The sequence below is a fragment of the Salegentibacter holothuriorum genome (assembly GCF_900168045.1).
GTDB lineage: Bacteria > Bacteroidota > Bacteroidia > Flavobacteriales > Flavobacteriaceae > Salegentibacter > Salegentibacter holothuriorum.
On sequence record NZ_FUYY01000002.1, the window covers coordinates 403,701 to 519,043 of the forward strand.

The 115,343-nt window shown below is 36.8% G+C and carries 110 protein-coding genes and 1 tRNA gene (2 of these 111 cut by a window edge); 48 read left to right on the forward strand and 63 right to left on the reverse strand.

All coding sequences use genetic code 11. The features are described 5' to 3' along the window. Positions 1-101, forward strand: the 3' end of a protein-coding gene (locus B5X51_RS06170; RefSeq protein WP_079720079.1) for a DMT family transporter. The gene continues 799 nt to the left of window position 1, outside the view; only the last 101 of its 900 coding nucleotides appear in the window; its start codon lies beyond the left edge, outside the window; the stop codon is at positions 99-101. A 7-nt stretch (positions 102-108) separates the two neighbouring features. Here the strand turns inward: B5X51_RS06170 and B5X51_RS06175 are convergent, their stop codons facing one another. Continuing rightward, positions 109-675: a hypothetical protein gene (locus B5X51_RS06175; protein ID WP_139374843.1), complete on the reverse strand. Its 567-nt coding sequence runs from the start codon at positions 673-675 to the stop codon at positions 109-111. A gap of 135 nt (positions 676-810) precedes the next feature. Next, entirely contained in the window at positions 811-1,305 is a 495-nt protein-coding gene (locus B5X51_RS06180; RefSeq protein ID WP_079720082.1) for an acyl-CoA thioesterase, read from the reverse strand. 200 nt (positions 1,306-1,505) lie between these two features. Here B5X51_RS06180 and B5X51_RS06185 point away from each other — a divergent pair, with 200 nt between their 5' ends. Next, positions 1,506-2,474 (forward strand): YheT family hydrolase, encoded by a 969-nt coding sequence (locus B5X51_RS06185; protein WP_079720084.1) that lies wholly within the window; start codon positions 1,506-1,508, stop codon positions 2,472-2,474. 67 nt (positions 2,475-2,541) lie between these two features. On the opposite strand, the gene B5X51_RS06190 is transcribed toward B5X51_RS06185, so the two are convergent. Next, complete coding sequence (locus tag B5X51_RS06190; RefSeq protein ID WP_079720085.1) at positions 2,542-2,967, reverse strand: hypothetical protein; 426 nt, start codon at positions 2,965-2,967, stop codon at positions 2,542-2,544. Positions 2,968-3,114: 147 nt separating this feature from the next. On the opposite strand from B5X51_RS06190, the gene B5X51_RS06195 reads away from it, so the two are divergent. The 3 genes from B5X51_RS06195 to nadD are packed head-to-tail and all read left to right on the forward strand — an operon-like array spanning position 3,115 to position 5,143. Continuing rightward, a complete protein-coding gene (locus tag B5X51_RS06195) occupies positions 3,115-3,972 on the forward strand; it encodes a YicC/YloC family endoribonuclease (protein ID WP_079720087.1) in 858 nt (285 codons plus the stop codon). Beyond that, a complete protein-coding gene (gmk, locus tag B5X51_RS06200) occupies positions 3,973-4,566 on the forward strand; it encodes a guanylate kinase (protein WP_079720088.1) in 594 nt (197 codons plus the stop codon). After that, complete coding sequence (gene nadD / locus B5X51_RS06205; protein WP_079720734.1) at positions 4,559-5,143, forward strand: nicotinate (nicotinamide) nucleotide adenylyltransferase; 585 nt, start codon at positions 4,559-4,561, stop codon at positions 5,141-5,143. Before gmk ends, nadD begins: the two co-directional genes overlap by 8 nt. A gap of 162 nt (positions 5,144-5,305) precedes the next feature. On the opposite strand, the gene lysM is transcribed toward nadD, so the two are convergent. Next, positions 5,306-5,803, reverse strand: coding sequence for a peptidoglycan-binding protein LysM (gene lysM / locus B5X51_RS06210; RefSeq protein ID WP_079720090.1), 498 nt, complete (start codon positions 5,801-5,803; stop codon positions 5,306-5,308). A 477-nt stretch (positions 5,804-6,280) separates the two neighbouring features. Between lysM and B5X51_RS06215 the strand changes: the two genes are divergently transcribed. Then, positions 6,281-7,276: an NAD(P)H-dependent glycerol-3-phosphate dehydrogenase gene (locus B5X51_RS06215; RefSeq protein ID WP_079720091.1), complete on the forward strand. Its 996-nt coding sequence runs from the start codon at positions 6,281-6,283 to the stop codon at positions 7,274-7,276. 5 nt (positions 7,277-7,281) lie between these two features. Here the strand turns inward: B5X51_RS06215 and B5X51_RS06220 are convergent, their stop codons facing one another. From B5X51_RS06220 to B5X51_RS06230, 4 genes are all read right to left on the reverse strand, one after another. Further along, positions 7,282-7,677 (reverse strand): hypothetical protein, encoded by a 396-nt coding sequence (locus B5X51_RS06220; RefSeq protein WP_079720093.1) that lies wholly within the window; start codon positions 7,675-7,677, stop codon positions 7,282-7,284. Next, complete coding sequence (locus B5X51_RS15895) at positions 7,677-7,844, reverse strand: hypothetical protein (RefSeq protein WP_176132730.1); 168 nt, start codon at positions 7,842-7,844, stop codon at positions 7,677-7,679. The genes B5X51_RS06220 and B5X51_RS15895 overlap by 1 nt, the downstream gene beginning before the upstream one ends. Before the next feature lie 40 nt (positions 7,845-7,884). Further along, the gene (gene pheS, locus B5X51_RS06225) at positions 7,885-8,904 is read right to left on the reverse strand and encodes a phenylalanine--tRNA ligase subunit alpha (protein WP_079720095.1); all 1,020 of its coding nucleotides are present in this window, start codon (positions 8,902-8,904) and stop codon (positions 7,885-7,887) included. Between the two features lie 161 nt (positions 8,905-9,065). Further along, positions 9,066-9,422 (reverse strand): hypothetical protein, encoded by a 357-nt coding sequence (locus B5X51_RS06230; RefSeq protein ID WP_079720097.1) that lies wholly within the window; start codon positions 9,420-9,422, stop codon positions 9,066-9,068. Positions 9,423-9,607: 185 nt separating this feature from the next. Between B5X51_RS06230 and B5X51_RS06235 the strand changes: the two genes are divergently transcribed. Then, positions 9,608-10,153 carry a CvpA family protein gene (locus tag B5X51_RS06235; RefSeq protein WP_079720735.1) on the forward strand — a complete coding sequence of 182 codons (546 nt, stop codon included), beginning with the start codon at positions 9,608-9,610 and terminating at the stop codon, positions 10,151-10,153. Positions 10,154-10,195: 42 nt separating this feature from the next. On the opposite strand, the gene B5X51_RS06240 is transcribed toward B5X51_RS06235, so the two are convergent. The 11 genes from B5X51_RS06240 to B5X51_RS06290 form a co-directional block, all read right to left on the reverse strand. Next, complete coding sequence (locus tag B5X51_RS06240) at positions 10,196-11,755, reverse strand: SulP family inorganic anion transporter (protein ID WP_079720099.1); 1,560 nt, start codon at positions 11,753-11,755, stop codon at positions 10,196-10,198. A gap of 199 nt (positions 11,756-11,954) precedes the next feature. Next, entirely contained in the window at positions 11,955-12,209 is a 255-nt protein-coding gene (locus B5X51_RS06245) for a hypothetical protein (RefSeq protein ID WP_079720100.1), read from the reverse strand. A 113-nt stretch (positions 12,210-12,322) separates the two neighbouring features. After that, positions 12,323-13,072: an SH3 domain-containing protein gene (locus B5X51_RS06250; protein ID WP_079720102.1), complete on the reverse strand. Its 750-nt coding sequence runs from the start codon at positions 13,070-13,072 to the stop codon at positions 12,323-12,325. Between the two features lie 89 nt (positions 13,073-13,161). After that, complete coding sequence (locus B5X51_RS06255) at positions 13,162-14,916, reverse strand: BatD family protein (protein ID WP_079720104.1); 1,755 nt, start codon at positions 14,914-14,916, stop codon at positions 13,162-13,164. 60 nt (positions 14,917-14,976) lie between these two features. Next, positions 14,977-15,867 (reverse strand): tetratricopeptide repeat protein, encoded by an 891-nt coding sequence (locus B5X51_RS06260; protein WP_079720736.1) that lies wholly within the window; start codon positions 15,865-15,867, stop codon positions 14,977-14,979. A 103-nt stretch (positions 15,868-15,970) separates the two neighbouring features. Continuing rightward, positions 15,971-17,017 (reverse strand): VWA domain-containing protein, encoded by a 1,047-nt coding sequence (locus B5X51_RS06265; protein WP_079720106.1) that lies wholly within the window; start codon positions 17,015-17,017, stop codon positions 15,971-15,973. Positions 17,018-17,035: 18 nt separating this feature from the next. Then, positions 17,036-18,040 carry a vWA domain-containing protein gene (locus tag B5X51_RS06270; RefSeq protein ID WP_079720108.1) on the reverse strand — a complete coding sequence of 335 codons (1,005 nt, stop codon included), beginning with the start codon at positions 18,038-18,040 and terminating at the stop codon, positions 17,036-17,038. Further along, positions 18,040-19,674 carry an LPXTG cell wall anchor domain-containing protein gene (locus tag B5X51_RS06275; protein ID WP_079720110.1) on the reverse strand — a complete coding sequence of 545 codons (1,635 nt, stop codon included), beginning with the start codon at positions 19,672-19,674 and terminating at the stop codon, positions 18,040-18,042. Before B5X51_RS06275 ends, B5X51_RS06270 begins: the two co-directional genes overlap by 1 nt. A 5-nt stretch (positions 19,675-19,679) precedes the next feature. Then, complete coding sequence (locus tag B5X51_RS06280) at positions 19,680-20,546, reverse strand: DUF58 domain-containing protein (RefSeq protein WP_079720737.1); 867 nt, start codon at positions 20,544-20,546, stop codon at positions 19,680-19,682. 164 nt (positions 20,547-20,710) lie between these two features. Continuing rightward, entirely contained in the window at positions 20,711-21,715 is a 1,005-nt protein-coding gene (locus B5X51_RS06285) for an AAA family ATPase (RefSeq protein WP_079720112.1), read from the reverse strand. A gap of 135 nt (positions 21,716-21,850) precedes the next feature. Beyond that, a complete protein-coding gene (locus tag B5X51_RS06290; protein ID WP_079720114.1) occupies positions 21,851-22,669 on the reverse strand; it encodes a DUF4382 domain-containing protein in 819 nt (272 codons plus the stop codon). A 156-nt stretch (positions 22,670-22,825) separates the two neighbouring features. Here B5X51_RS06290 and B5X51_RS06295 point away from each other — a divergent pair, with 156 nt between their 5' ends. The 4 genes from B5X51_RS06295 (at position 22,826) to B5X51_RS06310 (ending at position 26,845) form a co-directional block, all read left to right on the forward strand. Then, positions 22,826-23,575 carry an SDR family NAD(P)-dependent oxidoreductase gene (locus B5X51_RS06295; RefSeq protein WP_079720115.1) on the forward strand — a complete coding sequence of 250 codons (750 nt, stop codon included), beginning with the start codon at positions 22,826-22,828 and terminating at the stop codon, positions 23,573-23,575. 229 nt (positions 23,576-23,804) lie between these two features. Then, complete coding sequence (locus B5X51_RS06300; RefSeq protein ID WP_079720117.1) at positions 23,805-24,941, forward strand: ATP-binding protein; 1,137 nt, start codon at positions 23,805-23,807, stop codon at positions 24,939-24,941. A gap of 1 nt (position 24,942) precedes the next feature. Beyond that, complete coding sequence (locus B5X51_RS06305; RefSeq protein WP_079720119.1) at positions 24,943-25,671, forward strand: metallophosphoesterase family protein; 729 nt, start codon at positions 24,943-24,945, stop codon at positions 25,669-25,671. A gap of 169 nt (positions 25,672-25,840) precedes the next feature. After that, positions 25,841-26,845 (forward strand): acyl-ACP desaturase, encoded by a 1,005-nt coding sequence (locus B5X51_RS06310; protein WP_079720120.1) that lies wholly within the window; start codon positions 25,841-25,843, stop codon positions 26,843-26,845. 178 nt (positions 26,846-27,023) lie between these two features. Here the strand turns inward: B5X51_RS06310 and B5X51_RS06315 are convergent, their stop codons facing one another. The 3 genes from B5X51_RS06315 to B5X51_RS06325 form a co-directional block, all read right to left on the reverse strand. Next, positions 27,024-27,416 carry a YkvA family protein gene (locus B5X51_RS06315; protein ID WP_079720121.1) on the reverse strand — a complete coding sequence of 131 codons (393 nt, stop codon included), beginning with the start codon at positions 27,414-27,416 and terminating at the stop codon, positions 27,024-27,026. A 265-nt stretch (positions 27,417-27,681) separates the two neighbouring features. Beyond that, the gene (amaB, locus tag B5X51_RS06320) at positions 27,682-29,235 is read right to left on the reverse strand and encodes an L-piperidine-6-carboxylate dehydrogenase (RefSeq protein WP_079720122.1); all 1,554 of its coding nucleotides are present in this window, start codon (positions 29,233-29,235) and stop codon (positions 27,682-27,684) included. Positions 29,236-29,295: 60 nt separating this feature from the next. Further along, entirely contained in the window at positions 29,296-29,838 is a 543-nt protein-coding gene (locus B5X51_RS06325) for a 3-hydroxyanthranilate 3,4-dioxygenase (RefSeq protein ID WP_079720123.1), read from the reverse strand. A gap of 202 nt (positions 29,839-30,040) precedes the next feature. Between B5X51_RS06325 and B5X51_RS06330 the strand changes: the two genes are divergently transcribed. The 7 genes from B5X51_RS06330 to trxA all read left to right on the forward strand — a co-directional run bounded on the left by B5X51_RS06330 (position 30,041) and on the right by trxA (position 38,890). Further along, positions 30,041-31,120 (forward strand): isoaspartyl peptidase/L-asparaginase family protein, encoded by a 1,080-nt coding sequence (locus tag B5X51_RS06330; protein WP_079720738.1) that lies wholly within the window; start codon positions 30,041-30,043, stop codon positions 31,118-31,120. Positions 31,121-31,337: 217 nt separating this feature from the next. After that, positions 31,338-32,180 carry a phospholipase A gene (locus tag B5X51_RS06335; protein ID WP_079720124.1) on the forward strand — a complete coding sequence of 281 codons (843 nt, stop codon included), beginning with the start codon at positions 31,338-31,340 and terminating at the stop codon, positions 32,178-32,180. A 71-nt stretch (positions 32,181-32,251) separates the two neighbouring features. Continuing rightward, positions 32,252-32,740 carry a GbsR/MarR family transcriptional regulator gene (locus B5X51_RS06340; protein WP_079720125.1) on the forward strand — a complete coding sequence of 163 codons (489 nt, stop codon included), beginning with the start codon at positions 32,252-32,254 and terminating at the stop codon, positions 32,738-32,740. Positions 32,741-32,756: 16 nt separating this feature from the next. Further along, complete coding sequence (locus B5X51_RS06345) at positions 32,757-33,884, forward strand: efflux RND transporter periplasmic adaptor subunit (protein WP_079720126.1); 1,128 nt, start codon at positions 32,757-32,759, stop codon at positions 33,882-33,884. A 6-nt stretch (positions 33,885-33,890) separates the two neighbouring features. Beyond that, the gene (locus B5X51_RS06350; protein ID WP_079720127.1) at positions 33,891-37,046 is read left to right on the forward strand and encodes an efflux RND transporter permease subunit; all 3,156 of its coding nucleotides are present in this window, start codon (positions 33,891-33,893) and stop codon (positions 37,044-37,046) included. Between the two features lie 2 nt (positions 37,047-37,048). Further along, positions 37,049-38,455: an efflux transporter outer membrane subunit gene (locus B5X51_RS06355; protein WP_079720128.1), complete on the forward strand. Its 1,407-nt coding sequence runs from the start codon at positions 37,049-37,051 to the stop codon at positions 38,453-38,455. A gap of 135 nt (positions 38,456-38,590) precedes the next feature. Continuing rightward, positions 38,591-38,890 (forward strand): thioredoxin, encoded by a 300-nt coding sequence (trxA, locus tag B5X51_RS06360; protein WP_079720739.1) that lies wholly within the window; start codon positions 38,591-38,593, stop codon positions 38,888-38,890. Between the two features lie 237 nt (positions 38,891-39,127). On the opposite strand, the gene B5X51_RS06365 is transcribed toward trxA, so the two are convergent. From B5X51_RS06365 to B5X51_RS06385, 5 genes are read right to left on the reverse strand one after another with little or no spacing between them, the layout of a single operon-like run. Continuing rightward, positions 39,128-40,054, reverse strand: a complete 927-nt coding sequence (locus tag B5X51_RS06365) for a DUF5996 family protein (RefSeq protein WP_079720129.1) — start codon at positions 40,052-40,054, stop codon at positions 39,128-39,130. Positions 40,055-40,071: 17 nt separating this feature from the next. Next, positions 40,072-40,353: a GNAT family N-acetyltransferase gene (locus tag B5X51_RS06370; protein ID WP_079720130.1), complete on the reverse strand. Its 282-nt coding sequence runs from the start codon at positions 40,351-40,353 to the stop codon at positions 40,072-40,074. Between the two features lie 34 nt (positions 40,354-40,387). Continuing rightward, positions 40,388-40,888 carry a YciI family protein gene (locus tag B5X51_RS06375; RefSeq protein WP_079720131.1) on the reverse strand — a complete coding sequence of 167 codons (501 nt, stop codon included), beginning with the start codon at positions 40,886-40,888 and terminating at the stop codon, positions 40,388-40,390. A gap of 9 nt (positions 40,889-40,897) precedes the next feature. Further along, entirely contained in the window at positions 40,898-41,365 is a 468-nt protein-coding gene (locus tag B5X51_RS06380; RefSeq protein ID WP_079720132.1) for a CYTH domain-containing protein, read from the reverse strand. After that, positions 41,366-42,031, reverse strand: coding sequence for an NAD(P)H-binding protein (locus tag B5X51_RS06385; RefSeq protein WP_079720133.1), 666 nt, complete (start codon positions 42,029-42,031; stop codon positions 41,366-41,368). A gap of 387 nt (positions 42,032-42,418) precedes the next feature. Between B5X51_RS06385 and dinB the strand changes: the two genes are divergently transcribed. Beyond that, positions 42,419-43,522 carry a DNA polymerase IV gene (gene dinB / locus B5X51_RS06390; protein ID WP_079720134.1) on the forward strand — a complete coding sequence of 368 codons (1,104 nt, stop codon included), beginning with the start codon at positions 42,419-42,421 and terminating at the stop codon, positions 43,520-43,522. Between the two features lie 143 nt (positions 43,523-43,665). Here the strand turns inward: dinB and pyk are convergent, their stop codons facing one another. The 5 genes from pyk to B5X51_RS06415 all read right to left on the reverse strand — a co-directional run bounded on the left by pyk (position 43,666) and on the right by B5X51_RS06415 (position 47,947). Beyond that, a complete protein-coding gene (gene pyk, locus B5X51_RS06395) occupies positions 43,666-45,096 on the reverse strand; it encodes a pyruvate kinase (protein WP_079720135.1) in 1,431 nt (476 codons plus the stop codon). Further along, positions 45,096-45,584 carry an IPExxxVDY family protein gene (locus B5X51_RS06400; RefSeq protein ID WP_079720136.1) on the reverse strand — a complete coding sequence of 163 codons (489 nt, stop codon included), beginning with the start codon at positions 45,582-45,584 and terminating at the stop codon, positions 45,096-45,098. Before B5X51_RS06400 ends, pyk begins: the two co-directional genes overlap by 1 nt. Before the next feature lie 113 nt (positions 45,585-45,697). After that, the gene (rnc, locus tag B5X51_RS06405; RefSeq protein WP_079720137.1) at positions 45,698-46,429 is read right to left on the reverse strand and encodes a ribonuclease III; all 732 of its coding nucleotides are present in this window, start codon (positions 46,427-46,429) and stop codon (positions 45,698-45,700) included. Positions 46,430-46,440: 11 nt separating this feature from the next. Then, a complete protein-coding gene (gene fabF / locus B5X51_RS06410) occupies positions 46,441-47,694 on the reverse strand; it encodes a beta-ketoacyl-ACP synthase II (protein WP_079720138.1) in 1,254 nt (417 codons plus the stop codon). Between the two features lie 16 nt (positions 47,695-47,710). Continuing rightward, positions 47,711-47,947, reverse strand: a complete 237-nt coding sequence (locus tag B5X51_RS06415; RefSeq protein WP_013069791.1) for an acyl carrier protein — start codon at positions 47,945-47,947, stop codon at positions 47,711-47,713. Between the two features lie 148 nt (positions 47,948-48,095). Between B5X51_RS06415 and purN the strand changes: the two genes are divergently transcribed. The 4 genes from purN to B5X51_RS06435 all read left to right on the forward strand — a co-directional run bounded on the left by purN (position 48,096) and on the right by B5X51_RS06435 (position 52,219). Beyond that, entirely contained in the window at positions 48,096-48,695 is a 600-nt protein-coding gene (gene purN, locus B5X51_RS06420) for a phosphoribosylglycinamide formyltransferase (RefSeq protein WP_079720139.1), read from the forward strand. Further along, on the forward strand, positions 48,695-49,162 hold the full coding sequence (rnhA, locus tag B5X51_RS06425) for a ribonuclease HI (RefSeq protein WP_079720140.1): 468 nt from the start codon (positions 48,695-48,697) through the stop codon (positions 49,160-49,162). Before purN ends, rnhA begins: the two co-directional genes overlap by 1 nt. Before the next feature lie 174 nt (positions 49,163-49,336). Beyond that, positions 49,337-50,260 carry a PfkB family carbohydrate kinase gene (locus B5X51_RS06430; RefSeq protein WP_079720141.1) on the forward strand — a complete coding sequence of 308 codons (924 nt, stop codon included), beginning with the start codon at positions 49,337-49,339 and terminating at the stop codon, positions 50,258-50,260. A gap of 60 nt (positions 50,261-50,320) precedes the next feature. Further along, complete coding sequence (locus tag B5X51_RS06435; protein ID WP_079720142.1) at positions 50,321-52,219, forward strand: amidophosphoribosyltransferase; 1,899 nt, start codon at positions 50,321-50,323, stop codon at positions 52,217-52,219. 691 nt (positions 52,220-52,910) lie between these two features. Here B5X51_RS06435 and B5X51_RS06440 read toward each other — a convergent pair. After that, positions 52,911-53,519 (reverse strand): superoxide dismutase, encoded by a 609-nt coding sequence (locus tag B5X51_RS06440; RefSeq protein ID WP_079720143.1) that lies wholly within the window; start codon positions 53,517-53,519, stop codon positions 52,911-52,913. A gap of 165 nt (positions 53,520-53,684) precedes the next feature. Between B5X51_RS06440 and B5X51_RS06445 the strand changes: the two genes are divergently transcribed. From B5X51_RS06445 to B5X51_RS06465, 5 genes are all read left to right on the forward strand, one after another. After that, positions 53,685-56,816 carry a UvrD-helicase domain-containing protein gene (locus tag B5X51_RS06445; RefSeq protein ID WP_079720144.1) on the forward strand — a complete coding sequence of 1,044 codons (3,132 nt, stop codon included), beginning with the start codon at positions 53,685-53,687 and terminating at the stop codon, positions 56,814-56,816. A gap of 31 nt (positions 56,817-56,847) precedes the next feature. Next, the gene (gene kbl / locus B5X51_RS06450) at positions 56,848-58,041 is read left to right on the forward strand and encodes a glycine C-acetyltransferase (protein WP_079720145.1); all 1,194 of its coding nucleotides are present in this window, start codon (positions 56,848-56,850) and stop codon (positions 58,039-58,041) included. 191 nt (positions 58,042-58,232) lie between these two features. Next, complete coding sequence (locus tag B5X51_RS06455; protein ID WP_079720146.1) at positions 58,233-59,651, forward strand: OmpA family protein; 1,419 nt, start codon at positions 58,233-58,235, stop codon at positions 59,649-59,651. A 76-nt stretch (positions 59,652-59,727) separates the two neighbouring features. After that, positions 59,728-62,463: a PD-(D/E)XK nuclease family protein gene (locus tag B5X51_RS06460; protein ID WP_079720147.1), complete on the forward strand. Its 2,736-nt coding sequence runs from the start codon at positions 59,728-59,730 to the stop codon at positions 62,461-62,463. A 6-nt stretch (positions 62,464-62,469) separates the two neighbouring features. Next, positions 62,470-63,372 carry an alpha/beta hydrolase family protein gene (locus B5X51_RS06465; protein ID WP_079720148.1) on the forward strand — a complete coding sequence of 301 codons (903 nt, stop codon included), beginning with the start codon at positions 62,470-62,472 and terminating at the stop codon, positions 63,370-63,372. Positions 63,373-63,770: 398 nt separating this feature from the next. Here B5X51_RS06465 and B5X51_RS06470 read toward each other — a convergent pair. Continuing rightward, positions 63,771-63,844 (reverse strand) — tRNA-Ala (locus B5X51_RS06470). A 73-nt stretch (positions 63,845-63,917) separates the two neighbouring features. Here B5X51_RS06470 and B5X51_RS06475 point away from each other — a divergent pair. From B5X51_RS06475 to B5X51_RS06495, 5 genes are all read left to right on the forward strand, one after another. After that, a complete protein-coding gene (locus tag B5X51_RS06475; RefSeq protein WP_079720149.1) occupies positions 63,918-64,439 on the forward strand; it encodes a GNAT family N-acetyltransferase in 522 nt (173 codons plus the stop codon). 79 nt (positions 64,440-64,518) lie between these two features. Next, positions 64,519-65,847 (forward strand): MATE family efflux transporter, encoded by a 1,329-nt coding sequence (locus B5X51_RS06480; RefSeq protein ID WP_079720150.1) that lies wholly within the window; start codon positions 64,519-64,521, stop codon positions 65,845-65,847. 131 nt (positions 65,848-65,978) lie between these two features. Beyond that, positions 65,979-66,746 (forward strand): enoyl-CoA hydratase/isomerase family protein, encoded by a 768-nt coding sequence (locus B5X51_RS06485; RefSeq protein ID WP_079720151.1) that lies wholly within the window; start codon positions 65,979-65,981, stop codon positions 66,744-66,746. Positions 66,747-66,749: 3 nt separating this feature from the next. Beyond that, entirely contained in the window at positions 66,750-66,929 is a 180-nt protein-coding gene (locus tag B5X51_RS06490) for a hypothetical protein (protein ID WP_079720152.1), read from the forward strand. Positions 66,930-67,037: 108 nt separating this feature from the next. Then, positions 67,038-67,226 carry a hypothetical protein gene (locus B5X51_RS06495; protein ID WP_245828711.1) on the forward strand — a complete coding sequence of 63 codons (189 nt, stop codon included), beginning with the start codon at positions 67,038-67,040 and terminating at the stop codon, positions 67,224-67,226. Positions 67,227-67,411: 185 nt separating this feature from the next. Here the strand turns inward: B5X51_RS06495 and B5X51_RS06500 are convergent, their stop codons facing one another. Continuing rightward, positions 67,412-68,068, reverse strand: a complete 657-nt coding sequence (locus B5X51_RS06500; RefSeq protein ID WP_079720153.1) for a 2OG-Fe(II) oxygenase — start codon at positions 68,066-68,068, stop codon at positions 67,412-67,414. Positions 68,069-68,168: 100 nt separating this feature from the next. On the opposite strand from B5X51_RS06500, the gene B5X51_RS06505 reads away from it, so the two are divergent. Together B5X51_RS06505 and B5X51_RS06510 are read left to right on the forward strand one after the other, a co-directional pair. Further along, positions 68,169-68,618 carry a 6-pyruvoyl trahydropterin synthase family protein gene (locus B5X51_RS06505; protein WP_079720154.1) on the forward strand — a complete coding sequence of 150 codons (450 nt, stop codon included), beginning with the start codon at positions 68,169-68,171 and terminating at the stop codon, positions 68,616-68,618. A 175-nt stretch (positions 68,619-68,793) separates the two neighbouring features. Next, the gene (locus B5X51_RS06510; RefSeq protein WP_079720155.1) at positions 68,794-69,552 is read left to right on the forward strand and encodes a UDP-2,3-diacylglucosamine diphosphatase; all 759 of its coding nucleotides are present in this window, start codon (positions 68,794-68,796) and stop codon (positions 69,550-69,552) included. Here the strand turns inward: B5X51_RS06510 and B5X51_RS06515 are convergent. Continuing rightward, positions 69,549-69,902, reverse strand: coding sequence for a hypothetical protein (locus B5X51_RS06515; protein WP_079720156.1), 354 nt, complete (start codon positions 69,900-69,902; stop codon positions 69,549-69,551). The genes B5X51_RS06510 and B5X51_RS06515 overlap by 4 nt on opposite strands. Before the next feature lie 148 nt (positions 69,903-70,050). Continuing rightward, complete coding sequence (gene recJ, locus B5X51_RS06520) at positions 70,051-71,745, reverse strand: single-stranded-DNA-specific exonuclease RecJ (protein ID WP_079720157.1); 1,695 nt, start codon at positions 71,743-71,745, stop codon at positions 70,051-70,053. A 133-nt stretch (positions 71,746-71,878) separates the two neighbouring features. Here recJ and ade point away from each other — a divergent pair, with 133 nt between their 5' ends. Beyond that, entirely contained in the window at positions 71,879-73,510 is a 1,632-nt protein-coding gene (ade, locus tag B5X51_RS06525) for an adenine deaminase (RefSeq protein WP_079720158.1), read from the forward strand. Here ade and B5X51_RS06530 read toward each other — a convergent pair. From B5X51_RS06530 to B5X51_RS06540, 3 genes are read right to left on the reverse strand one after another with little or no spacing between them, the layout of a single operon-like run. Next, positions 73,507-74,073: a uracil-DNA glycosylase family protein gene (locus B5X51_RS06530; RefSeq protein ID WP_079720159.1), complete on the reverse strand. Its 567-nt coding sequence runs from the start codon at positions 74,071-74,073 to the stop codon at positions 73,507-73,509. The genes ade and B5X51_RS06530 overlap by 4 nt on opposite strands. After that, entirely contained in the window at positions 74,073-74,744 is a 672-nt protein-coding gene (gene rsmI, locus B5X51_RS06535) for a 16S rRNA (cytidine(1402)-2'-O)-methyltransferase (protein WP_079720160.1), read from the reverse strand. Before rsmI ends, B5X51_RS06530 begins: the two co-directional genes overlap by 1 nt. 10 nt (positions 74,745-74,754) lie before the next feature. After that, entirely contained in the window at positions 74,755-75,546 is a 792-nt protein-coding gene (locus B5X51_RS06540; RefSeq protein ID WP_079720161.1) for a hypothetical protein, read from the reverse strand. 383 nt (positions 75,547-75,929) lie between these two features. Here B5X51_RS06540 and B5X51_RS06545 point away from each other — a divergent pair, with 383 nt between their 5' ends. From B5X51_RS06545 to B5X51_RS06565, 5 genes are all read left to right on the forward strand, one after another. Next, positions 75,930-76,577 carry a thymidine kinase gene (locus B5X51_RS06545; RefSeq protein WP_079720163.1) on the forward strand — a complete coding sequence of 216 codons (648 nt, stop codon included), beginning with the start codon at positions 75,930-75,932 and terminating at the stop codon, positions 76,575-76,577. Beyond that, on the forward strand, positions 76,570-77,676 hold the full coding sequence (alr, locus tag B5X51_RS06550; protein WP_079720164.1) for an alanine racemase: 1,107 nt from the start codon (positions 76,570-76,572) through the stop codon (positions 77,674-77,676). The genes B5X51_RS06545 and alr overlap by 8 nt, the downstream gene beginning before the upstream one ends. Before the next feature lie 66 nt (positions 77,677-77,742). Further along, positions 77,743-78,177 (forward strand): large conductance mechanosensitive channel protein MscL, encoded by a 435-nt coding sequence (gene mscL / locus B5X51_RS06555; protein WP_079720166.1) that lies wholly within the window; start codon positions 77,743-77,745, stop codon positions 78,175-78,177. 353 nt (positions 78,178-78,530) lie between these two features. Beyond that, positions 78,531-79,520: an aspartate-semialdehyde dehydrogenase gene (locus B5X51_RS06560; RefSeq protein WP_079720167.1), complete on the forward strand. Its 990-nt coding sequence runs from the start codon at positions 78,531-78,533 to the stop codon at positions 79,518-79,520. A gap of 91 nt (positions 79,521-79,611) precedes the next feature. Beyond that, a complete protein-coding gene (locus tag B5X51_RS06565) occupies positions 79,612-81,768 on the forward strand; it encodes a prolyl oligopeptidase family serine peptidase (RefSeq protein WP_079720169.1) in 2,157 nt (718 codons plus the stop codon). 174 nt (positions 81,769-81,942) lie between these two features. On the opposite strand, the gene B5X51_RS06570 is transcribed toward B5X51_RS06565, so the two are convergent. The 3 genes from B5X51_RS06570 to B5X51_RS06585 all read right to left on the reverse strand — a co-directional run bounded on the left by B5X51_RS06570 (position 81,943) and on the right by B5X51_RS06585 (position 85,222). After that, positions 81,943-83,040 carry a glycosyltransferase family 9 protein gene (locus B5X51_RS06570; RefSeq protein ID WP_079720170.1) on the reverse strand — a complete coding sequence of 366 codons (1,098 nt, stop codon included), beginning with the start codon at positions 83,038-83,040 and terminating at the stop codon, positions 81,943-81,945. Positions 83,041-83,059: 19 nt separating this feature from the next. Then, a complete protein-coding gene (locus B5X51_RS06575) occupies positions 83,060-83,665 on the reverse strand; it encodes a DUF4254 domain-containing protein (RefSeq protein ID WP_079720172.1) in 606 nt (201 codons plus the stop codon). Between the two features lie 633 nt (positions 83,666-84,298). Continuing rightward, positions 84,299-85,222 carry a DUF6427 family protein gene (locus B5X51_RS06585; RefSeq protein ID WP_079720176.1) on the reverse strand — a complete coding sequence of 308 codons (924 nt, stop codon included), beginning with the start codon at positions 85,220-85,222 and terminating at the stop codon, positions 84,299-84,301. A gap of 110 nt (positions 85,223-85,332) precedes the next feature. Between B5X51_RS06585 and B5X51_RS06590 the strand changes: the two genes are divergently transcribed. Then, positions 85,333-85,566 (forward strand): DUF6341 family protein, encoded by a 234-nt coding sequence (locus B5X51_RS06590; RefSeq protein ID WP_079720178.1) that lies wholly within the window; start codon positions 85,333-85,335, stop codon positions 85,564-85,566. Here B5X51_RS06590 and purD read toward each other — a convergent pair. Continuing rightward, complete coding sequence (purD, locus tag B5X51_RS06595) at positions 85,558-86,832, reverse strand: phosphoribosylamine--glycine ligase (RefSeq protein ID WP_079720180.1); 1,275 nt, start codon at positions 86,830-86,832, stop codon at positions 85,558-85,560. The genes B5X51_RS06590 and purD overlap by 9 nt on opposite strands. 86 nt (positions 86,833-86,918) lie before the next feature. On the opposite strand from purD, the gene B5X51_RS06600 reads away from it, so the two are divergent. Continuing rightward, positions 86,919-88,226 carry a phenylacetate--CoA ligase family protein gene (locus tag B5X51_RS06600; protein ID WP_079720741.1) on the forward strand — a complete coding sequence of 436 codons (1,308 nt, stop codon included), beginning with the start codon at positions 86,919-86,921 and terminating at the stop codon, positions 88,224-88,226. A 333-nt stretch (positions 88,227-88,559) separates the two neighbouring features. On the opposite strand, the gene B5X51_RS06605 is transcribed toward B5X51_RS06600, so the two are convergent. From B5X51_RS06605 to B5X51_RS06635, 7 genes are all read right to left on the reverse strand, one after another. After that, positions 88,560-89,330, reverse strand: a complete 771-nt coding sequence (locus B5X51_RS06605) for a glycosyltransferase family 2 protein (protein WP_079720182.1) — start codon at positions 89,328-89,330, stop codon at positions 88,560-88,562. Between the two features lie 8 nt (positions 89,331-89,338). Beyond that, positions 89,339-90,328, reverse strand: coding sequence for a UDP-glucuronic acid decarboxylase family protein (locus B5X51_RS06610; RefSeq protein WP_079720184.1), 990 nt, complete (start codon positions 90,326-90,328; stop codon positions 89,339-89,341). A gap of 42 nt (positions 90,329-90,370) precedes the next feature. After that, the gene (rfbD, locus tag B5X51_RS06615; RefSeq protein ID WP_079720186.1) at positions 90,371-91,219 is read right to left on the reverse strand and encodes a dTDP-4-dehydrorhamnose reductase; all 849 of its coding nucleotides are present in this window, start codon (positions 91,217-91,219) and stop codon (positions 90,371-90,373) included. Beyond that, entirely contained in the window at positions 91,216-91,761 is a 546-nt protein-coding gene (gene rfbC, locus B5X51_RS06620) for a dTDP-4-dehydrorhamnose 3,5-epimerase (protein ID WP_079720187.1), read from the reverse strand. The genes rfbD and rfbC overlap by 4 nt, the downstream gene beginning before the upstream one ends. A gap of 3 nt (positions 91,762-91,764) precedes the next feature. After that, a complete protein-coding gene (locus B5X51_RS06625; protein ID WP_079720188.1) occupies positions 91,765-93,447 on the reverse strand; it encodes a DUF6909 family protein in 1,683 nt (560 codons plus the stop codon). 3 nt (positions 93,448-93,450) lie between these two features. Further along, on the reverse strand, positions 93,451-94,950 hold the full coding sequence (locus tag B5X51_RS06630; protein WP_079720190.1) for a GH3 auxin-responsive promoter family protein: 1,500 nt from the start codon (positions 94,948-94,950) through the stop codon (positions 93,451-93,453). A 71-nt stretch (positions 94,951-95,021) separates the two neighbouring features. Continuing rightward, the gene (locus B5X51_RS06635) at positions 95,022-95,891 is read right to left on the reverse strand and encodes a M23 family metallopeptidase (protein WP_079720191.1); all 870 of its coding nucleotides are present in this window, start codon (positions 95,889-95,891) and stop codon (positions 95,022-95,024) included. Positions 95,892-96,094: 203 nt separating this feature from the next. Between B5X51_RS06635 and tatA the strand changes: the two genes are divergently transcribed. After that, the gene (tatA, locus tag B5X51_RS06640; protein WP_079720193.1) at positions 96,095-96,307 is read left to right on the forward strand and encodes a twin-arginine translocase TatA/TatE family subunit; all 213 of its coding nucleotides are present in this window, start codon (positions 96,095-96,097) and stop codon (positions 96,305-96,307) included. A gap of 73 nt (positions 96,308-96,380) precedes the next feature. Here tatA and B5X51_RS06645 read toward each other — a convergent pair whose 3' ends face one another. From B5X51_RS06645 to B5X51_RS06655, 3 genes are read right to left on the reverse strand one after another with little or no spacing between them, the layout of a single operon-like run. Further along, positions 96,381-97,361 (reverse strand): DUF4837 family protein, encoded by a 981-nt coding sequence (locus tag B5X51_RS06645; RefSeq protein ID WP_079720195.1) that lies wholly within the window; start codon positions 97,359-97,361, stop codon positions 96,381-96,383. Between the two features lie 24 nt (positions 97,362-97,385). Then, positions 97,386-98,969: a lytic transglycosylase domain-containing protein gene (locus tag B5X51_RS06650; protein ID WP_079720197.1), complete on the reverse strand. Its 1,584-nt coding sequence runs from the start codon at positions 98,967-98,969 to the stop codon at positions 97,386-97,388. 48 nt (positions 98,970-99,017) lie between these two features. Further along, a complete protein-coding gene (locus tag B5X51_RS06655) occupies positions 99,018-100,202 on the reverse strand; it encodes a phosphoglycerate kinase (protein ID WP_079720198.1) in 1,185 nt (394 codons plus the stop codon). Between the two features lie 139 nt (positions 100,203-100,341). Here B5X51_RS06655 and B5X51_RS06660 point away from each other — a divergent pair, with 139 nt between their 5' ends. Continuing rightward, entirely contained in the window at positions 100,342-101,496 is a 1,155-nt protein-coding gene (locus B5X51_RS06660) for a DNA polymerase III subunit (protein WP_079720200.1), read from the forward strand. A gap of 4 nt (positions 101,497-101,500) precedes the next feature. Further along, on the forward strand, positions 101,501-101,896 hold the full coding sequence (locus B5X51_RS06665) for a DoxX family protein (RefSeq protein WP_079720202.1): 396 nt from the start codon (positions 101,501-101,503) through the stop codon (positions 101,894-101,896). Between the two features lie 148 nt (positions 101,897-102,044). Here B5X51_RS06665 and B5X51_RS06670 read toward each other — a convergent pair whose 3' ends face one another. The 5 genes from B5X51_RS06670 to B5X51_RS06690 all read right to left on the reverse strand — a co-directional run bounded on the left by B5X51_RS06670 (position 102,045) and on the right by B5X51_RS06690 (position 109,612). Beyond that, on the reverse strand, positions 102,045-102,560 hold the full coding sequence (locus B5X51_RS06670) for an OmpH/Skp family outer membrane protein (protein WP_317042102.1): 516 nt from the start codon (positions 102,558-102,560) through the stop codon (positions 102,045-102,047). Positions 102,561-102,786: 226 nt separating this feature from the next. Next, positions 102,787-103,620, reverse strand: coding sequence for a class I SAM-dependent methyltransferase (locus B5X51_RS06675; protein WP_079720203.1), 834 nt, complete (start codon positions 103,618-103,620; stop codon positions 102,787-102,789). 426 nt (positions 103,621-104,046) lie between these two features. Then, a complete protein-coding gene (gene mnmG / locus B5X51_RS06680) occupies positions 104,047-105,918 on the reverse strand; it encodes a tRNA uridine-5-carboxymethylaminomethyl(34) synthesis enzyme MnmG (protein WP_079720205.1) in 1,872 nt (623 codons plus the stop codon). A 21-nt stretch (positions 105,919-105,939) separates the two neighbouring features. Beyond that, on the reverse strand, positions 105,940-106,359 hold the full coding sequence (ybeY, locus tag B5X51_RS06685) for an rRNA maturation RNase YbeY (protein ID WP_079720743.1): 420 nt from the start codon (positions 106,357-106,359) through the stop codon (positions 105,940-105,942). Beyond that, complete coding sequence (locus tag B5X51_RS06690; RefSeq protein WP_079720206.1) at positions 106,352-109,612, reverse strand: DUF4175 family protein; 3,261 nt, start codon at positions 109,610-109,612, stop codon at positions 106,352-106,354. The genes ybeY and B5X51_RS06690 overlap by 8 nt, the downstream gene beginning before the upstream one ends. A 116-nt stretch (positions 109,613-109,728) precedes the next feature. Here B5X51_RS06690 and gltX point away from each other — a divergent pair, with 116 nt between their 5' ends. After that, complete coding sequence (gltX, locus tag B5X51_RS06695; protein WP_079720208.1) at positions 109,729-111,246, forward strand: glutamate--tRNA ligase; 1,518 nt, start codon at positions 109,729-109,731, stop codon at positions 111,244-111,246. Positions 111,247-111,567: 321 nt separating this feature from the next. Further along, positions 111,568-112,530 carry an SPFH domain-containing protein gene (locus B5X51_RS06700; protein WP_079720210.1) on the forward strand — a complete coding sequence of 321 codons (963 nt, stop codon included), beginning with the start codon at positions 111,568-111,570 and terminating at the stop codon, positions 112,528-112,530. A gap of 195 nt (positions 112,531-112,725) precedes the next feature. Here the strand turns inward: B5X51_RS06700 and B5X51_RS06705 are convergent, their stop codons facing one another. The 4 genes from B5X51_RS06705 to B5X51_RS06720 all read right to left on the reverse strand — a co-directional run. Further along, positions 112,726-112,959, reverse strand: coding sequence for a DUF6327 family protein (locus B5X51_RS06705; protein ID WP_079720211.1), 234 nt, complete (start codon positions 112,957-112,959; stop codon positions 112,726-112,728). Between the two features lie 5 nt (positions 112,960-112,964). Beyond that, positions 112,965-113,315 (reverse strand): phage holin family protein, encoded by a 351-nt coding sequence (locus B5X51_RS06710; RefSeq protein WP_079720213.1) that lies wholly within the window; start codon positions 113,313-113,315, stop codon positions 112,965-112,967. 12 nt (positions 113,316-113,327) lie between these two features. Continuing rightward, a complete protein-coding gene (locus B5X51_RS06715; protein WP_079720214.1) occupies positions 113,328-113,699 on the reverse strand; it encodes a YtxH domain-containing protein in 372 nt (123 codons plus the stop codon). Positions 113,700-113,838: 139 nt separating this feature from the next. After that, on the reverse strand, positions 113,839-115,343 hold the 3' portion of the coding sequence (locus tag B5X51_RS06720; RefSeq protein ID WP_079720216.1) for a glutamine--tRNA ligase/YqeY domain fusion protein. 172 nt of this gene lie beyond the right edge of the window; 1,505 of the gene's 1,677 nt are visible here — the last part of the coding sequence; its start codon lies beyond the right edge, outside the window — the gene reads right to left on this strand; the stop codon is at positions 113,839-113,841.

Genomic DNA, 115,343 nt, shown 5'->3' on the forward strand with positions numbered 1-115,343 from the left:
CCGGCGCCGATGAGCTTAATATGGTAAAAGCAGTAGCCGCAATTTTGGTTTTTGTAGGAGTTTATATGGTAACAAAAAAGAAAACCGAAATTAGGAGGTAGTTTTAATTTAATCTTCCAGTTTTTCTGCAAGCTCACGCAGATAATTCTTATTAGCCTTTATTGCTGAAAGTGGGGCTGTAAACGTACTAACCCTGCCTATCGCAGGAAAACTCAATTTACCTTTCGCTAATGAATTTGCGAGGAGTATTTGCAGATAATTATAAGTAAGAATAAATTGCTGTAATAAATTAGTTCTTTTTCTACTGAAACCCAGTTTTTCTGCAGTCCTGTCGTTAAGAATATAGCTTGTACCTTCCAGTGTGATCTTCTCTGCCTCATTTGCACTATATGATTCGCTAAGTTTTATCAAGCCCAAAATATATTGATTAAGAATAAATCTAATACGCTGCTTACCCTTCCAGTTTCTATCAATCATGTAATAATAATCAAACAAAGTTCCGCCGTGCATAATGATCTTTCCATTTTTTTCTTTTTCAGTAATAAAAAGCGGAGTGTAATAGATTAATTTCCCATGTTTTCTGCCTTGAGGTGTATCTATAAAAGGTGCCAGGACTGTAAGGATTAATGGGGCTAAAAACAATGGCAAGTAATACCATTCAAGGAGAAAAGCCACAAGTACAGTACCTAGAAATACCACAAAAGCAATCCCGGAAAATCTAAGGATCTCCCGGGTTTGTTCTTTCTCTGGTTTTATGTAGAAACTATGCTTTTTGATAGGGGAACTTAATCATTTATAAACAGAGCATACCTAAAATCCTATTTTTTCTGGATCTAAGTGCTGTGGGTGTTTCCCGAATTTTCTGGTGTCTTCTCTAGTTAAGATCTTAAAATCATCAGTATGCCCAAGACTATCTAAATTATCATGTAGGGCTTTTGGAAGTTTGGTAAGTTTTCTTTCTTTTAGGTCTATCCAGGCTCCCATCATCTCACAACTCGCAAAATTTTGACCATTTTCGTCATAAAAATTATGCAGAAACTCAAAGTACATACCATCTTCTGCAAGACCTTTTAATTGTAAAGTTACTTTTATAGGTTTTCCTGCAAAAACTTCTTTAAAATAATAAATATGCTCATAAAAGACCACCGGCCCTATATTCTCTCTAGCCAAATCTTCCTGGCCAAACCCGTTTTCCATTAAAAAAGCCATCCTGGTATGACTCATAAAATTTACATAAGCCGTATTGGCCAAATGCCTGTTGGCATCTATATCACTCCAGCGTATTTCAAATTCTTTAGTATACATTTCTTTTTAATTTTTAATAAAACTAAGCATAAATATTATGCACGCATAATTATATTAAAATTTCCAGGGAATATTTGGAAGTTAAAAAACTCTCTTAAGAATCAAATTTATTCGAAATCAAGCTTTAAAGAGTTTATTATCTCCCAGAATTATCCTCAGGATTATTCGCTTAATATAATACTACTTAACTTTGCCCGGCTATGCCTATACTCAAAACCAAATATAAAGCTTCCGGGATTTTTAAAAATCCTCACGTATCTAGCATTTACGCTGCTACGCTTAGAAAAGTTGACTTTAGTTTTAATACTACAGATCGCATAGAATTAAGCGATGGTGACTTTTTAGATTTAGAGCGTGGTTTTTATTCTCCAAAAAATAATAAAGTTATAATTCTGCTTCACGGCCTTGCTGGAAATGCCAACCGTCCTTATATGTTAGGAATGGCAAAGCAATTTCAGCAGCACGGTTGGGATGTGGTTTCTATGAATTTTAGGAGTTGCAGCGGAGAAATGAACCGCCTTTATCGCAGTTATCACGGCGGTGCTACCGAAGATCTACAAGCGGTAATTAAATATCTGCAGCAGGAAAATCAGTATAAAGAAATCAATTTGATTGGATTTAGCCTTGGAGGGAATTTACTACTAAAGTACTTAGGGGAACAGGCTACTATTCCGTCAGAAATTAAATCGGCAGTGGCTATTTCTACGCCCTGCGATCTTGGTGCCTCTCTGGAAGAGCTCAACAAAATACATAACTTCTTATATTCAAAACGCTTTTTAAAAAACCTGAAAAAAGAATTACAACTTAGGCAAACCCATTTTCCTGAAAAAATTAGTAAAAAAGAAATCACACAGTGTAATTCTTTGCTAGCCATAGACGAATTATACACAAGCAAGGCCCACGGATTTAAAAATGCTTCAGATTATTACAAAAAGTGTAGCTGCATAGGTTTTCTACCCAATATTACCACTCCCACGCTACTGATAAACGCAAAAAATGATTCTTTTCTTTCCCCGAATTCTTACCCAACAGAGATAGCAAGAAATTCAGAATTTCTTCATTTAGAAACACCTAAACACGGTGGGCACGTAGGTTATATTCAACATAATAAAGCTTATTATCACGAAGAAAGAGCCCTGGAGTTTATAAAAAAGTTCGCGCTATCCTAGATCTTCTAAAAAGACTAAGCGGAAGAATCAATTAAGGTGTTTGTATATTATATGCTGAGATTATGTTTTAATACTCGTATAAAATGGTGGCGTTTGAATTTATAATGTTTAATTGAATTTGATCTCCATCACCTCTTAAGTTTGAAATATCAAACGTCAATTCTTTTGTAATATAGGCTTCGCATAATTCTTCATTTTTTAATGATAATCTTAAATTCCTTTGAGACGGCTCTAATTCAAAAATTTCTCCAGAATCGATTAGTTTTAACTCCCAGGTATCTCCATTACAACCTCCAGAACTAAAATTAATTTTTAAACAGTCGTTAATTATCACTAAACTATTAATTACTAATTTGTTTGCAGGTGCATTTATATATTCTTCTGCGCTTATAATAGTTTCAAAATCACAATTATTTTGGTTTCTGTTGTTGTCATCATTAGAACAGTTAAAAAATGTGATTCCAATTATTATTAAAATGAATGCTTTTTTCATGTTAGTTTGATTGTGTTTCTAATAGATGAAGATTTTATAGACTGGTTGCGAAACCTACCCAAAAAATTCAGAATCTGTAAAATACCCTTTTACCGGCTTTGCCCTGCTATAGAATTGATTATCTTTGCACAAGCTTAAAAATCACTCATGATTCAGTCAATGACAGGTTTTGGGAAAAGCATAACGCAGCTCCCATCCAAAAAAGTAACCGTTGAAATCAAGTCGCTAAACAGCAAAAATCTTGATGTAAACGCCAGAATTCCTTCGCAATATCGCGAAAAAGAACTTCAACTAAGAAATACAATTTCAAAATCCCTTACTCGCGGAAAAGTAGATTTTTCCCTTTATGTAGAGGTCACCGGCGAAGAAACTACCGCCTCTGTAAACCGTGGGGTGGTTAAAAATTATATGCAACAATTAAAAAGTATTGTTGACGGCAATGAAACCGAATTGCTAAAAATGGCAGTAAGAATGCCTGATGCGGTTACCACCGAGCGCGAAGAAATAGATGAATCTGAATTTAAAGCGATTGAAGACGCGGTGATTGAAGCGCTGGAAGAGATCAATCAATTCAGAAAAGACGAAGGCGAAGCATTAGAGAAAGACCTGAAACTTAGAGTGAATAATATTCAAGCTTTGTTACAGGAAGTTTTAAGGATTGATCCTGAAAGAGTTGATGCTGTAAAGGAACGTCTAAGAAAAGGAATTGCCGATCTTAAAGAGAATGTAGATGAAAACCGTTTTGAACAGGAATTGGTGTACTACATCGAAAAATTTGACATTACCGAAGAAAAAGTAAGACTGGAAAATCATCTTGCTTATTTTAATGAAAGTATAAACTCGCCTGATTCAAACGGTAGGAAACTTGGTTTTATTTCTCAGGAAATGGGTCGGGAAATTAACACTATTGGAAGTAAATCTAACTATGCCCCTATGCAACAATTAGTGGTGCAAATGAAAGACGAGCTTGAAAAAATTAAGGAACAACTTTTAAACGTACTTTAAATGAGCAATGGTAAACTTATCGTATTCTCGGCCCCTTCAGGCTCGGGAAAAACAACGATAGTCCAACATTTGTTGAAGCATAAAGAATTAAACCTAGAGTTTTCAACCTCGGCTACCTCACGCGCTCCCAGGGGCGATGAAAAAGATGGCCAGCACTATTACTTTCTATCTTTAGAAGACTTTAAGAAGAAAATTAAAAACGACGAATTCCTGGAATGGGAAGAAGTATATCGGGATAATTTCTACGGAACTTTAAAAAGTGAAGTAGAGCGCATTTGGTCTCAAGGCAAAAACGTGATTTTTGATATAGATGTAGTTGGCGGATTAGATATAAAGAATATTTATCCCGAGAAAACCCTGGCGGTTTTTGTAAAACCCCCAAGTATTGAAGAATTAAAAATAAGGCTGAAAAAGCGTAAAACCGAAACCGATGATAAAATAAATATGCGTGTTGCCAAGGCCTCTATTGAATTGGCAACGGCACCACAATTTGATTTTATTATTGAAAATCATCATTTAGGTACGGCACTGAAAGAAGCTTACGAGCTTGTATCAAGCTATGTTGGCGCAAATAATTCAGGTAAAAATGAATAGGAAGATCGGCTTGTTTTTTGGGACTTTCAATCCTATTCACATCGGGCATCTTATCATTGCTAACCACATGGCCGAATTTTCAGATTTAGATGAGGTGTGGCTTGTGGTCACGCCCCATAACCCTCACAAAAAAAAGAGCACACTTTTAGACAATCATCACCGGCTGGATATGGTTTATAAAGCTTGTGAAGGTTATGAGCATTTACGGCCGTCTAATGTAGAGTTTAACTTACCAAAACCCAATTACACCAGTACTACCCTGGCGCATCTTCAAGAAAAATATCCAACCAATGAATTTTGTCCAATTATGGGAGAGGATAACCTTAAAACCTTCCACAAGTGGAAAAATTATGACGTAATTTTAGAAAACCACGAAATTTATGTTTATCCACGAATTTCTGGAGGAAAAGTTGAAAATGAATTTAAAGACCATCCAAAAATTAAACGGGTAGATGCCCCGGTAGTTGAGATTTCTTCCACATTTATAAGAAGAGCCGTAAAAGACGGTAAATTCATTAAGCCCTTATTAAACCAATCGGTTTGGGATTATATTAAATTGATGAATTTTTATAGGTAGTGCTTGAAAGTTTAAAACAAAAGACTGTTTAAAATCTTATTTTAGCTGTTCTGCTTAGCTGATTGAACCTACTTTTTTCATGGTGGAACTACAAGCTATAGGACGTCGACTGCCCTCAATGTAACAACCTCAAGACTTTAAACAGTCTTTAATCTTTATATCTTATTCCTGACGTGGAATTCGTAAAACCTGCCCGGGATATATCTTATCAGGATCTTTGAGCATTGGTTTATTTGCTTCAAAAATCACCGTATATTTATTAGCATCGCTATAATGTTCTTTCGCTATCTTACTTAAGTTTTCGCCACGCTCTACCGTATGAAAACTAGCCTCAGGCGATTCAATTTTTACGGCTAACCTATCATCTACCTTCGCAATGCCTTCTGAATTACCTATTACGAGCACTATTTTCTCGCGAATAGCCTGGGAATCTGCCAGGCCATAAACTGTGGCTGTATTTCCTTCAATATTAATAACCGGATTCTCTACAGCTAAATCAAGGCCTTGTATGGTTTCCAAAAGCTTATCTGCAGCTTTTTCGTTCTGTTTTCTTATGATCTCTTTTTTGGCCTCGGTAATTTCTATATGTTCCTCTTCCTTCTCTTTTTCCTTACCAAAAATTTTTTCTCCCGCATCTTTTATAAATGAAAATATTCCCATAATACTGATTACTAAGTTATTGAATTGAAAAATACAAAAGAAAAAGAATGTTATGCCTGTTTTAAGTCCTAAAACTTTGTTAGTTTTTTGCCATGTTGTTCAAGTAAACTACCTCGGGGCAAGCGCACTAGGCATTCGTTGTAAACAAATTTCTAATTTCGAGGCAAGCCTCGGGGTATTACACCCTTTGGCGGTGCCAATAAAAACAAAAACCGCAACACACAATCAAATTATGTGTTTGCGGTTTTCAAACTAAATAACCAACCAAAAAACTAAGAAAATCCATCTTTTTATAAAGAAGGTTCTTCGTTAATATGATAACGTCCTAAAACTATTAGAATTGCCGACTATAAAATTTATATATGTTAAACTTTTACTCTTATTTCTTAGCTATTCATTAATAAAATGCTTTATAACCCCTGTCTTTTTAGATATACTTAGAAAATTGTTTATTTTTGGATTACAGAAAATCAACCTATGGATAAGTCTCCAAAGTTTGCCGTAATTGGCGGCGGTAGCTGGGCTACTGCAATTGTAAAAATGCTTAGCGAAAATGTAGATACCATTTATTGGTATATGCGCAGCGAATATGCCATTGAGCATATTAAAAAGCAGGACCATAACCCAAATTACCTTAGCTCGGTTGAGTTTGACGTCAATCAGTTAGAATTGAGTAGTGATATTAACAAGACAGTAGCTGCAGCTGATTTTCTGATTTTCGCTATTCCCTCTGCATTTGTGAAAAGAGAATTAGATGCTTTAACGGTTTCTCTGGAAGATAAAATCATATTTTCGGCTATTAAAGGTATTGTACCCGAGAGTAGCCTTATTGTAGGTGAACATTTTGAAGAATATCATCATGTTCCTGCAGATAATATTGGGGTTATTACAGGCCCCTGTCACGCCGAAGAAGTAGCCCTGGAAAGACTTTCTTATCTTACCATTGCCTGTACCGACGAGAAAAAGGCAAAACTACTGGCAGATAACCTAAGCAGTGAATACATTAAGTGCAAATTAAGCGATGATGTTACCGGAACTGAATATGCAGCAATGCTGAAGAATATCTACGCCATTGCCGCCGGAATTGCACACGGATTGGGTTATGGAGATAACTTTCAAAGCGTATTGATGAGTAATGCCATAAAAGAAATGAAACGCTTTATTAAGAAAGTACATAGCATGAAGCGTAACATTAACGATTCTGCTTACCTGGGGGATCTTTTGGTAACAGGATATTCTGTATTTAGCCGAAACCGTATGTTCGGAAACATGATTGGAAAAGGCTATACTGTAAAGAGTGCCCAGATGGAAATGAGCATGATTGCCGAAGGTTATTACGCTACCGAAAGTGCTTATAAAATAAATAAAGATAAAGGCGCAAAAACGCCTATAATTAACGCAGTATATGGAATTCTTTATGAAGGTAAAAACCCTAAAAAGGTAATTAAGAAACTGGCAGAGAAGCTTACTTAAGCCTGTTATTCTGCTAAAACTCCTTTATTGGGAATAATAGGGATTTCACGTAAAGCTTTTTCGTTTACGCTATTTTTTCTGAATAAATATTTCTTTTCAAACATTTTACCGTCAGCAAAAAAAGTAACCTGAAACTGGTTATTCAATGCGAGAACTTCTTCCTGGATAAATTCAATTTTAGCAAAAGATTTGGAGGGAAGCTTTTCCAGCTTATGGCGTATAACAGATGTTTGTTTGTTTTCATCGTAGCCTTTGCTTACAATTAAAGCCATCTCTATAGTTTCATCCCTATCGTTTATAAGATAAGCATTCCACTCATCCACTTTAAAAGACTCGTTATAGACCTTTACCGCCGCCACATAAACGTTTTCTACTTTAGGTATGTCAATATCTTTCTTCACTAATCTTCAATCTTATTTTTAGCCCATTTAAACAACCCCCAGAAAACAAGAGCTGCAATACCTAACAAAATAGCTCCCAGTGCCATTTCAATTATTTCTACTGCAACTAAAATAATAATAACCGCAAGGGCTAGAATACCCAATATAATCAATCCAATCTTTTTCATAATTATAATTATTTGTAGCTCCAGTCTTCCGCTAAATTAGCTAGAATGAGGATTTAAATTGTTCAAGAAATCTTACGTCGTTTTCATAGAACATTCTAATATCGCCAATTTGATAAAGTAACATCGCGATACGTTCTATTCCCATCCCAAAGGCAAAGCCCGAATATTCGGTAGGATCTATATTACAATTTCTAAGCACATTAGGATCTACCATTCCGCAGCCCATAATTTCTAACCAACCGGTTCCCTTAGTAATTCGGTAATCGGTTTCGGTTTCGAGCCCCCAGTAAATATCTACCTCAGCACTTGGCTCGGTAAATGGAAAATAAGAAGGTCTTAATCGAATCTTAGATTTTCCGAAGAGTTGTTTTGTAAAATAAAGCAGGGTTTGTTTTAAATCGGCAAAACTTACGTTTTTATCAATATAAAGTCCTTCCACCTGATGAAAAATACAGTGCGAACGTGAGGAAATCGCTTCATTTCTAAAAACCCGTCCCGGAGAGATTGTTCTAATTGGCGGTTTATTATTTTCCATATATCGCACCTGTACCGAAGAGGTATGGGTACGCAATAAAATATCTGGATCTGTTTGAATAAAAAAGGTATCCTGCATATCTCTCGCCGGGTGATATTCCGGCAGGTTAAGTGCGGTAAAATTGTGCCAGTCGTCTTCCATTTCAGGTCCCTCAGAAACATTAAACCCAATGTTAGAAAAGATCTCTATAATCTGATTTTTAACTATAGAAATAGGATGTCTGGCTCCAATCTCTATTGGCTCTCCCGGTCTTGAAAGATCGCCATAAATTCCATTTTCTTCCTGCTTACTTTCCAGGTTTTCTTTTAAGGCTGCAACTTTCGCCTCAGAAGCTTTTTTAAGAGCATTTATAGTCTGGCCAAATTCCTTTTTTTGTTCGTTAGGCACTTCTTTAAAAGAAGCAAAGAAATCATTTAAAATTCCCTTTTTACCGAGATATTTGATTCTGAATGCTTCTACTTCTTTAACCGATTCGGTTTTAAAAGCTTCTACTTCAGCTATATGTTGCTTAATTTTATCTATCATGAGATCCTTTTCTTTTCAGAAGGGCAAATTTAGTAAAAAACTTCGGAGCAAGCTCACGAAGCATTGTTATTGGAAAATATAATTCGGTTTCGAGGCAAGCCTCGGAGTATTAATTCTCGATTATCGAGTAAAAATGTAGTTTAAGGCAGCACGTGGCGCCTTTAATCTATATACTGGTTATTGATAAAATAATTCACAATGGCTTCTTTCATCAAAACCGACTGTTCACCGGCCTTAAGCGTAGGTAATTGCTCCAGGATTTTGTAATGTGGCCAACCATCTTCATCAAAATAATCAAACTCATAATAACCGTAAGGTTCCAACAAACGGCAAATAGCAATATGCATTAGATCTATTTTATGGTCTTTTTTAAATTTTTTATGAGGCTGCCCTAACTCCTGAACGCCAATTACATAAATTATCGCATCCAAATCCATTGATTCTCCATCGGCAAACTGGTTGGAAAGTTTCTTTTGCAAGCCTTCCCATCTACCTTTCAAATTTTCATCTCGTGTCATGCCGCAAAGATAATATCTTCCTTTTTGAATTTACGCCATAGAGAGACTTAAAATATTCAGCTAGCTTCTTCGCAAAATCTGTGATATTATTCACTTTATACTTACACAGGCTTGGCGCGAAACCCAAAAATTCTCCTATTTAATGCCTCGTGGCCTACCGCGAGGTAATTTACTATATTTGGCGTATGAATACAGTAGATATTGTCCTGGCCTTAATCCTGCTCTATGGACTTGTTAGAGGATTTTTTAGAGGACTTTTGGCCGAGATTGCTTCCCTTGTAGGTATTGTAGCCGGAATTTACGGAGCTATTCATTTCTCTTATGTATTAAGCGATTTCTTTTCTAATAATATGAACTGGGATACAGAATATGTAAACCTAATTGCTTTTGCTATCACGTTTGTTCTTATTGTCTTTCTAATCTCTCTAGCCGGAAAGATCTTAACGAAAATGGCCGGTTTTGCAGCGCTAGGTATCGTAAATAAGTTACTAGGTGCCGGTTTTGGCTTATTAAAAATGGCTTTTATAGCCAGTGTAATAATCATGTTTTTTGAAGCTACCAATGAAGAAATAGAACTGGTTAGCAAAGAGAAACTTGAAGATTCTAAACTTTACGCTCCGGTTAAAGTTATTGCTCCGGCAGTTCTTCCTTCAATTTTAAGAGAAGCCAGGGAAAGAGACCTGCTGGATGATGAAAGTGAACTTTTTGAACATAAAAATGAGGAAGTCTAGTGTTTAGACTTCCTCTTTCTAAAATAGTTTTTTATCAAAAGACTAAACTGGAACATCCAAACCAAAGTATCTCCTAAAGCTATCTGGATTGGTAACTTCTCCTTTACCGGACACCAATTTAATGGTGATATCCTTACGTTCGGCTTTTATTGCAAATTCATCTAGAATTTCCAAAACGTCATAATCCAGGACTTTAGTTTTCCTAACATCAATCAATACGGTTGCTCTTTTTGGTATTTCGTTTAATTCTCTTAAAATAGCACCTTTGTTTAAAAATGAAAGTTCTTCGGCAAGCGTAATTTTATAATTACCGTCATTAACCTCATAACCTTCTTTATGCAAGAAGTGAGAGTTTTTATAACTATTAATTAAAATAACACCTATACCAACTGCCAGACCAAGTCCAATTCCCATGAGAAGGTCTAAAAATACCACCCCAAGAATAGTAATCATAAAAGGAAGAAATTGCCCTTTTCCTAATTTAAACATTTGCTTAAATAATGCCGGTTTAGCCAACTTGTAACCTACCAGTAGAAGAACTGCAGCAAGTACCGCCAAAGGAATCATATTCAATACCGTTGGAATAGCGATAATGGAGAAAAGAATAAGAAAACCGTGTAAAATAGCAGACATTTTTGTTCTACCACCAGACTGCGCGTTTGTAGAACTTCTTACTATTACCTGCGTAACCGGCAAACCACCAATAAGTCCGGAAATCATATTACCAGCTCCCTGTGCATATAACTCACGGTTGGTGTTTGTTGTTCTTTTTAGAGGGTCTATTTTATCTATTGCTTCCACACTTAACAAAGTTTCTAAACTGGCAACAATGGCAATGGTTATTGCAACAACCCAAACTTCAGAATTAGTGATCTCGGCAAAGTTAGGCATAGAAAATTGCCCAAAGAAAGAAGCGGCACTATCTGGTACGGGTACGCTTACCAATTGAAAATCCCTGATTCCAAAAGTAGGTCCATCTACTAAAATATAATAAACTACCCCCATAGCAACGGCTACTAAAGGTCCCGGAACAATACTGAATATTTTGCTCTTTTTAGTAAGTACTTTTTCCCATAATAGTAAGATTGCCATTGCAACAATGGTTATTAACAGCGTACCATAATGAAGGTTATCTGTAATATTTCTGAACGCAGAACCAATTCCACCGTCTATAGAAAAAATTTCCAGGTCACTGGAAAAGCCAAAGACATTTGGAATTTGTGAAATAGCGATAGTAATACCTATACCGGCAAGCATACCTTTAATCACCGAAGAAGGGAAGTAATACCCAATAATGCCCGCTTTTAAAGCTCCCATTACAATTTGAAGAAGTCCTGCCAATACCACAGCAACTAAAAATATTTCATAGCTACCAAGTGATTGAATGGCGCCTAAAACAATTACTGCAAGGCCGGCAGCCGGGCCACTTACACCAAGTTGGGAATTTGAAATGCTACCTACCACAATACCTCCAACCATACCGGCGATTAAACCAGCAAATAATGGGGCTCCACTGGCAAGAGCTATTCCCAAACACAAAGGAATGGCTACAAAAAATACTACAATACTTGCCGGAAAATCTTTATTTAGATGTTTAAACATAAAATGCTTTATTAATTTTGAGATCAGGCCATTTCCCCTAAAAATTGATTTTAAGGGTATCTGGACTAATCACTATAGTCTAATTTTTTTAAAATAGTTGAATAGAATTTTTGAACCACATGCCATGTATATAACAGCGGATATTATGCAAAGTGTTTTGCACAAGATTTTTAAAAATTCAGTAAAAAGTTAAATTAGATTAAGCCTGTTTGGGCGGAGGGCAAATAACATCCAGAGACACTATAGGATAACTTTCTGAATAATAATCTTTGGTTAGGGTATGTTTCTGCAGATACTGTATGCTAGCGTAGTTAGAATTATGCTTCTCCAGATTAAACTCTAGATTAATTTGATTTTTTGACGAATTCTCTTCTTCATTCACATTAAACGCAAAAGAGATATCAACCGAATTATCAATATAGGCTACAATACTAGGTGTGGCAATAAACGCCATAAATATAAAGCTTAGTATGTAGGCCAATCTTTTCATAGCGGCAAAATAATGAGAAATGCTTCTAATTAAAAAGAAAAACCCATACTTTAATGTTAAACTAATATCAATATACCTTATAGTCGCCTCAAGTAATTATCTTCTATCCATCCCTGCGTACCATTTGAAAGCTCTATTTTAACCCATCCCTGGTAATCTTCAAGCACCTTTGCTTTAGTGCCTGCATGAAGACTAAATGTGGCATCACCTTTTTGTGATGGCTCGTTCTTTATAGGAGCTTCTTCAGCAAAAATAATAGCAAATTGATTATTAAACTGAATTTCCTGTTGCTGAAATGCGAAAAACACTGAAATACCACCTAACAGAAAAACAAAGATTGCCACGCCAAAGAAAATACGCTTTTGTAAAGAAGTTCTTCCGAAATAATAAAGTAAAAACAAAACCACAAAAACTATTGATAATGCAATAGCCAGATAAGCCCAGGTATTGTAAGAGAAAGTAGAAATAAAACTATTAATACTTTTTTGAAGACCGGTTTCCTCGTTTACCGGAATATCATCAATGGTCATACTTCGTGCAAATTCTATGTTGTTTTGCACATCTTCATCGGTGGGATCTAACTGAAGCGCTTTTTCAAAATAATAAATGCTGGGGGCTACATTATTTAATTTATAATGTGCATTCCCGAGGTTATAATAAACCGCCACAGAAGTTTCTCCATTCTCAAGGATCTTTTCGTATTTGTTTATGGCAGTTTCAAAATCATTGTTTGCATACGCATCATTGGCTTCTTCAAAAAGCTCTGAATTTTGAGCCTGCGCCAAAGTCGAAACAAATACCAGTAAAATAAATATCAAATTCTTCATTTCAAACAATTTACGACCACATTAGCAAAACTAAATTCCAATTTTTGATAATAAGCATTTTTATAAAATGCCCATTATGGGCTTTCATATTATAAATCTTTATCCAGTTTCGAGATTACTTTTACCGCTTTGTCATAATCTTCATGTTGTGCGGTATTTGATGCAGGAGTGTATCGGGCAAACTCGCAACTTTTCAATACAGTAATAAATTCTGCTGAAGTTTCCTCAGAAACATTTTTTTCATTTAGAATTTCTAAAATCCTTTCCTTACTCATTTCAGCAGTTTGGATGTGCAACTTCGCTTTTAAGTAATTATGCATTGCTCGCTCTAAAGATTCATAAAAGCTTTGTTGATCGCCAAGGTTCTTCTTCGCTTCAGAAAGATATTTTCTTGCCAGTTTATCGGCTTTCTTTCTCCTGTTTCCAGTAACATCAGCCGCTTTAGCTTCCCTCCTTTTTCCAAATAAAACAACTAATGGTATGGCTGCAAAAGGTAAAAATAGGGCGCCCCAAAAAGTCCAGGATCTAAAAAACGCCTGCTGATCTAGAGGATTTAAATTGGTGTTTGTTTTTATAAACCTAAACTGCTCTGAAGGAAGGTTTAGAGGTTGCTTATTGTTTCCTGCAATAGCATTTCCCCCGACGGCCACAGGCCCTTGTTCTACATCTATCACAATTTCTTGTGAAGACAGGCTTTTATAAGATTCACTTTTAGGATCGAAATAAGAAAAATTAAGCGGCTTTATTGGATATTGTCCCTTACGTGTTGGCACAATGGTATAGCTATCTACAATACTCCCCTGTTTCCCGTTAAGTGTTGTGGTTACGTTCTCTATTCTTTCCGGACTGTACATTTCTAAAGAAGAGGGTACTTCTAACTCGGGTAATTCAAATAGATTTAGGTTTCCATTTCCTCTAATTTCCACTTTAGCCTCCAAAGATTCTGAAGACTTTAATTTCTCTTTTGTAGTACTTACATCCAAACTAAACTTCCCTACCGCACCGGTAAATCCTAAGGGTTTGCCATCGGGCAAAGGTTTTACATCTATTGTTCTGGTGCCGGCAGCTACTGTTTTATTTATGGTTTTATAAATTCTGCTGCCAAAAATATCCCGCCTGTCACTGGGTACATCTACAGAAACCGACAACGTAAGTGGCTCCAGTTCCAGTTCTCCAGTTTTCTGCGGATAAAGCACTGCTTTCTTAAGTATTACATAACGGTATGGCTCACCCTCATATTCGCCATTTTCGGGTCTTAATTCCCTTATTTCGATATTCTGACTCCAGAAATCTGAAAACTTAGGACTGTCTACTTCCCGAAAATTACTCACGCTAATTCGCGGACTCACATATAATTTATAAACTACCGTAATGCCTTCATTTAAGTAAGGTGTCGCATCAGAAACCTCAGCCACCAAATGTAAATTATCTGAAGCTATTAATTCTGAATTATCACCATCCATAGGTTTTTCTACCGCAGCGGTTACCTGGATATCTATGGGTGTTGTTTTATAAATCTTATCATCTACGGTAATTTCTGCCTGGGCAATAGTCTTGTTACCCCGCGAATTAGGCTGTAGATAATAAGAATAAGTTTTAGAGTAAGTGCGATCTCCATTAATCCAACGATTACTTACCGATTGGTTTGGACCACCCACAACGGTAAATCCGTCAAAAGAAGGTGGACGAAAATTATCGCCATCCTGGTTCATCTCAAAATCTACCCTAAGGCGCTCGTTAACCCCAAGCTTATCCTTGCTCACTTTAGCCTCGAATTTCACCTGGGCCTGTAAACCAAGGCCGGTAAAAAATAAAACGCTGAGTATTAAAAATTTCAACTTCATTTATAAGTTCCCTTTTCTTTAAGGTAAGTATGATTTTTGCAATAAATTATATCAAAAATTTTACCAATCTTTTTCAGATTTCACTTTGGCTCCTTTTTGTTTCTCTGCATTTATTTTATCCTGCACTTTCCTTTCTTCATTGTTCATAGCCTCTAACAAGCTTTGTATTTGCTCTGGAGACAATTGTCCCTGAGTTGGTTGCGGTTGGCCCTGTTGGGGTTGTTTTTCCTTCTCCTTTTCCTCCTGGTCGCCCTGGCCATCTTGTTGATCTTTCTCGTCCTGATCGCCTTCTTTCTCTTCCTGATCTTTATTTTGCTGATCCTTATCTCCTTCGTTTTCTCCTTCTCCCTGATTTTCCTGGTCCTGATTTTCCTTATTTTCCTGATCCTCGTCCTGATTTTGATCCTGGTTCTCCTGGTCCTGGTTTTCCTGATCTTGATTTTCATTATCGCCACCGTCCTGGTTCTGGTCTTGTTGTTGCTGCTCTAGCATTTTCTTGGCTAATGCCAGGTTATAACGAGTTTCATCATCGGTAGGATTGTTTCTTAAAGCATCTTTATAAGCATCAACGGCTTCCTGATACTTTTTCTGTTTCATATAAGCATTTCCAAGATTATGATTTGCCTCGTGCTTTGCCGTTTTAGTATCGGCAACCTCAGCAGCCTGCCTAAAGCGTTGTGCGGCTTGCGGTGAATTTTCCCGGGTATAATACATATTTCCCATATTATACGGTGCAGTACTATTTTCCGCATCTCTCGCAATTGCTTTTCGGTAAGCGGCTTCTGCTTCTGGAAAATTATTTTCTCCCAGTGCCTCATCGGCCTCCTGCATAAATTGCAAGGCTTCTTTCCGGGCCTGTTCTCTCTCTTTGTCATTTTGTTGCTGGGCAGCAACTTGAAATGAAAACAAAAAGCCGAAAATCACAAATAAACTACCTCGAAGAAAGCTCATTAGATATTCGGAGAAAAATGAATATTTCAATTTAGAGTCAAGCCCCGAAGCATTTAAACCTCGATTATCGAATAATATGTTTGTTGAAAAACCTCTCATTAGATCACTCTCCTGTTCTTCTTTTTTCGTTGAATAAATTAAGTCTTCTTATCCAGCCGGTTTTACGTTCCAGCATAAATACGTCTAGCAACAGCAATAAAATTGCCAAACCAACAAACCACTGAAACTGCGATTTATAATCGGCAAATTGCTTGGCTTCAAATTCTGTTTTTTCAATGGTAAGTAACTCTTCCTGTACTTTTTCAGTAACTTCTGCGGTTACATTGCCATTGATATATTCGCCATTGGCCTCTTTAGCAATCTCCTGAAGAATGCTTGGATCCAATCTTGTTATAACCGTTTCGCCCTGATTATCTTTTTTATAATTCTGAATTACGCCATTTCGTTTTATAGGAATGGGGCCACCTTTGGTTGTTCCTACTCCAATAGTATAAATCCTAATCCCGGCCTCTGCAGCCTGCCTTGCCATGTCTTCAATATTTCCGCCGTGATCTTCCCCATCACTAAGAATAAACATTACACGGTTGGTTTGCTGATCATCATCAAAAAATCCGGTTGCCAGGTCTATAGCGTCTCCAATGGCCGTTCCCTGAGAAGAAATCATATCGGTATTCAAGCTCTCTAAAAACATTTCTGCAGAGCCATAATCTGTAGTAATTGGTAACTGCGGAAAAGCACTACCGGCATAAGCGATAATCCCCACACGGTCACTCCCTAAATCGCCTATAATTTGACGAACCAATTGCTTCGATTTTTCCAAACGATTTGGCGCAATATCTTCGGCCTCCATACTTTTAGAAACATCTACAGCAAAAACAATATCTACCCCTTCACGTTTCACGGTTTCTAATTGTGAGCCTATTTTAGGGTTTACAAGTCCTAAAACCAACCCGGCCAATGCAAATACGATCAATAATACTTTTAAAAATGGTTTGAATGAAGACCTGTTTGGCGATAAATAACTTAGAAGTTCGGGTTTAGCAAATTTAGAACGCGCACTTTTTTGCCATATCCTAAAAACAAGATATAGCAAAAGTACCGCCGGAATAAGCAGTAAGAACCATAAATATATTTTCTCTTCTAAGATCATTAAACTTCCTTTCTAATTTTAAATAAAGCCTTTAAATACAGTATATCTCAAGACAACTTCAAAAAGCAGTAAACCAAGTGCCAAAAGCACATAAGGTCTAAATTTTTCGGTATAATTATAATATCTGAATTCTTCAATTTCAGATTTTTCGAGGCTGTCTATTTCTTCATAGATCTCCTCCAGTTTTTCGTTATTGGTAGCCCTAAAATATTCCCCGCCGGTATCTGCAGCAATTTGCTGTAATAGCGCTTCGTCAATTTCTACTTTTTGTACGCCATATTGAAATCTTCCATTAGGCAAAGTTCCTACGGGAGTTAAAGCATTGCCATTACTTCCCACCCCAATAGTATAGGTTTTTATACCGAATTCCACTGCGAGTTCACTGGCGATTTTAGGATCTATAAATCCTGAATTATTCACTCCGTCGGTCAATAAAATAATCACCTTGCTTTTGGCGTCACTATCTTTTAACCTGTTTACAGAAGTTGCCAAACCCGAACCGATAGCCGTACCATTTTGCAAAACATTACTGTACTCAATTTCTTCTATGGCTCTTAAGGCAATACTTTTATCGCTGGTGATTGGTGTTTTGGTAAAGCTCTCACCGGCAAATAGCACCAGGCCAATTCTATCATTGGGCCTATTTTCAATAAATTCGGCACCCACTTTTTTTACCGATTCGAGTCGGTTAGGTTCAAAATCACGTGCCAACATACTGGCAGAAACGTCTATGGCCATCACAATGTCTATCCCACGAATATTGCTACTTTGCGTGGTAACATCTACCGTTCTTGGCCTGGCCATAGCAGTAATTAAAAGTGTCAAAGCCAGTAAACGTAATACAAAAAGCATTGGTTTTAATTTTGAAAGCAGGGATTGCTTCACTTTAAAACCTTTTACGCTAGACATTTTAAGCTCTGGAGTTTGCTGTTTACGTTTCCAGAAATACCAGGCCGTTGCCGGTAAAAGCAGCAATAACAGCCAGAAAAATTCCGGATTTTCGAATGTATAGTTAGCAAACATTATCTCGCCTGATTTTTTAATTGAACCGAACTTTCTATACGCTGTGAAATCTCTTCGGCATATTCATCATCTTCATTAAACACTACCATAATTTGTTGAAAACCGCCATTAGCACCAAAATTTAGAATGGCATATTTCTTTTTAATTGGTCCGCCGGTCACCGGATTTTCAAGATCAAAAGTTCCAAAAACTTTTATGCCTTCAGTATTATTAATGGTAGAAAAATCTTCCTGTTTCATTATGATATTTCGGGCACCCTGAGCTTCCAGAGATTCATAAATACCATCTACGGCTTTTTGCAAATCAAAATCACCTTGAGGATTCACCGGCCCGGTGATCAATAAAGTGTACAAATTACCTTCCAGCGTTCCTGCGTCAAAGGTTTCACTGCCCAATAACATTTCCTGGAGTTCGTCATCATAATCTACCGTTTTTCTTACCAAAACTTCGGGCGTAGTAATGGTCACTTGTGGCGTACCATATTCACTTCTAATCCAATCGCCTTCCAGTAATTCTTTGGTTTCATTTCCTAAAACCGAATCTTTTACATAGTCAAAACCTTTAGTGTTTACCAGAACGGTAAATACTATAAGGGCTAGAACCACAATTCCGCCAAGTACAGCGATAATTTTATTTCTTCTTTTTCGCCTTAATTTTTCCTTTCGGTAATTTTCATCCTGCATCAATTCCTCCTCTGTTGGCTCTGGAACTACCTGCCTAATGTCTTTTATTAGGTGCTCTACTTTGGTTCGATCGCTTTTGGCAGTGATCACATCGGGTCTTGAATTGGCAAATTTGGCCAAATCGGCACGCTTTAATAACTGCTGAAGGTTATCTATAGACTTATCCTTTAAGCTTAATTCACCCGCTTGCTTTCTTAATTCTAAATAGGCGATAAGTTCTGAAGTGGTGCTTTCCAGTGCCCTGTCGTAGATCTTTCTATCAAGATATTTTCTAACACTAAAGGTTAGCTGAGAATAATACTCTTTGATTTCCCTGTCTGGTAATAAAGAAGAATCATCTAATTGCTTTAATTCAAGCATAGCCTGCTCATACGGCGGTAATTCTTGCTTTTCTTCCTGCTTTTTCTTTTTTCTTCTGAAGAAATAATAGGCTATACCCAGCAAAACTAAGCCGGCAAGCACCCACCATACCCAATTTGGTACTTCAAAGGGTTTTGGGACATCTACCGATGGTTTTATAGGATACATTTTCTGGCGGGTAGTATCTACCTTTACATTGGCAACTTCAACCCTAAAAGAATCGGTTAAATATTCGCGGTTTTGTATTATAATTTTCTGCTTCGGAATAGTATAGGAACCGGAATCAAATTGGGTAAGCGAGTATTTCTTTAAAAGTTTAAACCGATCTTCAACCGTGGTAGTATCAGCTCCTAAAGACTCTACCATTTCCATAGGATCAAAAGTTTGGCCTTCTGGAAAAACCACCAAATTGGTAGAATCGGTCTCAACTTCAATGCTGTAAACAACCTGTTCCCCAATTTTTATAGAAGCAGAATCAATACTAGCACTTACCTTTGGTTGCTGGGCAAAAGATGGAAAAGATAACAACAGAAAAAGCAGCAAGGCTACCGCTTTGGAAATATTGATTGTTGTTATAGATCTATTTTTCATTCTTTTTAACCTCTTCTTTTAAAATAACCCAATAATTTTTTTACGTAGCTTTCATCTACGCGATTGTTAATAACGCCGGCTCCGCTTAGGGTGAAACTTTCATTAAAATAAGCCGCGCGCCCACGGTAATATTCAGCGTAATTTTTTCTAACCGATTTTGAGCCGGTATTAACGGTAACAAACTCTTCGGTTTCCTCATCCAACATTTGTACCAATCCTAAATTTGGAATTTCCTCCTCGGCGGGATCAAAAACTCTAATGCCGGTAACATCATGTTTATTACCTGCAATTTTTAAAGTTTGCTGATAGTCGTCGTCCATAAAATCTGAAAGCATAAAGACTATCGCCTTTTTCTTCATCACGTTAGAGAGATATTTTATGGCTGCTGCTATATCTGTTTTTTTAGACTGCGGCTTAAACTCTATTAACTCCCTTATAATTCGCAATACGTGATAACGACCTTTTTTAGGCGGAATATAAAGCTCAATTTTATCTGAAAAAAGCATCAGCCCAATCTTGTCGTTATTTTGGGTGGCCGAAAAAGCCAATGTGGCTGCAATTTCGGTAATAACATCTTTTTTAAGCTGATTTTTTGTTCCGAAGAATTCAGAACCGGAAACATCTACCATAAGCATCATTGTAAGCTCACGCTCCTCTTCAAAAACCTTTACAAAAGGCTCGTTGTAACGTGCGGTAACATTCCAGTCTATACTTCTAACATCGTCTCCAAACTGGTACTGCCTAACTTCACTAAAAGTCATGCCACGGCCTTTAAAAGTAGAATGGTATTCCCCGCCAAAAACGTGATCGCTCAAACGCCGGGTTTTAATTTCAATCTTTCTTACTTTTTTTAAAAGCTCTTTAGTATCCATAAGCCCCCTAGCCCCCAATGGGGGGATTTAAGATGGTTGAATTTATTTTTGAGGTATTACTTGTCAAAATAAATGAAATTAGGATTTGTAAGACTGCATCGCTTATCTAAGTGTTTCCCTTTCGAGCTTTTCCCGGTTTAACATCGGGAGATTCAGGGGGCCGTTTAAGGCACCTCTATCTCGTTCACTATCTTGTGTACAATATCCTCTGAAGTAACATTTTCTGCCTCGGCCTCATAGGTAATTCCTATTCTATGGCGAAGAACATCCATAACCACCGCACGCACGTCTTCCGGAATTACATATCCACGACGTTTTATAAATGCATAACACTTTGCAGCCCGTGCCAGATTAATACTTCCCCTTGGCGAAGCACCAAAACTAATTAGCGGTTTCAGGTCTTTTAAATTATATTTTTCAGGGGTTCTGGTGGCGAAAATAATATCGAGAATATACTTTTCAATTTTTTCATCCATATAAACTTCCCTAACAGCCTGCTGCGCACGCAAAATTTGCTCAATGCTTACCACGGGGTTTACCTTTGGAAACTCTCCTCGTAAATTGGCACGCATAATCAACTGCTCATCGTTAATTTCGGGATAATTTATAACTGTTTTTAGCATAAAACGGTCTACCTGCGCTTCGGGTAAAGGATAAGTTCCTTCCTGCTCTACCGGGTTTTGCGTGGCCATTACTAAAAATGGTTTGTCTAAAATAAAGGTCTCTTCCCCAATGGTCACCTGCTTTTCCTGCATAGCTTCCAGCAAAGCTGATTGTACTTTGGCGGGAGCCCTGTTAATCTCATCTGCCAGGACAAAATTTGCAAAAATGGGTCCTTTTTTAATACTGAAATCATTCAGCTTCATATTATAGATCATAGTCCCCACAACATCTGCCGGCAAAAGATCTGGTGTAAACTGAATTCTACTAAAACTACCATGAACGGCCTGGGAAAGTGTATTAATGGCCAGGGTTTTTGCCAAACCGGGAACACCCTCAAGCAAAATGTGACCCTGCCCTAACAAACCAATAAGCAAGCGCTCCATCATATGCTTTTGCCCTACTATTACCTTATTTACTTCGGCATTTAGTAAATCTACAAAAGCACTCTCCCTCTCAATTTTTTCGTTTAAACTTGCAATATCTACAGAGGCGTTGTTATCTATCATTTTATTCGTATTAAAGACCTTGAATTCGTGGCCGCAAATTGGAAAATTATTAGCGTATAGGCTGTTAATGTATGGTTAAAAAACAAAAAAGCGGCCTTTTACAGCCGCTCTTTTTTTATATGGGAATTATTTTAATTATTCCAAATAAATTGTTTCAAGATCTACTGCAGTATTTTCTTCTACCTTAACATTATCTATATCTTTAATTTCCAGACCGGTTTCAGCTCCTGGAGTTACAGTTACCTTATAAGTTCCTGCCGGAACCCCGTGTAACACAAAATTTCCAGATTCATCTGTATACGCTGAAATGGTATAGCTTGCATTCTGGGCTTTTACCAAAGATTTTGTTTCATTAGGATGTACTTCACCCATAATAGAACCGGTATTAGCCATAGCCATCATTCTTATTACTGGTTTTAGACTATAACCCCCGTTTCCTTGCTTCACCACAGATTCATCTACATCAAAATCCAAAAGATACTCATAACTCTCTCCGGGCTCAAGCTCTTGCTCTACCTTTAATTTTAAACCAGACTGTTGTGCGCTTGGAGTAGCCATAGGAGTTTCCTCTCCATCTATTACTACAGCATTATCAGGTCCTAAAATTAATCTTACCTGATCAAGGTAACCTGCCGGAATTTCTACATCGGCTATTAATTGAGATACTCCTCCGGTTAATTGCAAAAGATCATAACGACCTGCTTCTACATTAGCAAGGCTTTCCCATTCTGCCTCTTCTTCACCAACAAGAGCTTCCGTTTTAATCATTACATCCTGCACATCTACCCAAACCTGGTCATAGTCTCCGGGAGCATCTGTCATTCTAAGTGTTAACTGAGCATTTCCTTCTTCTACTACATTTTCATCATCATCATTACAGCTTGTAAATCCAAAAGCAACTACTGCTGCAAGCAATAAGCTTTTTAACTTTAGGTTCTTCATCGTTCTTTTCATAAATAGGTTTATTATTTGTTTAAAGAGCAGAACGCAGCATTTTAGTATAAATTTTACGATAGATCTTAGATTAATTAAATTTAACAAGATTTTAAATTGCATATCTAAGCCTAAGCTACTTACTTGTAGACACTTTAGTATCTAGAAAAAAAACTTATGAAAACGGCATTAATAACTGGAGCAACTAGCGGTATAGGAAAAGCTACAGCGCGTGTATTTGCAAGAGAAGGAATTAACCTTATTCTTTGTGGAAGAAGAGAAGAGCGACTAGCCTCATTAAAAAATGAATTATCAAAAAGAGTGGCGGTGTACACGCTTTGTTTTGATGTTCGGGATAAGGAAGTTGTTTTAGAAAAGATCAATAGCCTTCCAGAAAAATTTCAAAAAATAGATATTCTTATCAATAATGCCGGAAATGCGCACGGTTTGAACCCCATCCAGGATGGAAATATAGAAGACTGGGATGCGATGCTGGATATTAACGTAAAAGGCTTGCTATATGTTAGTAAAGCGATTTTCACAAGAATGATAAGTCAGGGTTCTGGACATATTATTAATATAGGTTCTACCGCCGGGAAGGAGGTTTATCCTAATGGTAATGTTTATTGTGCCAGTAAATATGCCGTAGACGCGCTAAACCACGCAATGCGTATAGACCTCAACAAACACAAGATTAGGGTTGGTGCTGTAAACCCAGGACTCACAGAAACTGAATTCAGCGAAGTTAGATTTAAAGGTGATATAGAAAAAGCCAAAAGTGTTTACGAAGGTTTTCAAGCCTTACGCCCGGAAGATATAGCTGATATTATTCGATTTGTGGTCACCAGACCTTATCACGTGAATATTGCAGATTTAGTAGTCATGCCAACCGCGCAGGCGAATAGCGTTACGGTGAATAAAGAATGACATTTCTTATTATTTATTTCTATTAATATTTTGAATATGGCACATTTTGAAACTTAATATTATTAGAAAATCGAGTAAACTACCTCGGGGCAAGCTTACGAGGCATTCGTTGGAAACAAATTTTTAATTTCGAAGCAAGCGTCGGGGTATTACACCCTTTGGCGGTGCCAATAAAAATAGAAAATAACTAAATAGAGATTTCCGCCTTCGCGGAAATGACAAAGTTATCATGATTAACAAACGGCTTTTAATAAAAAACCTACTCGCACATAATGACGAGAACAGCTTTTACGACAAAAAGCTGAAGCTCAATATTGGCGAGAGGGAAGGCAAAGCCAAGTTTTTAAAACACGTTTGTGCACTTTCTAATTCCAATCCCGAAAACAATTCTTATATCGTTATTGGAGTGCAGGATGAAGACAATAGTATTGTGGGCACCGATTTTTTTGACGATAGTAAAATTCAGAATCTCATAAATGCATATTTAAGTAATCCGCCTTTAATTTCTTATGAAAATATTCCTTTTCCGCATTTACCCGGCAATCTCGTTGTGGGCCTGGTAAGTATTAGACCAAATCACGGGAAAATATGTTCGCTTAAAAAGAACATCTGGAAGTATTATGGCGGTTCGGTTTTCTTTAGGGATGGAAGCATTAGTATGCCTAAAGTTTTTGGTGTGGAGATTACCGATATGAATTCAGAAATAGTGAATTCCATAGAAAAACACTCCCATAACAATATTGAGTTAACGCTAGATGGGGTTTTCGATTTTCTTCGGAAAAGAAAAGATTATAACGCTACTTATAAAGTTTTTAAAGAATATTTTGTGGTTTGCTGGGCAGGTAAAAAGATGAACGCACAACACGAAACTTTTTATTCCAGGGTAGATATAGAATTGATTAATGAACAGGTTAAATTGTTTTACTCAGATATGGACCAGGTAAGTATAAGCCTGACTGATGAAGAGTTTAAAATCCTGGAATATGTACAGTTGGGCTTACACGATAAATATAAGTTTTATCCCCTGGAAGAAGTGACCATTAGTTTTAAAGATAGTGTGAGTTATGATATTGAAAGTAAATTGTTATTTGAACCGCCAAAATTCGACAAAAAAACGCTTTATCATATTTATAACATAAACAGCAAGTTGGTGGAAAGGCTAATAAAGAAGCTTCCGTTAGACAAACAACAGAAAAAAGACCTTAAAAATTTACCTTCAACTTATTTACTTTGCTATTTAAATAACTTTGAACAAGCCATAGACAAACTGGAGGAAGCAAAACCATATTTAAAAGAATACAGCCAGGAAGTTTATAATTATTATAAAGAAAGTATGCGAATTTTAAGAAAAGTAAAATACAATTAATATGGGCCGAAGCATTGCCATTGGAGACATTCACGGCGGATTAAAAGCTTTAATACAACTCCTTGAAAAAATAGAGGTTACTCCAGAAGATAAACTTATATTCCTGGGAGATTATGTAGACGGCTGGAGCGATTCAGCCAATGTGGTTTCATACCTCATAGACCTCGCCAAACAAAATACCTGTATTTTCTTACGCGGAAATCATGACGATCTTACGCATCGTTGGTTAGCTACCGGGGAACTCAACGAGAAATGGCTGGAACACGGCGGGCAATCCAGTATTGATGCTTATAGAAACTTTTCTTCAGATGAAATAGAAACACATCTCAGGTTTTATAACCAGATGCTAGATTATTATATAGATAATAAAAACAGACTTTTTGTACACGCGGGTTTTACCAATCAACACGGCCCCGATCAGGAATATCACAATACAGGTTTCTATTGGGATAGAACCTTATGGGAAATGGCTATCTCACTGGATAAGTCAATTAAACCTAATGACACAAATTACCCAAAACGACTTCAAATTTTTGATGAAATCTTTATAGGGCATACTCCGGTGACCAGAATCGGTGAAAGTATGCCCATAAGAAGAGCTAATATCTGGAATTTAGATACTGGCGCAGCTTTTAGAGGAAAATTATCTGCCATGGAGGTAAATACAAAGGAAATTTGGCAAAGTGAGCCTGTTTTTAAACTCTATCCCAGCGAAAATGGCAGAAATTAAGACGAATTTACCACAAAATGCCTTTTGTATTTTTATCTTTGTTATTCTAGGATTTTGAACTTTATTTGTGTTTCAAAATTTTAAATAGCATATTTTAAACACAATTCTTACTTAAGAGTTGACTAATACCAGCAGAATTTTTTAGATTTCTGCTTCAAAACAAACTAAAATGGCCCTCGACAATATTAGATTAGAAGTAATGAATACCGTTGAAAAACAGGTAGACGGTTTCATTGAAAAATATCTTATTCCCGTAGAAGATATTTGGCAACCCACAGATCTTCTTCCAAATTTACAGGGAGAAAATTATATGGACGAACTTACCCAGATTAGGGAAGAAGCAAAAGAACTTGAATACGATTTTTGGGTAGTTTTAGTCGCAGATATGGTTACCGAAGAAGCACTACCAACTTATGAGTCCTGGCTTATGGACATGGAAGGTGTAAAACAACACGGAAAAAGCCAGGGAGAGGAAAATTCCTGGTCTAAGTGGGTTCGCCATTGGACGGGAGAAGAAAATCGCCACGGGGATACACTTAATAAATATCTTTATCTATCTGGAAGGGTAAATATGCGTGAGATTGAAAAAACAACGCAATATTTAATAAACGATGGTTTTGATATTGGTACAGGTCGTGATCCCTATAAAAACTTTGTATATACCAGTTTCCAGGAATTAGCTACTAATATTTCACACAAACGTGTAGGCCAGTTAGCTAAAAAGAAAGGCAATAAAATGCTTGGAAAAATGTGTAATATCATCGCCGGGGACGAAATGAGACATTACATGGCTTATCGAGAATTTGTAAAAACAATTTTTGAGCACGATCCCAGTGAGATGATGTTGGCTTTTCATGATATGATGAAGAGAAAGATTGTTATGCCAGCTCAATTTTTACGTGAAAGCGGGCAGGGTATTGCTGAAGCCTTTGAAAACTTTTCAAACGCAGCACAAAGACTTGGCGTTTACACCACTTACGACTATATAGAAATCCTTGAAAAATTAAACGCTTATTGGGAAATAGATAAAATGCGCTCTCTAACCGATGAAGCCGAGAAAGCAAGAGATTACTTAATGAAGTTACCAGACCGAATGCGAAGAATTGCAGGAAGAATGGCAATCCCTGAAGACCAACATATCTTTAAATGGGTGGAAGCCAACGGAAGACTATAATCACTGAAAAATATTATAAAATAGAGGTTGTTTGAAAAGTTTGCTCCGTCAAGCTGAACTCGTTTCAGCTTCTAACATGTTATTTAATTATCAACATATTAGATCCTGAAATAAATTCAGGATGACGATTTTATAACTTTTCAAACAGCCTCTTTTTATTGAGCTATTATAATTAGATCTAAGCACGATCTCCCTTCCAAACTTGATAAGAGATCAAATCTTTTTCTATTAGGTTAAGGCAGAACGCAATTACTGCCGCATCGTCAAGATAACCAACTATTGGAATAAAATCTGGAATGAGATCTATTGGTGAAAGTACATATAGCAATGCTCCTCCAATAGCTGCAACTACATTAAAAGGAACTTCTCTATAATTTCCATTTGCATAATCCCTTAACAGATTAAAAAGTAATTGAGCATCATCTACATACCGCTGTAGCTTTCCTTTACTTTCAAATTTAGATTTTATCTCTTCTTCATCTTCCAGAACATCATTTACATTTTCCTCTTCAAAGTTTTCCTGGCGCTTTTGATGTTCCTTTTTTATGGTTTCGTCATCGATTTTACTCATCGTTCATTTTTTTTGATGCCCACAAAATATAAAAATATTATTAAGGTATAATTAGGGAAATGCTAAATTCTAAGAAAAAAGAAACCTCACAGATTTTTAAAAACTGTGAGGTTATTTTGGTTTATAATTCCAATCAGGCTTCCTTCGTCATTCTGTCCCGAAGCTTCGGGATTATTTCAGAATCTAAGTCATTTTTAGTACATATTAGACCCTGAAACGAGTTTAGGGTGACGGCAATAACTTTTCAAAAAGTCCCTGGAAATCCTTACAAATCAAATTTAATCCCTTGTGCCAAAGGCAACTCGGTAGTATAATTAATAGTATTGGTTTGGCGTCGCATATAAACTTTCCAGGCATCAGAACCAGATTCTCTTCCGCCTCCGGTTTCTTTTTCACCGCCAAAAGCACCGCCAATTTCAGCACCGGAAGTTCCTATATTTACATTGGCAATCCCGCAATCTGAACCTTCTACCGAAAGAAAACGTTCGGCTTCTCTTAAATTGTTGGTCATTATTGCTGAAGAAAGCCCCTGCACTACCCCATTTTGTAATTCCAGGGCGTTAGAAACATCTCCCGAATATTTCATAATATAAAGTACCGGCGCAAAAGTTTCGTGCTGTACAATCTTAAAATCGTTTTTTGCTTCGGCAATGGCCGGTTTTACATAGCATCCGCTTTCGTAGCCTTCGCCTTCCAAAACGCCACCTTCAACTAAGATATTTCCACCTTCTTCCACCACTTTATCTAGAGCACTTTGATAATTTTTTACCGCATCTTTATCGATAAGCGGCCCCACATGATTATTTTCATCTAATGGGTTTCCAATACGCAATTGCTTATACGCTTTTACAATAGCATCTTTTACTTTATCGTAAATAGATTCGTGAATAATCAATCTTCGGGTAGAAGTACAACGCTGTCCACAGGTTCCTACGGCTCCAAACACAGCCCCGATTACCGTATTTTTAATATCGGCATCTGGCGTTACGATTATGGCGTTATTTCCTCCTAATTCAAGAAGAGATTTTCCTAATCTTGCGGCAACTGCCTGGGCAACTATTTTTCCCATTCTAATAGAACCGGTAGCCGAAATTAAAGGCACTCGTTTATCGTTGGTCATTATTTCACCTATTTTATAATCTCCGGTGATTAATGAAGAAATCCCTTCCGGAACATTATTTTCAGCAAAAACGCGTGCAGCAATATTCTGGCAGGCCACAGAAGTTAATGGAGTTTTCTCTGATCCTTTCCAAATACAAGCATCACCACAAACCCAGGCTAAAGCCGTATTCCACGACCAAACCGCTACGGGAAAGTTAAATGCCGAAATAATTCCAACCACACCAAGTGGGTGGTATTGCTCGTACATTCTATGCCCGGGACGTTCAGAATGCATGGTTAAACCGTGCAACTGCCGGGAAAGTCCAACTGCAAAATCGCAGATATCTATCATCTCCTGCACTTCTCCCAAACCTTCCTGGTAAGATTTTCCCATCTCGTAGGAAACCAATTTTCCCAATGGTTCTTTTAATCTTCTTAATTCGTCATTAAACTGCCGAACTACTTCGCCTCGTTGAGGTGCCGGCCAGGTGCGCCATTCTTTAAAACCTGCGGTGGCAGTAGTAATCACTTTTTCGTAATCTTCTTTGGTAGTGGTCTTTACTTTTCCAATTAGCGCACCATCTACAGGAGAGTAAGATTCAATTACGTCACCACTACTAAAAAAATCTTTCCCGGTAGAAGTACCATTATTCGTTTCCTGTAAACCAAGATCCTTTAAAGCCTGTTTAATTCCGAATTTCTCTGCTATTTCACTCATTAATTTGTAATTTTTATCTGTTCTTTTGTGTGTTTCCTGCTAAAATAACAAATTTTTATACTATTCTGTGCCAATCACAAATCTTTCATCTACAGGCATAACTTCCCCGCAATTATCGCAAGTACGCAAATTTTTACTTCCGTAGAAATGCTTAAAATGCTTTAAAAAATCTTTCTCTATATCATTTAAAGGAAAATAAACTTCGTACAACTTATGGTTACAATTATCACAAAACCATAAAAGCCCATCTTTTCCTTCAAGGTGTATGCGTTTTCGCTCTACTACAATGCCAATAGACCCTTCTTTTCTAACTGGAGAATGTGGTACTTTCCCCGGATGCATATACATATCTCCCGGGCCCAATTGCATCGTTTTTTTCTTACCGTCTTCCTGAATATGCACTTCTATTTCACCTTCCAACTGATAAAAAAGCTCCTCTGTCTCATTATAATGATAATCTTTGCGTGCATTTGGCCCTGCAACTACCATCACAATATAATCTTCAGATTCTTTATAAAGATTTCGGTTACCAACCGGGGGCTTAAGCGATTCTCGATTTTGCTCAATCCATTTATTTAGGTTAAAAGGTTTATTTACTGCCATGATTTCACAATTATATTCCTTAAAACTACAACTTAAAGTGGAAAGAAAAAGGCGATTCTCTTATCTTTTTGGGCGCCTTCACGGGCTATACGCTGCAATTCCTCGTCGCCTCATTGGCGCCTGCGGGATTTACGCTGCTATCCCTGGCGCAAATTCAATAATTTATACAAATGCTTATCTTCGAGAGAAAATCACTCGTTATATGAAAAAATTATTCCTTTTATTCAGCTTATCACTCTTTTTAGCCTGTAATACTTCGGCTGAAAAAGAAACCAAAACAAATCAAACCACAGAAACCGAAAAAGCACAGGATTCCGTAGGAAATTTCGGAATTGTAATTCACGGGGGTGCCGGTACCATTCTTAAAGAAAATATGAGCGATTCTCTGGAAAACGCCTATAAAGCCAAACTGGAGGAAGCTGTTAGAACGGGACACGAAATCCTGGCCAATGGCGGAACTGCTATTGAAGCCGTACAAAGAACTATAAATATCATGGAAAATTCCCCACTTTTCAACGCCGGGAAAGGAGCCGTTTTTACCAACGAAGGAAAAAATGAGTTGGATGCTTCTATTATGGATGGACAAACTTTAAATGCCGGCGCAGTATCTGGTGTTACTACGGTTAAAAATCCAATCAACCTGGCCTGGGAAGTAATGGAAAATTCAGAACACGTGATGCTTTCCGGAAAAGGAGCAGAACAATTTGCCAGGGAACGCGATTTAGAAATTGTAGATCCTGAATATTTCTATACTGAAAACCGATTTAAAAGTTTAGAACGCTTAAAAGAAAGAAATTCAGAAAAAACAGAGCTTGATCACGATGGCAAAACCGCTTTTGTAGATCCTTTTATAAAAGATTCAAAATTTGGTACCGTAGGTTGTGCCGCCTTAGATAAGAACGGAAACCTGGCAGCAGGAACCTCAACCGGCGGGATGACCAATAAAAAATGGGGCCGTATAGGCGATGCTCCAATAATTGGCGCCGGTACTTATGCCAACAACAAAACCGCAGCGATCTCAGCCACGGGCTGGGGCGAGTTTTTTATACGAGGTGTGGTCGCTTATGATATTTCTGCACTAATGGAATATAAAAAAATGAGTCTTGCCGAGGCTGCAAAAGAAGTGATCCAGAATAAAAATCCAGATCTTGGTGGTAGTGGTGGGATTATCGCTATAGACCACCAGGGAAATGTTTCTATGGAATTTAATACCGCAGGAATGTACCGCGCAAAAATGAATAAAAGCGGTGAATTAGAAATAGGAATTTATAGCAAATTGTGATAAACTTTCTACAAAGCTTTTAAAATCGTGATCCTGAAATAAATTCAGGATCACGATTTTGATAAGCAAATTTCATGTTAGAAGCTGAAACGAGTTCAGCTTAAAGACAGCCAACTTTTTAGACAGCCACTTTCTTTTAACGGAAATTTAAATATTGTTAGTTCGGAATCTTCAGAACTAACCCTACTTTTGCACGTTATTCTAAAATCATAGAAAAATGAAAAACAGGGTCTGCTTTCTTCTATTAATAATTTTCACTTTTACTATGAGTGAAGCTTATTCTCAAAGATTATCCCGAGAAAAGATAAATGATACTTTAGAAAAAATGCCCGTGTTTTCTATACATAAAGATAATTATTTTGTTACCGGCATTTCCACAAGCGAGGAGATCTCATCAGAAACTGCAGATGCCAAATATCAAATTAGTTTTAAAGCACTACTTACCCGAAATACTTTACCATTTGATACTCACTTGTTTCTCACCTATACTCAAAAGGCATTTTGGAATATTTACAAATTCTCAAGTCCCTTTCAGGAGATCAACTTTAAACCGGGTATTGCTCTTGGTAAACCCATTTATAACCGTAAAAATCATTTAGCGGGAATGGCATATTTACAAGTGGAACACGAATCTAATGGACGGGACAGTATATATTCCAGAAGCTGGAATAGAATTTCCCTGGGGTATCACACTGCTTTAAGTAAAAAAATTCTTTTAAGTGTTAAAGCCTGGATTCCTTTTAAATACAAAAAGGATAATCCAGATTTATTGGAGTATGTGGGCTATGGGAAATTAAATCTTACTTATAATTTTATTCCCAATAAGCTACTTCTAGATCTTATGTTGCTAAAAGGCACTAAAGATTGGAATGGTACCGTACGTACACGCTTAATGTATAAACCTTTTAATTCTTCTAATATTTATTTAATGATGGAGTGGTTCAAAGGAAACTCTGAAAGTCTTCTCAATTATGAAGAAAATCGGAGTATGATTCGTGCCGGGTTTGTACTAAAATCTGATGAACTTAATTTCCTGAAATCATTACCAGACGTGCTTTAACAAATATTTAAACCTACACAGTTCTGTTTATTCGGAACCAAACATTAATTTCGCGGCTTCAAAAGAAAAGAATGAATAAACCAGACTTAGAAAAAGAAAAAACCCGCCTTATTGAAAAACTGGGCGTTCAGTTTGAAAAAGAATATCAATTAGCGCCAGTGGCCGCAAGAATCTTTGCAACCGCTATAGTTGTAGGCAAGAAGGGGATTACTTTCGATCAATTGGTGATGGATTTAAATGCGGGGAAAAGTACGGTATCTACTCATTTAGAACATCTACAAGCTACAAATAAAATAGAGTATTATACCAAAACGGGAGACCGTAAACGCTATTTTATAGTAAAGCCAGATCTCATGGAAAACCATATTGATGAGATGACGGCCAAATGGGAAGCGCAAAGATGCATTCATAAAGAAGTGCTTGAATATAAAATACAAAGTAACGAATTGAACAAAGAAGATCCCCCTTTTGACCTGGAGTTCCAAAAAAGTTTGCTCGACTTTCTCGATGAGGCAACAGCAGCAGTAAATAAGTTAAAGAAAAATATAAACAACAATTAATTACATAACAATAGCAATGAAAAGGATAATCTATTTTAGTCTATTTATAATAAGCACTGCAGTTTTCACTTCGTGCTCAGAAAGCAAAAAAGGGCAACAATCTCAAAGGGCGCAAGGCCCACAACCTTTCCCGGTACTCGAGGTACCTACCAGAACGGTTACTGGTTATACTTCCTACCCAACAAGTATTGAGGGTATTGTTAATAGTGAAGTACGGGCTAAAGTATCGGGTTATGTTACCAATGTTTTGGTTGATGCAGGTGAAAAAGTAAAGAAAGGACAGCTACTCTTTAAACTAGAAACCGAATCTTTATCTGGCGATGCCGAAGCCGCAAAGGCAAATGTAAATGCAGCACGTGTTGAAGTTGAAAAACTAAAACCCCTGGTTGAAAAAGATATTATTAGCGAGGTACAACTGGAAACAGCAAAAGCAAAGCTTTCACAGGCAGAAGCAAATTACAACAGTATTGCAGCTAGTATAGGTTATGCTAATATTAAAAGTCCGGTAGATGGTTATGTAGGAAACATCAATTTTAGAAATGGTGCCTTAGTTTCACCCGGGGATCCCACACCACTTACCACGGTCTCACAAACAGATGAGGTTTATGCTTTCTTTTCTATGAACGAGAAAGACTTTCTAAGTTTTATGAATAGTACCGAAGCTAATACTATGGAGGAAAAAATAAAAAATCTTCCTGAAATTGATTTGATACTGGCCAACGGAAATGAATATGAAAAGAAAGGAACTATAGAAACAATTTCGGGGGAAATAAATCAGCAAACCGGTACTGTAAGCTTTCGGGCTAAATTTGATAATCGCAAAGGTTTACTTAGAAACGGAAGTAGCGGGACAGTTAAAATACCAAATGTATATGAAGATGCATTAATAGTCCCTACCCTTTCTACTTTTGAACAACAGGGGAAAACTTTTGTTTACAAAGTGAAAGCAGATTCAAGCCTGGTAGCTTCTTCTTTAAATATTATTGCAGAAATAAATAAGATTTATGTAGTGAATAATGGCGTAGAAAAAGGAACTACTATTCTAGCCAAAGGAGCTAATAAAGTAAAACCGGGTACTAAAATAAAGCCACAACCTATCGCCTTAGATAGTATTGTTAATTCCTTCAACACAGTTTTTAAATAAAAAGCTATGCTAAAAACCTTTATAGAACGTCCTGTATTATCTACGGTAATATCTATTATCATTGTGATTTTAGGTATTTTAGGACTATCAGAATTACCGGTAACTCAATATCCAGATATTGCACCACCTACCGTACAGGTAAATGCCTCATATCCCGGGGCCAATGCAGAAACCATACTTGAAAGTGTAGTGGTGCCTATTGAAGAGCAAATTAACGGGGTAGAAGGAATGACATACCTTACTTCCAGCGCCAGTAACAATGGTAGCGCAAGCATTACAGTATTCTTTGAACAGGGCTACGACCCAGATATCGCAGCGGTAAACGTCCAAAACCGGGTTTCCCGAGCAAATGCGGTGTTACCCGATGAAGTTATTCGGGCAGGAGTTATCACCACCAAAAGACAAAACTCAGCGCTGTTATATGCCGGCTTATACTCTACCAATCCAGATTATGATGATACGTTTATTCAGAATTATTTAAATATTAACGTAAAACCAGAACTACAACGTATTAATGGTGTAGGTGAGGTTAATGTATTTGGAGGAAAGGATTACGCCATGCGTGTTTGGTTAGATCCCGCTAAAATGGCAAACTACGGTTTGGTTCCCCGAGACGTAACCGCTGCCATAGGAGAACAAAGTTTAGAAGCAGCTGCAGGCGCTTTAGGCCAAAACGCCGGGGAATCTTTTGAATATGTTTTAAAATATAAAGGCCGTTATAAAACTGCTGAGGAATATGAAAATATTATTATTTCTGCCCAGGACAACGGTCAGTTTCTAAGAGTAAAAGATGTTGGAACTGTAGAATTGGATGCATTCTCCTATTCTTCACTTTCCAGGTCTAAAGGGCAACCTGCTATTAGTTTTGGTGTTTTTCAAACTCCGGGTTCAAATGCTCAGGAAGTTATTGAAGAAATTTACACAAAACTGGATGATCTAAAAGAGGATTTTCCAGAAGGTGTAGATTATATTATTAACTATGACACCAATAAATTCTTAACTGCATCTATAGGAAAAGTAAAAACCACTTTAATTGAAGCATTTTTACTGGTTTTCTTAGTGGTATTTATATTTCTTCAGGATTTTAGATCTACTTTAATCCCCGCCATTGCCGTACCTGTTTCAATTATTGGAACATTTTTCTTCCTCGGGGTTTTAGGCTACTCTGTTAACTTGCTTACCTTATTCGCCCTTGTACTGGCCATTGGAATTGTGGTAGATGATGCTATTGTGGTGGTAGAGGCAGTGCATGCTAAGCTGGAAGAAGGTGCAGAAAGTGCAAAAAAGGCATCAGTTTCAGCTATGAGCGAGATCGCGGGAGCTATTGTTTCCATTACGTTGGTAATGGCAGCGGTTTTTATTCCTATTACTTTTATCCAGGGACCCTCTGGAGTGTTTTACGAACAATTTGGGGTTACGCTTATTGTTGCGATATTAATTTCAGCAGTAAACGCGCTAACACTAAGTCCGGCGTTATGTGCACTATTCTTAAAACCACATTCAGAAGAAGAAAAAAAGAAAAACTTTTTACAAAGGTTTTACAGTGCTTTTAATGCAGGGTTTAAAGCTACAACCAGAAAATATACAAGCTCATTAGGCTTTTTAGTAAGACACAAATGGATTACATTTTTAATCCTCGCAATTGCTGCGGCAGGTATATTCTGGGCAGATAGTTCTATTCCTAAAGGTTTTGTTCCCACCGAAGACCGGGGAGTAATTTTCGTGAATGCTGAGCTTCCTCCAGGCTCTTCTCTAGACCGTTCCTATGAGGTTTCGCAAACGCTTTATGATCAAATGGAAAGCGTAGAAGGTGTTCGTACCGCTACGGTTATTGCCGGGCGTAACTTTTTCTCTGGTGCAGGTAGTTCTAATGCTATGGGCTTTATTATTCTGGAAGACTGGGAAGACAGAGAAACAGATGCAACTTCGGTAGAAGGAATTATCGCTCAGCTTAATAAAAAGGCTGCCTCTATCAATGACGCTAAGATTATTTATTTCACTCCGCCCAGTGTTCCCGGGTTTGGTAGTGCAGATGGTTTTGAGATGCAATTGGTAGATAGAACATCTGGTGAGCTAAAAGCTTTAGATGAAACTGCAACCCAGTTTGTAGGGAATCTAATGCAGCGACCTGAGATCGCTTTTGCCTCTAATCCTTTCAGTACAAACTATCCGCAGTTACAAATGGATATTGATGTGCCTAAGGCAAAAGAAGCCGGAGTAAGCATCAGTGACATTTTAAGTACCCTACAGGGTTATATTGGAGGTATTTATACTGCTAACTTTAGCCGATTTGGAAAACAATATCGGGTTTTTGTACAGGCGTTACCGGAAGACAGGGTAGATAAGGAAAGTCTTAATAGTATGTTTCTTAAAACTCCTAGCGGAGAAATGGCACCGGTTTCACAATTCGTTACTTTAGAGCGAATCTATGGGCCACAAACCGTAACACGTTTCAATCTTTTTAATGCGGTAACATTAACCGGTTCTTCTGCTCCTGGTTATAGTTCTGGAGATGCTATTACGGCAATTCAGCAAACGGCAGAACAGAGTTTGCCTAACGAGTATGATATAGCTTTCTCGGGGCTTACCCGGGAAGAAATAGCTTCCTCAGGACAGGCGGGAATAATATTCCTTTTAAGTATTGTATTTGTATACTTTTTGTTGGCAGCGCAGTACGAAAGTTATCTTCTACCATTTTCGGTAATACTGTCATTACCAATTGGAGTTGCGGGAGCATATTTCACAACCTGGATGGCAGGTTTGCAAAATAATATCTACTTCCAGATAGCACTCATAATGTTGATAGGTTTACTGGCAAAAAACGCTATTCTTATTGTAGAGTTTGCCATACAGCGCCGTAAAGAAGGTATGCCTTTAACCGAGGCAGCAATAGACGGGGCACGTGTTAGATTACGACCCATTTTAATGACTTCCTTCGCCTTTATTTTAGGCTTAACTCCTTTGGTACTTGCCACAGGTGTAGGAGCTGAAGGTAACAGGTCTATTGGTACCGGAGCCGCAGGTGGATTGTTAATTGGTACCCTTGTGGGTGTTTTTGTAATTCCTATTCTTTATATCATATTCCAATGGTTACAAGAAAAAATTTCGGGAGCTCCAGAAGCAGCACAAACAGAAAATAAATCAATTTCTGAAAAAGTATAAAAATGAGAAAAAATAGAATATATAAGTTGTTGCTTGCAGGAGCCGTACCATTTCTACTGGTTTCCTGCTTTGCAGCCAAAGAATATGAACGTCCTGAATTGGATGAAATTTCAGAAGAACTTTATAGAACAGATAATCTTCCGCAGGATTCTTTAAATATGGCGGCGGTTTCCTGGAAGGAAATTTTCACCGATCCTATTCTGAAAAACCATATTGAAGAAGGACTGGAGAATAATATTGATATTAGAATTGCTATCCAGCAAATGTTGGCAGCAGAAGCGTATGTAAAGCAGGGAAAAGCAAGCTATTTTCCAACTTTAAGCGCAGGACCGTCTGTAAGCCACCAAATATTGTCTAGAAACAGCCAATTTGGGTCCTTTTTTAATGGAAATATCACTCAATATGATGTTACTGGAAATCTTTCGTGGGAAGCAGATATATGGGGAAAAATAAGAAGTAACGATCGCGCTTTTACCGCGGCTTATTTGCAAAGTGAAGCAGCACACAAAGCGGTAAAAACCCAGCTTATTGCGAATATAGCCAGTAACTACTACCAGTTACTTGCGCTGGATGAACAACTTAGAATTGCTGAACAAACTCTTGAAAACAGGAAGAGCAGCCTGGAAACTACCGAAGCTTTAAAAGAGGCGGGAAATGTTACCGAAGTTGGTGTACAACAAACCAAAGCCCAACTGTATACAGCCGAAGCTTTAGTGGTACAGCTTAAAAATCAAATTCGTTTACTCGAAAATTCTTTCGCAATCCTGATGGGTGAAGGTCCACAGGAAATTAAACGAACCGAGTTAGCTAAGCAGAGCATTAACACGCCACTTAATAGCGGTGTGCCATCTCAACTACTTAGAAATCGGCCAGATGTGATTGCTGCAGAATATAGGCTCATAAATGCATTTGAGCTTACCAATGCTGCACGGGCAAATTTCTACCCTTCTCTTACACTAACCGCTTCAGGAGGTTTCCAGAGTTTGGAGTTAGATAAACTATTAAATGCAAATTCTCTCTTTGCTAATTTGGGAGCGTCTTTATTGCAACCTATTATTAATAAAAGGCAAATAAGAACGCAGTATGAAGTTTCACAGGCACAACAGCAAGAAGCTTTATTAAACTTTAAACAAGCTATCCTGGTAGCCGGAAGGGAGGTTGCTGATGCGCTTTCTACATATAATGCCAGTACAGCACGTATTGAAATACTAGGAAATGAATATGAAGCATATAATAAAGCTTCAGGATATTCAGAAGAACTGCTTAATAATGGTTTAGCGAATTATCTTGAGGTTTTAACTGCAAGAGAAAATGCACTAAACTCCAGGCTAAATTTAATTAATGCTGAATACAATCAATTAAACTCCATTGTAAATCTTTATAAAGCCCTTGGTGGAGGCTGGCAATAATTTTTTGAATTTTTGTTAATTGTTGAAAAGACAGTCACGAGATAAAATTTCGTGGCTGTTTTTTGTTGTAAAAACAATTTAGTTTCGACTAAAGCACGAAATTCAGTAACTTTAGAAAAGCTTAATTTAATTATTATGAAAAGTAATTTTAGCGAAATTATAAAGGATGATAAAGCCGTTTTGGTTGACTTTCATGCCGATTGGTGTGGGCCGTGTAAAACACTGGCTCCAATTCTAAAAGATGTAAAAGCCGAATTAGGCGATTCGGTAAAAATTGTCAAAATAGATGTAGATAAAAACCAGGAGTTGGCAGGAAAATACCAGGTTCGTGGCGTGCCTACAATGATTTTATTTAAAAACGGACAGCAACTTTGGAGACAATCTGGAGTTTTGCAAAAGGCCGAGATTATTGAAGTGATCAATTCTAAATCATAAATTAACAACTTCAAAAACAGTTTAAGAATTATTATTATTGAAAAATATAATTTGATTTCGAGGTATTCCGATGCTTCGAGACAGAGTATTTAATCTCGATTATCGAGTAAAGAAGTTCGTTCATTGCGAGACCAAAATCTATGGCTATCTATTTTAGAAAATATTATCTCACTGAAAATAGATTGCTTCACCCAAAAATGGGGTCGCAATGATGTATTTTAATTAGTATTTCACCTTCTACAGTTTATCGAGATCTGGCACTTTTAAATCTTCAATTGGCCATCCTGCAAGTTCGGCTCCGGCTTGATATGCGCTTTCCATAAAATTTAGTAAAGCTTTTTTGGGGTTTTCTTCTTTTCTAAGATTGGCATAAGTTAGTATAGCCATTGGGCTGCCGTTATTCATTTCCCAACTTGCAGATTTAGGTTGAAGGGCTTGATTTTCCAAACCCTCAGGATTTGGAAAAGTATAGGAATAAAATGCAGGCTCCTGCACTTTGTTATCACCCGGCCAAAAACCGAAGCTTATACATTCGTGAGTATAAGCATCTTTATCTGACAGTCTGGCCTCAGCAGGCATTTTTGGAGCTTTTTTGCCCGAAAATCTGGTGACGGCAAGATCCATAGAATGCCAGTATAAATGCACCGGACAGGTTTTTCCGTAAAACCTGCCGCCAAATTCTTTAAAAACTCCGTCTGCCCATAACAGGGTTTTCCAAAGTCTTTCAGCATACGATTTATTATAATGATGAATTTCAGAAATGTCTGAAAATTTCTTATCAATGCCCAGATCAAAAGGCTTATCTACAATATTTACGTCTATTTTCAGCGTTTTTAGAATCGTAAAAACTTCTGTATAAAAATCGGAAACGCTTAAACCATTTTCGAGTTTTACAAGCTCAAAATCCCCTTCGCTTGTAGCTATTTCCAGTTGATGTTCAATAAAATTAAAATCTATAGAAAAACTGCTAAACCCATTATTAAAAGGAATAGCGCCGGTGGTAAACCCCTGTTGATTGAGGTAATGAGTTATGTACCACCAGTGATTTTTTCTTGGCGTTAGCTCCAACCTGATCTTTCCCACAACCTGCAAAAAAAGGTGAAGTGTGAGTTTCTCTTTTTCGAAACCTACATATCTTAAATCGGGAAGTGAGACTTTTTCCATAATTATTGAATTTAAAATTAGGCAAGCACTTCCTGAAATTCAGGTGTTTTTTCTATCACGCTTTTAGCAAAAGGACATAGCGGAATCACTTTTAATTTATTTTCCTTTGCAAAATCTACAGTTGCTTTTACCATCTTTTTCCCAACGCCTTTCCCTTTAAATTCCGGATCAACTTCGGTGTGATCTATTATAAATTTATTTTTTCCCGCCCAGGTATACTCTATTTTCCCGGCTTGTGCTTCGTCTTCTAAAACTTGAAAAAAACCTTTGGTAACTTCATCAATTTGCTCAATCTTCATAATTCAAATATTTAAAATTTCTGTTTGCTTAGCTCTAGTTAAGTTTTCCTCCTTTTGCGGTCCACCAGGGATTAACTTCAACTTCCAGCCTACCCGCTTTTACCATTGGATCCTGCCTGGCCAAACTGTCGGCTTCTTTCAGTGTAGCAGTATTATAGACCGCAATTCCACGAATATCGCCGTCGCCGCCAAATGGCCCTATTAAACTGGCATAACCTTCTTCAGCCATCCGGCTTAAATAGGCCAAATGCTCCTTTTGTAAACGTGCTGCTTCTGTAGAATCCTGACTTCTATTTGCTCCACTTTTTAGAAATACCATATAATATTGTTGCATCAAATAAGTGGTGTCTCCGTCTTTAAATCTAAAAGTTTGATAGCCATTTTCTTTTAAATTATTTTCTACGGAATCTATATTAAATTCAGATTTCTCTACCACAGCTTTTTCAGGACGCGGTAAACCTCTTTTCTGTTCTGGAATATCTTTACAGGAAATTAATAATAGAGGAAAAGCGAGTATAAAAATTAGTTTTTTCATTCTTTAGAATTACCAGTTTTTAAAAGGGTTTTTGCTTAGTTGTGAATTGTAATATTTTACTTGCCCGGTTACTTCCTGCCCCAGCCAATTTGGCTTTTTAAAAGTATCGGTTTCTTTATTGAGTTCTATTTCTGCTACAATTAAGCCTTTATTTTCTCCATAAAATTCATCAATTTCAAATACAAAATCTCCTGCTTTTACCAAATACCGGGTTTTCTCTATAATCCCTGGTTCACAAAGCTCAAATAGCGCTTTGGCTTCATTTATATCAATTTCCTTTTCCCACTCAAATCGGGATAATCCGTTTTTTGAAGATTTCCCTTTAATGGTTAAAAAAGCTTTATCACCGGTAATCCTTAAACGAACAGTTCGTTCAGGATCAGTATTTAAAAATCCTTGTTTTATATGGATATTCTTAAAAGCTTCCTTTTTAAAATCGGCTGAAACCACAAGGTATTTACGTTCAATTTCCTGCATCTAATTATTATGTGCTATGTTTTTAATTTCATCTGAAGGGATCCTTTGTACGTCCAACTCGGGTGAATTGGCAATGGCTACCATCGCTTTGGCAATACTTTCAGCTGAAATAGATTTGTATTTTCGCAAAGTTCCAAGAAAAAAAGGATTGATGAAATTCAGCATTATTTTTCCTACTTTTTCAAAACTGCGGCTCTCCTTCCGCTCGCCGGTAATAAGAGAAGGTTGTAAAATATAAGTATGTTTAATTTCCTGTTCTAAAACCTCCTTTTCCATTTTCCCCTTGGTACGGTTATAAAATACGCGGCTATTAGGGTTGGCGCCTAGCGCAGAAACCACAAGAAAAGTATCTATATTATTTTCTTTACAAAGTTTCGCGGCAGCAATGGGAATTCCGCGGTCTATATTGGTATAGGTTTCGTGATCTGGAGTTTTACTTTTAGTGGTGCCTACGCAACAAAAAACCTCATCTGCAGTAAACTTATCTTTGTGTTCTTCCAGTTTAAAAAGGTCAATTAAATGTTCCTCTATTTTAGGATGTTCCATTTTCACCGCATTTCTTGAGAAGAGTTTGATCTTTTCATACCTCTCGTCTTCCAATAATTGCTGAAGTAATATCCCACCGGTAAGGCCGGTAGCTCCTAAAATTATAGCTGTTTTTGGCATTATCTTTTATTTTTTTTATCGGTTAATAATTGTTTAAATCAACAATATTAGCTTGCAGTAAATAATATAATCAAAATAACCGGCATCACTATGAACCGTAACTAAATTTTAAGAAAGCTTACATAATTTAGGGTTTACAAAGCTTTTGGAGTTGACCTCATATTAATCCTTAACACAAAAGAATTCGCCATCCAGTTAATTTTTAAAAAAAAGAGATCTTCGGCCTGCGCCTTTGTCTTGGCAAGAATTGTCATCTTTGCAATAAAAGCGAATCAACTGGAACCTGACTTTGGATGAAGGGATCCCGGCCTGCGCCGGGATTAGTGAAACTATTCAATTTGCCTGCGCCTTTGTCTTGGCAAATTGAAGTTTCACTAACTTTGTAAAGTGAATCAAGAACTTCCTCTTCGTAAAATCATTCATATAGATATGGATGCGTTCTATGCCTCAGTTGAGCAATTAGACAATCCCGAATTACGCGGTAAGGCCATTGCAGTTGGCGGTAGTTCAGAAAGAGGTGTTGTTAGCGCAGCCAGCTACGAAGCCCGTAAATACGGCGTAAAAAGCGCTATGAGCAGCGTGATTGCCAAACGCAATTGCCCACATCTAATATTTGTAAAAACTCGTTTTGACCGTTACCGTGAAATCTCACAACGCATAAGGGAAATATTTTATGAATATACCGACCTGGTGGAGCCGCTTTCTTTAGACGAAGCCTACCTGGACGTTACCGAAAATAAAAAGGGAAATCCCAGTGCAAGCCTTATTGCGAAAGAAATACGAGAGAAGATTAAAGAAAAAACTGGTTTAAATGCTTCAGCAGGGATTTCTATTAATAAGTTTATCGCAAAGATTGCCAGTGATTTTAATAAGCCCAACGGACAAAAAACGGTAAATCCTGAAGAAGTCGAATCCTTTTTAGAGGTTTTGGATATCAGGAAATTTCACGGGGTTGGAAAAGTGACAGCCGAAAAAATGTATATGCTCGGTATTTTTACCGGAAAAGATCTAAAAACCAAAAGACTGGATTATCTAACTGAAAAATTCGGGAAAAGCGGCGCTCATTATTTTAATGTGGTTCGCGGCATTCATTTAAGTGAAGTTAAACCAAACCGAATACGAAAATCGCTTGGTGCCGAACGTACCTTTAATGAAAATATCTCTTCGGAGATCTTTATGCTGGAAAGGCTGGAAAACATCGCCGAAGAAATAGAACGCCGACTTAAAAAAAACAAGGTTGCCGGTAAAACTATTACCCTAAAGATTAAGTATAGTAATTTTACCCAACAAACCCGCAGCAAGACCGTTTCATTTTATATTTCCAGCAAAGAATTAATCCTTGAAAACGCTAAAGAATTATTATACCAGGAAAAAATGAAAGATTCGGTAAGGCTACTGGGCATTTCACTGTCCAATTTAAATACTGATAAAAACGAAAAGAAATCAAAAGCGGAAAAGGAAATTGAAGTACAGTTGAAGTTAGAATTTTGAAGTAGAAACTTTTTATTTTTAGATCCCCGATAAAGAATCGGGGCAGGCTCTGAAACAAGTTCAGGATAGCATTTTTTAAATAAAAAAGCCACGAATTCACTAAAATTAGCGTGTTCGTGGCTTACTATTTATAAAAATATAAGTTATTCTATTTCAGAAACCCTTAAAGTATTTACCATACCTTTTTCACCAATTGGCATCGCTGCCAAATTAATGGTAAAATCTCCGATTTCAACGAATTTTTTCTCTTTCGCAATTCGGTTAATGTCATCAATAGTCTCATCGGTACTCACAAACTTATCATAATGAAAGGCTTTTACACCCCAAAGCAAACTAAGCTGCGATAAGATTCTATTATTAGATGTAAACACTAGAATATGTGCCTCTGGTCTCCAGGCAGAAATCTGGAATGCAGTATAACCACTATTGGTTAAAGTACAAATTGCCTTAGCTTTAATTTCGTTGGCCATATGGGCTGCGTGGTAACAAACTGCTTTTGTGATGTAGCGTTTGGTACGCACGTGTGGCGGATCGTGAGGAACTTTAATCAATGGTGAGTTTTCTACAGATACTAAAATCTGGGCCATTTTCTCAATTACCTGAACTGGATACTGCCCTACCGAAGTTTCTCCACTAAGCATTACCGCATCTGCACCATCCATAACTGAGTTAGCCACGTCATTTACCTCTGCCCTGGTTGGAGTAAGGCTTGTGATCATGGTTTCCATCATTTGGGTAGCAATAATTACCGGAATTCTAGCTTTTTTAGCAGTGAGTACCAATTTCTTTTGAATAAGTGGAACTTCCTGAGCAGGAATTTCTACTCCTAAATCTCCACGAGCCACCATTAAACCATCGCAGTATGCAACAATTTTATCGATGTTAGCCACACCTTCTGGCTTTTCTATCTTGGCTATAATCGGAATTTTATATTCGCTATGCTTCTTAATTAAATCCTGAAGCTCTTTCAAATCTTCGGCGTGACGCACAAAAGAAAGCGCCATCCAGTCTACCTGCATCTCACAAGCAAAAATTGCATCTTTCACATCTTTTTCAGTCAAAGCAGGAAGCGAAATATTGGTATTTGGAAGGTTTACCCCTTTTTTAGATTTTAAAGGTCCACCTTGAATAACACGGGTTTTAACTTCATCTGTTTTATTAGAACTTACTACCTCAAAAATAAGTTTTCCGTCGTCTAAAAGAATACGCTCTCCCGCCGAAACATCTTGCGGAAAAGTTTCGTAATTCATATAAACACGTTCTGCAGTTCCTTTAAATTCTTTACCGGTTGCAAAAACAATTTCATCACCTTCGGCTACAACCACTTCATCTTTCATCACCCCAACGCGAAGTTTTGGGCCTTGTAGGTCTCCTAAAATAGCTGCATTGTAGCCTTTTTCTTTATTTAGGTCCCTAATCATTTGAATGCGTTCCCTAACATCATCATAATTGGCATGGGAAAAATTGATTCTAAAAACATTTACTCCGGCCTGGAGCATTTTATCTAAAGTTTCTTTGGAACTAGTTGCCGGCCCAAGGGTAGCAACAATTTTAGTCTTTTTATTTGTTGGCATTATTCAAAAATTAAATTTTGTTTGGATTTTAGTAAATCTGTGTCAATTTTATAAACTGCTCTAACCGGAGGTATTTGGCTTATAGCATTAACAAGTAAATTGAGGTCTTTTTGATTAAGCTCTTCATCAATTTTAAGAAAGAAATCAACCTTCTTATATTCAGGCACCAGGTTTACCTGTAAGGGTCTAACTTCTTCTTCTTCAAATAAAGAACCAGAACTTAATACTTTTTTGGATTCTCCTTTAAATTTATTGGCTACCAGATGATAAGACCTAAAATTCTTCAAATCTTTAAAAGAATAATGGGCGTAAAAGGCCTTAACCAATTTATGGTTAAAATCTAAGTCCCTACGTTCTCTCTTTAATTGAAGTTTAAGATACTTATTTAGTAAATAAGCCATCCTATATTCTTCTAAATCACCATAAAGTGCAATTAATCCAAAATCGTCTTCCTCAACATCTTCAAGCAGCGTTTTATGCAATTGCATAGCTTTCAATTTAAGGTTAAAGATAAGATAAGATTGAGAAAAATGAAGCGTTATCACTTCAAAACTTCATATTTATATACGAAAACGTTATAGTATGGGGTGATTTCACAATTTCAGGTGATCTTAGATTGTAGCGCATAATAGGCTCTTTTTGCCGTTTTTTCCTCCGCTTTCTTTTTTGATGTGGCTCTGGCCTTTGCCACAACTTTATCATCCAACCGCAGTTTTACCGCAAAATGTTTAACCTCATCATTTCCAGTATCTTCGTACACCTCAAAGTCAAATTCCCGCTTCTCTTTTTGGCACCATTCTATAAAAAGGCTTTTGTAACTTATTACCCGCCCCTCTAATTGCTCTATATCAACATAGGGTTCTATGACTCGCTCGTAAATAAAACGTTTACAATATTTATACCCCCTGTCAAGATAAATTGCGCCTATTAGAGCCTCAAATAAATTCCCATGAATATTAGAGCCAAATTGGTTTTTAGGAATATTAGTTTGCACGTGATCTATTAGCTTAAGGTCTTTACCAAGTTCATTTAAATGCTTCCGGCTAACCACTTTAGAGCGCATTTTGGTAAGATACCCCTCATTTCCGCCAGGAGCAGCTTTGAAGAGATGGGAGGCGATAACCGCACTTAACATAGCATCTCCTAAAAATTCAAGTCGCTCAAAACTTATAGCGTTACCTTTTTCATCTTTAATATTAAGAGAACGATGGGTAAATGCCTTTTCGTAATGTAGTAGATTCTTGGGTTTAAAACCCAGAATTTTATATAAAACCGAAAAAAAATTCCCGCCTTTACCAGAACGGGAATTTAATATATTTCGAATAACGCCCATAATACATTTGGTTATTCATCATACTTTTTAAATAAAACACAAGCATTGTGTCCTCCAAATCCAAACGTGTTACTCATAACAACTTTCACATCGCGTTTTTGAGCTTTGTTTAAAGTAAGGTTCAATTCAGGATCAATGTTCTCATCTTTATGTTCGTGGTTAATAGTAGGTGGTACTATTCCATGCTTCATAGACAAAATTGCTGAAATAGCTTCTATAGCTCCCGCAGCACCGAGCAAATGGCCGGTCATTGATTTTGTTGAATTAATGTTTATTGTTTTGGCATGTTCACCAAAAACCTTGCTTATCGCCTTCAATTCAGCAACATCCCCTAATGGAGTAGAAGTTCCATGTGTGTTTATGGCATCTACGTCTTCGGGCTTCATTTCTGCATTCCTTAGACAGTTTTCCATAACTGCAACAACTCCGTTTCCTTCAGGATGAGGCGCCGTCATATGGTAAGCATCAGAAGATAAACCTCCTCCAAGTACTTCAGCATAAATTTTGGCTCCCCTGGCTTTTGCGTGCTCATACTCTTCAAGAATAAGAGCTCCACTACCTTCTCCTAAAACAAAACCATCCCGTGTAGCATCAAAAGGTCTTGATGCTGTTTCTGGATTATCGTTTTGGGTAGAAAGGGCATGCATGGCATTAAAACCACCCATACCAGCCATAGTTACCGCTGCTTCAGAACCTCCGGAAACAATAATATCACTATGTCCCAGCCTAATATTATTTAAGGCATCTATCATGGCATTAGCCGCAGATGCACAAGCTGAAACAGTAGTATAATTTGCTCCCATAAACCCGTGACGAATAGAGATATTACCAGGAGCAATATCAGCAATCATCTTTGGAATAAAGAAAGGATTAAACCTTGGGGTACCATCTCCGGTAGCAAAGTTTATTACCTCGTTCTGAAAAGTTTCCAATCCGCCAATTCCGGCCCCCCATATTACACCAACTCGATACTTATCTACGGTATCCAGGTTGATGCCGGAATCTTTTATGGCTTCGTCTGAAGCTACAATGGCATATTGGGCAAACCTGTCCAGCCTTCTTACTTCCTTGCGATCAAAGAAGTCCAGCGGGTCAAAGTTTTTGAGTTCACAAGCGAATTTGGTTTTGAATTTTTCAGTATCGAAATAGGTAATAGGTGCACCACCACTTTTTCCAGCTACCAAAGCATCCCAATATTCTTCAATATTGTTACCAATGGGGGTTAGGGCTCCCAAGCCCGTTACTACAACTCGCTTTAACTCCATATGGTCTATACTCTTTTTATTTTTTTGCGTCTTCAATATAAGAAATTGCCTGACCTACTGTGGCAATGTTCTCAGCCTGGTCATCAGGAATCTGGATGTCGAATTCTTTTTCGAATTCCATGATCAATTCCACAGTGTCCAATGAATCAGCACCCAGGTCGTTTGTGAAGCTCGCTTCGTTAACTACCTCGTTCTCGTCAACACCTAACTTGTCAACGATAATCGCTTTTACTCTTGATGCAATGTCTGACATAATACTTTTATTTAAATTTTGATTAGGTGGCAAAAATAAAAAACTTTATTTTAAAACCGATTTTTACTTTAAAAATGTGGCCGTAATTTACATAAATTTCATTGAAAGGACTTAATTTTACACTCTAATAATTGTTAACAAGCTTATTTTGAGCACTCCAACACATTTCAACAAAAAAAAAATAGTTGTATTTGCTTCCGGCTCTGGAACTAATGCCGAAAATATCATTAAATTTTTCAAAAAATCGTCTGATGCCAGTGTAGTAGCGGTGTTCTCAAATAAAAGATCGGCAAAAGTGCTAAAAAGAGCTCACGATCTAAATGTTAAAGCCCTTCATTTTGATAGAGACGCACTCTATAATAGTTACGATGTTCTGCATATTTTAGAAGATTTAAGTCCAGATTTAATTGTTTTAGCCGGATTTATGTGGATTTTCCCCGAAGACATTTTAAAACAGTTTCCAGGTAAGATTGTAAACATCCATCCTGCACTTCTTCCCAAATATGGCGGCAAAGGAATGTATGGTATGAATGTGCATAAAGCCATTATTGAGAATAAAGAAAAAGAAAGCGGGATTAGCATTCATTTTGTAAATGAAAATTATGATGAAGGCGAAGTGATCTTTCAGGCCAAAACAAATATTTCAGAAGAAGATACGCCCGAAACGCTGGCAGCAAAAATTCACAAACTGGAATACAAACATTTCCCCGAAATTATTCAGCAATTACTTCAAAAGAAAAATAAATAGTGCAAGCAGCTCAGGTTCACATTTATACCGATGGTGCTGCCAGAGGAAACCCCGGCCCCGGTGGTTACGGCATTGTGATGGAATGGGTGGGGAAAGCCTACCGTAAGGAATTTTCAAAAGGCTTTAAACACACCACCAATAACAGGATGGAATTACTCGCCGTAATTGATGCCTTAAAGAAGCTAAAAAAACCAGGTGTTACCGCCATTGTATTTACAGATTCAAAATATGTAGCCGATGCCGTAAACAAAAAATGGGTTTTTGGCTGGGAAAAGAAAAATTTTAAAGACCGAAAAAACACCGATCTCTGGATAGAGTTTTTAAAAGAAATTAGAAAACATACTGTAAGTTTTAGGTGGATAAAGGGACATAATGATCATCCACAAAACGAACGTTGTGATGCTCTAGCGGTGGCTGCTTCAAAAGAAAAAAAGCTTTTAATAGATGAAGGTTTTCAGCAAACTTAAATCCAACTTCTTATTAAACTAATATTATTTTGAAACAAAAGCCAGGAAGTATGGAAAAATGAAACTTGGTTTAGACGAAAGGCTTGCAACATTTAAATCTGGATTATCGAGTAATTTTGATTGAACCCTTGAAAAACAAACTGTATATTTGCAGCACATTTTTTAAACAAATTTATGAGTAAATTACTGATTGTAGGCACAGTAGCCTTTGATGCAATTGAAACCCCATTTGGGAAAACCGATAAAATTCTTGGAGGTGCAGGAACCTATATTGGGCTTTCGGCTTCACAATTTAATGTAGATAGCGCAGTGGTATCTATTGTGGGAGATGATTTCCCACAAAAATACCTTGACATTCTTACAAAAAACAACATAAATATAGATGGGATTGAAGTGGTTCCCGGCGGAAAAACCTTCTTTTGGAGTGGCCGGTACCATAATGATCTAAATTCCCGAGATACTTTAGATACACAACTAAATGTGTTAGCCGACTTTAATCCGGTAGTACCAAATGGATATAAGGATGCTGAAATTGTAATGCTGGGTAATTTACACCCTTTAGTTCAACTTAGCGTTTTAGAACAACTTGAATCTCCAAAATTGGCGATTTTAGATACTATGAACTTCTGGATGGATAATGCCCTGGAAGATTTAATGAAAGTAATTGCTAAAGTAGATGTAATTACTATAAATGATGAAGAAGCCAGGCAACTTTCTGGCGAATACTCTTTAGCAAAAGCTGCTAAGAAGATCGCTACAATGGGACCAAAATATGTAGTGATTAAGAAAGGTGAACACGGCGCATTATTATTCCACGAAGAGCAGGTATTTTTTGCTCCTGCCCTTCCTTTAGAAGAAGTTTTTGACCCTACAGGAGCTGGAGATACATTTGCTGGAGGTTTTGCAGGTTATCTTGCAAAATCTGGTGATATTAGTTTTGAGAATATGAAAAATGCCATTATCTACGGCTCTAACCTCGCCTCTTTCTGTGTTGAGAAATTTGGCACCGAAAGAATGGAAGAACTTTCAGGCCAGGAAGTAGATTCGCGCCTTGAAGAGTTCAAGAAATTAACTCAGTTTGAAATAGCATTAACCTAAACCTATGCCCTGAACTTTCAGGGCATTTTTTATATAAAACAGGATTGAAATCCTTTTATTATGAGTGACGCCTTAAAACACGAATGTGGGATTGCCCAAATACGATTGTTAAAACCCCTGGAATACTATAAAGAAAAATATGGTACTGCCTTTTACGGGATAAACAAAATGTATTTAATGATGGAGAAACAGCACAACCGCGGCCAGGATGGAGCCGGTTTTGCCAACATCAAATTAAATACCGCACCCGGAGACCGTTATATTAGCCGAATTAGATCTAATGAGGCACAACCAATTCAGGATATTTTTGAACAAATTAACGGTAGAATTAACGACGAAATTAAAGCCAACCCGGAATATGCCGATAATGTAGCACTTCAAAAAAAGAACATCCCTTATGTTGGTGAGGTTTACCTTGGGCACGTTCGCTACGGTACTTTTGGGAAGAACAGTATAGAAAGTGTACATCCATTTCTTAGACAAAACAACTGGATGCATCGTAATCTTATAGTTGCTGGGAATTTTAATATGACCAACGTAAACCAGCTTTTTAATAACCTGGTAGAAATTGGGCAGCATCCAAAAGAAAAAGCCGATACCGTTACGGTGATGGAAAAAATTGGGCATTTCCTCGACTCTGAAGTAGAAAAACTATATAAAAAATTAAAAAAGCAAGGCTTCTCAAAAGTAGCTGCTTCTCCTATAATTGGTGAGAAATTAAACGTCGCAAAAATTCTTAGAAAATCCTCTAAGAACTGGGATGGCGGTTATGCTATGGCCGGATTGCTTGGTCACGGAGATTCTTTTGTTTTACGTGATCCTGCAGGAATTCGCCCGGCATATTACTATAAGGATGACGAGGTGGTAGTAGTTGCTTCAGAAAGACCGGTAATTCAAACAGCCTTCAATGTAGATTTTGATGATGTACACGAACTACCTCCGGGACATGCTATTATCACTAAAAAGAGCGGAGAGGTTAACATCAAAGAAATCCTTGAACCTTTAGAACGAAAAGCATGTTCTTTTGAACGTATTTATTTTTCCCGTGGAAGCGATGCCGAAATCTATAAAGAACGTAAAATGCTTGGGCGTTTATTGATGCCTGAAGTATTAAAATCTATAAACCACGACACTATAAATACTGTTTTCTCTTTTATTCCTAATACCGCGGAAACAAGTTTCTATGGAATGGTTGAAGCTGCTCAAGACGAACTTAACAAGCAGAAAAATGACGCCATTCTTGCCGAAAAAGAAACTCTAACTGATGCGAGGCTTAAAGAAATACTAGCCCACAGATTACGCACCGAAAAAATTGCGATTAAAGACGTAAAACTTAGAACTTTTATTACTGAAGATAGCAGCCGTGACGACCTTGTTGCCCATGTTTACGATGTGACCTACGGGGTGGTTAAACCAGAAGATAGCCTGGTGATTATAGATGATAGTATTGTTAGGGGTACCACTCTAAAGAAAAGTATCATTAAAATGATGGACCGGTTAAACCCAAAACAAATTGTTGTGGTTTCTTCGGCACCACAAATTCGTTATCCCGATTGCTACGGGATAGATATGGCCCGTCTGGAAGGTCTTGTTGCTTTTAGAGCAGCATTGGAACTTTTAAAAGATAACAACCAATATGATATCGTCGAGAAGGTTTATGAAAAATGTAAACTACAAGTAGATTTGGCCGATGAAGAAGTAAAGAATTTCGTTAAGGAAATCTACGAACCCTTTACAGATGAGCAGATTTCAGATAAAATTTCAGAATTGCTTTGCGATACCGATGTAAAGGCAAATGTAAAAGTAATTTACCAAACCGTAGATAATTTGCACAAAGCCTGCCCTAAAAACCTGGGTGATTGGTACTTTACCGGCAACTATCCAACCTTTGGAGGCAACCGCGTAGTGAATAGAGCTTTTATTAATTTTTATGAAGGAAACGAAGGCAGAGCCTACTAAGTGCATTTAAACAAATATTTCTGCCTTTCATCTAAAATGATTTCTAGCAGAACTAACTTTATATACATTAGCAGAACCATAAACATAAGTAGGTTAAGTTCATGGTAGATTTGGGGCAAAAAAAGGTGGATCTATGATCTGCCTTTTTTTATTTTCTTACAGACCTACAGTTCTTCAAAAGAGAAATTTTTCTTACATTAATTTTTGATTTTCAATACTTTAACAAGTAAATATACCATTGGTCTAAAAAAGTTGTGATCAAGCTTTATTCATTATACTTTAGAATCACCATAACATAAGTAGGTTAAGTTCATGGTAGATTTGGGGCAAAGAAAGGTGGATCTAAAAATCCGCCTTTTTTTATAACAACAATCACTGTACTATTTTTAGAAGCTCATTATCCAAATTTCTTCTAACTACAAGACTCACATAAAAAAGCACTTTTCTTACATTCATTTTTGATTTTCAGGTTTTTAACAAATAATTACGCCTTTAATCTAAAAAAGTTGTGATCAAGCTTTATTCAATATACTTTAGAGTCACCATAACATAAGTAGGTTAAGTTCATGGTAGATTTGGGGCAAAAAAAGGTGGATCTAAAAATCCGCCTTTTTTTATTTTAAATATTCAGCAAAAAAAAGACCGCCCTAATGGCGGCCTTTTTAATGATATTATTAGAAATAAGCACTTATTATTTCTGCTTGGCATATCTACTTCCAACTTCTTTCCAATCTATTACATTGAAAAAAGCTTCGATATAATCTGGACGACGGTTTTGATAGTTTAGGTAATATGCATGTTCCCAAACATCAAGACCTAAAATAGGAGTTCCTCCACAGCCAATTCCCGGCATTAATGGGTTATCCTGATTTGCAGTAGAACAAATTTCTACTTTTCCACCTTCATGAACACAAAGCCAGGCCCAACCAGAACCAAATTGTCCTGCTGCTGCCTTAGCAAATTCATCTTTGAAAGCTTCAAAAGAACCAAATGCAGTGTCTATTGCCTTCGCAAGATCACCTTCTGGTTTCCCGCCACCATCTGGAGACATAACTTCCCAAAATAATCTATGGTTATAAAAACCACCACCATTATTTCTTACAGCAGTATTAGATTTATCAAGATTTTCAAGAATATTTTCTATAGTCTTCCCCTCAAGATCGGTGCCTTCAATTGCAGCATTCAATTTACTTGTATAACCTGCGTGATGCTTCCCGTGGTGAATTTCCATGGTTTTCGCATCTATATGTGGTTCTAATGCATCAAAAGCATATTTTAACTTTGGTAACTCAAAAGCCATTGGTATATATTTTTTAGTGATTAGTAATTAATTCATCCAAATTTAGGTATTAACCTATTTAATAAAAATAATTTAGTGTTATAAAATACTTAAAAGCATACACAGAAATCCAAACATTTTTATTTTACCTTTAAAATATCAAATCTCTATAAAACACAGGCTTTCTTGAAGAATAATTTTACCATTTATAATGCTTCAGCAGGATCGGGAAAAACTTTTACCCTCGTTAAAGAATATTTACTGCTGCTATTTAAAAGCCATAAGCATGAAGCTTATAAAAACATTCTGGCTATTACGTTCACCAATAAGGCTGTAGACGAGATGAAATCCAGGATTATAAGTAGCTTAAGAGGTTTTACTGCTGAAAAAACCTCGGCCAAAAACAATCCGCTTTTCAAAATTATTGCTGAAGAAACAGGCTTAACCGAAGTAGAACTTAAAGCTAAAGCTGCAAAGATCCTAAAAAGTATTATCCACAATTATGCGGCTTTTGAAGTATCTACCATAGATGGGTTTACCCACAGGGTTCTTAGAACTTTTGCGAAAGACCTGGGATTACCGGTAAATTTTGAGATTGCTTTAAATACACGGCAGATACTAATGGAAGCCGTGGATAGGCTTATTAGTAAAGCCGGAACCGATAAAGAGCTTACAAAAGTCCTTGTAGCCTTTGCCATAAGTAAAACCGATGACGATAAAAGCTGGGATATTGCAAAAGACCTTTTTGAAATTTCTGAATTACTTATTGGAGAAAACCACCAGGAAGCTTTAAAGAAACTCAAGGGAAAAACCACTGAAGACTTCCAAAAATTTAAGGAGAAAATAAGTTCAGAAATTAAAAAAACCGAAACTATAATTGAAGAAACCAGTACCGATTTTTTTGAGCTTGTTGAAAGCAATAATATTGTAGAGAAAGACTTTAGCGGTGGGTATGTTTATAAACATTTTGTAAAATTAAGAGATCAAAAATCTATAGACGGTTTTGAAAAGGCGTGGATGCTAAAGCTTGAAAGTACTCCACTTTACACGAAATCAAATAAAAATCAGGCTGTAAAGGATGCATTAGACAGCATCCAATCCTTAATAGTAAGTCTCTTTGAACTTTCTAAAAGAGCCTATTTAAACCTTGATTTTCTTGAAGCAATTAGAAAAAATCTAACACAACTTTCACTTCTTAATGCTATAAACCAGGAAGTAGAACTTATCAAAAAGGAGCGTAACCTTATTCTAATTTCAGAGTTTAACCCTAAAATTAGTGCCCAGGTTAAAGACCAACCGGCACCATTTATTTACGAAAGGCTTGGGGAGCGTTATCAAAATTATTTTATAGATGAATTTCAGGACACCTCGCAGATGCAGTGGGAAAATCTTATTCCGCTAATAGACAATAAACTTTCATCTGAAAACACTAAGGACCCAGCCAGTGCTATGCTGGTAGGGGACGCCAAGCAGTCAATTTACAGGTGGCGCGGCGGAAAAGCCGAGCAATTTATAGACTTATGTTTAGAAACTAATCCTTTTAGTATTGAAAAACGGGTAGAAAACCTACCCAATAATTACCGTAGTGGAAGCCAGATTGTAAACTTCAACAATAGTTTATTCCATTTTGCGGCCGGCACTTTACAACATTCCTCCTATTCCAGCTTATTTCAGGAAAGCAAACAAAATCCGCAGGCTGGTGACTTTGGCTATGTGAATATCGATTTTATTGAAGCGGAAAATGCCGCCGAAGAACACGAGATTTATCCTGAAAAAATTCTTGAAATCATTCAAAATTTAGAACAGAAAAAGTTCAAAAAAGGAGATATCTGCATCTTAACCCGTAAAAAGAAAGAAGGTGTAACTATTGCAAATTACTTAAGCGAGCATAATATCCCTGTAGTCTCGTCGGAAACTTTATTGGTGGCCAATTCGCCTAAAGTGAATTTTATCGCCCACCTATTAGAATTTTCTTTAAGCCCTAAAGACAAAACTTTAAAACTTGAACTTTTTGATTTTTTGGCAGAGTTTCTAAAAATAGAGAATCGGTATCCTATTATTTCAGCGAATTTAAAGAAAGACGGTAAGGCGTTTTTCCACTGGTTAAAAGATTATGATATTGATTTTGATCTTAATGAAATCAAGCAACTTTCAGTTTACGAAGCAGCCGAATATATTATTAGAAGTTTTTCCCTGGTTGAAACTTCTAACGCTTATGTTCAGTTTTTTCTCGATTTCATCTTTGAAAGTACTCAAAAGGCAACCGCGGGCATAGCCGATTTCATCGATTTATGGAAACAGGAAATAGAAAGTTTAAGCATTGTAGTTCCAAAAGCAGAAGATGCAGTACAAATAATGACCATTCACAAATCTAAAGGTCTGGAATTTCCGGTGGTAATCTATCCTTATGCAAATTCAGATTCTAAAAGTACACGTATGGATTCACTTTGGTTACCAATGGAGCCGCCATTAAATGAAATTCCTATGAATTACCTAAGCGCATCAGATAAAATGCTGAATTGGGGACCAAAGGCTTCAGATATTTATTCCGAGTTAATCCATCAAAAAGAACTCGACACTTTAAATGTACTCTATGTAGCCTGCACCCGAGCTTCGCAACAGTTGTATTTGCTGAGCAAAAAAGAAATAGATGCAAAAGGAAATGAAAAATCCTATAAAACATCAGGCTTACTGATTGGCTTTTTAAAAGAAATTGGGAGGTGGGATTCCAATATCAATACTTATGAATTTGGTGAAATTGGTAGCCCTGAAATTTCAGAAGAAAATCATTCAGAAAATATTATTTCTGAAACATGCTATTCATCGGCAACACAAAATAAAGCGGTAAATATCGTGACAAAATCGGGAATGCTATGGGACAGCAAACAAGAAGAAGCCATAGAAAAAGGAGAAATTCTGCACGAATTATTGGCTCAAATAGATAATAAAGATCAGGTAAAACCTGTGGTTGCACAAGCTATAAACAATGGTATTATCACAAAAGATTCTGCAGAAAAAATAGAAAAATTGCTTTTTGAAATTACCAATCATCCACAGCTTTCAGCATTTTACACCGATGAAGCTAAAAATTACAATGAACGTGATATTTTAACTCCCGAAGGAAAAAGATTAAGGCCAGACCGCATTAATTTTTCGGGAAAAACAGTAAATATTATAGATTATAAAACTGGGAAATTTAATCCCTCCCATAAAGAACAAATTAATACTTATGCCAAGATTTTGGAAGAAATGGGCTACAGCATAGGTAGCAAAAACCTTGTTTACACAAATAAAGCACTTAAAGTGCGCCTTGTTTAAAAGAAATGTAAGTTTGTAAAAAATTAGAATTATGTACGGATCAATAAAACAACATTTAGAAAAAGAGCTGGAACAAATTAAAGAAGACGGCCTTTTTAAAAAAGAACGAATAATTACCGGCCCACAGGATTCGGTGATCAAAATTTCTACCGGGCAGGAAGTAATTAACTTTTGTGCCAATAATTATTTAGGATTATCCTCTCATCCAGAAGTTATAAAAGCCGCGAAAGATACTATGGACACCCACGGTTTTGGTATGTCTAGTGTTAGGTTTATTTGTGGAACTCAGGATATTCATAAAGAACTGGAGCAAAAAATAGCCGATTTCTACGGAACAGAAGATACTATTCTTTATGCTGCGTGTTTTGATGCCAATGGTGGAATTTTTGAACCACTTTTAACCAAAGATGATGCAATAATTTCAGATTCCCTAAACCACGCTTCTATTATTGATGGGGTGCGTTTATGTAAAGCGGCAAGATATCGTTACCAAAATGGCGATATGGCCGATTTGGAAAAACAACTTAAAGATGCCAACGAAAAAGGTGCAAGATTTAAGCTCATTGTAACAGATGGTGTTTTCTCTATGGATGGCCTTGTAGCTCCTTTAGACAAAATTTGCGACCTGGCTGATAAATATGATGCTCTGGTAATGATAGACGAATGTCATGCTACCGGGTTTATTGGAGATAAAGGAATTGGTACCCTGGAAGAAAAAGGAGTGATGGACAGAGTAGACATAATCACTGGTACTCTGGGTAAAGCCCTTGGTGGTGCTATGGGAGGTTATACCACGGCTAAAAAAGAAATTATAGAGTTATTAAGACAGCGTTCAAGACCGTATTTGTTCTCAAATTCCCTTGCTCCAGCTATTGTGGGAGCATCCATTAAGGTTTTTGATATGTTGGAAAATGACAACAGTCTACGTGAAAAACTAAAAAGCAATACAAAATATTTTAAACAGGGAATTAAAGATGCCGGTTTTGATATTATTGATGGGGAAGCAGCTATAGTTCCGGTAATGCTATATGATGCCAAGTTATCACAAAAAATGGCAGATAGATTATTAGAAGAAGGTATTTATGTAATAGGATTCTTTTATCCAGTTGTTCCTAAGGAAAAAGCTAGAATTAGAGTACAACTCTCTGCAGCACATGAGCAGGAACATTTAGATAAAGCTATAGAAGCGTTTACAAGGGTTGGCAAAGAATTGGGAGTGATTTAAGATATAGCGTTTTAGGTTGCGATAACGAAATAAGAATTTATCAAAAAAAAAGGTTGACAATTCTTAAAAAGCTCTCAAAAACCAGAGTATTCAAGGGATTATTAAGAAAACTTTATTATTTTATGCTTTGCCGATAAGCTTTAACAATCTACTTTTGTTAACAATTAACACTTAAAACTAAACTATTGAATATGAAACATCTTAGCAAAATTTTATTCGCTACAATGTTGGTTCTGGGCATTACTTCGGTAAATGCGCAGGATGCTAACAATCCTTGGGCCATTGGGGTTCAAACCAACGCGGTAGATTTCTATCCAACGGGTGAAGATGCTCCATTAGGTGGAACTTTTGACGAGTACTTTAATACTGGAGACCACTGGAACATTTTACCATCTGTATCAAGATTATCAGTAGGTCGCTATATTGGAAGTGGTTTTGTATTTGAACTTGCAGGTTCTTTAAACCAAATTGAAAATTATGGCGATATGGGAGTTTCACAAATGGCATATTATGCTGTTGATGGATCTTTTAATTATAGCCTAAGAGCTTTACTTAATGACGGATGGGTTGATCCTGTTGTTGGTATTGGTGGTGGTTACACCAGCATTGCCGATAATGGCGACGCTCCTATTTCAGATCTTAATGCGGCAACACTTAACGGTAAAGTTGGATTAAACTTCTGGTTTAACGATAATGTTGCTTTAACACTAGAATCTAATTACAAGCACGTTTTTGACGTTGATGGTGCAACCCACTTTCAACACGCCGGTGGTATAAAATTCATGTTTGGAGGAACTGACTCTGATGGTGACGGTATCTACGATAAAGATGATGAATGTCCTGAGACTCCTGGTTTACCAGAATTTAACGGATGTCCAGATTCTGACGGAGATGGAATTGAAGACCGTATGGACAATTGCCCAGAAGAAGCTGGCCTAGCTGAATTTGACGGATGTCCTGATACTGATGGCGATGGAGTTCCAGATCCAGAAGATGAATGCCCAGAAGAAGCTGGTTCTATTGAAATGAATGGATGTCCTGATGCCGATGGTGACGGGGTTGCAGATAATGAAGATGACTGTCCTAACGAAGCAGGTCCTGCTGAAAACAATGGATGTCCTTACGAAGATATGGATAACGATGGTGTTTTAGATAAAGACGATGACTGTCCTGAAGTTGCTGGAACTGCCGCAAATAATGGTTGTCCAGAACCAGATGTAGAAGTTATTTCTGAATTGAATGAATATTCTAAAACTGTATTGTTTGATTTGAACAAGGCCACCATTAGAGGTGAGTCTGAAGAGGCTTTACAGTCTATCAAAGAAATCATGAACGAATATTCAAATACAATCTTCCATATTGAAGGTCATACAGATAGTACTGGTAGTGCCGCATATAACGAGAAACTTTCTCGTGAGCGTGCTGCATCAGTAGAAGCCTGGTTAGAAGAAAATGGTGTACCAAGCAGTAGATTAACTTCTGAAGGTTATGGTGAAGAAAGACCAATTGCTACTAACAATACGGCTGCCGGAAGACAGGATAACCGTAGAGTTGAAATCTCTTTAGATAAAAATAAAGAAGTAAAAGAATCTGATTCTTCTATGGAGTAATTTAATCTTCCAATAAGATTAGATAATTATTATATAAAAACGTCTCGGTTTCCGGGGCGTTTTTTATTTTTATGCTATGGTATCTTTTATTTCAGGAGTTCTTAAAGAACTTATTTCTTCCAAAGAAAATATTTCCGAAACAATTTTTATACTTCCCAGCAAAAGAGCGGGAAGCTTTTTGCTTAAAGAGCTTTCAGCATTAGGTGAGCATCATATTTTCGCACCCAAAGTTTATAGCATTGAGGAATTTACAGAAGTTATTTCTGAAGCAAAAACAGTAGATAATACTATAACTTTATTTGAATTTTATAAAGTTTATAAAACAATTACTCCTGAAGAAGTACAGGAAGATTTTGAAACTTTTACTGCCTGGGCACAAAGCCTAATTCACGATTTTAATGAAATAGACCGTTATTTAATAGATTATAAAAAGTTCTTTAATTACCTCGCAGATATTCAGGACTTAAAACACTGGTCCATTCAAGAGCCCAAAACAGAGCTCATTAATAATTATTTAGCCTTCTGGAAAAGCCTCCCGGCTTATTACGAAGGTTTAAAAAAAGAGTTGCTTTCCAATAAAACCGGTTATCAGGGATTAATTTATAGACTGGCTTCAGAAAATATCGCAACTTATGCTCAAAAACATCGCTCTAAACACGTTTTTATTGGCTTTAACGCATTAAACACTGCCGAACAGCAAATTGTTCAGCATTTACTAGAAAATGGTTTAGCCGAGATCTATTGGGATCTCGATGAGGTTTTTGTAAAAGACCACCAGCACGATGCATCCCTTTTTATAAATCAATATTTAAAAGATTGGCCGGTTTACAAGGAAAAGCAAGCAAAACTCCAGGTAGACGAATACCATAAACCTAAAAATATTCAAATTACCGGAATTCCTAAAAATGTTGGACAGACCAAATATTTAGGGGAATTACTGGCTAATTTAGACGAGGAAACATTACAGGAAACTGCCGTGGTTCTAGGTCAGGAAGATCTCTTATTACCCGTTCTAAATAGTTTGCCTCCCAACGTAAAAGATTTAAATATCACTATGGGGTTTCCGCTTAAAAATGCACCCATCGCTTCGCTTTTTGATAGATTATTCCAAATTCATCAAAACACGGGTTCAGCCTATTATTACAAAGATGTCATTTCGGTCATAAATCATCCCGCTTTAAATGAAATTCTAAAGAAGGAAACCGAAGTTTTTATAGAGAAAATTCAATCAAAAAATAGCGTAAACCTATCTTCTGAAGAAATTATAAATTCTTTTTCGGTTGAAGCACAAGCTTTAATAAAGGCTTGTTTTAAAACATGGGATAACTCACCTTATAAAGTCTTAGAAGCCTTTCAGCAACTCATAAACCAGATTAAAATTCATTTAAAAAGTAGCGACAACAAGCTTGCACTGGAGTTTCTATATCATTTTCATGTGTTATTTAACAAGTTGGAAAATCTTAATGAAACCTATCCGCATTTAAAAAGTATTAAGTCGCTTTACCAGTTTTATAAAGAGATCATGAGCACCCAAAGCCTGGATTTCCAGGGAAGACCTTTTAAAGGTTTGCAGCTTATGGGAATGTTGGAATCTCGCGCCTTAGATTTTAAAAATATCATTATTTGTTCGGTAAATGAAGGGGTTTTGCCTTCAGGAAAATCGGGGAGCTCTTTTATTCCCTTCGATCTAAAGCAAACTTACAAACTGCCTACTTATAAAGAAAAAGACGCGGTTTACACCTACCACTTTTACAGGCTTTTGCAACGGGCTCAAAATGTGCATTTGCTTTATAACACAGAAACCGACGGGTTAAATTCCGGTGAAAAAAGCAGGTTTCTTACTCAACTGGAAATTGAGAAACAACCGGCGCATCAGCTCACGCACGCCATGGTAAGCCCAAAAGTTCCGGCAATTAAAAATGAACTTCGGGAAGTTAAAAAAACTCCAGAAATTATGGAGAAAATTAAGTCACTAGCTGCTTATGGCTTCTCCCCCTCAGCATTGACTTCCTATATAAGAAATCCGCTTGATTTTTACAGGCAGTACGTTCTTGGGGTGCGCGATAGCGAAGAAGTGGAAGAAACTGTGGCTTATAATACGCTTGGGACGGTAGTACACGATAGTCTGGAAAATTTCTACAAACCCCTGGAAAATAAGCTACTCACGGCAGAAGATATTAAAGCTTTTAAAGCGAAGATCGAAGAGGAGATAACATTTCAGTTTAAAAAATCTTATATGAACGGGCCGGTTAACCAGGGCAAAAATCTGTTAATCTTTGAAGTGGCCAAACGCTATCTCCGTAATTTTTTAAATCTGGAACTAGACCGACTTAAAACCGAAGAAATTAAAATCTTAAAAATTGAGGAAAACTTAAGATCTGAGATTAATATAGGGAAGCTTGATTTTCCGATATTTATGCGCGGAAAAGTGGATCGGGTAGAAAATACTAACGGTATCACCAGAATTATTGACTATAAAACAGGAAAGGTAACTCAAGACAAAATTGAAATTGTAGATTGGGAAGATCTCGCTTCAGATTACGATAAATACAGCAAAAGTTTCCAGGTACTGGCATATACAAAGATGATACAAGACCAGAATTTACTGGATTTTCCCGTAGAAGCAGGAATAATTTCATTTAAAAATTTAAAAAGCGGATTCCTTAAATTCGGCAAAAAAGATAAACCAAGAACAAAAAATAAAGAAACTGCTATAAATAAAGAAACCCTAGATGCATTTGAAATAGAATTAAAAAAACTAATTACAGAAATTTGCGATCCTGAAGTTCCTTTTACTGAAAAAGAAATATAAAAACCTATGGAAATTACTAAAAGAACAAATCTCCAGATTGATGGAAAACATAATAAGCCAATCTTAATTGATCTAACTTTTAAAGACGATAAAAAACCAAAACCAATCGTGATTTTTTGCCACGGGTACAAAGGTTTTAAGGATTGGGGTGCCTGGGATAAAATGGGAGAATTTTATGCTGAAAAAGGCTACTTTTTTGTGAAATTTAATTTTTCTCATAATGGTACTTCACCAGATAATCCTACTGAATTTTTAAATATCGAAGCTTTTGGCGATAATAACTATATTAAAGAGCTGGACGATCTACAAACCGTTATAGACTGGGTTTTAACACCAGATTTTGATCAAGCTCAACAAATAGATGTGAAAAGCATTAACCTAATTGGGCATTCCCGTGGTGGCGGTATTGCCGTTATAAAAGCTGCTGAAGAAGAAAGGATTGATAAACTTATTACACTTGCCGCGGTAAGTGATTTTGCATCGCGTTTTCCAAAGGAAAAAGAACTGGAAGCTTGGGAGAAAAAAGGCGTACAATACATAAAAAACACGCGTACGGGGCAGCAATTACCTCATCATTATCAGTTCTATAAAAATTTTAGAGAAAACAGGGAACGTTTAAATATTCAAAAATCGGCTAAAAAGCTGGATATCCCTCACTTTATTGCTCACGGAAGTAACGACACCACAGTTTCAATAGCTGATGCCGGAAATTTATTTGAATGGAGTGCTATATCAAAATTACTTTTAGTTGAAAATGCCGATCACGTTTTTGGTATTTCCCACCCGTGGAATAAAGATGAATTAACTAAGGAATTTCAGCACGTGTTGAACAGAACCTCAGAGTTTCTTGCAGCCAGCGTTCAGGATCTAAAAGACGAATACATAGATAACGACGAAGCTGATTCTTAAGTTTTTTAAAAATATATTTTCACTAAAAACGGTCTTGAATTAATTTTTAAGATCGTTTTTTATTTTAAATAAATCGTCATTCTGAATTTAGTTCAGAATCTAATATTTTGATAATCTAAACACGTTAGAATCCCGAAGCAAAATCGGGATAAAGTCTGAAACAAGTTCAGCTTGAAGAAAACCTTTTTTAGCCAGCTTTCATTATTTTGAAAATGAAAAAATTCGAAAATAAATAACCACCGCGAAAAACGGTGGTTTTGTGGAGAAGGTCGTCCCGAAACTTCGGGAGAACCGATGACCTTCCCGATCTTGCATCGGGACGCTCTAGCCAGCTCGTAATATTTTGAAAATGAAAAAGTTCGGAAATAAAAAAACCACCGTGAAAAACGGTGGTTTTGTGGAGAATATCGGAGTCGAACCGATGACCTCCTGCGTGCAAGGCAGGCGCTCTAGCCAGCTGAGCTAATCCCCCAATTGCAAGGCAAATGTAATAATTTTCTGTAAATTCCAACCGATAACTTTTATTTATTATTGTTGATTAAAAAATGATTAGAAAAGCTAACCTAAACGATCTCAGGGAGATCAAGAAATTAACCGAAGCCTGTGCAAAAGCGCTTCAGCAGCAGAATATATTTCAATGGAATGAAAATTATCCTTCCATGGAAAAACTTCAAAAAGATATTGAGAAGCAAGAATTATATGTTTTTGAGGAGGAGAATATTATTATCGCCATTATAGTCCTTACTCCCAATATGGATGAAGTGTATCGCAATATAGACTGGCTAAGCAAAACCGACAATAATCTGTATGTTCACAGGCTGGCCACGCACCCAGAATTCTGGGGAAAAGGTTACGCCAGAAAAATGATGGATTTTACTGAAGAATTTGCTAAAAAAAAGAATTTTGCTTCCATAAGGTTAGATACATTCAGTAAAAACATACGCAATCAGAAATTCTATGAAGCCCGTGGTTACACCAAACTTGGGGATGTCTATTTTCCGCATAAAAATGAACATCCTTTTCATTGCTACGAAAAACTTTTATCAACTGCTAAAACGAAAAATTAAGAAAAACCCTTAAGAAATTAATCTTGCGATGAGGCTTTACAATAAAGCATTCTATATTTGCTGCTGAAAATAACCGCTGTTGGAATCTTCTGTTAGTTTTAAAAATATAAACCGAATTGCTATTCCCGCAATTATCGCCGGGATTGCCGAGCCGTTGATCTCGCTAACGGATATCGCCGTAATTGGAAATGTAGAAAAAAACTCGGTTGAAGCGCTGGCCGCAGCAGGAATTGTAGGTTCATTTCTTTCTGCGATTATTTGGATCGTAGCTCAAACTAAAACCGCTATTTCTGCCATTATTTCACAGCATCTGGGTGCAAACCGTATTCACGCGGTAAAAACGCTTATTCCGCAGGCCATATATTTCAATTTTGCTTTTAGCCTGGTGATCTATGCTACTACCGCTTTTTTCGCAGAATCAATCTTTAGCGCATATAACGCCGAAGGTTTGATCTTACAATATTCTGAAGATTATTATCAAATCCGTGCGTTGGGCTATCCGTTAACTTTGGTGACTTTTGCTATTTTCGGTGTATTTCGCGGACTTCAAAACACACTTTGGGCAATGAAATGTAGCCTTGCCGGTGCTGCTGTAAACGTAGGGTTAGATTTTCTACTGGTTTACGGAATTGAAGGCCTCATCCCTGCCATGCATCTTAAAGGCGCTGCTTATGCCAGTCTTGCTGCACAAGGAACCATGTTGGTGATGGCATTATGGTTTTTCTTCAAAAAAACGCCCTTTCACTTAAAACTGAGTTTAAATATAAATCCGCGTTTAAAAGGGCTTCTACTAATGGCGGCCAATCTTTTTGTGAGAACCGCAGCCTTGAATTTCGCCATTTATCTGGCCAATGCCTACGCCACCGATTACGGGAAAAACTATATCGCCGCCCAAAGTATTTTGATGAACATCTGGCTTTTCTTTAGCTTTTTTATAGATGGATATGCGAATGCAGGAAACGCGATTGGCGGAAAATTACTAGGCGCCAGGGATTACAGAAATTTATGGGAACTCAGTAAAAAAATAAGCAAATACGCGGTCTTGATCGCTTTTATGTTAATGGCAATCTGCGGACTTTTCTACAATCAAATTGGGTTAGTTTTTAATAAAGATATTGCTGTCCTTGCCATATTCTCATCGGTTTTTTGGATCGTATTATTAATGCAACCTGTAAATGCCATCGCTTTTATGTTTGACGGAATTTTTAAAGGTTTGGGCGAGGCAAAATACCTGCGTAATTTATTGCTGGTAGCCACATTTTTGGGCTTCACTCCTGCTCTTTTAATTTCAGATTATTACGGTTTAAAACTCTACGGAATTTGGATCGCGTTTTTTGTTTGGATGCTTATCCGTAGCGCCGGTTTGGTCATTAAATTCAGAAGAAAATATTTACAAAAGGAAGTTTGATTCAGTGGACAGCATACACTCTTCACTCTTCACTATATAAAAGAACAAACTCTAAATTTTAATCCAAAACTGGCAAAATCAGGCTTAATCTTTCTAAATTTGGGTATTCAGCTAACTGAAAAATCAAATTTATGTCTACCACACGTGAAAACGGAAGTTTATATACCAACATAGAAAACGGAATCGCGCATTTAGAATTTGGCCATCCCGCCAGTAATTCTTTCCCTTCAGACTTATTAGACCGGCTTGAGAAAGAGTTTCAGAAATTATCTGAAGACGACAACGTAAAAGTGATTTTATTAAAATCTGAAGGAGAAAAAGCTTTTTGTGCGGGTGCTTCTTTTGATGAACTTGTAGCGATTGAAACTTTGCAGGCCGGGAAATTATTCTTTTCGGGTTTTGCAAAAGTTTTAAATGCGATGCGCAATTGTAAAAAACTCATTGTAGGTCGTATCCAGGGAAAAACTGTTGGTGGCGGTGTTGGACTCGTTGCCGCATGCGATTATGCCATGGCTACTGATGCTGCCGCGGTAAAACTTTCAGAGATCAGTATTGGTATTGGGCCGTTTGTAATTGCCCCGGCCGTAGAACGAAAAATTGGTGTTGGCGCACTTGGCGAATTAAGCCTGGCTGCCCACGAATGGAAAAACGCTTATTGGGCTAAAGATAAAGGCTTATATGCTCGTGTGTTTGAGAACCTAAAAGATTTGGATAAGGAAATAGCTGTTTTTACCGAAAAACTAGCATCTTACAATCCAAAAGCACTTTACGAAATGAAACAAATGCTGTGGAAAAATACAGAGCACTGGGATAAATTACTGGCAGAAAGAGCGGCAATTTCAGGAGAATTAGTGCTTTCAGATTTCACCAAAAACGCTTTAAATAAATATAAAAAATAAAACATGTATTTACTTTACTTTGACCAAAGCGGAGATAAGGCACATAGTATTGGATATTCTATAGGTTATTTTATTGGTGACAATCTTCTTTTTATATTACTTGGTCTTATAATAATTGCCGGGCTTTTTGGTTTTTTTCTCTACAAGATGATTAAAAACAATAAACGCCAGATTAAAAATTAGTTTGGGTTTTTAATCTTAAACTTACATTGGTTTCAATTTGGGAAATTAGCATCCCTATAACAGATTTCTTATTTTAAAAAGCTTAATTTCCATCCTAGAAACAAGCTTATGAGTATACCACAAGAACATTTACCAAAAGACCGGGATGCAACCAGCGAACAGGAATGGGGTTTTACCATTTGGGAATTTATCGCCGATAACTGGCTCTACCTGTTAGGTATTTTACTTATTCTTGCCATTTTCTTCTATGCACGTTACAACTGGAGGAGAAGACAGGCGAAAAACCGAATGAACTAATGGGAGAAGATACCTGGGAATTCTTAAGTTTCCTTAGCGGAATAGGATTCTGGCTAATTTTAGCCGTAGTTTTAATTGTGGTAGTGCTTTATAAAAAATTCAAGAATTAACCTGCATCGATGTAAGATTCCATACATTAACAAACTATACTTTAGCTTTCAGACAGGTAAACAAATAAATCCCGATTATCGGGTTTTTAACCAACCCGTAATACTTAGCCTTGCAGTTTTTACCGGTTTTACTTCGTGCTCCAAAACCTGACTTTCAAAAATCACTACCCTACCCGGCATTGGATAAATAGCTTTGGCAACCTCAGCCCCATTTTCTTCGGAATAAATCACCAATTCCCCACCATTTTCTGGTTTCCAGTCTTCGTCATTTAAGTAACAAACCATAGAAAGTTTTCTTCTCCCGTCATTCTGAAAAGTGTCCAGGTGTCGCTGATAAAAAGTACCTTCGGGATAAAGTGCATAATGGAATTCCTTTGTTAAAATTCCCAGGAAACAGGTTTTATTTAAATACGCTACTAACGAATTAATTTTATTGAAAAATAGGCTTTCGGCTTTTCCAGCTTCGGCTTCATTTAGCCACAGGATAAAGTCTCCCCGAATAGATTTCGCAACAATTTCATTGGTTCTATTGCCAATCGCTGCCTTCTTGAATTGCGCCTCTTCAAACTTCGATTTTAAAGAATTCCGAAGCATGGCAACTTCTTCAGCATTAAAAAAATCGTCTACAATACAATATTGATTTTCAACTAAATCGGTAATAATATTTTCGTAAAACGGATTTTCTATAAAATCCAGTTGTTCAAAAAGTTCAGGAGCGTTTTCGGTTATCATTCTCATTTAAAAAACGGGCAAATATACAACAGAAACATAATTGCGCGGCCAAAAAAATATAACGCTAAAAAACTCTTAACTTTGCAAAAAATAACGCGAAATGAGCAAGATTAGAATTACCAAACAGTTCTCTTTTGAAACCGGCCACGCCCTTTATGGCTACGACGGAAAATGCCGAAATGTACACGGCCACAGCTATAAACTAAGTGTTTGTGTAATTGGTGAACCTATAACCGATAGTGATAATGTGAAGTTTGGAATGGTAATAGATTTCGGAGACCTGAAGAAGATCGTAAAATCTGAAATCGTAGATCAGTTTGATCACGCCACAGTTTTCAATAAAAATACACCTCACGTAGAGCTTGCCAAAGAATTAAAGAACCGAGGGCACCATGTTATTCTTGTTGAATACCAACCCACCAGCGAAAATATGGTGGTAGATTTTGCTGAAAAAATTAAAAAATATTTACCTGAACATATAAAGCTTCACTCGCTAAGACTACAGGAAACCGAATCCAGTTTTGCAGAATGGTTTGCAAGCGATCAATAAGCCCCCAGCCCCGAAGGGACAGTAACTCAGCACTCCTTCCTTTAAATGGGAAGGTGGATTAATCTTCGAGAGAAGATTAAGACAGAAGGCTTAAAACACGTAGACCTCACAGGTTTTGAAAACCTGTGAGGTCTAATATCAAAATATTTATATTTACAGCTTAGAATTATCATAAATGACTATTCCCGAAGGCAAAAAAGTTTATTTCTCCAGCGATAATCACCTTGGTGCACCTACTCAAGAAGAAAGCAGGCCAAGGGAAATGAGATTTGTAAAATGGCTTGATGAAATTAAAGAAGATGCCGCTGCTATTTTTCTGCTCGGCGATCTTTTTGACTTTTGGTTTGAGTATAAGCACGCTGTACCTAAAGGTTTTGTACGGGTTTTAGGAAAACTGGCAGAGATTAAAGACAGCGGAATCCCAGTTTATTTTTTTGTCGGGAATCACGATTTGTGGATGGAAAGTTATTTTGAAGACGAACTTAATATCCCGGTATTTCATAAACCGAAGGAGTTTACATTTAACAATAAAACCTTTCTTGTTGGCCACGGTGACGGACTGGGACCGGGAGATCACGGCTATAAGCGCATGAAAAAGGTATTTACCAATCCGTTTTCAAAATGGCTTTACCGATGGTTACATCCCGATTTAGGCATTCCGCTGGCTCAGTATTTTTCGGTAAAAAACAAAGCGATTTCAGGAAAGGAAGAACAGGAATTTTTAGGGGAAGAAAAAGAATGGCTTATTCAATATTGCCGTAGAAAATTAGTAGAAAAGCATTACGATTACTTTCTTTTTGGCCATAGGCATTTACCCCTGGAAATAGATTTAAACGGAAAATCGACCTATATCAATACCGGCGATTGGATAGATTTTTACACCTATGCAGTTTTTGATGGGGAAGAAACAAGTTTACAAAAATTAGAATTTTAATTTCTTCCGCAACCATTTACATAATCTTCAAGGTTTAGTTTAAATAAAGTTCCCTCTATTAAATCGGAAATTTGCTCCAGCTCTATGGCACTTACCACAAAATCCATTTTTTCAAGTGGAGATCTTAATAGAATATTCCTACAGGATTTTTCACTGCTACAATTACCACAATTATAATATTTAGCTGCTTTTATATTACCGGAAAAATGCTGAATTTCTTCAGGTAATAAGTAGAACCCCATACCCTTAAAAACCACTTGTATCCTGGCAGAATCAGCATTTGGTAAGTTATTTTTCCAACGAAAAGCAATTCCCAATTTGTTGTGATAAATTACAGCTACATCATCCATTTTAAAATAATTTACTCGATAATCGAGATTTAAATACTCCGAAGCTTACCTCGAAATTTCAACATAATTTTATAGCTCGTGCCCTTGCTACGCAATAGGTTAACCAAATATAAAATTATTATTTAAAATGAATCTAAATAGAAATGATTTATTCGCTGATATCTTTTAATTTTAACTGAATAGAAACATTCCCGTTCCATTCATTTTCATCTAAAGAATACACCGCTTTAAAAGTTTTCTTTTCTGAAATTGTTTCGAATTTCTCTCCCAGTCCAAAACCAATCATATCAAACATGCCCGATTTTCCTTGCTGTACAACCTTGCATTTAAGATGTGCTTCATCTGCACCCACACATTTCCCATAACCGGTATCGGTAAGGTTTTGTGTCATAAAAACCGGACTCATATTTCCCGGGCCAAAAGGAGCAAATTGCTTTAGAATTCTAAAGAATTTGGGCGTGATTTCATCCAGATCAATTTCAGCATCTACTGATATTTCTGGAGTTAGCAATCGCCTATCTATCGTTTCAGAAACCACCGACTCGAACTTCGCTTTAAAATTCTCATATTCAGAGGCCTCTAAGGTCAATCCTGCCGCATATTTATGTCCGCCAAATTGTTCAATATGTTCCTTACAGGCTTCCAAAGCATTATACACATCAAAACCCTTCACCGAGCGAGCTGAAGCTGCTAGTTTCTCACCGCTTTTTGTGAAAACCAGCGTAGGGCGATAATAGGTTTCGGTTAGGCGAGATGCCACAATTCCAATCACGCCTTTATGCCAGTCTTCGTGATAAACCACGGTACTATAGCGTTCCTGCTCCTGTAGTTCTTCAATTTGCGCCAGGGCTTCAATCGTAATCGCTTTATCGGTAGTTTTTCTTTCAGCGTTAAAACTCTCAATTTCACCAGCGAATTCCATAGCGGTCGCTTCGTCTTCTTCGGTAAGTAAATTCACCGCGTGCAAGCCGTGCTTCATTCTTCCGGCTGCATTTATACGAGGCGCAATAATAAAAACCACATCAGTTATCGTGAGCTTTTCCTTTTTAACCTGCGCCAGAATTGCTTTAAAACCCATTCTAGGTGCCACATTGATCACATTTAAACCGTGATAGGCCAGAATTCTGTTCTCCCCGGTAATAGGAACTATATCGGCTCCAATGGCGGTAGCAACAAGATCAAGATAAGGCAGTAAAACTTCGGAAGCTCCTCCTCTTTTAGTGTTTATAGCCTGTATCAATTTAAAACCTACCCCGCAGCCGCAAAGTTCTTTATATGGATATTCACAATCTTCGCGCTTGGGATCGAGAACCGCAACGGCTTCCGGAATAGTTTCTCCCGGCCGGTGGTGATCACAAATAATAAAATCTATTCCTTTTTCAGCTGCGTAAGCTACTTTATCAATGGCTTTTATTCCACAATCCAGGGCAATAATCAATGAGATCTCGTTATCTGCTGCAAAATCAATTCCCTGGTAAGAAATGCCGTAACCTTCAGTATACCTATCGGGAATATAGGTGGCGATATTTGGGGCAAGGGTTTTCAAGTAAGAAGACATCAAGGCTACACTGGTAGTTCCGTCTACATCATAATCGCCATAAACCATAATGTTTTCTTCGGAAGCGATTGCCTGCTGAATTCGGTTTACAGCCACATCCATATCTTTCATAAGGTAGGGATCGTGCAGCTCTTCCAGACTGGGCCTGAAAAACTTTTTTGCAGCTTCAAAAGTCATTATTCCGCGCTGCGCTAAAAGTGTCGCCACAGGCGTTTCAACCCCTAATTCTTCGGCAAGTTTATTAACAACTAAAGAATCGGGTTTAGGTTTTAAAGTCCAGCGCATCGTAAGTTTTTTTCAAAAATACGTATAGTATTTCAATCCCAATAAGCGGGTTTTCACTAAAACCGATTAATGGAAATTTTTCAGCAATTAATAATATTGCCTAATTTCACGCTTTAGGATTTATAGATAAAATATGAGCAAAATTATACAAGGACAGTTCGTAGATATTAAAAACAAAAAGATTTTTCCTGCGGAAATCAGCATCGAAAACGAGAAAATTGTAAAGATTGAAGAAAAGCAGCACGATGTAAAAAACTTTTTGCTTCCCGGGTTTATCGATGCGCATATACACATTGAAAGTTCTATGTTGGTACCAACTGAATTTGCAAGACTGGCAACAATTCACGGTACAGTAGTCACAGTTTCAGACCCGCACGAGATTGCCAATGTTTTAGGGAAAGAAGGCGTTAAGTTTATGATTGAAAACGGGAAGAAAAGTCCGTTGAAATTTAATTTCGGTGCACCTTCCTGTGTGCCGGCTACTAATTTTGAAACTTCGGGAGCGGTTATTGATGCTGAAGATATTAAAGACCTATTAGCGCTGCCTGAAATAAAATATCTCGCGGAAATGATGAATTATCCCGGCGTAATTTATAAAGATGAAGAAGTCTTGAAGAAAATTGCCTGGGCCAAACATTTTGATAAACCTACCGATGGCCATGCACCCGGATTACGAGGGGAAGACGCTAGAAAATATGCTGAAGCCGGTATTTCTACAGACCATGAATGTTATACGGCTGAAGAAGCCAGGGAAAAGCTTGGCCTGGGTATGAAGATACTTATAAGGGAAGGTAGCGCCGCTAAAAATTTTGAAGCACTTATAGATCTGCTGCCGGAACATTATAAAAATATAATGTTTTGCTCAGACGATAAACATCCAGACGATCTGATTTTAGGTCATATTAACCAGCTTTGCGCAAGAGCCGTAGCTAAAGGCATAGATGTGTTTAAGGTGCTGCAAGTAGCTTGTATTAATCCTATAAATCATTATAATTTAGAAGTTGGACAATTAAAAGTAGGCGATCCCGCAGATTTTATCCTAGTTAAGGATCTTACCAATTTTGAAGTTTTACAAACTTATATCAATGGAGAACTGGTTGCTGAAAATGGTAAATCTTACATCAAATCTTTGCCATTTGAAAAGCCGAATAATTTTAATACTTCTTACAAAAAGCCGGAAGATTTTAAAATAAAAGCAGCCGGTAATATCATTAAAGTTATTGAAGCGCTGGATGGAGAACTTATTACTAATGAAATTCAGCAGAAAGCTTTAGAAAAGGACGGGGAACTAATTTCTGATATTGAAAATGATATTTTAAAAATCACAGTTGTTAACCGGTATGAGGACAAAGCTCCTGCAGTCGCATTTATAAAGAATTTCGGCCTAAAAAAAGGAGCGATTGCCAGCTCGGTAGCACACGATTCCCATAATATTATCGCTGTTGGAACATCAGATGAAGAAATTTGCAACGCGGTAAACCTCATCATCACACATAAAGGCGGAATTTGTAGTGTGAATGGGAATGATCAAAAAGTGCTTCCACTACCAATTGCCGGAATTATAAGCGATAAAGATGGTTGGGAAACCGGGAAAATATATCAGGAAATAGACAAAATGGCCAAAGATTTGGGCAGCACTTTAAAAGCTCCTTTTATGACGCTTTCTTTTATGGCGCTCTTAGTAATTCCCGATCTAAAACTTTCAGATAAAGGTTTGTTCAGCGGGAAAAAGTTTGATTTTGTTGATTTGGTAGATAAAAACTAACCAATAATTTTATGAATCCTGGTTTGTAATTTGGGTACCACCTCCTCTTCGAACCAGGGATTTTTGCTTCGCCAAAAACGGTTCACCGGTGAGGGATGCGGTAAACACCAATAATCAGGTAAAAAATCCTGGTAAGAACTTACTTTTTCGGTAAGATTTAATTTTCCGGGCAGGTAATAATTTGCTGCGTAAGCTCCAATAAGAATTGTGAGTTCAACATTCTTTAATTCTGAAAGAATAGTATCGTGCCACATGGGTGCACATTCTTTACGAGGTGGTGCATCACCGGTTTTGGCTTTTCCGGGATAACAAAATCCCATAGGAAGAATCGCGAAATTATTGGTATTGTAAAAAGTAGTTTCGTCTACTCCTAACCATTCCCTAAGCTTTTTTCCGCTTTGATCATTCCAGGCAATTCCCGATTCGTGGACTATTCTTCCCGGCGCCTGACTTATTAAAACAATTTTAGATTTTTTAGTGGCTTCTACAATAGGCTTTGCACCAAGCGGCAGATGCTTTTCACAAAATTTGCAGGCCCTGGCTTCATTTAGCACTTGCTGCATCAAGCTTTTCCTTTTACCACAATTACAATTTCACCTTTAGGCGGTTTATTTGTGTAATGCTGAAGAACCTCAGCTGCCGTACCGCGAATTGTTTCTTCGTGAAGTTTGGTAATTTCCCGGGAAACCGAAACCGGCCTGTCTTCGCCAAAATACTCTGAAAAATGTTTTAAGGTTTTCAGTAATTTATGGGGTGATTCGTAGAAAATCATTGTTCGGGTTTCTTCGGCAAGTAAATTCAAGCGGGTTTGTCGCCCTTTTTTTACCGGTAAAAAACCTTCAAAAATAAATTTATCATTTGGAAATCCACTGTTTACCAGCGCCGGAACAAAAGCTGTAGCGCCTGGAAGGCAATCTACTTCTATGCCTGCTTCAACACAGGCTCGTGTTAATAAAAACCCGGGATCTGAAATTGCGGGTGTTCCCGCATCACTTATCAGCGCTATATTTTCGCCGCTTTTAATCCTCTCAACAATGTGATCTACCGTTTTATGTTCATTATGCATATGGTGACTTTGCATATGCGTACCAATGTCAAAATGCTTTAAGAGTTTCCCACTATTACGTGTATCTTCGGCAAGAATTGTATCTACTTCTTTTAGCACTTTTACCGCCCTAAAAGTCATATCGTCCAAATTTCCTATTGGTGTAGGGACCAGGAATAATTTTCCCATTAAAGCGAATTTAATTATTGAATTTGTTCTCTATTTTGGCCATAAATCGCTCTTCGTAATCCTCTTTTCCCTCCCAGTGATTATAATCTGGTTTCACCACCAATTGAATGAATTTTTGAGCTTCATCTAAAGAACTAAAAGTATTTAACTGGGAAAGTACACGGTTATAGTCTGAAGCATTTCCGTCGAAAAGATTTTTTATGAATGAAAGCCGTTCGTTAAGCCCAATATTAATTCCTTTCTTCAACCTGTCGTTTACAGACTTTGGTCTTTGGTCTTTTTGACGATTATTCAAGGGTTCAAAATCCGGCAAATTATCATAATCTACCCCAATATTTCTAAAATCATTTTTGAGAGCTTCGGTTTTTGGCTTTGATGGCTCTTCTTCCATTTGAAGCGATTGCTGTGCCGGCGGTGCCTGTGGTTTAGGATTTGCCTGTTCTATAAGCTCATCTACCCGTTCAGATTCCGCAGGCATTTGTGCTACGATATCTTTTATTTTTTCGGTATTGGGTTCGGTAATTGCATCAGCATCTTCGCGATATTCAGTTCCATCGGGAGCATAATCATCGCGTTCGTGTTGCACCGGTGCTATTGGCTCAACTTTCTTCTCTATCTTAGGCGTTAGTGTGGCTTCAGGAGCTTCAAATGCCTCAAGATTTTTTTCGGTAAAATTCAATATAGAAAGTTGCTCATATAAGGTTGCCGCTTTTAATTTAAGCGCTTTGGTATCTAGATTTTCTTTTTCAGAAATTATTTCTTCAGCAAGTTTTACTAATTCTTCTTTAAGTCTGTTTTTCATGTGTTTATATTTTTGATCCCAATTTGGAAATTCATCACAGGCTTATAACCATACCCCTATGTGTTGCCCTTTTTTCGTTCAGCATCATGCTGGTTTCATTTTTCAGTAATATTTATGAACCCACTTTTTATTTAAAATCTTTCTCAAGTTTCAATGTAACACTTACAAAAAAAGTGCCTTACTCACTAAGTGAGATTTAAAAGCGCCACTGCTGGTGTTACAATAGGAATTTTTTCATTTTAACTTGTAAACCTACACCAATCTTGCTTAATTGGGTTTAATAACTTTAGCGGTTAGCAACCGGCAATGGCTTGTATTTTTAATAAATTTGTTCCACCTTTATCAAAATGGGCAAGTTCCCATTTCGATTTGAAAATTACAAAATGTTTCTCGAAAATACAGTAAATCACGAAGAGCAATTTGGCTGGATTGAAGTTATTTGCGGCAGTATGTTCTCTGGCAAGACCGAAGAACTAATTCGCCGTTTAAAAAGAGCCCAGTTCGCCAAACAAACCGTAGAAATCTTTAAACCCGCCATAGACACGCGCTATGACGAGGAGATGGTGGTTTCACATGATTCTAATGAAATTAGATCTACTCCCGTCCCTTCAGCTTCCAATATCAGGATTCTTGCCGATGGTTGTGATGTGGTAGGAATAGACGAAGCCCAATTTTTTGATGATGAAATTGTAACGGTTTGCAATGATCTCGCAAATAGAGGAATTCGGGTAATTGTAGCGGGATTGGATATGGATTTTAAAGGAAATCCTTTTGGCCCTATGCCCTATCTTATGGCTACAGCAGAATATGTGACCAAAGTACACGCGGTTTGCACCCGCACCGGAAACCTGGCACAATTTAGTTATAGAAAAGCGATTAATGACGATCTGGTTTTTCTTGGTGAAAACGAAGAATACGAACCTTTAAGCCGTGGTGCTTATTATAAAGCTATGCTTAGGGAAAGGGTAAAGAAATTAGATGTGAATGATGCCGAAGAATTACAAGCTAACCTAAAGAAAAAGAATGCCTAAAGCCGAAGAAACCGTTCTGGAAATAGACCTTAACGCCTTAGCTCATAATTTTAAAACTATAAAATCGCAGCTAAAACCGGGCGTTAAATTCATGTCGGTTATTAAAGCTTATGCCTACGGAAATGATGCTGCAGGGATAGCGCATAAATTAGAAGAACTGGGTACAGATTATTTTGCGGTTGCTTATACAGAAGAAGGGATTCGCCTTAGAAAAGCGGGAATTAGTAGACCTATTTTAATATTAAATCCACAACCTGTAAATTATCCTGAAATAATTAAACATTGCCTGGAGCCTAATTTATATAGCGCAAGAACGCTTCAGCTTTTTATAGATCTCGCTGAAAAGCAAAACCTAGAGGATTACCCGGTTCATATAAAATTTAATACAGGCATGAACCGACTTGGTTTTACTGAAGCCAATTATCATCAAATTCCGAAGAATTTAAAGAAGACAAAATCAATTAAAGTAGTCTCAGCCTTTACCCATTTAGCAGCCAGCGAAGATTGGAAAGAACGGGAATTTACACTTTCTCAAATTTATAAATTCAAAGACCTGGCGGGCAGTCTTATAGAGGATATTGGTTATGAACCACTTTTACACTCATGTAATACTTCAGCGATTTTTAATTATCCTTCAGCCAGTTTTTCCATGGTTAGAAGCGGCCTGGGGCTTTATGGCTTTGCAAATGATGACAATCTCAACAAAAAACTTAAACCTGTTGGTACTTTTAAAACTATTATTTCTCAAATCCAAAATTTAGAAAAAGGTGATACGGTAGGTTATGGCAGGGCTTTCAAAGCTGAAACAACTACAAAAACAGCTACACTACCTGTTGGCCATGCCGATGGTATAAAACGTATTTACGGTCACGAAAAAGCAGGAGTTTTTATAAATGGACAATATGCCCCTATTGTAGGCACTGTTTGTATGGACAGTATCATGGTAAACGTGACAGGTATTAATTGTGAAGAAGGTGACGAAGTAATAATCTTTGGCGGCCCTCAGCATGTTAGTGAACTATCGGCTAAGGGAGGTACCGTTTCTTATGAGCTTATTACCGGAATTTCACAAAGAGTAAAACGTGTGATTATACAATAAATAATTGAAGCTTTTTATAAGCAATTATTGTGTAATTTGGTTATCTACTAACCAATCAGAATTATCATGAGTTTTTTCAAAGATTTTAAAAAGTTTATGCTCAAGGGCGATATTATAGCCCTTGCAACAGCAGTGGTAATAGGCGCCGCTTTTAATAAAATTATTGCTTCTGTAGTAGCCGATGTTATTATGCCTATTATTGGTTTAATTACCGGCGGAACAGATTTTTCTCAAAAATTCATCTCCTTAGACGGTGCTTCTTATCAAAATCTTGAAGCAGCAAGAGAAGCTGAAGCTGCTGTTATTACCTATGGAAATTTAATAGACACCATTATTCATTTTGTAATCGTTGCCTTTTTTATATTTTTGGTACTACGTGCTTACGAAAAGACTAAAAAGGAAAAAGAAGCTCCAAAATTGGTGGAGCCAAAAGGGCCAACACAAGAAGATTTGCTTACCCAAATTAGGGATGAGTTAAAAAAACAAAATAGTACGACTTAAATTTTTTGAAGATACGAGCACCGCTATGCTGCTCATTTTAAATAAATCGTAATTTAATTAAACCCCACAGGAAACTGCGGGGTCTTTTTTTAACGAAAAACATAAATTAGTTTAAAAACAATAATTCTTTTCAATTTTAAAGGCTGAAACTATGTAAGTTAAGCTAAGGATAATAAATTTGCGGCTTGTTTTAAGAAAATGTATTAAACCAATAAGATTTCCGTCAGAGTTTATGCTGAGCTTAATCGAAATGCGGAAATGACAAAAGAAAAATTAATAGATTCCCGTCTTCACGGGAATAACAAAAATCAATAGTTTTCCGCCTACGCGGAAAAAGACAAAAGTTTAAAATTATGAGAATAGCAGTGGTAGGTGCTACCGGAATGGTAGGCGAGATAATGTTAAAAGTATTAGCCGAAAGGGATTTCCCAATTACTGATTTATACCTGGTAGCTTCAGAACGTTCTGTAGGGAAAAAGATCAATTTTAAAGGAAAAGACTATGAAGTTATTGGGCTTCAGACAGCGGTAGATAATAAACCGGATATCGCTTTATTTTCTGCAGGTGGTGAAACTTCTTTAGAATGGGCTCCAAAATTTGCCGAAAACGGGACAACCGTGGTAGATAATTCTTCGGCCTGGAGAATGGATGAAACTAAAAAACTGGTGATTCCTGAAATTAATGCTTCAGAACTAACAAAAGAAGACAAGATCATTGCCAATCCTAACTGTTCTACCATCCAGTTATTAATGGCATTAAAACCGCTACACGATGCTTTTAAAATAAAAAGGGTTATCGTTTCTACTTACCAGTCTATTACCGGTACCGGAGTAAAAGCGGTGGAGCAATTGGAAAATGAATACAAAGACGAAAAAGGGGAAATGGCCTATCCTTATCCTATTCATAAGAATGCATTACCGCATTGTGATGTGTTCCAGGAAAATGGGTACACCAAAGAAGAGATGAAATTGACCAAAGAAACTAAAAAGATTTTGGGAGATGATTCAGTTTTGGTGAGCGCCACCGCGATTAGGATTCCTGTAGTGGGCGGACATTCAGAATCTGTGAATATTGAATTTGAGAATGAATTTGATGAAGCTGATGTAAGAAAAATTTTAAGTCAGTTTCCAGGTGTAACTGTACAGGACAATCCAGATACCAATACTTACCCAATGCCTATTTATGCTGAAGGAAAAGATGATGTTTTTGTGGGGAGAATCCGCAGGGACTATTCACAACCTAAAAGTTTAAATATGTGGGTGGTAGCCGATAACCTTAGAAAAGGCGCCGCTACCAACACCGTACAAATTGCTGAATACCTTATTGAAAATAAATTGGTGTAAACACGATCAAACCTATAAATTAACTAATGCCTGTAAAATTGTAACTTACAGGCATTTTTTAATACTAACTGTTTGTATCAAAACACAATTTATGAAAAAAACATTCTCCGGAATTTTTGCTCTTGCCGTCCTGGCTTCCTGCAACGATTCTAAATCAGAAAAAGAAATCAGTTTGAATTATCCTGAAACCAAAAAAGTAGATACGGTAACCGATTATTTTGGAACCGAAGTAAAAGACCCCTACCGCTGGCTGGAAGACGATCGCAGTGAAGAAACCGGGGAATGGGTAAAAGCCCAAAACGAGGTTACTTTCGATTATCTAAACAGTATTCCGTATAAAAAAGAGCTCGAAGAAAGACTTTCTGAAATATGGAATTACGAAAAAATAAGCGCTCCTTTTAAAGAAGGCGATTATACTTATTTTTATAAGAATGACGGACTTCAAAATCAATATGTTGTTTATAGAAAAAAAGGTGAAGATGGTGAAACAGAAGTCTTTCTGGATCCTAATAAATTCAGTGAAGACGGTACTACTTCCCTGGCCGGCTTAAGTTTCTCTAAAGATGGCAGCAAAGCAGCATATTCTATTTCTGAAGGAGGAAGTGACTGGAGGAAAGTAATTATTATAGATGCCGAAAATAAAGAACGGGTAGAAGACACCCTTCAAAATGTAAAATTTAGCGGGATTTCCTGGAAAGGCAATGAAGGTTTTTACTATTCTAGCTACGAAAAGCCTGAAGGCAGTGAACTTTCGGCAAAAACAGATCAGCATAGATTATTTTATCATAAACTGGGAACTCCACAAAGTGAAGACAAAGTGATTTTTGGAGATACTGAAGCTCAAAAGCACCGTTATGTTGGTGGGAGCGTTTCAGAAGATGACCGGTTTTTATTTATTTCCGCCAGGAATTCAACTTCGGGAGGAAAGCTATTTATGAAAGATCTTTCTAAAACTAACTCAGAATTAGTCACTGTTTTAGATCACGAAGATTCTGATACTTATGTTATAGAAAACGAAGGCAGCAAATTGTTTATCGTTACTAATTTAGAAGCACCTAATCGTAAAGTCGTGACTGTAGATGCTGCAAATCCTTCTCCTGAAAACTGGGAAGATTTTATTCCTGAAACCGAAAACGTATTGAGCCCTTCTACCGGAGGTGGCTATTTCTTTGCCGAATATATGGTAGATGCGGTTTCTGAGGTAAAACAATATGATTATGATGGCGAACTGGTTCGTGAAGTAGAACTTCCTGGAATTGGGTCTGCCGGCGGATTCGGAACTAAAAAAGAAAATGAAGAATTGTATTATTCTTTTACTAATTATGTGACTCCGGGTACCATTTATAAGTACAATATTGAAGAAGGAACTTCTGAGGTTTATAATAAACCAAATATAAAATTCAACCCCGAAGATTACGAAAGCAAACAGGTTTTTTACACCTCAAAAGATGGAACAAAGGTTCCTATGATTATCACCCACAAAAAAGGCCTTGAGCTTAACGGTAAGAATCCAACTATGCTTTATGGTTATGGAGGGTTCAATGTTAGTTTAACTCCTTCTTTTAGCACTGCAAATGCAATTTGGATGGAACAAGGCGGAGTTTATGCCGTGCCAAACCTTCGAGGTGGTGGTGAATATGGTAAAGAGTGGCACGATGCCGGTATAAAACTTAAAAAACAAAATGTTTTTGACGACTTTATTGCTGCTGCAGAATACCTTATTGAAGAGAACTATACTTCTAGCGATTATCTGGCCATTCGTGGTGGTTCTAATGGCGGACTTTTAGTTGGAGCAACAATGACCCAGCGTCCAGACCTTATGAAAGTGGCTTTACCGGCTGTTGGCGTAATGGATATGTTACGCTACCATACTTTTACTGCCGGTGCAGGCTGGGCTTACGATTATGGAACTTCACAGGATAGCAAAGAGATGTTTGAGTACCTTTACAATTATTCCCCAGTACATAATATTGAAGAAGGAACAGAATACCCTGCTACTTTAGTAACTACCGGAGATCATGACGACCGTGTGGTACCTGCGCACTCGTTTAAATTTGCTGCCGAATTGCAGGAAAAGCAAACCGGTGATAATCCAACTTTAATAAGAATTGAAACCAAAGCCGGTCATGGAGCAGGGAAACCTACAAAAATGATTATTGAAGAATATGCCGATATATTTGGGTTTACCCTTTATAATATGGGCTTTGATGTACTTCCGAATAAAACTAAAGAAGAAGTAAAAGGATAAGACACTCTAATCCTAAGTTTAAACCTCACAGGTTTTAGAAACCTGTGAGGTTTTTTTATATAAATTGGAATAACTAAAAAAGGTTTTTGAACCATACTTAGATCCTGAAATAAATTCAGGATGACGTGATAGGAACTTTTTTAACTCCTAGCTTTAAGTAAGATTTGGTTAATCCTAAAACAAAACCTCATCAATTTTCTTTAAAACACTTTTAGGAGGAATGCTGCGAATGGCATTTTCATAAGCTTCAGGATATTTATTTCCGTAAACAGAAGTTGGTATTTTTGGATATTGATTAAGATCAGGAAGTAAACTGTTATTTTCTGGCTGATTAAAAGGCGCAAAACCGGCATAAGGATGTGTCACACCCCAAAGTGTAATTACCGGGGTTCCAAACATTGCAGCCATATGGCCATTTCCACTATCCATAGAGAGCATAGCATCAAGATTTGCGATAAGTGCTAGTTCTTCGGCTAAAGTCAGTTTCCCTGCAATGCTAAGTGTATTTTTAAATTTTTTTGCCCAGGATTCCAATTGCGCTGTTTCTTTTTTTCCGCCACCAAAAAGCAAAACTTTAATTTTCAGATTATCGCTTAATTCCCCTAAAACCTCTTCCATTAAATCTGCCGGATAAGCTTTAGAATTATGTTGTGCAAAAGGGGCAATTCCCAGCCATTTTTTAGGTTCTTTTCCTACAAGATCCCTTATTTTTTCTGAAAACTTTGCTTTCTTAGGAAATTGATGTGTGCTAAGGTCTAAAGGATATCCTAAAGCTTCAAACACATCGGCATAGCGCTGTATTGTTGGCTTTAATTGTTTAAAAACCTTATTGTTTTCCCGGGTAAGGGCTTTCTTTTCATTCCGGCCCTTTTCAATTTGCTTTACCGGAACTCCAAACATATAAAACACAGATTTTAACACATTACTGCGTAAAACGTTGTGAAGATCGGCTACTTTATCAATTCCTGCATCCCTTAGTTCCTTCGCCAGCCGACCAAGTCCAAGTACGCCACTATGAACTCCTTTAATATCGGCTTTATAAACCGAAACCCCGGGAATTCCTTTAAACATGGGTTTAAAGAACCCCCGGGTTAAAATCGTGATTTTTAGATGAGGATAGGTGGCCGTTAATACCCGCAAAACAGGCACCGTCATTGCCACATCACCCATAGCCGATAAGCGAATTACCAAAATATGCGAAGTCTCCTCTGCCTCTTGCATCACCCCCAATGGGGAGGAAGTCTTTTTTATAACGGGAGAAGGCTTCTTCATTTTAAATAATTTTAAAGCGCTATTTTTTTCTTAAAACAGGGTTCAGTTCATCATCATTGTACATCTTCATTTGCCTGTACACCTTCATATATTTTTTTCCGCCAGCAATATCTTCCAGTAACTGATTTATTGCTGTAGAAAGGTCTACACGCTGTTCAAGCAACACATCCAGCTTAGCTTTACACTTCATCTGGTGCTCTTGCGAGGCGTCTTCCCGGTTGGCCTCCTCGTGCATATGATAGATCTTTAAAGCCAGAATAGATAATCTATCTATTGCCCAGGCCGGACTTTCAGAATTAATTGTTGCATCGTCGTTTGGTTGAACTTCCTTAAATTTTTCCAGAAAATAGCTATCAATATATTCCACCATGTCGGTACGATCCTGATTAGAAGCATCTATCTGGCGTTTTAAGGTCAGGGCGTCTACCGGGTCTATATGTTTATCCCGAATAATATCCTCATAATGCCATTGTACAGTGTCTATCCAACACTTTCTATACAACAAATGATCAATGAGTTGATTTTCGCTATGATAAGGATTTTCAAACGGCTGCTCTACCGTATCCTTTTCGTGATATTTCTCTATTACTTCCTGAAAGATCTTATTTGCTTTATCTGAAAACATAAATTATTTTTTTCTAAAATGTGTAGATATTTTGTCGTAAGAATTCGGTTTTATCAGCTTCAAACTGCTTATAACTTCTAGTAAGCAAGTCGTAATTTCCAAACCGAATCATCACTTTTTTTATTTCTTCTAAAGGAGTTAAACCCCCGTTATTATAGCTGAAAAATATATACCTAAACCTGGTATTTTCTACCAAATTACCAAAATATTTTTCAAACGCTCCCCTGCTGCAATATTTAGAACGCTAATAATCACGAAGCCGATTTTACCATTAGATGCAAAAGTATCATATTTGTAATGGTACTTAAAATATGGTTAATGATACCATATTATTTTGCATTGTATGGCAAGCCCAAATATAGGATATCACCTTGACTTTCTTTAATTAGTTGATTAACATTTTCTTCAAATACTTTGTGGAAATCAGTGGTCAATTCAAATGCTGCCGGTTGTAATTTTAATTCTTTTATCCTGTTAAAAAAACATTACAAATGCAATGATTTTATTTAAGCGATCCCCACCTGTATTTAATAAAAGAAGAAAGCCTCTCCCAGAAACTATTCTCACCTAGAGCCCAGCCATATTCCTATAAAAAGTATTTTTCTAATTCTTTTCCCGTGCCTATAAATTCATTTAAAAAATCCAGGGGATACACAATGGCATTAAGATTAGCAATGCGAGTAAAACTTCCCTGAAAACTTTATCGTTTTTTTGATCAAAATAAATGGAGGCGATAATACTAAGCGGCACGAAAAAGAAAATAAGTTCACTTCCATCTTTGGTAGGCGCAAAAACTGCTACTGCTATTGCAGTTAATAAACTGAGCAAAACCAGGTTTAATGAAGGTTTTATGGATACGCTTGCTTTATTAACTACAGAAAAAAACTTTACTAATGTCCAAAGTGTAAGGGCTAAAATTATACTTAGAGGAATAAGAATTTTTGGTTGCTGATAATTTGAATAATCAAAATAATTCCACTGAAACCACTCTCCTAATGTATAAAATTGATCGTAAGCAATAATGTGAAAACTTTGAGTTAGTAAGGCCACCGCCAGGGCAGCAATTGGTGGAATTAGCCAGTTTTTAGGTTTTGGTAAATAATATAAAATCCCGGCATAAACTACTAACAAAAACAAAATAGCCCAGAAATAGAAAAGGGAAGCGATGCATATCCAAAAAGTAGCATCAAAAATTTTTCTCTGGGCAACCTTTTTGGTTTGCAAGCTAATCACCCTTCTCAATGCGAATAATACACACAAATTTGCAAAAATGGCCTGGTGGTTCCTTAAAAGACTAAAGAAGGAAACTGAAAATATTACAAAAAATAAGATCTTATATGCACTACGCCGGGTAAGCTCGTTCTTTTTGGCAATAAAATTAAGTATAAAAACACTTAAAATAAGACATGATAAAACTACAAGCTTCTCTAAGAAATTAAAGAACTCAAATTCTAAAAACCACTCCTTAAAATTGGCGATAGTAAAAAATATGATCAAAAAAATAGTGATCGCTACACCGTTTACAGGTTTTGATTTACCAAAAAAGCTTGTTAGCATTGTGGTTTTTTATATTTTTGTACTCTTAAATCCAACAAAGTTAGTTATTGAACGTCTTCAAAGACATTTTAATATAGCTTTGCAATAAATTGAACTTAAATTTATTAAAAATGTTAAAAGATATATTTGAAGGGATCGCTTATTTGTTTGAGGAAATATTATTTATTCCTTTTGACTTTTTTAGATCCCTGGAACTAGATTCCTGGTGGGCTGCGAATGCCTTAAATTTTATTTTCATCCTTATTGGAATGGTTGCACTTGTTTATTGGATGAAGCAACTTAAGCATTATAACGAAATCAATGATGATGATCGCGATCCAACAGCACACTCATTTTTAGGATAAATCAAATCCAAGATCTTTTCTATAATACATCTTATCAAAATGTAGTTTCTCTACATTTTGATAAGATTTTTTTAGTGCCTCTTTGTAATCTTTTCCAAAAGAAGTCACAGCAATCACACGGCCACCACTAGTTACAATCTTACCCGCTTCATTTTTGGTTCCTGCGTGAAATACAATTGAATCCTCAACCTTATCAAAACCGGTAATTTCTTTAGACTTCTCATAAGCTTCAGGATATCCTCCAGAGACCAACATAACCGTTGTAGCCGTACGTTCATCCACTTCTAAAGTAGCTTCGTTTAATTTTCCTTCGGATAGCTTATCAAAAACCTCAACTAGATCTGATGTTATACGTGGAAGCACAACCTCTGTTTCGGGATCGCCCATACGTACATTATATTCTATTACGTAGGGTTCATTATCCACTTTTATAAGTCCTATAAAAATAAATCCTTTATAATCAATATTTTCCTTCTGAAGCCCGTTAACTGTAGGTTTTACAATACGTTCTTCAATTTTTTGCATCAATTCATCATCAACAAAAGGAACAGGAGAAATTGCGCCCATTCCACCGGTGTTTAAACCGGTATCTCCCTCACCAATTCTTTTGTAGTCTTTGGCGGTTGGCATAATTTTATAGTTTTTGCCGTCGGTAAGTACAAAAACGCTTAATTCAATACCATCTAAAAACTCTTCAATCACCACTTTTGCACTTGCAGCACCAAATTTCTTTTCGGCCAGCATATTTTCAAGTTCCTGTTTAGCTTCTTCAAGATCATTTAAAATCAAAACTCCCTTCCCCCCTGCTAATCCATCAGCTTTTAAAACATAAGGTGGTTTTAGAGTTTCCAGAAAATTTTTCCCAGCATCCAGGCTTGCTTCGGTAAAACTCTCATAAGCCGCAGTAGGAATTTTATGCATCGCCATAAATTCTTTGGCGCGTTCTTTACTACCTTCTAAAAGCGCTCCACGTTTTGACGGGCCAATAACTTTAACCTTGCTTAAAGCCTCATCTTCGGTAAAAAAGTCGGTAATTCCTTCAACTAGTGGGTCTTCAGGACCTACTACCAGCATCTCAATTTTTTCTTTTAACACAAAGGCTTTAATTGCTCCAAAATCGGTCACTTTAAGATCAATATTCTTAGCTATTTCAGCGGTTCCGGCGTTACCGGGAGCTACAAAAAGTTGAGAACAATTTGGGCTCTGGGCCAATTTATAAGCAAAAGTATGTTCGCGCCCGCCTGCGCCAAGAATTAATATTTTCATCCTGAAGTGATTTTAGTTATGGCATCAAAAATAATTGTTTGTAAATTGAAGCACCAATTATTTTTGATAAAAAAGATTTTTTGCCCTTGGACTGGTTTAAACTTTCCCTACAGCTTAATAAATTCCCTATAAATCGGGCCCAAAAAGCACTGGAACAAATACAAAAAATCCCGGAAGATCACTACGAAACTTACCTTTTAGGAAAACAAAAGGAAATTGTTGAATATCAACTTAAAAACAATCCGTTTTATAGGAATTTATTCGAAAAACCTCATTTTTCAACCTGGAGCGAAGTGCCGGTAATGACGAAAACCGATTTACAGCAAAGCTTAAAAAACCGACTTAGTGAAGGTTTTACAAAGTCTACAGCATATATTGGCAAAACCTCTGGGAGTAGTGGTACGCCCTTTATTTTTGCAAAAGATAAATTTACACACGCCTTAAGTTGGGCAGGATTCCAGGATAGGTACCAATGGTATGATATTGATCTCAACAAATCTTTACAGGCAAGGTTTTACGGGATTCCATTAGATTTCTACGGAAACATACAGGAACGAATTAAAGACCGAATTAGTTTAAGGCGTAGGTTTCCCATTTTTGATCTTAGCGAAGAAAAAATGGAAAAATTTTTGAAGCGGTTTCAGAAATCAAACTTTAGCTATATTAATGGTTACACCAGTGCTGTATTGCTTTTTGCTAAATTTCTGTATGGTAAGAACCTTGTTTTAAAAGAAATTTGCCCAAACCTAAAACTTTGTATCGTTACTTCTGAACGCTTATTTAAAAAGGATAGAGAATTAATGCAAGCCGTGTTTGGTGTTCCTATAGTAAACGAATATGGCGCTAGTGAAGTGGGACTTATTGCTTTTGAAAATCTCAAAAATGAATGGATTATTAACTCTGAAGATCTTTTTGTTGAAATCCTTGATCAAAATAATGAAGCGGTCCCTTATGGAACCGAAGGACGTATCGTGATCACTTCGCTCTACAACAAAGCCCATCCTATTATTCGTTACGATATTGGTGATAGCGGTATACTTTCTAACAAAAGCACTGCCAAAAAACCAATTTTAGAAAAGCTAATTGGTCGAACTAATGATATCGCTAAACTCCCAGATGGAAAAGTTGTACCCGGACTTACGTTTTATTATGTAACCAAAAGCATTATTGAAGATACAGGTAGCATTAAAGAATTTATTGTTAACCAAAATGCACCCGATTCTTTTAAAATTGAATATGTAAGTAAAGACGATTTTACTAAAAATCAGCAACAAAAAATATTACAGGCTATTGAGACCTATGTAGGAAAAAACCTTAAGGTAGATTTTGAAAGAAAAAATACGCTTAAGCGTAATAAAAGCGGAAAGTTGAAACAATTTACTTCCGATTTGTAGTTTTTATCGCCACAAATTCACAAATATTTTTCTAAAAAATGACTCCATATCTTCTAAGGAGGGAATGAATTCAGCGTAGCTGAAGAAAGGGGTGGTTAAGAATCCAACAAATTAAGAACACAAAAATTCGTCAAAAACAAACCCCTCCGGCCTCCGGCCACCTCCCCTTGAAAATAAGGGGGAGGAGCTTTTAAGATATTTTCAAATAACGTAAATCAAGATTATAAAGTAAAAAATGCTGAAAAATATTCCTGGAAATTAGATCTTCGAATAAATTTGTGAGTAGCCTCTGATATACTCCCGAAAGCTTTCGGGGTAAAATGACGTATATTTTTAAATCTTCTTCACCTGCTTCTTTTTCACCAAAAAATGTTCCTTTAAAAATATCAGCATATAGCCAATACTTTTAATAAAACTAAACCCCAAAATTTTATAGTAGATATTGAAATTGTATTTCAGCAGTTCAAGTTTATTTCTGGAAATAGATCCTTTTCTCACCCGGTATTTTGCCAAACATTGTTGAATCCCAATCGCCGGCCCTCCTTTCTTAACGGCTTCCAGCCAAAACGCCCAATCCTGTCTTTTCCTAATTTGGGGAGCATAAATTTTCCCTAATTTTTTCACGCTGTAAATTCCGGTTAGGTTGCCGAGGTAATTTGATTTCAGCAGTTTTTGATAGGTTAAAGTTGGTAGCGCTTCAATTATTTCATTTCGGGAAGTTCCGCTTTCGTCTATTTGTAAATAGCTGGAGAAACAAACAGAAACATCCTGCTCCTGCATTGTTTGAAGCTGGATTTGCAGCTTTTTTGGCTTCCATTGGTCATCTGCATCCAAAAAGGCTATAAAATCGCCCTGCGCAGCTTTAATGCCTTTATTTCTACTTACACCAGTACCTGAATTCTTTTGATTTTGAAGTATTTTAATTCGGGAGTCTTGCTTTGCCAGTTTTTCAGCTTTAGAAAAAGTAGCATCTGTAGAAGCATCATCAATTATGAATAATTCCCAATTGGAATAAGTTTGAGAAATAACCGATTCCACGGCGATTTCAATAAAATTTTCCGCATTAAAAGCGGGCATAATTACTGAAACCAAAGAATTTTCCATAATTAGATTTAACGTCTTATATGCCCTGAAAAATCTTTGTGCTCACTTTTTTCCAGTTCTTCCGCACTTAGGCTTTTAAAATAATTATAAGTTATTTTCATTCCTTCAGTTCTGGAAACTTTTGGCTCCCAGGCTAAAATCTCCTTCGCCCTAGTAATATCGGGTTGTCTTTTAAGGGGGTCGTCTTCCGGGAGTTCTTTATAAACGATTTCCTGGTTGGTTCCGGTAAGTTTCAGGATTTCCTCAGCAAAATCTTTAATAGTAATTTCATCTGGATTTCCAATATTCACAGGATCGGAATAATCACTTAGCAACAACCTATAAATCCCTTCAATTTGATCGTCTACATAGCAAAAAGAGCGCGTTTGTAAACCATCACCAAAAATAGTGAGGTCTTCACCACGAAGCGCCTGCCCAATAAACGCCGGAATTACGCGGCCATCGTTTAAACGCATTCTAGGACCGTAAGTATTAAAAATCCTGGCTATCCTGGTCTCCAAACCGTGGAAACGATGATAAGCCATGGTGATAGACTCCTGGAAACGCTTGGCCTCATCATACACCCCACGCGGCCCAATGGTATTTACATTTCCATAATATTCTTCGCTTTGTGGATGAACTTGCGGGTCTCCATAAACTTCAGAAGTTGAAGCAATAAGAATTCTTGCGTTTTTCTCTTTGGCTAAACCAAGGCAATGCAAAGTCCCAACCGAACCAACTTTTAAGGTTTGAATTGGGATCTTTAAATAATCTATTGGGCTGGCAGGAGAAGCAAAGTGCAAAATATAATCTAACTCGCCGGGAACGTGAACAAATTTGGTAATATCGTGATGGAAAAATTCAAAATTATCCAGCTTAAAAAGATGCTCAATATTTTTAAGATCTCCGGTAATAAGATTGTCCATGCCAATAACATCATAACCTTCTTTAATAAACCTATCGCATAAATGTGAGCCTAAAAAGCCTGCCGCCCCGGTTATAAGTATTCTTTTTCCCATTTGATTAGATTTAGTTTTGAAATTAATGAAATTCTAGCAGAATTAAGCGCTTATCAGTTTTTCGAGACTCACTTTCCAGTTAAGAACCGGTTTTGAAAATTGCTGTTGAAGTTTGGTTTTATCCAACACACTATATTCAGGTCTTGCGGCTATGGTCTTAAAATTATTGCTCTTATTTAAAACTATGTCTGCTGAATTTCCTGTAATTTCTAAAATTGCCTTTGCAAAATCATACCAGGTTGCTTCTCCCAAATTGCTGAAATGATATAAACCGAAATCTTTATTTTCTGACACGATAATTTCCAAAACAAGTTCAGCCAGATCGTTAGCGTTGGTTGGTGTTCCTGTTTGGGAAGTTGTGATATTCAGTTCGGCTTTCTCTCTTATTTTTCTAAGTATGGTTTTATAAAAATTGTGCCCAAATTCTGAATACAACCAGGAAGTTCTTAATATAAAATGCTCTTCTAAAACCTCAGCAATTAATTGTTCCCCTTTTAATTTTGAAGCTCCATAAACATTAATAGAATTGGTGCTATCGGTTTCTTGATAAGGTTTTTCAGTTTTGCCGTCAAAAACATAGTCGGTAGAGAAGTGAATTAATTTTGCGCCAAATTCATTACAAACCTCAGCAAGGTTTTTAGCAGCTTCGGCATTAATTTTAAAAGCTTTTTCTTTTTCAGATTCGGCTTTTTCAACATTGGTATATGCCGCACAGTTAATTACCCAATCGAAATTCACTTTAGAAAATAGTTTTTCCAATTTAGATTTATCGGTAATATCTGCTTCCGAAGAAGATTTAAAAATGAAATTGAATTCAGCATAATCTCCGGAAATCTTTTTAAAACAAGCTCCTAATTGCCCATTTGCACCGGTAACAAGAACATTTTTCATTTAAATGCCTCTTTTAAAAGTGGTTGTTTTAAATCTTTATCTGAAATAATCATTTCTTCCTCTGGAAATTCCCAGTCTATCGCCAAGTCTGGATCGTTATAAATAATCCCGGCTTCAGAACCCGGATAATAATATTCATCGCATTTATAAGCAAAAACTGAAGTTTCAGAAAGCGTTACAAAACCATGACCAAATCCTTTAGGAATATAGAGTTGGTATAAATTTTCGTGGTCAAGAATAATTTTAAAACTCTGTTTAAAAGTGGGTGATTCTGGTCTTAAGTCTACCACCACGTCCAATACTTTTCCATAAATAGCGCGCACCAGTTTGGTTTGAGCAAATTCCCCGGTTTGGTAATGCAATCCACGCAAAACCCCTTTTTTGGAAATAGATTGATTATCCTGAACAAACTCTTTCTCAATCCCAGTTAACTCAATAAACTTTTTCTTATGATAGCTCTCCAAAAAAAGTCCGCGTTTATCCTTAAAAATATTGGGTTTTATGATAAAGCAGTCTTTTAATGGCGATTCTTCAACTTTCATAAATTAAGATTTAAAAATTTGCTCCAGGATCTTTTCAGTAATTAAATAAGTAGGTTTTACACCTGTGGTTCCTAAACCACCAGAAGCTAATGTACTACCGGTCTCTAGTGGGTTATCTGAGGCGTAATAAGCATATCTTACCTTTACTTCACTGCTGATGCTGCCTCGTAATTTTGAAGCCGCCTGGATGGCTTTTTGGTAATGCGCACCTTCCATCTCCAGCCCACTTACATTCCAGGTAGAATCATGGAAAAATTTAAGAATATCGCGGTTTTGAAGCGAAGTTCCCAAAACGGTAATCATTGCGCCATCTACTACAGCTATATCACTCTCTTCAAGATCTGTACGACTAAGCTCATTTTTAAAAGGGTAGTTATCTGCAGTTCCTTCAAATAAATGGGCAGAAGGAATCATAATATCTCCTTTTCCTCCTTCAAGAATCCCGGCTTTCCCCATAATAGAGATAGATTCTACATTCATTTTAATTTCGTTCCCTTCGAAGTTATAGGGTTTCAGCAGCTCATCCATAGTTTCATAAGCTTGCTCACCAAAAGCATAATCCATCACAATAATAACCGGTGCCTCTTCTTCGGTTTTAATATCCCAGGAGCCGTATTTACCGTTTAATTTGGCGGTATCAAAGATTTGCACGTCAATGTTGGTACCGCTTTTATCTTCCATAAAGGTCATTCCGTTATCTAAAGCAGATTTCATGACTTTACTTCGCAAGTCGCCGTTTGCACTATTGCTAAGGGCTTCATAAATTTCAAGCGGCTTTTTCTTTTTGAGTTCAGTTTTTAAAGCTGAAGGCGTATAAAGCGTGTTCATTACACTATGCATATTTGCACTAATAATGTGCAATGGCCTATGCATTAAATTCTCTTTTATGAGGTGCTGCTTAATATTATCGGCCCAAATTTCGCCGTGAATATGATGCCCTAAACGCTCACGCAATACAGGACTAAACGTAATAATTCTTTTATCGTTATTTACCGTCTCTGCAATTGCCAGTTTTCCTAACCAGTAAATTATATTTAAGAAACGCTCTGTATTTCCCGGTAGAGAGAATTTTGGGTAGATATCCTGAACCTCATAAAAAGTTCGGCCTAGAATATTTGCGGTATGTGTTAAAGCAATTTCGCGTTGTGCCTGGTCTAAAGGTTCTTCCTGCAAAACAGCTCTTTCCAGTTTTTGCCAATCCCTGGTAACGCTGCCCTCTTCATCTATAATTACGCGACGCATTATCTTATGAGATTCTACAAACAAAAAGGTAAGGTGTGTAAGAATATCATAAATCTCAGAACGGCCACGGGTTATTTCAATATTCATTTGCTCATCGTCTATCCTATAGCAGTTACGGCGACGTTTAGGCGGAACAATGGGCTTAAAATGTGAATTACCATAACCTTCATCACTGGTAAGGTTTATAAACCTACATTCTTCAATTCCTTTTGGTAGACGATCTATCACATACAGCAATCCGCTTAATTCGGCTTTATCATCTGCAATAGAACCATAGATTTCTGGACGAAGAATAAGTAAAGATTCCCTTAAAGTTTCACCGGAAACCCCCATAGGTTTATAAAAACCACGATTAAAAAGATGACGCATGGTTATATACATACGTTCTATAGCGTGTGTACTTTCTTGAGCACGGGTACGGCCCAGTAATTTAAGATTTATCATTTTTTATGCTTTTATTATTTTCTCCAGAACTTCTGCAATTTTACGATCGTTGGCCAGGCGTGGCAGTTTATTTTGTCCGCCCAGTTTTCCAATAGATTTCATATACTGCTGAAAACCGTTTTCTGGAACTCTTGATATTTTTAATGGTTGAAGAATTTTTCCTTCAATAAGATCAAAATAGTAAGAATTTTGCTTTTGAAGGCTTTTATCCAGGATTTTACTGAATTTCGCTGAATCTACAGGCTCTTTTTCAAATTCTATAAACCACTCGTGGTAGGGTAGTTCTTCATTTTCAGGAGTGATTTGTGGCGCTACAGTAAACTCACTTATTTGGGCATTTGTAGCTAGAGTAGCTTCCTGAATCGCTTCTTCTACTTCCTTGGCAATAACATGTTCCCCGAAAGCTGAAATAAAATGTTTTATCCTACCCGAAACAATAACTCGATAAGGCTTTGTACTGGTAAATTGTACCGTATCACCAATATTGTAAGCCCAAAGGCCTGCGTTGGAAGAAACCAGCATCACGTAATTTATGCCTGTTTCAACCTCACCAATGCTAAGTCGTTTAGGATTTTCATCAAAAAATTCATCGGCTTTTATGAACTCGTAGAACATTCCTGAGTCAAGTTGTAGTAACATTCCTTTTTCGGTTTGTTTATCCTGAAAAGCGAAAAATCCTTCTGAAGCCGGGTATAATTCTATGCTATCTACTTTTCTTCCAATAAGGTTTTCAAATTTAGAACGGTAAGGTTCATAATTTACTCCGCCGTAAATAAACAAGTCAAAATTTGGGAATAGCTCACCGACTTTCTTGCCGGTTTTTTGCTGAAGTCTTTCAAAATACATTTGCACCCAGGATGGAATACCGCTAATTATGCTCATATTCTCGCTTCTGGTTTCTTCTACTATAGCATCAACTTTAGTCTCCCAATCATCTATACAATTGGTTTCCCAGCTGGGCATTCTGTTTTTCTGAAGATAGGAAGGCACGTAATGCGCCACGATCCCTGATAAACGACCTAGTTTTACACCATTTTTCTCTTCCATCTCGGGACTTCCCTGAAGAAAGATCATTTTTCCGTCAACAAATTTAGCATTGCCGGTTTCGGCTATATAACATAAAATTGCATTTCTGGCCGCATTAATATGCGAAGGCATAGAATCTTTGGTAAGTGGAATATACTTTGCACCGCTGGTTGTTCCAGAGGTTTTGGCATAATACAAAGGTTTTCCGGGCCATAATATATCGGGTTCGCCAGCTACCATTTTATCTACATAAAACCGCAATTCTTCGTAATCCCGAACCGGTACTTTTTTAGCAAAATCAGTATAGGATTTAATGTTCTTAAAATCGTGATCCCTTCCAAATTTGGTGTCTTTGGCTTTCTCAATTAGCTCCTGAAATACTTTTTCTTGCGTGGCTTCAGGTTTTGAAGCCCATTTATCTATTTTTTTTCGGATATTTTTAGCAAAAATCTTTGCTCCAAACGACTTTAAAGACATAGGTTGTTTTGAAATTAAATGGCATACTTCTACATCAGCAATACCTTTAGCCCTGCAAAGGTCGTGATTTATTAATCAAAATCAATATAATCTGTAGGGTCTACGGGCACGGCTTCATTCCAAAGCTCAAAATGCAAATGTGGGCCGGTAGTATATTCTCCGGTAGAACCGGCAGTTGCAATCACCTCTCCCCTTCTCACATTTTCACCTTGTTCTTTAGCCAGGGAAGCATTGTGCTTGTAGACCGACAATAAACCATATTGGTGTTTTATAATAATAACATAACCGGTTTCTGTAGTCCATTCTGAAAAAATTATACGTCCATCGGCTATAGATTTTACCGGGGTATTTTTAGCCACCACAATATCTACTGCAAAATGTTTTTCTTTAGCATCATATTCTTCAGAAATTGATCCTTTAACCGGCGGAAATAAAGAAAAATCTATATTATCTGTTGCCGATGGTAATACGTTATATTTATCCTCCTGTAAAACTTCTTCTCTCAGAAGAGAATCGGCCCTGGAAGGTTCTATTGCTTCAATTTCCTGACCCATTATAGGATTTTCTATAAGAGAGTCCCTGTTAAGGCTAGAAGTATCAGCTTTGCCTGTAAGTACATCTTTTATGGAACTTAAATATTGATTATTGAGTTTTAAAACCTGCTGTAGGGAATCTGATTGATATGCCAATTGAGACGCCTGTTGCTTTAGTTGTGCCGAGGAGTAGCCCGGAATATATTCTTTAAGCGGAGTAAAGGCAATAATATAGGTCGTGGCAGCAATAAGAATTATGGCGCTAAGGGTAATGGTAACAAAAATGTTGAGCCGGGTTAATTTAAAAGAAAGTTTCTCCTCAAAAGTATCCTCATTTAACACGATCATTCGGTACTTATGAAGTAACTTCTTTGTTATTTTTTTTCTGTCTTTTTTATTTTCAGCCATAATTCGCTTACAAATATAATTTAAGTCAATTAATGCAGGATATAAACTTACTTTTATTCTTTTGCATATTAAAAGCACTAATTTTTGAGCACCAGGGATGCTTACAATATGAGAACCAAACTCAAGTATAACTTAAATTTAAGCTATATTAACGTTGTAATTACTTTATTCTTGTTAAGTTTGTAATATTAAAATCATATATTATGAATGCATTTATTTTACCATTAGCCATTGGTGCTCCACAAATTATATTAATTGTTGTGGTAATTTTGCTTCTTTTTGGAGGTCGAAAAATTCCTGAATTGATGAGAGGATTAGGTAGTGGAATTAAAGAATTTAAAGACGCTTCTAAAGATGAAGATGGCGAGAAGACAGTTCCTTCTGATGACAAAAACTTTTCTAACGAGAAAAAATAAGCACACAACTACCTTATAATAAAAAAGCCCAAACTTAGAAGTTTGGGCTTTTTTATTTATTTTATTAGCTGCCTTATTCAATATCGGCAGATTGCAGAATTGCATCCAACTCAAACATATTATCCCGTTTTCCTCTAGATGGAGAAAACACAAAGCCCTCAACTACTACAAAGCGATTGTTTGCTTCATCCTTAATGGCGTAGTTTAAGAATGGCCCGGCCATAAATGCACCCTTTACCTCCCAGGTTCCCCGCGTTTCATAAGCGAATTTCCCATCAATTTCAGTTTCAAATAGATAAGGGGCGTAGGCTTCTTCAGTGATCATATGACTTCCTTCAGTAGGCCCAGGAATATGTGCATTTCCAATAGAATCCCGCATTTTTATAATATTTCCAATAGTATTAGTATCAGCCTCAATTTGATTAATTGGCACCTCGTAAATAAGAATTTCCATATTTCCCTTCGGAATTTCCTTTCTTATCCACACAAAGTTTTCTTCTTCCAGCGCATATCTATAAGCTGAGGGAAAATTAAGTGATAAACCGAACTTTTCTTCAAGCTTTCCATCCTTTTTAAGGGATTTGCCCATGCGGCGCTGTTTTTCTTTCATTTCAGTCTGCTTAAAGGCTGAAACTAATTTTTCTGAACTTTCATTAATCACGTGAATAAGTTCCTCTTCGTTTTCACCAGATATTATTACCCCGGTTTGTGGGCGGGCGTAAAGGTCTTTAACAATCCTGGCTCCAGCTTCATCACCCTTCTGTACCGATATAAACGAACGGTTTCTGCGCACAAAACCACTAAATGTTTTAGGAGGAATCTGGCTTAAAGAGAACATAGGCTCATCCTGTGGAAGCCCTTCTACGACAGCAGCATAATTATCTCTTATAGCTTCACCAACCTTACCTTCCCAAAGCTCATTTTCAATAATTAAGGTAATTTGGTTAATATTTCCTGAAGAATCTGATAGGATTCGTTCTTCTGCTTTATCTCCATTTTCATTACAGGAGACTAGAAAAACTAAACTGAATAGAAGAAATAATGTTTTTTTCATTGTTTTTAGTTTGGTTTGAAATGATTAACCCTTAGAAAGTTTAAGTTTCATTCCGGGTTTTAGGCTGTTAGAACCCATATCATTCCAAGACCTCAAATTCTGTACCGTAACTCCCGGAAACTTTTTAGAAATACTCCAAAGTGAATCTCCTTTTCTAACGGTATAGGTTTTGGCATTGTTCTTCTGGCTATTTCCAGCAGAAGCATTTTGGGTGTTTACCCCGGGCTTTCGTGGATAAATAGTAAGATATTGCCCAATTCTAATATTATTCCCCCTAAGATCATTCCAGCGTCTTATACTGCTTACTCCTACCCCGTATCTTTCTGCAATTTTCCCTAAATAATCGCCACTTTTTACGCGGTATCTAATCTTATTTTCTGCTTTTACATACTCGGGAAGTGCCTTTTCTTTCTTTTTAAGTTCTTCTTTAGCAAAATTATAGATTGCCGCCTCATTGCTTACAAAAGCACCACTAGCGCTTGTAGGAAGTCTTATCATATAATCTTCATCCTCTATAAAAGGAATAACATCTAATTTATAACTGGGGTTTAAGAATTGAAGCATCTTTTCTTCTACCCCGGTAACTTTAGAAATTTGTTCAAAAGTGATTAACTGTTTTGCCTTAATCGTATCGGTTTCAAAAAAAGCAATTTCGGGAGCCGGTGGCTGAAAATTATGCTCATCAGCGTATTCAAAAAGATAGAGTGTAGCCAGGAATGCGGGTACATATCCAGCAGTTTCCCTTGGTAAAAATCGTCTTAATTCCCAGTAATTATTAGACCCGCCACTTCTGCGAATTGCCTTTGAAACATTTCCGGGGCCAGAGTTATAAGAGGCAAGTACCAAATCCCAATCTTCAAAAGTACGGTACAAATTTGCCAGATATTCTGCAGCGGCCTGGGTAGATTTTTGCGGATCCATACGTTCATCTACATAGCTGCTTACATCTAAACCATGTGCCTTACCCGTTCTATACATAAACTGCCATAGTCCCGTAGCCCCTACCCAGGATTTTGCCCTTGGGTTTAAAGCCGACTCTACAATGGCCAGATATTTAATTTCTAGTGGAATATCATACCTATCCAATTGCTGCTCAAACATTGGGAAATAATATTCACTTAACGCCATTAGGCGTTCCATAGCTTTTTTATTCCGCTTTAAATAAGAATTTATAACATTTTCCAGAACCGGATGATACTGAACATTAAAAGGTGTACGGGCATTTAGTTTAGCGAGTCTGGCCTTTAAAGTATCGGTAGGAAGTTCTTTATTAACCTCTTCTTCATACTCCTGTTCCCTGATGCTTTTATACATGGAATCAAAAAGATCTGAATTGGTAAGCTGCGCCCTCCAAACAGAATCAATTTCGGCTGCACGAGGATAGTCTTGCAGCGATACCGCAGAAGAATCTCTAATCACAGCCGAAATTGGTAATTTATCCCTAAACTCAGGATCTGGATGAGCAAGAATAATTTCACTGCTATCTACCTTTTGGAAGATCTGTACTCTAAAATTAGCCTTCTCTACCTGCTTTTTTTTAGTTTCCTCTTGCGCATGCAAGCTAATTCCAAAAAGTACTACAAGTGATAAAATTATATGCTTAACCATAATATTCAAGATTTTAAAAAGAACGTAAAATTGAAACTTCTAGTACGTTTATTTCCCAATTGCCTGAATACCTGGCAGAGATTTCCCTTCTAACATTTCTAACATAGCTCCGCCTCCGGTAGAAACATAGCTTACTTTTTCTTCAAAACCGAATTTTTTAACTGCCGCAACAGAGTCACCGCCCCCAACTAAAGAGAAAGCTCCGTTTTTAGTTGCTTCAGCAATTGAATTTCCTAAAGCTACAGTACCTTTTGAAAATTTTTCCATTTCAAAAACTCCGAGTGGACCGTTCCAAAGGATGATTTTAGATTTCTTTATTACCGCATCAAAGTTTTTAATACTCTCAGGTCCTGCATCAAGTCCCATCCAACCATCTGGAATTTCATTAATCTTACTCACATCGGTTGTGGCCTGTTCAGAAAAACTATCAGCAATAATAGAATCTACTGGAAGGTGAACTTCTACGTTCTTGGCTTCTGCTTTCTTAAGAATTTGTAAAGCCAACTCTTGCTTATCTTCTTCTACCAGAGAGGTTCCTATTTTTCCGCCTTTGGCAAGAATAAAGGTATAGGCCATTCCGCCTCCAATAATTAAGTGATCTACTTTATCAAGAATATTCTCAATTACCGTAATCTTAGAAGAAACCTTTGCACCTCCTAAAACAGCGGTTACCGGTTTTTCTTTACTATGAAGAACTTTATCCAGATTCTTAATCTCTTTTTCCAATAAATAACCGAAGCACTTATCATCAAAATATTTAGCTACTATAGTAGTTGAAGCATGAGCCCGGTGAGCGGTACCAAAAGCATCGTTCACATAAACATCTCCTAATTTAGAAAGCTGTTTTGCAAAATCTTCATCTCCGGCTTTTTCTTCTTTATGAAACCTAAGGTTTTCCAATAATAATATTTCGCCAGGTTTTAAATTATCAGCAGCAGCTTGAACATCCTCTCCAACGCAGTTATCTACAAATTTTGGTTCTACTCCAATAACTTCTGAAATCTTCTTTACAATATTCTTTAGGGAATATTTTTCTTCATGACCATCTGGTCTTCCCAAATGAGACATTAAAACTACGCTTCCACCATCTTCTAATACCTTGATAATAGTTGGTTTGGCAGCTTCAATCCTGTTTGCATCGGTTACATTTAAATCCTTATCTAACGGAACATTAAAATCTACTCTAATTAATGCTTGCTTATCTTTAAAATTAAAATCGTTTAAAGTCTTCATTCTTCATTTCTTTTATTAAACCAAAAATCTGGTTGGGTTGATTAACATTAAGCACAATGGACATTGATTAAGCTTGTACTAATTACAAATATAAATTTTTCCGAAGACATTAAAGTGTATATAAATTTTATATTTGCTTATGCTTTTTGAAGAAATAATAGGTTTACAGCATCTAAAGAAACATCTTACTACTACTGCCAATAATGGTCGTGTTCCACATGCACAATTATTTGTTGGAAAAACTGGTAGTGGTACTTTGCCTCTTGCCATTGCTTATGCACAATACATACTTTGTAAAAATAAGGAAGGAAATAATACCTCTGGAAACAGCAACTGTAATGAGCGGTTTAAAAAACTAGCGCATCCAGATCTTCACTTTGCCTTTCCCGTGGCTGCCAATCAAAAGATAAAAAAACATCCGGTTTCTTCTCACTTTTTAGAAGAATGGCGAGAATTTATAAAAACCAATCCCTACGGAAGTTTATTTGAATGGTACCAAAAACTGGGAATTGAAAATAAGCAAGGTCAAATTGGTGTAGATGAAGCCCAGGAAGTGGTTAAATCTCTTTCTTTAAAGGCTTACGAAGGCGGATTTAAAATAATGATTATTTGGATGGCCGAAAAGATGAACACTGCGGCTGCCAATAAATTGTTGAAATTAATAGAAGAACCACCAAACAATACGCTTTTTCTGCTCGTTACTGAAGATGAAGAGCAAATTATACAAACCATAAGGTCACGTTGCCAAAAACTGCATTTCCCTCCTTTACCGGAAGATGAAATTGCCTCATTTTTAGAAAAAAATGAAAATTGTAGCAAGCCCGAGGCTTTAAAAATTGCTCACCAGGCTAACGGCAGTTATACCCGCGCTTTACATTTATTACAAAAAGATAGCGGAGATCAGCAATTTGAGACCTGGTTTATAAATTGGGTGCGTAGTGCATTTAAAGCAAAAGGAAATCGAGCTACGGTGTTAGAACTTATAGCCTGGAGCGAAGAAATTGCAGGAATGGGCCGGGAATCTCAAAAGAGCTTTTTACTGTATTGCATAGACTTTTTTAGGCAGGCCTTAATGCTGAATTATAAAGCCGAAAAACTAGTATATCTTGAACCGGCAACGCCTGGATTTAAACTGGAGAAATTTGCGCCGTTTGTGCACGGAAATAATATAAAAGAGATTATTGCCGCGCTTGAAGAAGCTATTTATCACATTGAAAGAAACGGAAATGCAAAAATTATCCTTACCGACCTTTCTATTAGATTAACTCGATATTTACATAAAAAAGCCGCTTAAAATTATGGAACACGTTTACGCAAATATTACTGAACTTCTTATTCTATTATTTATTCTAATTACATTCTTACAATCAGGAATAGATAAAGCTGCAGACTGGAAAGGAAACACCGGGTGGTTAAAAGAACATTTTTCGGGAACTTTTCTTGCCGGCCAGGTACCCTTAATGGTAGGAATAATAATGATCATTGAAATCATTACCGGGTTTGCCACTATTCTGGGAATTATTTGGCTAATCGCTTACAACGACCCAACAATAGCACTTTACGCCTGCATATTGGCCGCTATAACATTAATAATGTTATTATTTGGACAACGTGTAGCCAAAGATTATGCTGGTGCTTTTACATTAACCGGCTACTTTCTAGTAGTAATTTTTGGTGTTTTTTTAATGTCTTAAAATATAAAGAGGTCTGAGAAATTTCTAATCTCGTCATCCTGAATTTATTTCAGGATCTAGGTTAAAATTAACTTAGAAGCTGAAACAAGTTCAGCTTGACGAAAAGAATGACTTCTCAGACCTACTTTAAAAAAATCAGAACTTAAGTCTAGTTCTTATTATAAGTTTCATTCAAATTATCCAGGATTTCCTGGGTTAGATCTTTCCCATCTTTTGCATACATAATATTTGCAGACTCGTTGGAGCCAAAAATATAAGTGTAACCATTCTCTTCACCGTAATTTGCTACATAATCCTTTACTTTATCAACCACAGAATCTATAACAGCATCGCTCTGCTCTCTAAGGCGATTACCTTGCATTTGCTGTTGTTGCTGAATTCTTTGTTGCTTCTGCATTAATTCCTGCTCTTTTTCCTGACGTTTTGCCTGAGACATAGAATTCATTTCCTGCTGGTAAGCCTGAACTTCTTGCTGAAATCCTCTGGCAATAGAATCTAATTGTCTTTTTACCGAATCTGATTTAGAAGTAAAGTCCGCTTCCACATCTTTCATTTCTTTGTACTCCTGGATAAGTTTTGTGGTATCTACATAAGCTGTTTTTTCCTGGTCACAGGAAGTAAGTAAAACAGCAACTACCAAAATCATTAAAAGTTTTTTCATCATTAGTTTAATTTATTTGTCACAAATGTATGAAAGTTAATTTTCGATTTAAATCAAAATTGACTTACTGGAGGTATATAAGGAATTCTTATATAAACAGTTGTTACAATAAATTAAATGAATAGAAAATGAATTAAATAGCTTGTAAATAAGAAGCTTTCTTAAAACAAACCGAATACTACGTCATCCCGAATCAAAAACAGGCTTAAATAAGCTTAAAATGCGTTTTTTAGCATTTTCGGAAGAAATAGACAAGGGAAGAATATTCTGAAGTGGTTTTCGCTTTCAAATTTGATCTTATACCAACTTTAAAAGATTTTATCATATTTGATTTCCCTGTTTTGTTTTTTTCTGAAAGCAAACTCACATAAAAGGAATCAAAAACCAAAGCTTTAGTTTGAAGTTTTTCAAAATTATACTTTTTAAATAATCCGGTAATTCCATTTTGGGAAAAATGCCAAAGATGTCTTGGCACATCATAAGCTGCCCAAAACTCTTTGTAATGTTCTGCATCAAAACTTTTAAAATTAGGAACAGCTATAACTGCTACTCCATTTGGTTTTAACAAGCGATATAATTCTTTAAGCTGAACCTCCAAATCCGGAACATGTTCTAAAACGTGCCACATAGAAATCACGTCAAAAGAATTCTCTTTAAATAAAGCTAATTCTTGCTGAAGTTCAATACCCTTTTCACAGGCCAATTTTCTTGCCTGTGCATTTGGTTCAATTCCTTCAACATTCCATTTCTTTCTTTTTGCAGCCAACAAAAAATCTCCTGTACCTGCCCCAATATCTAATAGATTATTTCCTTCGGAAACTTTATGGATCCATTTCAATTTTTGCAATAACATAAAGTTTTTTACGGCCTGGTAAATTTTATCGGTAAAACTTTGATTGGAATCTGTATGGGAAATATAATTTTCACTTTCGTAATAGGCCGAAAGATTTTTAGGTTTTGGATTCGTTTCCAATATTTCAAAATCGCTTTTCATTTGCAATTGAAATTCCTTGCCAGATACTAAATGATCTTTACAGGTTAAATGAAAATTTGTATTGGTCATTAAAAGAATTTTTGATTGAGATTATTCGCGGTAAAGTTTGAAAATTCTTTAAGCATTTCAATTAATTCTTAGCGTATAAATTTTAATTAAATAGGGTTCTCTGTTCAGAGGTTTAGTCTGGATTTAAAGACTTCAGTAATCTCTAAAAAACCTTTAAACCGTTCTCTACTTTAAAAACTAAAATCAATTCCTACCCTGCCGGAAAAATCAAAAAAAATGAACTAAATTTTACTATCTAATTCTTCCCGAAAAATGCTTTAAAAACTCACTAGATAGTTTCATTTTCTAAAATAAAATAACACCTAAAGCAGTTTTATAATATTACAAACTTCAGCTATTCTTTAATATGTTTTTTAAATTATTTCTTCCAGATTTAACTCAATAATCTATTGTAATAGAAATTTGTTCCACGTGGAACGTTGCAAATTATCTTCCCATATAAACCAACAAAACAGAGATATCGTTAGGACTCACCCCGCTAATTCTTGAAGCCTGGGAAATAGAAGTAGGCTGCACTCTTTTCAACTTTTCCCTTGCTTCAAAAGACATAGATTTAATTTGAGAATAATCAAATCCGTTCGGAATTTTCACATCCTCCAGTCTATTCAATTTATCGGCGTTGTTCTTTTCCTTTTCAATATAACCCGAATACTTTACCTGGATTTCGGTTTGTTCCAAAATCTCGGTATTCAAATTATTCTCCTGTATATACGTTTCTACTCCAGGGAAATTTCGAACATCGTTCATCGTAATATTCGGACGTGAAAATATCTTAAAGATCTTATCGCTTTGTTTCATAAGCGAAGAGTTATTCGCTTCCAATATAGGATTAGCATCCTCGTGGGACACACTTTTATTCTTAAGGAACTTTACAAAATCGGAAGATTTTTCTTTCTTCTCCTCCATTTTTCGCATTCGTTCTTCCGAAGCTAAACCAATTTTATAGGAACGTTCCGTTAATCTAAAATCGGCATTATCCTGACGTAACAAAGTTCTGTATTCAGCACGGGAAGTAAACATTCTATAAGGTTCTTCAGTACCTTTTGTTATAAGATCGTCTATAAGAACTCCTATATAAGCTTCGTTTCTTTTAATGATAAATTCTTCCTTTTCCTGAACTTTTAGAGCGGCATTTATGCCAGCCATTAATCCCTGGCAAGCGGCTTCTTCGTATCCTGTAGTGCCATTAATTTGACCGGCGAAATATAGCCCGTCAACCAACTTCGTTTCCAAAGTATGTTTTAACTGCGTAGGTGGAAAATAATCGTATTCTATTGCATAACCAGGTCTAAAAAATTTTACATTTTCAAATCCGGCAACAGATTTTAAGGCTTTAAATTGAACGTCCTCGGGAAGCGAAGTTGAGAAACCGTTTACATAAACTTCTACCGTATTCCAACCTTCCGGTTCTACAAAAAGTTGATGCCTATCCTTATCTGCAAATCTATTTATTTTATCTTCAATACTTGGGCAATATCTAGGACCTATACTTTGTATCCGTCCATTAAACATAGGCGATCTATCAAACCCATCTTTAAGAATTTCGTGTACCTCGGGAGAGGTGTATGTCATATAACAAGATCGCTGTTTTTTTAATGGTTGGGTTTCATCTAAAAAAGAAAATTTTGAAGGAACATCATCCCCTGGTTGCTCAACCATTTTAGAATAATCTAAAGATCTACCATCTACTCTAGGAGGTGTTCCGGTTTTCATTCTACCAGATTCAAAACCTGCATCAACAAGATCTTTCGTGATTCCGGTAGCGGCTCTTTCCCCTGCTCTACCACCACCAAAATTCTTATCACCAATATGAATCAATCCATTTAAAAAAGTACCGTTGGTAAGCACCACAGATTTAGCTCGAATTTCCAGGCCTAAAGAAGTTCTCACCCCTTTAAGTTCATTGCCTTCTAAAATTAAACCGGCAACCATTTCCTGGTAAAAATCAAGATTAGGTGTTTGCTCTAACCTAAGTCTCCAATGCTCAGCAAACATCATTCTGTCGCTTTGCACTCTTGGACTCCACATTGCAGGCCCTTTAGATTTATTAAGCATTTTAAATTGAATGGCACTGGTATCACTCACCAATCCGCTATAACCCCCCATCGCATCAATCTCACGCAAAATTTGTCCTTTTGCAATCCCACCCATAGCAGGATTACAACTCATTTGCGCAATATTCTGCAGGTTCATCGTCACCAATAAGGTTTTAGCTCCCATATTAGCGGCTGCGGCTGCGGCTTCACTTCCAGCGTGACCGGCACCAACTACTATAACATCATATTCACTTTCGAACATAAAAATTTTCTCTTTCTAAATTTATTGTTCCACGTGGAACAATGCAATCTTTTCGTCTTCCTTCTGTCGCATTAAAACAGCTTCACTTTCAGTTTTATCTGGATATCCACAAAGGTGTAAAATCCCATGCACAACAACCCGTTTTAGTTCTTCAGAAAAATCCACATTGTATTCCGCAGCATTTTCCTTAACACGATCTGTACTAATAAAAATATCTCCATTCAATTCATTTCCTTCACAATTATCAAAAGAAATAATATCAGTATAAGTATCGTGATCTAAAAATTTAAGATTGATCTTATACAAATAATCGTCGTCGCAAAAAATGTAATTAATCTCCCCCAATTCCTTCTCTTCTGAAGAAATTACTTTTCTTATCCAGGCATCAAAAGATTTTTCGTTCTGAAACTCAAAGTCATTTTCCGAATAAAAATTAATTATCTGTTCGCTCAAAATAGGTTTTTACTTTCTGTTTATAAATTTCGCGCAAAGGTAAGCTTTGTCTATTTAAAATTTCTATAGAATTAAAATATTCTTTAGCCTTAATACTTTGATCTTTAGCCCGGTTATCAAACTGCTGAAGATTGGTTTCAGACTCCCGCTTATTATTTTGTCCCTGTTGCCAACGCGCGTCTTCATACTCCATCAATTCGTGTTCCAATTGCTGCAATTTCTGAAGGCTTTCACGATCAAAACCTTTGTCCAATAATTGCTCCTCTACCTCCTTCATTTGCTCTTCTATTTGCTTTCCTTCTCGCGATCCATCTTTCTGATTTAATTCTTGCAATCGCTGCCTAAGTTCCTGTTGAGCCTTATAAATCTCAAATAAGCCTTCCATCTCCCCTTCTCCCATTCCTTCCCCGGGTTTCTTTCCTTCATTTTGTTTTCCTTTCTGCTGTTTTCCCTGCTCCTGAAAATCCTTATTAATTTCTTGCTGCTTTTTAATAATATCCTGAAGTTGAAATTCTGAACTTTCCCCCTGACCTTTTCCTAATTGCGGATTTGCCTGTTGTTGCATCATCGATAGAATTTCACTTAACATATAAGCCAAATCATTTGCACCGGTTACTACATATTGTTGGCTAGATGTTCCCTGAGGTAATTGATTTTCGGCAAGACGTTCCAAAGATTTATCGATATCAAATTCAATATTGGTTAAGCTTTTTGTAATATTTTCTGTGATCATAGGATTACTAAGCGCAAGGGAATATAAACTATCATCAATATGCCTAAAGTTTTCCCTAAGATCGTTTTGTCTTCTAAGCCTGGCCGCATATCCCGGATTATTGATATCTATTTTACTGAAATCTTCCAATAATTCTTCCTGCTGAAATGAAAATGTGACCAAATTATCCAGTATTTGTCGAAGGGTTTCAATATCAGCCTTTAATTCTTCTCCACTTTGCTGCATAGAACGCTGCTGCATTTTTTGGCTGATTTCCTTCATTTGCTGCCCAGCATTCTTCTGTTTTTCTTTTGCCTTTTCCCTGTCTCCTTTATTTAAATTTTCCTCTGCATCATTCAATTCTTTTTCTATACTTTCTTCATCAACTTCGTCACGAGGTAAATCTGTTGGCTTTTGTAGATCGTTATTATCCTCTTCCAGTTCATCCATTTCTTGCTGAAATTCATCAAATTCCTCCGAAATTTTCTTTTGCTTCTCTAAAGATTCAACATCAGAATTTTCTGACAATTGATTTTGTTTTTCAGAAAGTTTATCCAAATCTCTCGCCAATTTCTGAAGTTTTTCCTCTACATAATAGCGTTTGGTTAATTCTAAAAGCTGCTCTAAATTTCTTCCTTCACTTTGATTTCTTTTCGAAAGCTCTTCCAGTTTTTCTCCCAACTCTTCCCGATTGATCTTATCGGCTATTTCTTGCAACTCTTTCAATAATGCTTCATTCTCCTGAAGGCGTTTTTCATTTCTATCTAAACGCTTTTTGAGTTCATCTTTTTCAGGAGAATCTGAATTTAATTCCTGCTCATTTTCTTCAAAACTATTTCTAAGTTTTTCAGAATAATTACGCATCATTTCAGATTGTTGCTTTTGGCGTCGAATAAAATTTTGAAACTTTTTACGCTGATTATAATCAAGGTTTTTATTTTCCTTTTGTAAACGGTTAAGTTCATTTAACTCTTCTTCTGAAGATTTAATATCCTTTAAACTTTCACTCAAATTATTTATAGACTCCCCTTGCTGTCTTAACTTCTCCTCTTCTATTTCATCACGTGTTTTCTTTCTAAAACTAAAGGTTGAACTTTTTGTGCCTTTACTCCCATTAACACCATCATTATCCCAAAGCTGAAAATAAAAATTATAGGTTTCTCCGGGTTCTAAATCCAAATTTCCGGGAAATGTGTAATGAAAATCATCAAAAGCGGCCTTAGAGATCGAAATCTCTTCTTTTTGAAGGCTATCTTCTTTATTCTCAATATAATAAACCAGATTTAACCTATTTAAACCATAGTCGTCAGAAAGTTTACCATAGAAATATTGCGTACTATTATCTGTACTATCCAGTTTCTGTTGAATTTCAATTACCGGATATTCATCCTTGATCACGTTTATGGAATAATCTAAAGCCTCAAAGTTTTTAATCGCCTTATTTGATGTGCTTACCCTATAATCCAAACGGGAATAAACCGACTGGGAATATTGGAAAGCGGAGTTTTTAGCAGAAAGTTTTATTAAAGAATCTTTTGTTGAAAAATTGAGAATTTCGGTATTTCGGGTATTAAAAATCCAGGTGATTTTTGTGCCTTCCGGTACATTTACATTTCCAGAGCCACTTAAACTATCATTAAGATTTCCTATGTAATTGGGATAGCCAAACTTCATTTTGAAATCTAAAAGTTTGGGTACTTTTAGGGTTTCAAGGGTATATTCTTTAGAATTTATGCCGTTGGCACTCAATTTAAAATTTAGATTATTCTGAAGTCTTTTAAAAGTATATTCAAAACTTCCCGGGGCTACTTGTTTTAAAAAATAGGTTTGTGCGTTATAAGAAATTTCAAGCTTTTCGGGAATTATATTTCCTTCTGTTTTTACCAGGATTTTATATTCAGAGAACTCCCTGGTTTTCAAAGAATCGTTTAAAATTATAAACCTGAATGGCGCGGGTGCTTCAAACTCGGTATTATGGTTTGCCAGTCTGTCTAAGGGCGAAGCAATCAATTTAATATTTCCGGTAACTAAAAGTCCTAAAATCAATACCAATGGAAATAAGGCGTATTTTAAGTATTTCCGGTTTTCTTTATAATCTACAGCGCGGGTAAATGGAACCTTATTTAATCCTGCCGACTTTTGTTCGATCCCTGCTAATAATAATTCAGATTGTTGAGAATCTTTTTTAAGCTGAAGAATATTCAGCAATTTATCGCTTACTTCAGGAAAATGCGCCCCGATAATTCTTGAAGCATCTTCATCATTTATTCCGCTAGAAAATTTAAATAGTTTCGTAACCGGAATTATAATAAAGTATCCCAAGAGCATCACCTCTACTCCAACAAAAATCCAGAATAGTAAAGTTCTTTCGGAAGGTTCTAACCACAGAAAATGTTCTATCGTCAAAACGCTTAAGAAATAAAGCAAGCCAATGGCCAGAAATAAGATAATTCCTTTCAGCAATTTATTCAGATAAAACTTCCTGATAAAGGCCGCCAGCTTTCTTTTTATTTGATTGTAATTTTCCATAATTGAAGCTTAAAAATACAACAATTTTGGTGGAGTGATTTCCGTAGTATTGATGCGACTCTCATTAGGTTTCGTTTAATAAGGTTGTATCTTTGTAGTTAAAAACAAAACTAGATATGTCTGCTAAAGTTCGCGTGCGTTTTGCGCCAAGTCCAACCGGCCCTTTGCATATTGGCGGGGTAAGAACAGCTTTATATAATTATTTATTTGCCAAAAAACACAAGGGAGATTTTGTGTTACGTATAGAAGATACCGATCAAAATCGATACGTTGAAAGCGCTGAAGAATATATAATTAATTCCCTTAATTGGTGCGGAATTCCTTTTGATGAAGGTCCCGGGAAAGAAGGCGATTACGGCCCTTACCGCCAAAGTGAACGCAAGGATATTTATAAAAAATATGCTGAAGAACTTCTAAAAAAGAATCAAGCTTATTATGCTTTTGATACGGCTGAAGAGTTAGACGCACATAGAAAAGATCACGAAGAAAAAGGCAAGACCTTTATCTACAACTGGCACAATAGAATGAAATTGCAAAATTCGCTTGCACTTTCTGAAGACGAGGTTAGAGAAAAATTAGATGCAGATGAGAATTATGTCATTAGATTTAAATCGCCAGCAGCCGAAAATCTCCTTATTAAAGATGAGATTCGCGGTGCAATGGAAATTGATACCAGCACTTTAGACGATAAGGTTTTATTTAAAAGCGATGGGATGCCAACGTATCACCTGGCCAATATTGTAGACGATCATTTAATGGAAATCTCTCACGTTATACGTGGTGAAGAATGGCTGCCTTCGCTGGCGCTTCATTTTATGTTATACAGGGCTTTTGGCTGGGACGCGCCTAAGTTTGCACATTTACCGCTTATTCTGAAGCCTCAGGGAAAAGGAAAATTAAGCAAACGAGATGGAGACAAACTAGGTTTTCCTGTATTTCCGCTGGAATGGAAAGATCCTAGTTCCGGAGAAATTTCTGCAGGTTATAGAGAAGATGGATATTTCCCGGAAGCCGTTACCAATATGCTGGCCTTTTTAGGTTGGAATCCAGGTACTGAGCAGGAATTCTTTAAACTAAACGAACTGGTTGAAGCTTTTGAAATAGACCGTGTTCATAAAGGCGGAGCTAAATTTGATCCAGAAAAGACCAAGTGGTTTCAGCAGCATTATATGCACGAGGCAGATGAAAAAATAATCGCTGAAAAACTAGAGAAAATAATTGAGAAAAAGGAAATTGAGGTTTCTTCAGACTATGTTTTAAAAGTAGTAAGCTTAATGAAAGAGCGTGCTGTTTTTGTGAATGATATATGGGACCAGGGTTATTTTTTCTTCCTTGCTCCTACTTCTTACGATCCTAAAAATGCTAAGAAAGCATGGAAAGAAGGTACTGCCGATTTGATGCAAGAATTAATTCAGGTACTAAAAGAACAGGAAAATTTTAAAGCAGAAGCCGTTCAGGCCGAAGTAAAAGCCTGGATCCAGCAAAAAGAAGTTGGTTTTGGTAAAGTGATGCAACCTTTTAGGTTAGCCTTAGTTGGTGCAATGCAAGGTCCGGACCTTTACGAAATCGCTGAAATGATTGGAAAAGAAGAAAGTATTTCCCGACTGGAAAAAGCGATAAAAACTTTAGGTTAAAATAATTAAGATTTACTTTTAGAGTAGGCTGTTTGCACGTCATTGCGAATGAGGTACGAGTGAAGCAATCTTTTCAGTTGAAGAGATTGCTTCTCCCGATAAAAATCGGGATCGCAATGACGATAAAAGCCTATTTTTTGTTCTTACCTTCTACAACCTAGCTAAGTAAACTACTTCAGAGCAAGCTAACGAAGCATTGTTGTTCGAAAATATAATTTGATTTCGATGCATCCCGATAGCTATGCGGGACGTCGCATTTAATCTCGATTATCGAGCAAAGTTTCACTATCTTGGTGAACAATCAATTCATAAATTTCAACTATGCTAAGTTACCTTTTCCTCCCCCTAATTATTGTTTTATTTCTGGTGATACTTTTCAGTGGGATTTTTACTGTTCGCCAACAAAAAGCCGCGATTCTTGAACGTTTCGGAAAGTTTAAAAGCATTAAAAACTCCGGTCTTCATTTAAAGATTCCGGTAATAGATCAAATTGCCGGCAGAATCAATTTAAAAGTACAACAACTGGATGTTTTAGTAGAAACCAAAACCAAGGATAATGTATTTGTGAAGCTAAAAATTTCGGTACAATTCCAGGTAATTAGAACAAATATCTACGACGCTTTCTATAAACTTGAGAGCCCGGCAGACCAAATTACTTCTTATGTTTTTGATGTGGTAAGAGCCGAAGTTCCAAAAATGATCTTAGATGATGTTTTTGAACGAAAGGATGATATTGCCATTGCCGTTAATCGTGAACTCAACCAATCTATGCAAGATTATGGTTATGACATCATTAAAACGCTTGTAACAGACATTGACCCAGATGAGCAGGTAAAGCATGCGATGAACCGAATAAACTCAGCAGAACGCGAGAAAGTGGCCGCAGAATACGAAGGAGAAGCCGAAAGAATACGTATTGTTGCCAAAGCTCGAGCCGAAGCCGAAAGTAAGCGTTTACAGGGACAGGGAATTGCCGATCAAAGAAGGGAAATTGCGCGCGGACTTGAAGAAAGCGTAGATGTACTGAATAATGTAGGGATAAACTCCCAGGAAGCTTCAGCATTAATTGTGGTGACGCAGCATTATGATACCTTGCAAGCCATTGGTGAAGAAACCAACAGTAATCTTATTTTATTACCAAATTCCCCACAGGCCGGCAGCGATATGCTTAATAATATGGTGGCATCATTTACGGCTTCTAACCAGATTGGTGAAGCTATGCGTAAGAAAAATGAGGAAATTGAGCAGGAAAAAAAGGATCAGGATGATTCGAGAAGAAGGTAATTATTTTAAAAACCTCTATAAATAAAAAAAGGTTTGAAGGTTTATTTTCTATCTGCGTCAACCCGAACTAACTTGTTTCAGAGCCTGCTCCGAAATTTGTTCGGAGTTCTAAAAAGTTAGATTCTGAAATAAATTCAGAATGACGTTTGATTCAAAAAACAAACTTTCAAACCCTTATAATATATAAGAAGTCTTTTAGCCTTTTACTTTAGCAGTTACCTTTCTTAAACCGGTAAGCTTTGTTACAGCTTTAAGGATAAAGGCTTTCTGTAAAATTGATCCTACCATACTTCCTGCAAGGGATAATGGCGATAAAGCGCCTTTTGTTCGCTCTATATTTAATTTTATCTCTTCCTGATCTATTTTTGTTTGAAGCTTCAAAATTTTTAAATCCCTATCTATCTCTTTAAATGAACTATACTCTTTCATAGTGATTAGTCGTTAAAAAATTTTCTTGAAACCTTTACCAGTAGAAATTTTTCAATCGGTTTTTTACCAAAAATAAGAATAAGTAAAAAGACTAAAAAGTAGAATCCTCCAACAATAAAGTATCCGGAACTAGGGGAACCTATAGCCTCGCTAATAACAATAGCAAGGGCTACGGAAATCAAAATTATAGCAAAAATGAAAAAAATACCCAATAGAAGACCATAAACGAGACCAGTAGCCCCTTTCATTGCCTGTTTAAAGAATTGGAGTTTATAATATTCGGAATTGCTGTGAGCAAATGCCTTTAAATTATAATTTAACTCCTCTATACTATTAGCTAGTTTTTCAAATGCCATAAAAATGTTTCTCTATACTACTGCTTTATTAGGTTTACCTTTATCTCCGCTTTCCCCCTCTTTCTGTAATTTGGCATTCTGCTTTCTAAGCTCTTCTAATTTAGTTTCCATTGCAGTAAGAATATCATCTGCTTTGTGACTTGCCGAAGAAAGTGTTTCTTCTAAACGTGCTTCAAAATCTACACGGGCTTGTTTCGCTTTTTCGGTTAAGTTGGAAGAAGTTTCGGTATACTTTTTATTCAATTTATCCTGAGCCTTCTTAGACTCATCTTTTAATTTCTTACGGGTTTTTTCACCGCTATCTGGAGCATATAATAAACCTACTCCTGCTCCAATTGCAGCTCCGGTAATTAATGCTAGTAGTGTATTTCCTGTATTTGCCATAATAGTTTTTATTAGTAAAGTTAATACTAAATCCAAATATACAAGATGGATTAAGTGAATGCTGTTAATAACCGGTTAATATGTTAAAATGCTTTACTAAAATATTCTTAAAAAGCCACTTAACCAAATGAAGAACAGCTTATTTCTTTTTTGCCCAGGAATCCCTTAATGTTACCGTGCGATTAAAAATAGGTTGGCCCTCCTTAGATTCTTTATCTACACAAAAATATCCGATACGTTGAAACTGAAATTTGTCCTGGATACCTGCAGATTTTAAACTTGGCTCTACATAGCCTTTTATTACCTGAAGAGAATCTGGATTTACGAAATCCATAAAATCTTTTTCCTTATCTCCATCTGGATTCTCTACGCTAAATAAACGGTCGTAAAGTCTAATTTCTGTTTCTAAAGCGTGTTTTGCAGAAACCCAGTGCAGTGTTCCCTTAACTTTTCGCATAGATTCTTCAGTACCACTTCCACTCCTACTTTTAGGATCGTAAGTACAATGAATTTCGGTTATATTTCCTTCAGCATCTTTTACAACTTCCTCACCTTTTATAATATAAGCATTCTTTAAACGTACTTCTTTTCCAAGCGTTAACCTGAAAAATTTTCTATTGGCACTTTCTTTAAAATCTTCTTTTTCAATATAAAGTTCTCTAGAAAATGGAATTTCCCTACTTCCGGCCAACTCATCCTCCGGGTTATTTTCTGCTTCCAACCACTCCTCTTTTCCTTCTTCATAATTGGTAATTACCAATTTTACAGGATCTAAAACACCCATAACTCTCGGTGCCGTTTTATTAAGATCTTCTCTGGCGCAAAATTCTAAGTGCGCAACATCTATCATATTTTCCCTTTTTCCTACTCCAATAGAATCAGCGAATTTTCTAACTGCGTTAGGCGTATAACCCCTTCTTCTCAATCCTGAAATAGTAGGCATCCTTGGATCGTCCCAGGAATTAACAACGCCTTTCTCCACCAGTTGCATAAGTTTACGTTTACTAACTACTGTATGACTAAGGTTTCTACGAGCAAATTCCCGTTGTTTAGGCTTTAATTCACCTTCTTTACTTACTTTTTCAACAAACCAATTGTATAATTCGCGGTGTGGTAGAAATTCAAGGGTACAAAAAGAGTGAGAAATACTTTCAATAAAATCGCTTTCACCGTGCGCCCAGTCATACATTGGATAAATTTTCCAGGTATCTTTGGTACGGTGATGACTTTTATGCAAACAACGATACATTACAGGATCCCGCATAAGCATATTAGGAGATTCCATATTAATTTTTGCTCTCAAAACGTGTCCCCGTTCAGGAGTTTCCCCATTTTTCATTTTTTCAAATAGCTCCAGGTTTTCTTCAATAGAACGTTTTCTATAAGGACTTTCCTTTCCGGGTTCGGTAGGAGTTCCTTTTTGCATCGCAATTTCTTCAGAAGTTTGGCTATCTACATAAGCATCTCCATTTTTAATCATTTCTACAGCCCAGTCATACAACTGCTGAAAATAATCTGAAGCATAACATTCCTTTTCCCATTTAAATCCCAGCCATAACACATCTTCTTTAATGGCATCTACAAATTCCTGCTCTTCTTTTATAGGATTTGTATCATCAAAACGCAGGTTTACCGGCGCATTGT

Bases quoted from the DNA above. Each gene is read 5' to 3' on its own strand.
- B5X51_RS06400 (WP_079720136.1), bottom strand. From the start codon at position 45,584: ATGCAATTGCATAAAACGCTGCTTGAAGATGTTGAGGAAGACGATTTT.
- gmk (WP_079720088.1), top strand. From the start codon at position 3,973: ATGAGCAATGGTAAACTTATCGTATTCTCGGCCCCTTCAGGCTCGGGA.
- recJ (WP_079720157.1), bottom strand. From the start codon at position 71,745: ATGCGCTGGACTTTAAAACCTAAACCCGATTCTTTAGTTGTTAATAAA.
- B5X51_RS06335 (WP_079720124.1), top strand. From the start codon at position 31,338: ATGAAAAACAGGGTCTGCTTTCTTCTATTAATAATTTTCACTTTTACT.
- B5X51_RS06590 (WP_079720178.1), top strand. From the start codon at position 85,333: ATGTTAAAAGATATATTTGAAGGGATCGCTTATTTGTTTGAGGAAATA.
- B5X51_RS06700 (WP_079720210.1), top strand. From the start codon at position 111,568: ATGCTAAGTTACCTTTTCCTCCCCCTAATTATTGTTTTATTTCTGGTG.
- B5X51_RS06675 (WP_079720203.1), bottom strand. From the start codon at position 103,620: ATGACCAATACAAATTTTCATTTAACCTGTAAAGATCATTTAGTATCT.
- B5X51_RS06645 (WP_079720195.1), bottom strand. From the start codon at position 97,361: ATGAAAAAAACATTATTTCTTCTATTCAGTTTAGTTTTTCTAGTCTCC.
- B5X51_RS06415 (WP_013069791.1), bottom strand. From the start codon at position 47,947: ATGTCAGACATTGCATCAAGAGTAAAAGCGATTATCGTTGACAAGTTA.
- rfbC (WP_079720187.1), bottom strand. From the start codon at position 91,761: ATGAAAGTTGAAGAATCGCCATTAAAAGACTGCTTTATCATAAAACCC.
- B5X51_RS06180 (WP_079720082.1), bottom strand. From the start codon at position 1,305: ATGTATACTAAAGAATTTGAAATACGCTGGAGTGATATAGATGCCAAC.
- B5X51_RS06635 (WP_079720191.1), bottom strand. From the start codon at position 95,891: ATGGCTGAAAATAAAAAAGACAGAAAAAAAATAACAAAGAAGTTACTT.
- B5X51_RS06460 (WP_079720147.1), top strand. From the start codon at position 59,728: ATGGTATCTTTTATTTCAGGAGTTCTTAAAGAACTTATTTCTTCCAAA.
- B5X51_RS06610 (WP_079720184.1), bottom strand. From the start codon at position 90,328: ATGGGAAAAAGAATACTTATAACCGGGGCGGCAGGCTTTTTAGGCTCA.
- B5X51_RS06435 (WP_079720142.1), top strand. From the start codon at position 50,321: ATGAGTGACGCCTTAAAACACGAATGTGGGATTGCCCAAATACGATTG.
- kbl (WP_079720145.1), top strand. From the start codon at position 56,848: ATGTACGGATCAATAAAACAACATTTAGAAAAAGAGCTGGAACAAATT.
- B5X51_RS06515 (WP_079720156.1), bottom strand. From the start codon at position 69,902: ATGGATGATGTAGCTGTAATTTATCACAACAAATTGGGAATTGCTTTT.
- B5X51_RS06285 (WP_079720112.1), bottom strand. From the start codon at position 21,715: ATGATAGATAACAACGCCTCTGTAGATATTGCAAGTTTAAACGAAAAA.
- B5X51_RS06385 (WP_079720133.1), bottom strand. From the start codon at position 42,031: ATGCCAAAAACAGCTATAATTTTAGGAGCTACCGGCCTTACCGGTGGG.
- B5X51_RS06295 (WP_079720115.1), top strand. From the start codon at position 22,826: ATGAAAACGGCATTAATAACTGGAGCAACTAGCGGTATAGGAAAAGCT.
- rnc (WP_079720137.1), bottom strand. From the start codon at position 46,429: ATGGGCGTTATTCGAAATATATTAAATTCCCGTTCTGGTAAAGGCGGG.
- B5X51_RS06315 (WP_079720121.1), bottom strand. From the start codon at position 27,416: ATGAGTAAAATCGATGACGAAACCATAAAAAAGGAACATCAAAAGCGC.
- B5X51_RS06430 (WP_079720141.1), top strand. From the start codon at position 49,337: ATGAGTAAATTACTGATTGTAGGCACAGTAGCCTTTGATGCAATTGAA.
- B5X51_RS06475 (WP_079720149.1), top strand. From the start codon at position 63,918: ATGATTAGAAAAGCTAACCTAAACGATCTCAGGGAGATCAAGAAATTA.
- rfbD (WP_079720186.1), bottom strand. From the start codon at position 91,219: ATGAAAAATGTTCTTGTTACCGGTGCAAATGGGCAATTAGGAGCTTGT.
- B5X51_RS06565 (WP_079720169.1), top strand. From the start codon at position 79,612: ATGAAAAAAACATTCTCCGGAATTTTTGCTCTTGCCGTCCTGGCTTCC.
- nadD (WP_079720734.1), top strand. From the start codon at position 4,559: ATGAATAGGAAGATCGGCTTGTTTTTTGGGACTTTCAATCCTATTCAC.
- B5X51_RS06605 (WP_079720182.1), bottom strand. From the start codon at position 89,330: ATGGAAAATTCTTTGGTTTCAGTAATTATGCCCGCTTTTAATGCGGAA.
- lysM (WP_079720090.1), bottom strand. From the start codon at position 5,803: ATGGGAATATTTTCATTTATAAAAGATGCGGGAGAAAAAATTTTTGGT.
- B5X51_RS06380 (WP_079720132.1), bottom strand. From the start codon at position 41,365: ATGCAGGAAATTGAACGTAAATACCTTGTGGTTTCAGCCGATTTTAAA.
- B5X51_RS06500 (WP_079720153.1), bottom strand. From the start codon at position 68,068: ATGATAACCGAAAACGCTCCTGAACTTTTTGAACAACTGGATTTTATA.
- B5X51_RS06190 (WP_079720085.1), bottom strand. From the start codon at position 2,967: ATGAAAAAAGCATTCATTTTAATAATAATTGGAATCACATTTTTTAAC.
- B5X51_RS06325 (WP_079720123.1), bottom strand. From the start codon at position 29,838: ATGGCAGTAAATAAACCTTTTAACCTAAATAAATGGATTGAGCAAAAT.
- B5X51_RS06275 (WP_079720110.1), bottom strand. From the start codon at position 19,674: ATGAAAAATAGATCTATAACAACAATCAATATTTCCAAAGCGGTAGCC.
- B5X51_RS06545 (WP_079720163.1), top strand. From the start codon at position 75,930: ATGTTTCTCGAAAATACAGTAAATCACGAAGAGCAATTTGGCTGGATT.
- B5X51_RS06215 (WP_079720091.1), top strand. From the start codon at position 6,281: ATGGATAAGTCTCCAAAGTTTGCCGTAATTGGCGGCGGTAGCTGGGCT.
- B5X51_RS06455 (WP_079720146.1), top strand. From the start codon at position 58,233: ATGAAACATCTTAGCAAAATTTTATTCGCTACAATGTTGGTTCTGGGC.
- B5X51_RS06530 (WP_079720159.1), bottom strand. From the start codon at position 74,073: ATGCAGCAAGTGCTAAATGAAGCCAGGGCCTGCAAATTTTGTGAAAAG.
- B5X51_RS06540 (WP_079720161.1), bottom strand. From the start codon at position 75,546: ATGAAAAACAGACTTAAAGAAGAATTAGTAAAACTTGCTGAAGAAATA.
- B5X51_RS06250 (WP_079720102.1), bottom strand. From the start codon at position 13,072: ATGAAGAATTTGATATTTATTTTACTGGTATTTGTTTCGACTTTGGCG.
- rsmI (WP_079720160.1), bottom strand. From the start codon at position 74,744: ATGGGAAAATTATTCCTGGTCCCTACACCAATAGGAAATTTGGACGAT.
- B5X51_RS06440 (WP_079720143.1), bottom strand. From the start codon at position 53,519: ATGGCTTTTGAGTTACCAAAGTTAAAATATGCTTTTGATGCATTAGAA.
- B5X51_RS06465 (WP_079720148.1), top strand. From the start codon at position 62,470: ATGGAAATTACTAAAAGAACAAATCTCCAGATTGATGGAAAACATAAT.
- gltX (WP_079720208.1), top strand. From the start codon at position 109,729: ATGTCTGCTAAAGTTCGCGTGCGTTTTGCGCCAAGTCCAACCGGCCCT.
- mnmG (WP_079720205.1), bottom strand. From the start codon at position 105,918: ATGTTCGAAAGTGAATATGATGTTATAGTAGTTGGTGCCGGTCACGCT.
- amaB (WP_079720122.1), bottom strand. From the start codon at position 29,235: ATGAGTGAAATAGCAGAGAAATTCGGAATTAAACAGGCTTTAAAGGAT.
- B5X51_RS06370 (WP_079720130.1), bottom strand. From the start codon at position 40,353: ATGAAGATTGAGCAAATTGATGAAGTTACCAAAGGTTTTTTTCAAGTT.
- B5X51_RS06230 (WP_079720097.1), bottom strand. From the start codon at position 9,422: ATGACACGAGATGAAAATTTGAAAGGTAGATGGGAAGGCTTGCAAAAG.
- B5X51_RS06350 (WP_079720127.1), top strand. From the start codon at position 33,891: ATGCTAAAAACCTTTATAGAACGTCCTGTATTATCTACGGTAATATCT.
- B5X51_RS06260 (WP_079720736.1), bottom strand. From the start codon at position 15,867: ATGAGCTTTCTTCGAGGTAGTTTATTTGTGATTTTCGGCTTTTTGTTT.
- B5X51_RS06660 (WP_079720200.1), top strand. From the start codon at position 100,342: ATGCTTTTTGAAGAAATAATAGGTTTACAGCATCTAAAGAAACATCTT.
- B5X51_RS06290 (WP_079720114.1), bottom strand. From the start codon at position 22,669: ATGAAAAGAACGATGAAGAACCTAAAGTTAAAAAGCTTATTGCTTGCA.
- B5X51_RS06585 (WP_079720176.1), bottom strand. From the start codon at position 85,222: ATGCTAACAAGCTTTTTTGGTAAATCAAAACCTGTAAACGGTGTAGCG.
- alr (WP_079720164.1), top strand. From the start codon at position 76,570: ATGCCTAAAGCCGAAGAAACCGTTCTGGAAATAGACCTTAACGCCTTA.
- pheS (WP_079720095.1), bottom strand. From the start codon at position 8,904: ATGATAGATAAAATTAAGCAACATATAGCTGAAGTAGAAGCTTTTAAA.
- ade (WP_079720158.1), top strand. From the start codon at position 71,879: ATGAGCAAAATTATACAAGGACAGTTCGTAGATATTAAAAACAAAAAG.
- B5X51_RS06195 (WP_079720087.1), top strand. From the start codon at position 3,115: ATGATTCAGTCAATGACAGGTTTTGGGAAAAGCATAACGCAGCTCCCA.
- B5X51_RS06655 (WP_079720198.1), bottom strand. From the start codon at position 100,202: ATGAAGACTTTAAACGATTTTAATTTTAAAGATAAGCAAGCATTAATT.
- B5X51_RS06265 (WP_079720106.1), bottom strand. From the start codon at position 17,017: ATGATCTTAGAAGAGAAAATATATTTATGGTTCTTACTGCTTATTCCG.
- B5X51_RS06340 (WP_079720125.1), top strand. From the start codon at position 32,252: ATGAATAAACCAGACTTAGAAAAAGAAAAAACCCGCCTTATTGAAAAA.
- fabF (WP_079720138.1), bottom strand. From the start codon at position 47,694: ATGGAGTTAAAGCGAGTTGTAGTAACGGGCTTGGGAGCCCTAACCCCC.
- B5X51_RS06650 (WP_079720197.1), bottom strand. From the start codon at position 98,969: ATGGTTAAGCATATAATTTTATCACTTGTAGTACTTTTTGGAATTAGC.
- purD (WP_079720180.1), bottom strand. From the start codon at position 86,832: ATGAAAATATTAATTCTTGGCGCAGGCGGGCGCGAACATACTTTTGCT.
- tatA (WP_079720193.1), top strand. From the start codon at position 96,095: ATGAATGCATTTATTTTACCATTAGCCATTGGTGCTCCACAAATTATA.
- B5X51_RS06345 (WP_079720126.1), top strand. From the start codon at position 32,757: ATGAAAAGGATAATCTATTTTAGTCTATTTATAATAAGCACTGCAGTT.
- B5X51_RS06670 (WP_317042102.1), bottom strand. From the start codon at position 102,560: ATGATGAAAAAACTTTTAATGATTTTGGTAGTTGCTGTTTTACTTACT.
- B5X51_RS06560 (WP_079720167.1), top strand. From the start codon at position 78,531: ATGAGAATAGCAGTGGTAGGTGCTACCGGAATGGTAGGCGAGATAATG.
- B5X51_RS06485 (WP_079720151.1), top strand. From the start codon at position 65,979: ATGTCTACCACACGTGAAAACGGAAGTTTATATACCAACATAGAAAAC.
- B5X51_RS06505 (WP_079720154.1), top strand. From the start codon at position 68,169: ATGAGCAAGATTAGAATTACCAAACAGTTCTCTTTTGAAACCGGCCAC.
- B5X51_RS06310 (WP_079720120.1), top strand. From the start codon at position 25,841: ATGGCCCTCGACAATATTAGATTAGAAGTAATGAATACCGTTGAAAAA.
- B5X51_RS06305 (WP_079720119.1), top strand. From the start codon at position 24,943: ATGGGCCGAAGCATTGCCATTGGAGACATTCACGGCGGATTAAAAGCT.
- B5X51_RS06625 (WP_079720188.1), bottom strand. From the start codon at position 93,447: ATGATAAATCTTAAATTACTGGGCCGTACCCGTGCTCAAGAAAGTACA.
- B5X51_RS06280 (WP_079720737.1), bottom strand. From the start codon at position 20,546: ATGGATACTAAAGAGCTTTTAAAAAAAGTAAGAAAGATTGAAATTAAA.
- B5X51_RS15895 (WP_176132730.1), bottom strand. From the start codon at position 7,844: ATGAAAAAGATTGGATTGATTATATTGGGTATTCTAGCCCTTGCGGTT.
- B5X51_RS06185 (WP_079720084.1), top strand. From the start codon at position 1,506: ATGCCTATACTCAAAACCAAATATAAAGCTTCCGGGATTTTTAAAAAT.
- B5X51_RS06375 (WP_079720131.1), bottom strand. From the start codon at position 40,888: ATGAAAAAACTAATTTTTATACTCGCTTTTCCTCTATTATTAATTTCC.
- B5X51_RS06495 (WP_245828711.1), top strand. From the start codon at position 67,038: ATGAGTATACCACAAGAACATTTACCAAAAGACCGGGATGCAACCAGC.
- B5X51_RS06630 (WP_079720190.1), bottom strand. From the start codon at position 94,950: ATGTCTTTAAAGTCGTTTGGAGCAAAGATTTTTGCTAAAAATATCCGA.
- B5X51_RS06235 (WP_079720735.1), top strand. From the start codon at position 9,608: ATGAATACAGTAGATATTGTCCTGGCCTTAATCCTGCTCTATGGACTT.
- B5X51_RS06270 (WP_079720108.1), bottom strand. From the start codon at position 18,040: ATGTTTGCTAACTATACATTCGAAAATCCGGAATTTTTCTGGCTGTTA.
- trxA (WP_079720739.1), top strand. From the start codon at position 38,591: ATGAAAAGTAATTTTAGCGAAATTATAAAGGATGATAAAGCCGTTTTG.
- pyk (WP_079720135.1), bottom strand. From the start codon at position 45,096: ATGCCAACAAATAAAAAGACTAAAATTGTTGCTACCCTTGGGCCGGCA.
- B5X51_RS06240 (WP_079720099.1), bottom strand. From the start codon at position 11,755: ATGTTTAAACATCTAAATAAAGATTTTCCGGCAAGTATTGTAGTATTT.
- B5X51_RS06690 (WP_079720206.1), bottom strand. From the start codon at position 109,612: ATGGAAAATTACAATCAAATAAAAAGAAAGCTGGCGGCCTTTATCAGG.
- B5X51_RS06715 (WP_079720214.1), bottom strand. From the start codon at position 113,699: ATGGCAAATACAGGAAATACACTACTAGCATTAATTACCGGAGCTGCA.
- B5X51_RS06705 (WP_079720211.1), bottom strand. From the start codon at position 112,959: ATGAAAGAGTATAGTTCATTTAAAGAGATAGATAGGGATTTAAAAATT.
- B5X51_RS06575 (WP_079720172.1), bottom strand. From the start codon at position 83,665: ATGTTTTCAGATAAAGCAAATAAGATCTTTCAGGAAGTAATAGAGAAA.
- B5X51_RS06570 (WP_079720170.1), bottom strand. From the start codon at position 83,040: ATGAAGAAGCCTTCTCCCGTTATAAAAAAGACTTCCTCCCCATTGGGG.
- B5X51_RS06300 (WP_079720117.1), top strand. From the start codon at position 23,805: ATGATTAACAAACGGCTTTTAATAAAAAACCTACTCGCACATAATGAC.
- B5X51_RS06710 (WP_079720213.1), bottom strand. From the start codon at position 113,315: ATGGCATTTGAAAAACTAGCTAATAGTATAGAGGAGTTAAATTATAAT.
- B5X51_RS06355 (WP_079720128.1), top strand. From the start codon at position 37,049: ATGAGAAAAAATAGAATATATAAGTTGTTGCTTGCAGGAGCCGTACCA.
- B5X51_RS06255 (WP_079720104.1), bottom strand. From the start codon at position 14,916: ATGAAGTTGAAATTTTTAATACTCAGCGTTTTATTTTTTACCGGCCTT.
- B5X51_RS06365 (WP_079720129.1), bottom strand. From the start codon at position 40,054: ATGGAAAAAGTCTCACTTCCCGATTTAAGATATGTAGGTTTCGAAAAA.
- B5X51_RS06245 (WP_079720100.1), bottom strand. From the start codon at position 12,209: ATGGCGTTTATTGCCACACCTAGTATTGTAGCCTATATTGATAATTCG.
- B5X51_RS06490 (WP_079720152.1), top strand. From the start codon at position 66,750: ATGTATTTACTTTACTTTGACCAAAGCGGAGATAAGGCACATAGTATT.
- B5X51_RS06665 (WP_079720202.1), top strand. From the start codon at position 101,501: ATGGAACACGTTTACGCAAATATTACTGAACTTCTTATTCTATTATTT.
- B5X51_RS06510 (WP_079720155.1), top strand. From the start codon at position 68,794: ATGACTATTCCCGAAGGCAAAAAAGTTTATTTCTCCAGCGATAATCAC.
- mscL (WP_079720166.1), top strand. From the start codon at position 77,743: ATGAGTTTTTTCAAAGATTTTAAAAAGTTTATGCTCAAGGGCGATATT.
- B5X51_RS06330 (WP_079720738.1), top strand. From the start codon at position 30,041: ATGAAAAAATTATTCCTTTTATTCAGCTTATCACTCTTTTTAGCCTGT.